This window comes from Arthrobacter sp. ZBG10, assembly GCF_001238605.1.
Classification (GTDB): domain Bacteria; phylum Actinomycetota; class Actinomycetes; order Actinomycetales; family Micrococcaceae; genus Arthrobacter.
This window is the reverse complement of the sequence record NZ_LFQH01000029.1, coordinates 1-96,016: the sequence shown is the minus strand read 5'-3', so window position 1 is coordinate 96,016 and position 96,016 is coordinate 1. Positions and strand designations below refer to the sequence as shown.

The window sequence follows — 96,016 nt, the reverse complement described above, 5'->3', positions numbered from 1 at the left end:
AACGACCGCTAGAACTCAAGGAACAGCCGCCGTCGTGCGTTATGGGAAAGCCGTGGCGCTATTTGGCGTTCGCCGTGACAGCTTCCTTGGGGTCAACCTTGGTCTTTTCCGCGGAACCCGGGGCGCCGGCCACGGGGGTGGCGTCAGCGGCGGGTGCAGCTGCGGCCGCAGGCTTGGGTGCCGGGGTGGCTGCTGCCACAAAGGCGCCGCGGGGGTTGTCCAGGTCCAGCAGCTGGGTGGTGTCGCGCCCGGCGAAGAACGCGATGACCCAGTTGAGGACCACGCGGAACTTGCGCTCGAACGTGGGCATCGCCATGCCGTGGTAGCCGCGGTGTGCGAGCCAGGCCAGCGGGCCCTTCAGGCCGATGCGGCCCAGGAGGTTGATGTTGGCAACGCCCTTCCACTCGCCGAAGCCGGCCACAGCACCGAGGTTCTTGTGCTTGTAGTCCTTGAGCTGCTTGTCCCAGCGGGAGGCCCACAGGTTCTTGGCGAGGCGCTTGGCCTGGCGAAGGGCGTGCTGGGCGTTGGGGACGCAGGTGCCGTCGGGCAGGCCCTTGCCGGTGAGGTCCGGTACAGCGGCGATGTCGCCGGCGGCCCAGGCGTTGTCAACAATGCCTTCGTCGCCGCCGATCCGCAGGTCCGGCAGGACGCGGACACGGCCGCGGGGCTCCAGCGGGAAGTCCGTGGAGCGGACCATCGGGTTGGCCTGCACGCCTGCAGTCCACACCAGGGTGTCGGCTTCGAAATCCTGGGCCAGGGACTTGTCCGGCAGGTTGATCAGCTTGAGGCTGCCTTCGGCGTTGTCCAGGGAGGTGTTCAGCAGGACCTCGATGCCGCGGCTGCGGAGGTGCTCCACCACCCATTCGGCCTGGCTGGCCGTGACCTCGGGCATGATGCGGCCCATGGCTTCAACCAGCACAAAGCGGATTTCCTCCTGCTTGACGCGGGGGTTGTTGCGGACCGCGGCGCGGGCCAGGTCCTCCATCTCGGTGATGCACTCGATGCCGGCGAATCCGCCACCCACCACCACGAAGGTGAGGGCGCGGGCGCGTTCGGCCGGGTCCGTCATGGTGGAGGCAACTTCAATGCGCTCCAGGAGCTTGTTGCGCAGGGCAACGGCTTCCTCGATGGTCTTCAGGCCGATGCCCTTGTCCGCGAGGCCCTTGATGGGGAAGGTGCGCGTGATGGCACCTGCCGCGAGGACAACATCGAAGTACGGGACCTCGATGTTGGCTCCGCCGTCGGCCGGAGCCACAACAGCGGTGCGGTTCGCGTGGTCGATCGACGTGACGCGGCCCTGGATGAGCTCGGTCTGCTTGAGGTGCTGGCGGTGGGAGACCACTGCGTGGCGCGCCTCGATGTTGCCGCCGGCCACCTCGGGGAGGAAGGGCTGGTAAGTCATGTAGGGCAGTGGATCCACGAGGGTGACGATGCCACCGGCATTCGCGATCTTCTTCTGCAGTTTGAGTGCTACGTACAGGCCGACGTACCCGCCGCCGACGACGAGTACCCTGGGACGGTCCTGGAGCTCTGTGGTGGTTGCCATGATTTAAGGATACAGCAGTTTGTGAAAATCTTCACTAACTACGTTGTCCGCCGGAAATGCTACGTTTTCCGGCCCGAATCAACCCGTTCCATGGTGCCCGTGTCAGGTTCCTCCCGCAGCAGGGCGGGATTCCTGGCCGTCCTGCGCAGTTGGATGACGGCGGCAGCAATGATGAACACAATGAGCAGGGCAAACCCGATCACGACGGCGGCGCCAATGGCGGTGTCCCGCTGCGAGGGCGCCACGGCTGCGGGTACTTTCGCTTCGGGCAGCGTGGGTGCCGCGCTGGGCACCTCCGCGGTGGCCACAGGGGCCGGGGTGGCGGGGATCCCGCGCCGGTGGACCCTGATCCATTCGGCGATGGAGCCCAGCGGGTTGCTGCTGGCTTCCGGAACCGTGTCCGTCAGCGCAGCCTCCGCGTTAAGGATGCCGTAGCCGTACAGCGGGTCCTTGCCGGGCGCGCCTGCATCCCTGGCCGTGGTGATGATGCGGTTGATGACCTGCTTGGCGGTCATGGCGGGCCACTTGGAGCGGATCAGGGCAGCAACGCCGGCCACGATCGGTGTGGAGCCGGACGTGCCGGCCCATTCGGTGTAGCCGCCCCCGGGCAGGCCGCCCAGCAGGTCCTCGGCCGGGGCTGCCACGCCGATGCTGATGCCCTGGGAGGAGGCATCCACGCTGGCCACGCCGTCCCGGTCCAGCCCGGCAACTGTGAGGATGCCGGGGATCGTGGCAGGCGCACCCACCTGGGTGTTGCCGCCCACGCGGTTACCGGCGGCCGCCACGATCACCACGTCCTTTTGTTCGGCGTAGAGGAACGCCGCGTCCCAGCTCTGGGGCCACTGCGGGGTGGTGCTGCCCAGGGAGATGTTGATGACCTTGGCGCCGTTGTCCACCGCCCAGCGGACGGCTTCGGGGATCTGGTCCTGGTCGCTCTTACCCGAGGGGTTGGCGGATCCCAGCCAGGTGGAAACGGACAGGATCTGGGCTTCGGGGGCCACGCCGATGATCCCGTCCGGGGCAGGGTTCGCCGGGGTGGGACTGGGTGACGGGCTGGGGCTGGCGCTGGGGTCCACCGGCGGCTGGTGGCCGCGGCCTGCCAGCATGGTGGCCACCAGGGTGCCATGCTCCGGTTTGGCGCCGACGCTCTTCTGCCCGTTGGCGGCGCCGGATCCGGACGCGTCATACCCGCCCGCCAGCGCACCCTTAAGGTCCGGGTGCTGGCCGTCGATGCCGCTGTCGATCACCGCGATCTTGACGCCGGCGCCTTTGGAAACCTCCCAAGCCTTGGTGATGCCCGATTCGGCGAGCCAAAATTGCTTGTCGCGCCAGTCGTCGGCCCGGGCAGGCCCGGCGGTGGCCAGTCCGGCGCAGAGGAAGCAGGCCGCGAGGCCTACGGCGAGGACAGCGGACGTGGCTTTTCGGAGCGGGGCGCCCGCCCGGAGCAAAGATGAATGCATGCTCAGCCGATGCTCAGCGCAATGCCGTCGAGGATATCGTGCTCGCTGGCAGTGGCGGTGGTGATCCGGCCGCCGCTCAGCTCAGCCACGCGTTCCAGGATCCGCGCCCACACCAGTCCCCCGGCGCCGATCACGTCCACGCGGCCCGGGTGCATGTAGGGCAGCGCGGCGCGTTCGGCGCGGGTGAGCTGCAGCAGGTCGCCGGCGGCGCTGCGGACGGTGGCCAGGGGCAGTTCCGCCCCGTGGATGGCGTCCGGCGAGTATTCGTCCAGGCGGAGGGCATGGGCGGTGATGGTGGTCACTGACCCGGCAACGCCCACGACGGCGGTGGCGCGTTCCAGCGGAACGTACCGGCCCGCGAGGGCGATTGCGTTGTCCACGTCGGCCTGGGCGGCGGCGATCTGGCCGGCGGTGGGCGGGTCGGCGCGCAGGTGGCGTTCGGTGAGGCGGACGCAGCCGATGTCCACCGACTTGGCAGCCGTCACGCCGGCTGCGGTGCCCAGGACGAATTCGGTGCTGCCGCCGCCCAGGTCCACCACCAGGACTTCCTGGCCGTCGAGGACGGGCAGCACGCTGCTGGCCCCGGCGAAGGACAGGGCAGCTTCCTCGTCGCCGGAAATGACTTCGGGTTCGACGCCCAGCAGGTCCCTGATGCCGGCCACAAAGACGTCCCTGTTGCTGGCGTCCCGGCTGGCCGAGGTGGCAACAAACCGGACAGCGGCGGGACCGTGCCCGGCAATCAGCCGGGCATAGTCGGCGGTGGCGGCAAAAGTACGGTCCAGGGCGGCCTGTGACAGTTCGCCGGTGGCATCGACGCCTTCACCGAGCCGGACCACCCGCATCTCGCGCACCACGTCGGTCAGGGTGGTGGTGCCGTTGGTCCGGTCGATGTCGGCGATGAGGAGCCGGATGGAGTTGGTGCCGCAGTCAATGGCAGCAACGCGGCTCATGCGGTCTCCCCCGGCTGCTGCGCTGTCTTCCGGATGGGCGCCGGTCGGCCAACGATGTCCGGCAAACCCTGCGGACCGTGCCGGCTCAGGTCCTTCGAAGGTGCCAGGCCGGAGGTGTCCCAGGCGCCGTCGCAGTAGCACCTCTCAACAGTCCACCATTCGGCGATCTGTTCCAGTGCGGCGTCGCCCAGCGGATTGGTTCCGGGACCGGCGGCCAGCGAGTGACCCACCAGGACGTGGAGGCATTTGACGCGGGTGGGCATGCCGCCGGCAGAGATTCCGTCGATCTCCGGGACGGGGCCGATGCCGGACCGCTGGCCGATGGCGTCACGGGCCGCCAGGTACTGTTCGTGCGCGCCCCGGTAGGCGCTGGCCAGTCCCGGATCTGCGGCGAGGAGTTCGTTCATGTCGTTCATCACGCCGTTGGCTTCGAGGCGCGACACGGCGGATGTGATCACCGGGTGGGTGAGGTAAAAGGTGGTGGGGAAAGGGGTCCCGTTGCCCAGCCGCGGTGCCGTGGCGGCCACCAGCGGGTTGCCGCAGACGCAGCGGGCAGGAATTTCCACAACATCGCGGACGGGGCGGCCCAATTGCCTGCTCAGTACGTCAAGGTCGTGGGCTGATGGTTGGCGGGTTTCATCCCGGGCGGCTGCCGTGTGGTGTTCCATGCGCGGGCCGTCCTTCCTGTTGCGGTTCAGTCTGTGGCCGCGCGCGTGATGGACTCCCACAGGGAATCCACCCACGGCAGATCGGCGGGGTCTGGTGTTGCTGCACCGGGTTCGCTGCTGCTTTCGCCGGCCGGCTCATCGCCGCCGAACACCCAGTAGCCGGTTTCGCCCGGCATAACCATGTTAATGCGGTCGCGGGCCTGCTGCTTCACGTAGTTGGGGTCCTGCCAGCGTGAGACCTGCTGGCGCAGCGCTTTTCCTTCGGCCTGACGTGCGGCGATGTCGGCGTTCAGGGCATCCAGTTCGGCTTTTTTATCGAAGAAGATCTTCACCGTTGGCGCGAGGAGGATGGTGATGGCCACCATCACCACGGCCAGGGCCAGCATCCTGCCGGAGAACGCTTTGGCCGGGACTGGCTGGTGGTCCGCGTCCCGGTCTGCTGATGTGGCGGCGGCTGCGCGGCTGCTTGCCGGAGCTTTACTGCCCGGCGTCTTACCCGCGAGGCCGGGCCTGCCGGGCTGTATCTTGCTGCTGCCGGCCGGTGCTTTAGTGGCGGCCTGCGCGGGCCGGGTGCCGGACGCGGTGTTGTCTGCGCCGTCGGAGGTTTCCGGGGCTGGGCGGGAGGGGGTGACCTTGGGAACTTTTGGACGGCGGGTGGCCATGACACTCCTGGAACGCGCAGCCTGCCGGGGCCGCCGCTGGCTGGGCTGGGACGGGTGCTGCTGAAACAACAACGGTGGCTATGGTCTTTCAACCATAGCCACCGGTTATTGGTTTACGCGGCTACTAGCCTTTGAAACGCGGGAACGCGCTGCGGCCGGCGTAGCGTGCGGCGTCGTCGAGTTCCTCTTCGATGCGAAGCAGCTGGTTGTACTTGGCAACCCGCTCGGACCGTGCCGGGGCACCGGTCTTGATCTGGCCGGCGTTGGTGGCCACCGCGATGTCGGCGATGGTGGTGTCCTCGGTCTCACCGGAGCGGTGCGAGGTGATGGTGGTGTAACCGGCGCGCTGGGCCAGGCTGACGGCGTCCAGCGTTTCGGTCAGGGAACCGATCTGGTTGACCTTGACCAGCAGCGAGTTGGCGGTGCCGGTGTCGATGCCGCGCTGCAGGATGGCGGGGTTGGTGACGAACAGGTCATCGCCCACCAGCTGGACCTTGTCGCCGATGGCGTCGGTGAGGGTCTTCCAGCCGTCCCAGTCGTTCTCGTCCAGCGGGTCTTCGATGGATACCAGCGGGTAGTCGGCCACGAGCTCGGCGTAGTAGGCGCTCATCTCGGCGGAGGTCAGGGCCTTGCCTTCGAACTGGTAGGCGCCGTCGATGAAGAACTCGGAGGAGGCCACGTCGAGGGCCAGGGCGATGTCCTTGCCCGGGGTGTAGCCGGCGTTCTGGATTGCTTCCTGGATCAGGTCCAGGGCGGCGCGGTTGGACGGCAGGTTCGGCGCGAAGCCGCCCTCGTCGCCCAGGCCGGTGGCCAGGCCCTTTTCCTTCAGGACGGACTTGAGGGCGTGGTAGACCTCAACGCCCCAGCGGAGGCCTTCGGAGAAGGTCTCGGCGCCGAGCGGGACAACCATAAATTCCTGGATGTCGACGTCGGAGTCGGCGTGTGAGCCACCGTTGAGGATGTTCATCAGCGGGACGGGCAGGACGTGGGCGTTGGGGCCGCCCAGGTACTTGTAGAGCGGCAGGTCAGCGGAGGCTGCGGCGGAGTTGGCCACGGCCAGGGAGACGCCCAGGATGGCGTTGGCGCCGAGCTTGCCCTTGTTGGGGGTGCCGTCCAGGTCCAGCATGGCCTGGTCGATGCTGCGCTGGTCGGTGGCGTCGAAGCCGGTCAGGGCCGGGGCGATCTGGTCGATGATGGCGTCGACGGCCTTCTGGACGCCCTTGCCAAGGTAACGGCCCTTGTCGCCGTCACGCAGTTCAACGGCTTCGTGCTCGCCGGTGGAGGCGCCGGAAGGAACTGCTGCGCGGCCGATCTGGCCGTCGGAGAGCAGGACTTCAACTTCTACTGTCGGGTTGCCGCGGGAATCGAGGATTTCGCGGGCGTGGATGGCATCGATAAGCGCCATGAATTTGCTCCTTATGGGCGATTAACGGGGGATGTTGCAGAAAATGTTGACGTCCTCGTCACGGACAAGCGTAGTCCAGAGTGGCCCAGGTTACGGAAACCTATCCAGCCCCCGGACGTCACGGCAGGGGTGTGGCGGCGGGCCGGGGTTCCGGGGCGTCCTGTTGCTGGTAGCGCCTGATGGCACCGCGCAGGGCGCGTTCGGCGTCCAGGCCACCGGCGGCGGCGGAACGGACGACGCCGAACAGCAGGTCCCCGAGCTCGTCCTCCGTCTGCGGGGCAGGCCCCGCCGGCGGCAGCGCGAGTCCGGCGCGGGCCGCGCGGTCCAGGGACTTCTGCGCCCTCGCCAGGGCGGGAAGGGCCTGCGGGATGCCCTCGAACGGGCTGGCCCGGCCGGGCCGTTCGGTGCGTTTTACGGCGTCCCAGGTCTGGACGATTTCCTCGATCGAGGCCGGGAAACTGTCCTGCAGCGAACCGTCGGGACGGAACACGTGCGGGTTGCGGCGGACCATTTTGGCAGCCAGGCCGCGAGTCACGTCGTCGAACGCAAAAGCGCCGCGCTCCTCCGCGAGCCGGGCATGCAGGACCACCTGCAAAAGGACGTCGCCCAGTTCACCGCAGAGTTCGGCGTCGTCAATCCCCGCGGCCTGGGCCGCGCGTTCCGCGACCTGGCCCGAATCTGCCGGGGTACCCGCCTCGATGGTCTCGGCGAGTTCGTACGCCTCCTCGAGGAGGTATTCCACCAGGGAGGCGTGCGTCAGGGCGCCCATCCAGGGGCAGTGCTCCCGAAGCGCGGCGATTATCCCGACTAATTCGTGCCCAGCCAGCGGCTCCCCCGCAGGGGAGCCGCCGGGCGTTGCAGCGTGCTGGTCAGCCAAGGTTGGCGTAGGCGTCGTTGATGTACTCCACCAGCGCTTCCTTCTCCTCGAGGGGCAGGAAGGAGGCCTCGGCCGCGTTGAGCGTCAGTTCCAGCAGGTCATCGAGGTCGTAGTCGAACGTCTCCACCAGGAGGTCGAACTCGTCGGTGAGCGTAACGCCGCTCATAAGCCGGTTGTCGGTGTTGATGGTGACGTTGAAGCCCAGCTGGTACAGCATGTCCAGCGGGTGGCTCTCGATGCCCTCGCCGAAGCCGGAGATGGCGCCGGTCTGGAGGTTGGAGGACGGGCAGATTTCCAGGGCGATGCCGCGGTCGCGGACCCAGCTGGAGAGGTCGCCCAGGGTCACCATTCCGATGGTGTCCCCGGCGTCGTCGTCCTCGTCGAATTCCACGGTGATGTCTTCGGCGATCCGCACGCCGTGGCCCAGCCGGAGGGCCCGGCCGTCCACCAGTGCCGACTGGATGCTCTCCAGGCCGGCGGCTTCGCCGGCGTGCACGGTGGCGGGGAAGTTGTGCTGGGCAAGGTAGGTGAAGGCGTCCTTGAAGCGTGCGGGCAGGAAGCCGTCCTCGGCGCCGGCGATGTCGAAGCCCACGGCGCCCTGGTTGCGGTGCCTGACGGCGAGCTCGGCGATCTCCTGGCCGCGGTCAGCGTGGCGCATCGCGGTGATCAGCTGGCCTACCTGGATCTCCCGGCCCGTTTCGCTGACTGCTTCGACGCCGGCTTCCAGGCCTTCCTGGACGGCTTCCACTGCTTCGTCCAGGGACAGTCCCTGCTGCAGGTGCTGTTCGGGGGCCCAGCGGACTTCGCCGTACACCACACCGTCGTCCGCGAGGTCTTCGACGAATTCCTTGGCGACCCGGAACAGGCCTTCGGCGGTCTGCATCACGGCCACCGTGTGGTCGAACGTTTCCAGGTAGCGGACCAGGGAGCCGGAGTCGGCCGACTCGCGGAACCACTCACCCAGGGCCACAGGATCGGTGGAAGGAAGGGTGTGGCCGGCGGCCTGCGCCAGCTCGATGATGGTGGCCGGACGGAGTCCTCCGTCCAGGTGGTCATGCAGGGAAACCTTGGGCAGGCTCTTCAGATCAAAATCGAGGGCAGGGGCAGCGTCAAGAATAGGCTCAGTCACGTTCCAACCATAGGGTGGCCGGAGATGCAAAGCCAGCCGCTACTTGGCCGCGCCGTCCCCCGGGGTGGGTGCCAGGATGCCAGTGGATCCGCCGGCGGACTCCGGGGCGCCGCCGCCGCGGCCATCGGTTCCAGCGTCGGCACCGTGGGCGTCGTTGCGGGCCAGGTGCTTGTGCCACCAGCGGAGCACGTGGTCGATCACGATGCCCAGCAGGACGGCGAAGACCACGGCGATGCCAACGCCGAGGAGCGGGTTGTGGTGGACCCACTGGCCCGCGAGCAGCCCGATGCCGATCGAGTAGCCCACCCAGGTGACGCAGGCGAAGGCATCGAGCCAGAAGAAGGTGCGGTGCCGGAAACCTGTCTGTCCCGCCACATAGTTCACTGCCACCCGGCCCCAGGGAATGTAGCGGGCGGTGAAGATCAGCACGGCGCCGCGTTTATCCAGCTCATACCGGGCCCAGCCAAACATCTTTTTCACCTTGGGCCGGCGCATCCATCTCCAGCGGTCCAGGCCGATCTTTTTGCCCAGCATGTACGCCATGTTGTCCCCGGCCATGGCGCCCACGAGGGCCGTGGCCCCAAGGATCCACAGGTTGGGCTGCCCGGTGTGGAGCGACAGCGCCGAAAGGCCAACAATGGCGGTTTCGCTGGGCAGGATGGTGGCGAAGCCGTCAACAAAAAAGAAGACCAGGAGCACAGGATAAATCCACGGCTGCTCGGCTGCTGACTCGAGCATTTGGTTCAGGAAATCCACGCGGACTTGCTCCTCAGGGACAGTCGCCGAAAACGTCGGCAGAAATCGCAATAAGTGTCCCACGGCCGGGACGTCGTTCGCTACGCCCCGGCCCCGGAACACCTGTTCCAACGGTATCCCGGCCTGCCCCGCGGCAGCGTCGTCCCAGCGGGTGATATCCGGGGTCCGAACTCCTCCACCCAGGGGCTGATCCGCGCGGAGCCTACGCCTCCGGTTCGCGCATCCGTTCCACCATGGGGGCCTTGCGCCGGACCTTGTTGATCACCAGGTCCACCACCACACCCAGGGCCACGGCGCAGACGATTGCGATGGCCGCCCCCAGCAGGTGGTTGTCCTCGAACCACTGGCCAAAAAACAGGCCGATGCCCACGGAGTAGCCGGCCCACAGCGTGGCCGACAGCGCGGTCAGGCCCACGAACCGCAGGTGGTGGTAGTGGGTGGCTCCGGCGGTGAGGTTCACGGCAACCCTGCCGATGGGGACAAACCTGGCCACCAGCACCAGCGAGGCCGGGCGTTTGCGAAGCTCACGGCCGGCCCACCGGAACGCGTTCTGCATGCGGGGTCCGCGCATCCAGGCCCAGCGCTGCACGCCCACCTTCCGCCCCAGCAAGTAGGCGATATTGTCCCCCGCAAACGCCCCGAGGCCCGCCACCAGGACCAGGAGCCAGGGGTTGGGCACGTCCGCGGTGGCAGCCACCGCGGCCAGGCCCACCACCACGGACTCGCTGGGGATGGGCGGGAAGAAACCATCGATGATGCAGCACGCCAGGACCAGCACCAGGACCCACGGTTGTCCGGCGGCGGCGAGGATGAAATCGTTGATGGCCTGCATGGGTCCCTACGCGATGCGGTCGATGATCAGCTGCTGCGCGGGCCGGGAGCCCTCCGGGGCGATGACCACCGCGTGTTCCAGTGCTTCCTTTGCCCGGGCAAACCGTTCCGGAGTGTCGGTGAGCAACGTCATCAGCGGCTCCCCCGCACGCACCAGGGCGCCGGGTTTGGCGTGCAGCCGCACCCCGGCTCCGGCCTGGACCACGTCCTCCTTGCGGGCGCGGCCGGCACCGAGGCGCCAGGCAGCGACGCCGACGGACAGGGCATCCAGTTCCACCAGCACACCGTCTGCGGGGGCGTAGATGACATCGGACTCCCTGGCTTCCGGCAGCCTGGCGGCGGGATCGCCGCCCTGGGCCCGGATCATCCGGTTCCACACGTCCATGGCCCGGCCGTCCTTGAGTGCGGCCGCCGGGTCGGCGTTGTGGACGCCGGCGCAGGCCAGCATTTCCTCCGCCAGGCGGACCGTCAGCTCCACCACGTCGGCGGGGCCGCCGCCGGCCAGCACCTCCACGGACTCGGCCACCTCGATGGCGTTGCCGGCGGTCAGCCCCAGCGGGGTGTTCATGTTGGTGAGCAGGGCCACCGTGTTGACTCCGGCGTCCTTGCCCAGCGCCACCATGGTCTCGGCGAGTTCGCGGGCGGTGGCCTCGTCCTTCATAAACGCGCCGCTGCCCACCTTGACGTCCAGGACCAGGGACCCGGTGCCCTCGGCGATTTTTTTGCTCATGATCGAGGAGGCGATCAGCGGAATCGCCTCCACGGTACCCGTCACGTCCCGCAGGGCATACAGCTTTTTGTCGGCAGGGGCCAGGCCGGCGCCCGCAGCGCAGATCACGGCCCCCACATCCTGCAGCTGGGCCAGCATCTCCGCGTTGCTCAGGTCCGCCCGCCAACCCGGAATCGCCTCCAGCTTGTCCAGGGTGCCGCCGGTGTGTCCCAGGCCGCGGCCGGAGAGCTGCGGGACAGCCACGCCGAAAACGGCCACCAGTGGTGCCAGCGGAAGGGTGATCTTGTCCCCCACACCGCCGGTGGAGTGCTTGTCGGTGGTGTACTTCAGGCCGCCGTCGGGCCGCCGGAGGCTGGAGAAGTCCATCCGCTCGCCGGAGGCGATCATGGCCGCCGTCCAGCGGGCAATTTCGGTCCGGTCCATGCCGTTGAGCAGGATGGCCATGTTCAAGGCGGCCATCTGCTCATCGGCGATGGCGCCCCGGGTATAGGCGTCGATGGTCCAGTCGATCTGTTCGGGACTCAGGGTCCCTTTGTCCCGTTTGACGCGGATGATGTCAACGGCGTCGAAAGCTTCGGATGTACGGTTCGCTGTCACCGGGTTTCCTCCAGGTGTTCGGGACCGAAGGCGTCTGGCAGCACCTGGTCCATGGTTTTGATGCCGTGGGTGGTCATAAGCTCCATGTCCGGGGCCCGGAACTCATAGAGCAGCTGCCGGCAGCGGCCGCAGGGCATCAGCACGTTGCCGGCGCCGTCCACGCAATAGAACGCCCGGAGCCGGCCGCCGCCGCTCATGTGCAGGTTGCCCACCAGCGCGCACTCGGCGCAGAGGGTCAGGCCGTAGCTGGCGTTCTCCACGTTGCAGCCGCTGACAATCCGGCCGTCCGCGGTGAGCGCCGCGGCGCCCACCGGGAACTTCGAATACGGGGCGTAGGCGTTGCCCATGGCCGCCACCGCTGCCTGTTCCAGGGCGGCCCAGTCCACCGCCGTTCCGTTGTCCACGGCCGTCAACCCTTAACGTACGGGATGCCGCTGGCCGCCGGCCCCCTGGATTTGCCCACCAGGCCGGCGACGGCGAGGACGGTGACCAGGTAGGGCAGCATGGCCATGAACTGGCTCGGCACCGGGGTGCCGATGATGGTCACGATGCTTTGCAGGTTGTCGGCGAAGCCGAACAGCAGCGCTGCGAAGAACGCCCCGATGGGGTTCCAGCGGCCGAAGATCAGCGCGGCCAGGGCGATGAAGCCGCGTCCGCCGGAGATTTCCTTGGTGAAGCTGTCGATGGCCACCAGGGTGAAGAACGAGCCGCCGATGCCTGCCACGGCACCGCCGAGGGTGACGTTCCAGAACCGGGTGGCGTTGACGTTGATGCCCAGGGTGTCGGCGGCCTGCGGGTGCTCGCCCACGGCCCGGACGCGCAGGCCCCAGCGGGTCTTGAACAGGCCCACCCACACCACCAGGACGGCGGCATACATCAGGTAGCCCACCAGGGACTGGCGGAACAGGATGGGCCCGATGATCGGGATGCCGGACAGCAGCGGAATTTCGATGATGTCCAGTCCCGGCGGGGAGTTGAACTGTGCCTTGTTGGCCTGCATGACGGTGCTGAACAGGAAGCCGGTGACGCCGGAGACCAGGACGTTCAGCACCACACCCACGATGATCTGGTTGACCACGTACTTGATGCTGAAGACGGCGAGCACCATGGACACCACGGCGCCGGCGGCAGCCGCGGCGATGAGCCCGATGAACGGGTTCTGGGTGATGGTGGCCACGATGGCGGCGGTGAAGGCGCCGCCCAGCAGCTGGCCTTCGATGGCGATGTTAACCACACCCACCCGTTCACACAGCACGCCGGAAAGGGAACCGAAGACCAGGGGCACGGCCAGCGTCACGGAACCGGCGATGAGGCCGGCCAGGGAGATGGCCGGGGTGCGGGCACCGCCCACCACCCAGATCAGGAAGGCTGCGACGAAAAGGACAATAAAGGCCACGTTGAGCCAGCCGGGGGAAGGCCGGTCCTGGGTCTTGAGGTAGACGGCATAGCCGGCCAGGGCCAGCAGCACAATGGACAGCACCAGCCCGCCGGCGAAGGCGTTGATCTCCAATGCCGGCAGCTGGAAGAAGTCGCTGCCCGTGGAGATGCCGAAGCTGGCCGTTTGGTTGGGACCCATGAGCCCGAAAAACACCAGGGCGATCAGGGCGAAGGCGGCGAGGATGACGGGCGTGCGCCAGCCCACGGGTTTGGCGGAGACCGCGGCTGCCCGCTCCCCCGGTCCGGCGTTTACCGGCCGCGGGGTACCCGGGTTGGGTGAGGAAACTGTTGTGCTCATGCGGCACCTCCGGTGGTGGCTGCGCGGCGGGACTTGGCGGCGCGGGCGGGTTTCTTCCGCCGCGGGTTCAGTCCGAAGACGGCGCGGACCAGGGGCGGTGCCGCGATGAAGAGGACGATCAGGGACTGGACCACCAGGACGATGTCAATAGGGGTGCCGGTCTGGATCTGCATCTGGACGGCCCCGGCGCGGAAGGCGCCGAACAGCAGGCCGGCCGCGAAGGTTCCCCACGGCGTCGAGCGCCCCAGCAGCGCCACGGTGATGGCGTCGAACCCGTAGGTGGCGGCGACGCCGTCGGTGAGGACCTTCTCGGTGCCGGCCACCTGGGCCACGCCGGAGAGGCCGGCGAGGCCACCGGCGATGGCCATCACCAGGATGGTGGCGCGGGAGACGTTTATGCCGGCGGTCTGGGCAGCCTTGGGGTTGGCGCCCACGGCCCGGAACTCAAAGCCCACGGTGGAGCGGTTGAGGAGCCACCACACCAGGACGGTGGCGGCGATGGCCAGGACAAAGCCCAGGTGGAGGCGGAACTGGCCGCCCAGGATCTGCGGGTACACGGCGCTGGCTTCGAGGATGGGTGAGATGGGGTTGGTCTCCCCCGGCCGCTGGAACGCGGGGGTGTTCAGCAGGTAGCGCAGGAAGTACAGGGCGATGTAGTTGAACATGATGGTGAGGATCACCTCATGTGCGCCGGTGCGGGCCTTGAGCAGGCCCACCAGTCCGCCCCACACCGCGCCGCCGATGATGCCTGCCACAAGGACCAGCAGCAGGTGCAGGCCCAGCGGCAGGTCCAGGGCGAAACCCACCCAGGCGGCCAGGATGCCGGCCATGATGATCTGGCCCTGCGCGCCGATGTTGAACAGCCCGGCCCGGAAGGCCAGGGCCACGCCCAGGCCCGCCGTGATGAGCGGCGTGGCGATGGTCAGGGTTTCGGTAAACGGCGCGAACTGGGCTGCGGCGGTGTTACCGCGCGGGTTGAACACCGAGCCCTGGAACAGTGCGATGTAGGACCGGGTGGCCGCGTTCCATACCGCAGCCAGGAAGTCGGCGGGCCGGGCGAACAGGTACGTCGACGTGGCGGCGACCTGTTTGTCGGTGCTGGCGATCAACAGGCCGCCAATGACCAGTGCCAGGAGGACGGCCAGGACGGAGACCATCCCGCTGCCGGTGAAGATTTTCCGGAGCACGGTGTCCGGGCCGCCGGGAAGCTGCCCGCTTTGGGCGGTGGCGGGGACTGCAGACGGTTCCATGGCACCGCCGGCGGTGTCCACGGCGGCCGCGGCTGCGGTCTGCTCCGGAGCGGTTTCCGGCGTTTCGCCGGCTGCGTGTTGGGGTTTGGGATTCTCAGGCATGGTCGCCTCCCTCGGTGTCGGCGGTGGCGGCGGGCTGGGTGCCCGTGGACGGGCCGGCGGTGTGTTCGCCGGGGGCGATGCCTGCCATCATGAGGCCAAGGACGTCCCTGCCGGTGCCGGCCGGGACGATGCCCACCAGCTTGCCCTTGTAGAGCACCGCGATACGGTCGGCGAGTTCCATCACCTCGTCCAGCTCGGTGGAGACGATCATCACCGGGGTGCCCTGGTCCCGTTCGGCCACGATGCGGCGGTGCAGGAATTCGATGGAGCCCACGTCCACGCCGCGGGTGGGCTGGGAGGCGATGAAGAGCCGCAGCGGCCGGGACAGCTCCCGGGCCATCACCACTTTCTGCTGGTTGCCGCCGGAAAGGGTGCCGGCGGCGGCAGCGGCGGAGGGGGTGCGGACGTCGAATTCGCCGATCCGTGCCTTGGCGTTTTCCAGGATCTTTGCCGGGCTCATGCTGATGCCCTTGGCGAAGGGGGGCTTGTCGTAAAGGTCGAGGACCAGGTTTTCCGCCACGGAGAAGGTACCGACGAGGCCGTCCACTTTGCGGTCCTCCGGGACAAACCCGACGCCGGCGCCGAGGACGTCCTTCACGGACCGGCCCAGGAGTTCCTTGCCGTCAAGGGTGACGGATCCCGCAACCCTGTCCTGCAGGCCCAGGATTGCCTCGGTCAGTTCGGTCTGGCCGTTGCCCTGGACTCCGGCGACGGCGAGGATCTCGCCGCGGGCGATGTCGAAGCTGAGCCCGTCCACCATGTGCTGGCCGTTGGGGGCGATCACCGTCAGGTCCCGGACCTCGAAAGTGGTTTCCTGCGGTGTGGCCGGCTCCTTGTCCAGGGTCAGGCTCACCGCACGTCCCACCATCATGGAGGCGAGTTCGGTGGTGGAGGCTGCGGGATCCGCTGTGCCCACCACTTTTCCGCGCCGGATCACGGTGATGGTATCGGAGACGGCCTTCACTTCGCGCAGCTTGTGGCTGATGAAGACGATGGAGGTGCCGCCGGCCTTGAGCTGGCGCATGATGTCCAGGAGTTCGTCCGTTTCCTGTGGTGTCAGGACGGCAGTGGGCTCATCGAGGATCAGGACGCTGGCGTTGCGTACCAGGGCCTTGATGATTTCCACCCGCTGCTGGACGCCGACGGGCAGGTCTTCCACCAGGGCGTCCGGGTCCACGTCGAAACCGTACTGGTCCGAGATTTCCCGGATCCTGCGCCGGGTTTCGTCCAGGTTCAGGAAGCCGGCCGCCTTGGTGGGCTCGGCACCCAGGGCCACGTTTTCGGCAACGGTGAAGACGGGCACCAGCATAAAGTGCTGGTGCACCATGCCGATGCCCGCAGCCATGGCATCACCCGGGCCGCGGAAGGAGACGGGTTTGTCGTCGACGAGGATCTCGCCTTCGCTGGGCTCGTAGAGCCCGTACAGGACGTTCATCAGGGTGGATTTGCCGGCACCGTTTTCGCCGAGCAGACAGTGGATCTGACCGGACTCAACCACCACGTCGATGTGGTCGTTGGCAATCAGGGTGCCGAAGCGTTTGGTGATCCCTCTGAGTTCAAGTTTCAAAACTCTGACCAATCTCGAAGCGTCCGGTGATCGACCGGACGGGATATGTGGCTGCAGGACCAGCCTAGTGGGTGCGGTCCTGGGATGGGCGGGGGTGTGCCCGGTGGCGCGGCCAGCAAAAAGCGCCACCGCCCGGCGGGTCAGTGACCAACCGGGCGGTGGCGCTTACAGGCAGTGCTCAGACCTTCGGGCTGGACTCGGACACAACCTTCAGTTTGCCGTCCACGATGTCCTTGCTGATCTGGTCCAGCTCGGCCTTCAGTTCGGCCGGGACCTGGGAATCGAAGTCGTGGAACGGTGCCAGCTTCACACCCTCGTTGGCCAGCGTGCCAACGTACGGGGTGTTGCTGAACTTTCCGTCCTTGTCTTCCTTGACCACCGTCTCCACGGCGTCGCCCATCTCCTTCATCACGGAGGAGAGCATGATGTCCTTGTAATCGGGTGCCGTGAGGTATCCGTCGGAGTCAACCCAGATGAGCTTGACGTCCTTTCCGGCGGCCTTGGCTTCCTTCAGCGCCGCGCCGGCGCCCTTGCCCACGGGGCCGGCCACGGGCATCACAATGTCGGCACCCGAGTCCAGGAAGTTCTGCGTGAGCTGCTTGCCGACGTCCTGCTTTTCGAAGTCGCCGGTGAAGCTGCCGTCTTTCGCTTCCTTGTTCCAGCCAAGGAGCTTGACGTCCTTGCCCTTCTGCTCGTTGTAGTACTTGACGCCGTCCGCGTAGCCGTCCATAAAGATGGTGACGGTGGGGATCTTGATGCCGCCGAACGTGGCGACCGTTCCGGTCTTGGTGGACCCGGCAGCAAGGTAGCCGGCCATAAACGCAGCCTGGGCCGTGTCGTAGATGATGGGCTTGACGTTGCTGATGGGGGTTTCATAGCCGAAGTCAATGATGGCGAAGTGGCTGTCCGGGTTCGCCGTTGCCTGTGCCTTGGTGGCGTCGCCCAGCAGGTAGCCCACCGTGACGGTGAGGTCGCAGCCGGCGCTGACCATGGCCCGCAGGTTGGGGTCGAAGTCGTTGTTGGTTTTGGATTCAACCTGGTTGACCTTGATGCCCAGGTCGGTTTCGGCCTTCTTCAGGCCCTCGTAGGAGGACTGGTTGAAGGACTGGTCGTCAAACCCGCCGGAGTCGGAGACGATGCAGCCGGTGTAGTCCGTGGCGCCGGCGCTTGGGCCGCTGCCTGCCTCGGGTGCCGCGCCGCAGGCGCTGAGCAGGAGTGCGGACGCGCTGATGGTGGCCAGCCCTGCCAGTGAACCGCGCTTGAAGGGTGCACGCAGTGATGTCTTCAATTTTCCTCCAGGATGAAGAGAGTGGCGCTACGGCTGGAATTCAATGAGTGTCCGTTTCTACACTGAAATTCTGTTTTCACTGAGGGCCCGCAGCACTGCGCCGGAGCGCACTGATGCCATTACTTTAGTGGCCTGCGCCACTCCCCTGTAGCACAGGGGCACCCGTTCCCGGAGATTGTTTACAAGTTGTTACCAACCAGTAGGCGTGCCGCGCGGTGGCGGCACGCCTACTGGCTGCGGAGGCGTTTAGCCCTGGGGCTGGATCCGCACCAGCATCTTGCCGGTGTTGGCGCCGTCCAGCAGGTCCATAAAGGCCTGCGGGGCGTTTTCGAGTCCGTCCACGATGGTTTCGTCGTAGCTGATGGAGCCGTCTGCAAGCCACGCTGCGGCCTTCTCCATAAACTCGTCCTTCAGGTGCCAGTAGCCACCCACCAGGAATCCGCGCAGGGTGAGCTGCTTGCCGATGGCCAGCATCAGGTTCCGCGGCGCCGGCGTGGGCTCGGTGGAGTTGTACTGGGCGATGGCACCGCACATGGCAACGCGGCCACCCACGTTCAGTACGGACAGTGCTGCCTCGAGGTGCTCGCCGCCGACGTTGTCGAAGTAGACGTCGATGCCGTTGGGGCCTGCGGCTTTTTCGAGCTGGTCCCGGACAGGTCCGTCGTTGTAGTTGAAGGCGGCGTCGAAGCCGAGCTCCAGCAGGCGGGCCACTTTTTCCGGGGTACCGGCGGAACCGATGACCCGGGAGGCGCCCATGGCCTTGGCGATCTGGCCCACCAGCGAGCCCACGGCCCCTGCTGCGCCGGAGACGAAGACGGCGTCGCCGGCCTTGAATTCGGCCACCTTGAGCAGGCCTGCGTAGGCGGTCAGGCCCGTCATGCCGAGGGCGCCGAGGAAGGCGGACTCCGGGGCAAGCTCGGGGCGCACCACGGCGCTGGTGGCGGCGTCGACAACGGCGTACTCACGCCAGCCCAGCGAGTGCACCACCGTCTCCCCCACGGCCCTGTCAGCTGACCGGGACGCGATGACCTCGCCCACGGCGCCGCCGTCGAGCGCCTGGTCCACGGCGAACGGCGCCGAGTAGGACTTGACGTCGTTCATGCGGCCCCGCATGTAGGGATCAACCGACATAAAGGTGTTGCGGACCAGGATCTGGCCGTCCTGCAGCTCCGGCAGGCCCGACTCGGCGAGGCGGAAGTTCTCCGCCGCCGGCCGGCCTACTGGGCGGGAGGCGAGCTGGATTTCGCGGGTGCTGGCGGGAAGTGTTGTCACGCTCATGCTGCAAACTCCAATACCTTGATGTCCACCGTGATGTTGCCGCGGGTGGCGTTTGAATAGGGGCAGACCTGGTGGGCTTTGGCGACCAGGTCTTCTGCGGTGCCCAGGTCGAGGGCGGGCAGTGCGATTTCGAGGTCGACGGCGAGGCCGAAGCCGCCGTCGGGAAGCTGACCCAGGTGCACCTTGGCGGCGACGGCGGAGTCCGCGAGGTCGGCGCGTTCCTTGCGGCCCACAAGGCGCAGGGCGGAGTGGAAACAGGCCGCGTAGCCGGCGGCGAAAAGCTGCTCGGGGTTGGTGCCTTCGCCGCTGCCGCCGAGTTCAACGGGGCTGGCCAGGTCAACTTCGAGTTTTCCGTCATTGGTGCGTGCGGTGCCGTCGCGGCCTTCGCCGGAGGCCAGTGCCTCGGCTGTGTAAAGGGTCTTCACAGGAACAGTTCCGTTCTGTAGGTGATTGCTTGGAAAATGGGGGGGTCCTGCCGCGGGTCAGACGGCGGAGTGCAGGGCTGCGGTGAGCTTGCCCAGTGTGGTACGGAGCTGCTCCAGCTCATCGGCTGAGAGGCCGGCAGCATCTGCGAGCCGCTGCGGGATGGCACTGGCCCGGACGCTGAGTTCCCGGCCTGCGGCGGTGAGGTGGACGGCCACCCGGCGTTCGTCCTCTCCCGACCGGCGGCGCTCCACAAAGCCCAGGGCTTCGAGCCGCTTGAGCAGGGGCGACAGAGTGCCGGAGTCCAGGCCAAGTTCCTCGCCCAGTTCCTTGACGCCCCGGGGGTCGTTCTCCCAGAGGACCAGCAGTACCAGGTACTGCGGGTAGGTAAGGCCGAGGTCTTCCAGGACGGGCCGGTAAACGGCGGTGGCTGCCCGGGATGCGGAGTACAGCGCAAAACACACTTGACGGTCCAGCCTGGGGGTTTCGCTCATGCATCTACCGTAGCCCACAATTGAATTGTGCACAACTTAGATTGTGGCGGACAGCCGAGCTCCCCCACCGGCCGCGTCTACAGGTCCCGGATGGTCCGCAGTGCCGCAGCGGTCAGGACCCGGATGCCCAGTCCCAGGGCGCGTTCGTCCAGGATGTAGTCGCCGCGGTGCAGGTCGTACTCCTCGCCGCCCGGGGTCTTGGTGCCCAGCCGCATCATGGCGCCGGGAAGTTCCGCCAGGAACCAGGCGAAATCCTCCCCGCCCATGGACTGCGGGGTCAGCACCACGGCGCTTTCGCCGATTTCAGCGCGGGCGGACGCTTCGATGATTGCCGTTTCATGCTCGGAGTTGACCACCGGCGGCACGCCGCGGGTGTGTTCCAGCCGGACATCAACGCCGTAGGGGGCGGCCACCTGGTGGACCACCTCGTCCAGCAGTTCGCCGGCAGCGTGCCAGGCGTCACGGTCCAGGCAGCGCATGGTGCCCGCCATGTACCCGGTGCCGGGAATGGCGTTGGGGGCGGACCCCGCTGAAATCTGGCCCCACACCACGGACACGCCGCTGCGGACGTCCACGCGGCGGGAGAGGACTGCGGGGACGTTGACGGCGATCTGCGCCAGCGCAAAAACCAGGTCCTCGGTGAGGTGCGGGCGGGAGGTGTGGCCGCCGCGGCCCGAAAGTTCGATCCGGATGGTGTCCGACGCCGAGGTGATGGCGCCGATGCGGGTGCCGATCTTGCCCACCTCGATCCGCGGATCGCAGTGCAGGGCGAGGATCCGCGGAACACCTTCCAGGACGCCCTGTTCAATGCAGGAGTGCGCGCCGCCGGGCATGGTTTCCTCGGCCGGCTGGAAGATGAGGCGGACGGTGGCGCCCAGCGGGGTGGCCTGGTGCATTTTCTGCAGGACCAGGGCGATGCCCAACATGGTGGTGGTGTGGACATCATGGCCGCAGGCGTGGGTGACGCCGTGGTTCTTTGAGGCGAACGGCAGGCCGGTTTCCTCAATGATGGGCAGGGCATCGATGTCCCCGCGCAGGGCCGTGGCGATGGGGCCCTCCCCTACGTCCACCGTGAGCCCGGTGCCTTCGAGGCGGCGCGGGCTGAGCCCGGCTGCCTCCAGCCGCTCGGCCAGCTTGTCGGTGGTGCGGAACTCCTTGAAGGACAATTCCGGATGTGCGTGCAGGTCCCTGCGGAAATCGATCAGTTCCGGCAGGAGCGGCTCCAGCCATGGAGCCACCAAAGCGGTGGGTTCGGCTTCAGTAGTGTAATTGCGCACTGGTTCACTCTAGCGAGCGCCGCCGCTTTACGGGCATCACGGCCGCCGCGTTACTTCCCGCGGCCTCCCGCCGTCGTCGGGTTGACGACGGCGGGAGGTTGGCGAGGGCGGGAGGTTGGCGAGGGCGGGCGGCCGGTTTCAGAGGACGTCGGTGTCGCCGCTGGCCTTCAGGGCGTCCACGGCGGCTTTAACGCGCTGCGAGTTCGCCATGGTGGTCACCAGCAGGGCGTCGGGGGTGTCGACAATGACCACGTCCTGGATCCCGATCAGCGCGATGACGCGCTTGGTGTCAGTGACCACCACGCCGCTGGAGTTTTCGGTGAAGACGCGGGCGCCCTCACCGAGCACCGTGACGTCGTCAACTTCCCTGGCGGAGTTCAGTCGGCCCACCGAGGCGAAGTCGCCCACGTCGTCCCAGCGGAAGGAGCCCGGGACCACTGCGACGTCGCCGGCTTCCGCGGCGGGCTCCGCCACGGCGTAGTCAATGGCGATCTTGGGCAGGGTGGGCCAGACCCTGGCCGTGACCTCGTCGCGGTCCGGGGTGTCCCAGGCGCGGGCGATTTCCTGCAGGCCGTTAAAGAGGCCGGGCTGGTTGGCTTCGAGGTGCTTGAGCATCAGGGCCACGGGCGCCACGAACATCCCGGCGTTCCAGGAGTATTCGCCGCTGTCCACATACTGCTGGGCGACTTCCTCGTCCGGCTTCTCGACGAACTCCACAACGTCCAGCGCGCTGGGCGCTCCGTCGATGTTCAACGCCTTACCGGAACGGATGTAGCCGAACCCTGTGGAGGGGTGCGTGGGCTTAATGCCGATGGTGACGATCTTTCCGGCGGCAGCGGCGTGGATCGCTTCGCGGACCGCTTCCTGGAAGAGGTTGTCCGGGCTGATCACCTGGTCTGCTGCGAAGGAACCCATGATGGTGTCCGGGTCCCGTTCGTGCAGGATGGCTGCGGCCAGCCCGATCGCGGCACCGGAATCCTTGGGCTCGGATTCGAGGACCAGGTCCGAATCCTCCACCTCGGGAAGCTGGCGGCATACGGCCTCGCGGTGGGCCTGGCCGGTGACCACCAGGACCCGGCTGCCGGCCAAAGGCTGCAGCCGGTCAAAGGTGGCGCGCAGCAGCGTGCTGCCCGAACCGGTGAGGTCGTGAAGGAACTTGGGAGCTGCGGCTCGTGACAGGGGCCAGAGGCGGGTCCCCACTCCGCCGGCCGGAATCACCGCAATAAAGCGGTCAAGGGGTGATACCGGGCTTGTCACTGTGTCTTTACTCATCAGGGCCTACTTTAGCCGAACCCGCACCGCTGCCCCGGTAAAGTGCCCCCGGCACGACACATCAGGGCCCGGCCGCGCAACCCACTGTGGGGTTTGTCTCACAAAATCCACCGAACCCGCGCCGCTGCTGGTCACTAAGTGGCTCCTAAATTGAATAAGCTGTAAGCGGAGCCTAGATTTAGGCTCGAGCTACGAGTGCTCTCGCAGCAGGCGTTCCCCCCGCGTGGATCTCATGCCAGCGCCGCTGTGTTGCAGGGAGGTTTATTCAGTGCCGACAAAACCAGCTGGCACCTTGTACCGCGGCCGTGAAGGCATGTGGTCCTGGGTAGGACACCGGATTACCGGTGTAGTGATCTTTTTCTTCTTGTTGGTCCACGTCCTGGACACCTCCTTGGTGCGGGTTTCGCCTGAGGCGTATACCGCCGTCATTGGCGCCTACAAGAATCCCCTGATGGCGCTGGGCGAGACCGGCCTTGTTGCCGCCATCGTGTTCCACGCCTTCAACGGCCTGCGGATCATCGCCGTCGACTTCTGGAAGAAGGGCGCCAAGTACCAGCGCCAGATGCTCTGGGTTGTCCTGGGCCTCTGGGTAGTGACAATGGTTGCCTTCTCCATCCGCCACCTGTCCCTCGCCCTCGGAGGTCACTAAGCCATGACTGCAACAATCGACAGTCCGCGCAGCGGCCGGATCGCACCGCAGTACCGCCGCAACGGCGGCAGCCGCGGCAACTTCGAGATGGTGGCCTGGCTGTTTATGCGCCTCTCCGGCGTGGTGCTGGTGGTGCTGATCTTCGGCCACCTCTTTGTGAACCTCCTGGTGGGCGAAGGCATCCACGCGATCGACTTCGGCTTTGTGGCCGGCAAGTGGGCCGACCCGTTCTGGCAGTTCTGGGACCTGGCCATGCTGTGGCTGGCCATGCTGCATGGCACCAACGGCGTGCGCACCATCATTAACGACTACGCCGAGAAGGACTCAACCCGCCGCTGGTTGAAGACGGTCCTTTACAGCGCAACCGTTGTCATCATCGTCCTGGGCACCCTGGTGATCTTCACCTTCAACCCGTGCCCCGTCGTCGACGGCGTCCCCCTGCCGGGCGGTTTCTGCCCTGCCTAGCAGCAGCACTTTCCAGGGCCCGCGGGCATAACCGCGGGCCCTGTTGTGCGGGGCAGCCAACGCCGCCCCGTTGTTTTACAGGAAATTTGAGAGAAAGAGCGTCTGGTATGCAGGTCCATAAGTACGACGTCGTCATCGTCGGTGCCGGTGGCGCTGGCATGCGCGCCGCGATCGAATCCGGTCAGCGCGCCCGCACAGCAGTACTGACCAAGCTCTACCCCACCCGTTCACACACGGGCGCGGCGCAGGGCGGTATGTGCGCGGCCCTTGCCAACGTCGAAGAAGACAACTGGGAATGGCACACGTTCGACACCGTCAAGGGCGGCGACTACCTGGTTGACCAGGACGCCGCCGAAGTCATGGCGAAAGAAGCCATCGACGCCGTGCTGGACCTGGAAAAGATGGGCCTGCCGTTCAACCGCACGCCCGAGGGCCGCATTGACCAGCGCCGCTTCGGTGGCCACACCCGCGACCACGGCAAGGCTCCCGTCCGCCGGGCCTGCTACGCCGCTGACCGCACCGGCCACATGATCCTGCAGACCCTGTACCAGAACTGCGTCAAGCACAACGTCGAGTTCTACAACGAGTACTACGTCCTGGACCTCCTGACGGTCGAAGAGGACGCGGTCCGCGAGGACGGCACCCCGTACAAGCAGAAGCGTGTTGCCGGCGTCGTCTCCTACGACCTGGCCTCCGGCGAACTGCACGTGTTCCAGGCCAAGTCGGTGGTCTTCGCCTCCGGCGGCGCCGGCAAGGTCTTCAAGACCACCTCCAACGCCCACACCCTCACCGGTGACGGCATGGGCATCGCGTTCCGTAAGGGAATCCCCCTCGAGGACATGGAATTCTTCCAGTTCCACCCGACAGGCCTGGCCGGCCTGGGCATCCTGCTTTCCGAGGCCGCCCGCGGCGAAGGCGCGATCCTGCGCAACTCCGAGGGCGAGCGGTTCATGGAGCGCTACGCCCCCACCATCAAGGACCTGGCGCCCCGCGACATCGTGGCCCGCTCCATGGCCAACGAGGTCCGCGAAGGCCGCGGCTGCGGCCCGAACAAGGACTACGTCCTTTTGGACCTCACCCACCTGGAACCGGCGCACATTGACGCCAAGCTGCCGGACATCACCGAGTTCGCCCGCACCTACCTTGGTGTGGAGCCCTACACGGAACCCGTCCCGGTGTTCCCCACGGCGCACTACGCCATGGGCGGCATCCCGACGAACATCACCACCGAGGTCCTGCAGGACAACGACACCATCATCCCGGGCCTGTACGCCGCCGGCGAGGTGGCCTGCGTGTCCGTGCACGGGTCCAACCGGCTGGGCACCAACTCGCTGCTGGACATCAACGTGTTCGGCAAGCGCGCCGGTGTGGCTGCGGCCGAGTACGCCAAGACCGCCGACTACGTGGAACTGCCGGAGAACCCGCTGGCTTACACCACGGAACTGCTGGACATCGCCCGCAACGGCGAAGGCGACGAAAAGGTGGCCCTGATCCGCAAGGAACTCCAGGACACCATGGACGCCAACATGCAGGTGTTCCGCACCGCGGACACGCTGAACCAGGTCCTGGCCGACATCGCCTCCTTCGAGGAGCGGTACACGCGGATCAACGTCCAGGACAAGGGCAAGCGCTTCAACCTGGACCTGCTGGAGGCCGTGGAACTGGGCTTCCTGCTGGAGCTGGCCAAGGTCATGACCGTGGCGGCCCTGCACCGCGAGGAATCCCGCGGCGGACACTTCCGCGAGGACTTCCCGGACCGCAACGACGAGAAATTCATGAAGCACTCCATGGCGTACAAGGATGACCACGCCCCGGCAGACGGATCGGCTGAAGCAATCGCCGGCATCCGCCTGGCCACGAAGCCGGTTGTCTTTACCCGCTACGAGCCGATGGTGAGGAAGTACTAAGATGACCGCTGAACTCGCTGAGCCAGCCTCAAAGATCGAACTGCCCGCAGGTGTGGGCGGCGGCGGGGAAATCCCCACGTTCGACGTCCACCTGCGGGTGCGCCGGTACAACCCGGAAGTCTCGGAAGAGGCCACCTGGGATGACTTCCACCTGACCATGTACGGCACGGACCGTGTCCTGGATGCCCTGCACAAGGTCAAATGGGAGACGGACGGCAGCCTGTCGTTCCGCCGGTCCTGCGCCCACGGCGTCTGCGGTTCCGATGCCATGCGCATCAACGGCCGCAACCGCCTCGCCTGCAAAACGCTCCTGAAGGACCTGGACACGTCCAAGCCCATCACCGTGGAACCCATCAAGGGCCTGCCGGTGGAGAAGGACCTGATCGTGGACATGGAACCGTTCTTCCAGTCCTACCGCGAGGTTATGCCCTTCCTGATCAACAAGGGCCACGAGCCCACCAAGGAACGCCTGCAGTCCGCCGAGGACCGCGAACGCTTTGATGACACCACCAAGTGCATCCTCTGCGCCGCGTGCACCTCGTCCTGCCCGGTGTTCTGGACGGACGGCCAGTACTTCGGTCCCGCCGCAATTGTCAATGCCCACCGCTTCATCTTCGATTCACGCGATGATGCCGGCGACATGCGCCTGGAGATCCTGAACGACAAGGAAGGTGTGTGGCGCTGCCGCACCACCTTCAACTGCTCCGAAGCATGCCCCCGCGGCATCCAGGTCACCCAGGCCATTGCCGAGGTAAAGCAGGCAATCCTCTCGCGCAAGATCTAAGGATCCAACGCTGACGACGGCGTCCCCCACCCCATGTGGTGAGGGGCGCCGTCGAACTTTTAAGATGCCCTATCACCTATGGTCCCCAAAACCCCCTTTTAGGGACCATAGGTGATAGCGCAAGCCGTCCGCACAAACGAAAGGGGACACCGTGTCCCGCTCCGAAAAGGTCTCCTTCACCGGCTCCACCGGCGAGGTGCTCTCCGGCATCATCGATGTCCCCGAGGGCATGGTGAAGGGCTGGGGCGTGTTTTCGCACGGCTTCACCCTGGGCAAGGATGCGCCGTCCGCGTCCCGGATGTGCAAGGCGCTGGCTGACAGCGGCGTGGGCATGCTCCGCTTCGACAACCTGGGCCTGGGCGGCTCCGCCGGCGAATGGTCCGCCGGGTCCTTCAGCCACAAGGTGGCGGACACGGTCAAGGCGGCAGAGTACATGCGCAGCGTAGGCAGGGAGATCTCCCTGCTGGTGGGCCACTCGTTCGGTGGAGCCGCCGTGCTGGCAGCTGCCAAGGAGATTCCGGAGCTCGACGCCGTTGCCACAGTCGGGGCGCCCTTCTCACCCAAGCATGTGGCGCACGTCTTTGACGCTGCCCTGGACCGGATCCTTTCCGAAGGCAGCGCCGAGGTGGATCTGGGCGGAAAACGCGTGGAGATCCGCCGGCACTTCGTGGAGGACCTGGAGAACGCGGACCTGACCGACTGCATCCGGCAGCTCCACAAGCCGCTGATGGTGCTGCACTCCCCCACAGACAACACCGTCGGGATCGAGAACGCCAGCACCATCTTCCAAACGGCCCGTCATCCGCGGAACTTTGTGTCCCTGGAGGGCAGCGACCACCTGCTCACGGGCAAAGGCCAGGCGGCACGCGCCGCCCGGATCATCGCTGCCTGGGCCGACCAGTACCTCGACGCCTGACGCTGCCCGCGACGGCCCTGCCGGGAACCGGCGTGGTGGCCGCCGGGACCTTGCCCGGCTGGACCTGCCGGGCGCCCCAGGCGGCCTTCTCGCCGTTCGCGGCGCCTGCGGCCAGGTCACCTTCGCGGATGGTGGCCCAGGACCCGGAGAGCAGGTAGACCTGGCTGACCAGGTTGAACCAGATCAGCAGGCCAATGATGATGGCGAAGGGGGCCAGCAGCGGGTTCCGGCCGGCGCCGGCCAGCAGCTCGGTGCTGAACAGCTGCAGGACCGTAGTGCCCACGGCGGCGATGATGGTGCCTTCCAGGAGGGCCCGGCGGGAGAATTTGAGCCTGGCTGCCAGGCGGAACATGATCACGGCCGTGACCCAGCCCAGCACCAGTGGCACCGCGATTTTGACGATGGTGGTCAGCGGGCCGGCCACGGCGTCGCTGAGGCCCAGGAAGTCGGTGACCCACCCCGCAGCGGTACCGAACACCAGCGATGCGCCGGAGCTGACCACCAGGGCCACCCCGAGGAGCACCAGCGTGCCGGCGTCGCCCGCTTTGAGCAGCACCGGGCTGATGACCAGAGGCGGCAGCTGGTTGACGCCCCGCAGGCCTTCCCGGACGCCGTTGATCCAGTTCAGCGCCGTGATGATGGTGACGACGGCGGCGATGACCGCGGTCCAGCCCAGCCCGCTGGGGTTCAGCAGGTCCTGCGGGTCCACCAGGCCTTCTCCGCCGTTGACCTTGAGCAGGCCCGGCGCGCTTTGCGCCACGCTGCCCACAACGGTGTCGAGGAGCTGCGGCTGGCCGCGGAGGACCAGCCCGGCAATGGAGAAGCCGGTGGCCAGCAGGCCCGTGATGGAGAAGAACATCACAAAGCCGATCCCGGCGGCCATCAGCGGGCCGTGCTGCCGGTTGTAATGCGCGAAGGCGCGCATGGGCAGCAGCGAGTTCAGCCGGGCCAGGAACAGCATGAGCATGGCCAGCGGGACGGCGAACGGGCCGCCGCCGGAACGGCGCGCCTTGCTCAGCTCCACCCGTTTGTGGCTGACCTCCAGCCGCAGGCCGGCCAGGTCAGTGGGAAGCGGCGGCGTCCCCGGCGTCCCTTGCTGCGTTTTTATGCCGGGTGCCGGCGTTGTTGTCTGTTTCGGTCCCAAAGTCCAGCTCTTCCCGTAGCTGCCAGATGCCATCGGCACCGTGCTCGTAAAGTCCCATGCTAGCCACCGGGAAGCTTGCCCTGTAGCTCTTCAGCACCGTTTCGGCTTCGTCGAGGCTTTCCGGGGCCACATCGTGGGCGATGGTGACGTGCGGGTGGTAGGCGAACGGCAGGTCGCGGTGCAGCGGCCCCTGCTGGAGCTTGCCGTGCAGGTCCACGCACTCGGCGAACCCGTCCTCCACCTTGATGAACACCACCGGGGAGACCGGCCGGAACGTCCCGGTCCCGGAAATCGTGACCCGGAAGGGGCGCTGGGCCCGGGCCACGCTGCGCACGTGCGCCAGGGTGGCGTCCCAGTCCGTGGTGGGGGTGGTGGTGACCAGGGTGATGTGGGCAGGCACCACCTCCGCCAGGGGGTCCCCAAATGAGGCCCGCCAGCTTTGCAGTTCGCTGGCAACCTCAGCCGGGAAGCCCAGGATTACGCCAACGCTGATGTCTTCCTGGCGGGAACCGTCCCCGCCGCCGGCAGGGCCGCCGTGCGGGGTGGGCGCGGTTCCCAGCGAGCCTGGGCCCCGGGTTCCTTCCCGTGCGGTGACGTTGCTGGCAGACATGGCTCTAGCGGACTCCGGCGAGGCTCAATGACGGCAGGAACCCCATGCGCTCGTACACGCTGCCCAGGGTGACCGAGGCGATCTCCCGTGCCCGTGCAGCCCCTGAGGCCAGCAGCCGGTCCAGTTCGGCCGGGTCCGTCATCAGTTCATTGGTCCGGTCCCGCAGGGGTGTCACAAAATCAACCACCACATCGGCAAGGTCCACCTTGAGGTGGCCGTACATTTTGCCTTCGTATTCGGCTTCGAGGCTGGCCACTGTTTTGCCGGTCAGGGCCGAGTAGATGGTGAGCAGGTTGGAGATGCCCGGTTTTTCCCCGGTGTCGAAGCGGATCTCCGTGCCGGCGTCTGTCACTGCAGACTTGATCCGCTTGGCGGCGACCTTGGGGTCCTCCAGCAGCTGGATGGCACCGTTGGGCGACTCGCCGGTTTTGGACATCTTGGCGCCGGGGTTCTGCAGGTCGTAGATCTTGGCGCTTTCCTTGACGATGGTGGCCTCGGGGACGGTGAACGTGTCCCCGAACCGGGTATTGAACCGCTGGGCCAGGTTCCGGGTCAGTTCCAGGTGCTGGCGCTGGTCCTCGCCCACCGGAACCAGGTCCGTCTGGTACAGCAGGATATCGGCCGCCATCAGCGTGGGGTAGGCGAAGAGGCCCAGCGTCGCGGAGTCGGCGCCGGACTTCTGCGATTTGTCCTTGAACTGGGTCATCCGGGAAGCCTCACCGAAACCCGTGATGCAGTTCAGGGCCCAGGCCAGCTGGGCGTGCTCAGGCACGTGGGACTGGACAAAGAAGATGCTGCGGTCCGGGTCGATGCCGGCGGCGATGTACTGCGCCGCGACGGTCCGGGTGCGCTTGGCGAGCTCCGCGGGGTCGAAGTCCACGGTGATGGCGTGCAGGTCAGGGATGAAGAAGACAGCGTCGTACTCCTCCTGCATGTCCACCCAGTTGCGCACGGCACCGATGTAGTTGCCCAGGTGCAGCGAATCGGCGGTGGGTTTGGCGCCGGAGAGAATGCGCTTTTTAGCGGCCGGAGAGGTCAGGCTAGTCATGGTGGAACTTTCGGGCTTAGAGCTGGTAGTCCACTACCAGCGGTGCATGGTCAGAGAAGCGGGTGTCCCACGACGGCGCGCGGTCCACTACTGCCGAGAAGGCAGCATCGGCCAGGGCCGGGGTGGCCAAGTGGTAGTCGATCCGCCAACCGGTGTCGTTGTCGAACGCCTTGCCGCGCTGGGACCACCACGTGTACGGGCCGTCCACCGGGCCGGACAGGTTGCGGTGGACGTCCTGCCAGCCGATGTCCCCGCCGAGGTACTTGTCGAAGTAGGCGCGCTCTTCGGGCAGGAAGCCGGCCTTTTTGACATTGGCTTTGGCGTTGCGGATGTCCAGCGGCGTGTGGGCCACGTTGAGGTCCCCCACCACCAGGGCGTGGTCGCTGTGCTTGGCCAGCTCGGGCAGCCGGGTGGACATGATGTCCAGGAAACGGAACTTGTCGTCCTGCTTGGGGGTGCCCACCTCGCCCGAGTGGACGTAGGCGCTGGCCACGGTGAGCTGGACCGGGTTGCCGGCGGCGTCGCGGAGCCGGAAGTCGGCTTCGACCCAGCGTCCCGCCGTCGCGAAGTATTCGTCGCCGATGCCGATGCGGGTGGCCAGTGGTTCCTCGCGGGAGGCGATGGCCACGCCGGCGCGGCCCTTCGCCTCGGCTTCGGCGTGCAGGATGTGCCAGCCCGCACCGAGGAGCTGGTGAACAATCGCATCCGGGGCGCGGACCTCCTGCAGGCAGAGGATGTCCACCTCACGCGGTTCCAGCCAGGCTGCCATACCGTTCCTGTAGGCGGCGCGGAGGCCGTTGACGTTGACGGATGCGATGCGAAGGTGGTCCTTCTTCAATGCCGAGCTCACCCGCTCCACTCTAGTCGATGATGGTTCCGCTGACCGGCTCGCCGGAGCCGCCGGAGGACTTCATCATGTCGCGGGCGTTGGTGGCGGTGATCTCGATGGTTTCCAGGGCGCGGTGGATGGTGTCCTGGTTGGCGGCGGCGCCCTTGGCACGCTCTTCCTCCACCACCCGGACCTGCACCTGGACGATCTTGAAGGAGTGGTCCAGCTTGAGGTCGCGGACCTCATCGGCTTCGCTGCGCTCGTACACCACGCTGGTACCGCCGTGGTTCGCTGCCGTGGGCGAGGGGGCCCGGCCGGCTGCGGTGTTGAAGGCGTTCTGGGCCTCGGTCAGCTTGGCGCCCGCCTTCTTGGCGGCACGCTGGATGCTGACCACCACGAAGGTGGCCAGGACCAGCCAGAAGAGGGCGATGATGGCCACTACCCAGCCCACCACATCGTTCTGGTTGGCGGCGAAGATGACGGCCACCACAAACGCGGTCACCAGGACCATCAGCCCCGGCCCGCTGATGCGGAACATGGAGAAACGGGGTTTGGCTGATGAGTTGGAACTGCCCACTGATTGCATGGAGATATTCTCTCAAATCCCGGCGCCGATCCGGCACGCTTCCACCGGCGGCGAACACAACAACGGCGGCCCCGCACCTTTCCGGGAAGGTGCGGGGCCGCCGTCGCGCGTTTTAACCCACGTGGGCTAGGCGATGCCTGCCTGGCGTTCCGCCGCTTCAACCACATTGGTCATCAGCAGCGCCACGGTCATGGGGCCAACGCCGCCGGGATTGGGCGAAATCCAGCCGGCCACCTGGGCGGCGGCGGGATCGATGTCTCCGTGGACGCGGCTCTTACCTGTTTCCGGATCGGTTTCCCGGGTAACCCCCACGTCAAGCAGGGCAGCGCCCGGCTTCACGTCCGAGGCCTTGACGATGTGCTTGACTCCGGCGGCGCCCACAATGACGTCCGCCTGCTTGAGCAGCTCCGACAGGTTTTTGGTGCCGGTATGCGTCAGCGTCACCGTCGCATTGACGGCCCGCCTGGTGAGCAGCAGGCCGATGGTCCGGCCGATCGTGACGCCACGGCCAACCACCACCACGTGCTTGCCGGCAAGGCTGTACCCATTGCGCTCGAGGAGCTCGATGACGCCGCGGGGTGTACACGGCAGAGGAGTGGTGATCTCCGAGTTGACGTTGAGCACCAACCGGCCGAGATTGGTCGGGTGGAGTCCGTCGGCGTCCTTGGCGGGGTCGATCCGCTCAAGGATGGCGTCGGTATCCAGGTGCTTGGGCAACGGCAGTTGCACGATGTACCCGTGGCAGTCGGGATCCGCATTGAGTTCATCAATGAGGGCCTCTACGTCGGCCTGGGTGGCGTCAGCCGGCAGTTCGCGCTGGATCGAGTTCATCCCGATCTGTTCGGACTGCTTGTGTTTCATGGAGACATACAGCTGCGAGGCGGGGTCGGCGCCCACCAGCACAGTTGCGATGCCGGGGGTGACGCCCTTCGCACGGAGCGTGGCCACGCGTCCGGTCAGCTCGGCCTTGATGGCTGCGGCGGTGGCCTTGCCGTCAAGGATTTGTGCAGTTGCGGTATCAGTCATTGGTTACCACTGCTCGTGCTGCGGGTACAGCGGGAAGTCGGCGGCGAGCTTGTCCACGCGGGACTGGAGCGCCTCGACGTCGGTGGCGGTGCCGGCCTTCAGCGCGCTGGCGATGATCTCTGCGACCTCGGTGAACTCGGCGGCGCCGAAGCCGCGGGTGGCCAGGGCCGGGGTGCCGATGCGCAGGCCGGAGGTGACCATGGGCGGGCGGGGGTCGAACGGAACGGCGTTGCGGTTCACGGTGATACCCACGGAGTGCAGGAGGTCCTCGGCCTGCTGGCCGTCCAGCTGGGAGTTGCGCAGGTCCACCAGGACCAGGTGCACGTCGGTGCCGCCGGTGAGGACGGAAACGCCGGCCTCGGCAACGTCAGCCTGGTTGAGGCGGTCGGCAATGATTTTGGCGCCTTCGAGGACGCGCTCCTGGCGTTCCTTGAACTCCTGGGTACCGGCGATCTTGAAGGCCACGGCCTTGGCGGCGATGACGTGCATCAGCGGACCGCCCTGCTGGCCGGGGAACACGTTGGAGTTGAGCTTCTTGGCCCACTCCTGCTTGCCCAGGATCACCCCTGATCGGGGACCGGCGAGGGTCTTGTGCACGGTGGAGGTGACAACGTCGGAGTACGGGACGGGGCTGGGGTGCAGGCCCGCTGCCACCAGTCCGGCGAAGTGCGCCATGTCCGTCCAGAGGAGGGCGCCCACCTCATCGGCGATGGAACGGAACGCAGCGAAGTCGAGGTGGCGCGGGTAGGCGGACCAGCCGGCAATGATGACCTGAGGCTTTTCGGCGATGGCCTGCTCGCGGAGCTTGTCCATGTCCACGCGGAAGGAATCTTCCTCCACCTGGTAGGCGGCTACGTTGTAGAGCTTGCCGGAGAAGTTCAGCTTCATGCCGTGGGTGAGGTGTCCGCCGTGCGCCAGGGACAGGCCCAGGATCTTGTCGCCGGGGGTGATCATGGCGGACAGGGCGGCGGCGTTGGCCTGGGCCCCGGAGTGTGGCTGGACGTTGGCGTACTCGGCGCCGAACAGGTCCTTGACCCTGTCGATGGCAAGCTGCTCGGCGATGTCCACGTATTCGCAGCCGCCGTAGTACCGGCGGCCGGGGTAGCCCTCGGCGTACTTGTTGGTCAGGACGGAGCCCTGGGCTTCCATCACGGCGCGCGGCGCGAAGTTTTCGGAGGCAATCATTTCCAGGGTGCCGCGCTGGCGGCCAAGCTCCTGGTTGAGGACTGCAGCGATTTCGGGGTCAAGCTCGGCCAGCGACTGGTTGCTGACGGCTGATGTTGTGGTGGCTGTGGTAGTCACAAAGAACTCCTGGCTCGGGATTCGGGCACTGCTTAGGTCAGGCTACCGGCTGGCACGCCTCACCGCCGTGTTGGCTACTGGCATCAGGCGGGTGGCACGGGGCGCGGCTGCGCACAGGCAACTGGTGCCCCGTTTCCGGCAAAACATGACCCTCGGCCCAGGCGTACGATCCGTGGTCTTCGTGATTGCCGCTCCCTGGTGGTTAGCCACCCAACGCCAGTTGCGACCCGACCAGCCTACCAAAAGCACACCCTGGCGCGCGGGTAGGCTTGACTGCGTGAAAGATGAGCAACTCAACGATGCATACGTAGTCACCCTGTCCTGCCCGGACACCCAGGGAATCGTCCACGCTGTGGCTGGCGCCCTGCTGGTGGCGGGGTGCAACATTACGGACTCCCAGCAGTACGGCAGCCCCGCCACGGGAACGTTTTTTATGCGCGTGGAGGTGACCACGACCGCCATGCAGTCAGAGCTCCGCGCGGCCCTGCAGCCCGTGGCTGACGCGTTCGGCATGCAGTGGAGCCTGAACCCCGCGGGCCGGAAGGTCCGGACCCTGGTCCTGGCCAGCACGTCGGCACACTGCCTCAACGACCTGCTGTTCCAGCAGCGCAGCGGCACCCTGCCCATCGACATCCCGGCCATTGTCTCCAACCACAAGGACCTGGCCGGGCTGGCCGAGTTCTACGGCATCCCGTTCCACCACATCCCGGTCACCGCGGACACCAAGGTCCAGGCGGAGGACAGGCTGCGCGCCATCATGGCGGAGCACAACATCGAGCTGACGGTCCTGGCCCGCTACATGCAGATCCTCTCGGATGAGCTGTGCACCGACCTTACGGGCAAGGCCATCAACATCCACCACTCGTTCCTGCCCTCCTTCAAGGGCGCCAAGCCCTACCACCAGGCCCACACCCGCGGCGTGAAGCTGATCGGCGCCACCGCCCACTACGTGACGGCCGCCCTGGACGAGGGTCCGATCATCGAGCAGGAAGTCATCCGCGTGGACCACAGCCGCACGGCGCAGCAGCTGGTCCAGATGGGCCGCGACGTGGAGGGCCGCACGCTGGTCCAGGCGGTGCAGTGGCACGCCGAGCAACGGGTGCTGCTGGACGGGAACCGCACGGTGGTCTTCAACTGACTCGCAGTTGTTGTCGTTTTGAGCCCTCAAAACGACAACAACTGCGAGTCAGTTGGGTGGGGCGCGCAGGCCTGTCACATCCGCACCGGAAACCGGCCACGCGCAGGCGTCGCTAGAGTGAACCCATGGCTCCCTTGTACCCCTTCGCCGGGAACACCCCGGCCGTCCACGAGACAGCATTCGTCGCCCCCACGGCCACGATCATCGGCAATGCCAGCCTGGCGGCGGACGCCAGCGCGTTTTACGGCGCCACGGTCCGGGCCGACACCGCCAAGATCAGCGTCGGCGCCGGCAGCAACCTCCAGGACAACGTGGTGCTGCACGCGGACCCGGGCTTCCCCTGCACGGTGGGTGAGCGGGTCAGCGTGGGGCACGCCGCCGTCGTCCATGGTTCAACTGTGGAGGACGACTGCCTGATCGGCATGGGCGCCACCGTCCTGAACGGCGCGGTGATCGGCGCGGGTTCGCTGGTGGCGGCCGGCGCCGTGGTCCTCGAGGGCACGGTGGTGCCGCCGCGGTCACTGGTGGCAGGCGTCCCGGCCAAAGTCCGGCGGCCCCTTACCGACGAGGAGTTCGACGGCGTCCGGGCCAACGCCGAACGCTACGTCGAGCTCGCCAGGGCGCACCGCGCCCTCCACGGCTGACCCCACTCCCCCAGGGAATCAGTCCAGGCTGACCGGCCCGATCGAGTCGAGCAGCTCGCCGGGACCGGGGTTGCCCGGCGCCGCCGACCCGCCCAGGTGGTTCACCACGCCCCACACCGCGTTCAGGCCGGTGGTCACGGCGCCCTCGGCCCAGCCGGCAGTGAAGGAAACGTCGTCGCCGGCCAGGAAGATGCCGCGCTGGTAGTCGGGCAGCGCGTCCTGCTTGAAGTGCGTAAAAAGCCGCTGCTGGTAGCGGTAGTGCCCGGGCAGGTTGGCCTTGAACGCGCCCATGAAGTTGGGGTCCGCTTCCCAGGACACGGTGATGGGCTGGCCCACGATGTGGCTGGCGATGTCCACCGTGGGGTAGATCTGCTCGAGCGAGTGCAGCATCAGCTCCACGCGTTCGTCGGCGTCGAGCGCCAGCCACTTCAGCGCGTCGTCGTTCCAGGTGTAGGAAAGCAGGATGACCGCGGGCTGGTCCGGGCCGTTGTCCAGGAGGTAGGTGGCGCGGTTCAGCCGGTCCGTGAGGGTCATGGACAACACCTCGTGGCCCGTGGCCGGATCAATGTCCTTCCAGAACGGCCGGTCCACCATCACGAAGGTCTTGGACGACTGCATGTAGTGCGAACGCTCGATCGCCGTCCACAGCTCCGCCGGGAAGAGCGCCTCTTCGGTATGGATGCGGGTGGACAGCAGCCAGGACTGGCACGTGGTGACCACTGCCGGGTAGGTGGCTTCGCGGCCCCAGCGTTCGCGGATCCGCAGGTTGCCGTCCGGGTCGCGGCTGATTTTGCCCACGGCGCCGCGCGGGGACCCGGAGTGCAGCGAGGCCAGGGAGGTGCCCTCCGGCCAGTGGGCAAGGCCCGACGGCGCGTGCTGCCAGAGTGCCTCGGGGAGCCGTTGCGCGCCGCCCCGGATCAGCCGGTGCGCGTCGTCAGCGTCGGTGTAGACCACCCGCAGGATCTCGAGGATCGAGTTGGGGAAGTCCGTGTCCCAGCCGCCGGTGCCGAAGCCCACCTGGCCAAACGCCTCCCGGTGCGTGAACCCGGCCTTTTTGAAGGACTCGCTGGCGGCGATGAAGCCGTAAAAGGTCTGCTCGTCCATCAGCGGCAGCAGCTCGTTCCAGAGTTCCTTGATCCTGCCCGTGTCCCGGGTGCGGATGGCCTCCTGCATTTCAGTGAACCTGGCGCCGTCGTTCACGGCAGCCTTCCAGGCGTCGGCCACCTCACGGAAGAACGGCGGCAGGTCCGAGGGCTTTTCGGCATAGTACTTCCTGCCGGCGAGCTCGATCACGGTGCTGGAGGTGGCGTTGGAGAGCGGGTTGGGGAATTCCTGGGTGTCCAGGCCCAGCAGGTCCACGTAGTGGTAAAAGGCCTTGCCTGACACCGGGAACCGCATGCCGCCCAGGTCCGCCACGACGCCGGGTGCTGCCGGGAAGTTGGCGGTGCGGAGTCGGCCGCCGATCTGGTCCGCCTCGTACACCACAGGCCGCAGGCCCAGCTTCATCAGTTCGTAGGCGGTGACCAGGCCGGACAGGCCGGCCCCGATGACTGCCACTTCGGTGCCCAGCAGCTCCGGCGGCACCGAGCCGAGACCGTCCGGGTGGGCCAGGTAGTGGTCGTAGCTGAACGGGAAGTCCGGGTTGAGCATGGTGATGGGGGCAGCCGTCCCGGCATCGGCACCACCCTGTGAGGGGGCGCCTGCGGGGCCGGAGGCCGGAAGTTCTGTGGCGATGGTCATTGAAGTCTGCCTTTGGAAGGTTTGGGACGGTCCGGATCAGGAATGCTGCGGTGCGGGGCGGGCGGCGGACACCTCAAGGTAGTCCGCGGAGCTCATCGCCGCCACCTTGGAATGGCGCCGGCCGTAGGAGAAGTAAGCGGCAATACCCACCAGCATCCACAGCGCGAACACCACCCAGGTGTCGGCGCCGAGGTTGGCCATGAGGTAGCCGCACATGATGGCGCCGAGGATGGGGGTGATGGGGAACAGCGGCACCCGGAAGGTCCGTTCGAGGTCCGGCCGGCTGCGCCGCAGGTAGATGACGGCCACGTTCACCAGGCCGAAGGCGAACAGGGTGCCGATGCTGGTTGCGTCCGCCAGGGCGCCGAGCGGGATCAGCCCGGCAGTGAGCGCGACGGCGGTCCCCACCAGGAGCGTGCCAACCACGGGGGTGCCGGTCCGGCGGGACACCCGGCCGAAGACGGCGGGAATCAGGCCGTCCCGGGCCATGGACAGCAGGATGCGGGTCTGGCCGTAGAGGACGGTCAGGACGATGCTGGCGATGGCCAGCACGGCGCCGACAGCAAACACGAGCCCGATCCAGGGCTGGCCGGTGGTCTCCTCAAGAATTTTCACCAGGGCGGCCTCGGTGCCGTCGAACCAGCCCCACGGCCGGGCGCCAATGGCGGCAACTGCCACCAGGACATAAATGGTGGTGACAATCAGCATGGACAGCATGATGGCACGGGGCAGGTCCTTTTTGGGGTTGCGGGCCTCCTCACCGGCTGTGGAGGCGGCATCAAAGCCAATGTAGGAGAAGAAGACCCGTGAGGCTGCGGCGGAGACGCCGGCGGCCCCCATGGGCAGCAGCGGCTCGAAGTTGCCTGCGGTGAAGGCGGTGAAGGCCACTGCGCAGAAGAAGAGCAGGATGCCCACCTTGACCACCACGATGGACGTGTTGATCCAGGCACTTTCCTTGGCGCCGCGGACCAGGAGCGCGGTGGCGAGCAACACGATGACCATGGCGGGGACGTTGACCATGCCGCCGTCGCCCGGCGGCTGGGACAGCGCGTCCGGGAGAGCGGTTCCAAAGACGGCCAGGGCCTCGTTGACATACTGGCCGGCGCCGACCGCGACGGCGGCCACGGAGACCGCGTATTCCAGGACCAGGCACCAGCCGCAGATCCAGGCCATGCCCTCGCCCATGGTGGCGTAGGTATAGGAGTAGCTGGAGCCGGAGACGGGCACCATGCCTGCCATCTCGGCGTAGGAGACGGCGGACAGCAGCGCGGCCAGGCCGGCGATGGCGAAGGAGATCCAGATGGCCGGCCCCGCCAGCGGCACCGATTCGCCGAGGATCACCAGGATGCCGGTGCCAAGGGTGGCGCCAACGGAAATCATTGTCAGCTGGAGCACGCCGAAGCTGCGGACCAGACGGGGTCCGTCCTGTGCGTCGCCGGCTTCGGTGACCATCTGCGCGATCGGCTTGCGGCGCAGCAGTTGCGCGCCGAGTGAAGGCCGGCCGGCTACCCGGGCCGGCCCCCTGCCGGAAAGTGTTGGCACAGTCATCGTTGACGTCCGTTCCTGTTGGTGGGTGGTTGAACTGGTTTTCCCTTTCCCCAGATTAGGGGTGTGAGCAGCATCTCAATGGTGTGCAAAACAACCTGTAGGCTTCCAGCATGAGACACAATGCACCAGAGAACGATGGTAGCCCGGAGCAGCTGGACGCAGTAACCCTGGGCCGCTTCCTGGCCGCTCTGCCTGCCGGGGTGACAGTGGTGCACCATGCCGGCAACGGTGCCGCGCCGCTGCGCTGGGTGGAGCCCAGCGAACTCGGTGACCCCACGCCGTACCTGCTGGACGGCGAATTTGTGCTGACTGCGGGCCTGCCGTTCCTGGCCGGGGGCCACGCCGGCGATCACCCCGGTACCGGCGGCAGCGGTCGCAGCGGCGGGCTGCGGAGCGGGCCGGCAGCAGGCCCGGACGACGGCGGCACGCACCGCGGCGGCTCCCCCGCCCCGGGTGCCGCTGCGGGCGGTGCGGCGGAGGACGGCGGCACGGCGGCGCAGGCGGACGCGTACGTCCGGCGCCTGGTGGCAGCAGGGGTCGCCGCCCTGGGATTCGGCCTGCAGCCCTACTTCGACGCGGTCCCGGAGGCACTGGTGGAAGCCTGCCGGAACCACGGGCTGACGCTGGTGGAAGTCCCGGCCAACGTCCCGTTCGCCGCGCTGGGCCTGGAATTCTCCAAACTCCTGGAATCCGGAAACGCCCAGGTGTTCCGGCAGCTGGCGGAGACCAACAGGCACCTGATGCGGGCCGTCCTGTCCACCCGGCCGGAACACGAGCTGCTGGCGGCGCTCACCGAACGCGTGCCGGTGTGGGCTGTCCTGGTGGGGGCTGACGGCAGGGCGCGGGCCCGGGCTGCCGCCCAGGCGGGCCCCGGCACCAACCCCAGGGCCGCCGTCGAGCATTCCCTCCTCCAGCCGCTGGTGGCCAGGCTCCTGGCCGGCAGCGGGCCCCGCATCGAAACCGGCTCCGTGGACACCCCGGATCCCACCCTGCTGTTTGGGCATCCGCTGCGCAGCACCCGGGACGCGACGCTGGGCGCCCTGGTGCTGGGGGCCGGCAAACCCCTGACGCCGGCCCAGAACAATGTGGTGTCCGCCGTGGTGGGACTGCTGGAGCTGCTGGTCCGGCAGCGGACCAGCGGGTCCCTGGCACCCAGCCAGCTGGCCACCGCCCTGCTGCTGCACCCGGACAGCCTGGCCGGTGGCAGCTCCCGCCGGCTCAACGGCCTGAAGGACCTGCTGGCCCAGAGTGTGGGCGGGACCCGGTCGGCCCCGGTCCGCGTGGTGCTGGGGCTCCGGTCCGGCACACCGGCAGCGGCTCCTGCCGCCACGGAAGGCGCCGTCCGCGACCTGCTGCACTGGCGGCGGATTTTCGACACCAAGCTGGTGGAACTGACCGATGACGGCTTCGCCACCGTGACGCGCCTCAAGGTGGACGGGCCGCTGCTGGCGGAGGTGGAGCAGCTGGGGTGGCGGCTGGTGGTGGGCGCCCCCACCGAACTTCCGGGCCTGGCGGCCGCCTACCAGCGCGCCACCGCGCTTCGCCCGCGGGTCCTGGCCACCGCATCGACGGTGCGGGAGGAAGACCTCACCTGGTCCGTCGCCGGTTTGCTGGGCGCCGACGCCGGCGCGTTGCTCGCCGCCCGGCTGCTGGCCCCTGTCCTTGAACAGGAACCGGCGCGCCGGGACGCGCAGTTGCTGGTGCTTCGCTCGTGGCTGGCCGCCAACGGCAGCTGGGATGCCTCGGCCAAGGACCTGGGCCTGCACCGCAACAGCGTGCGCCGGCAGATCACCGCGCTGGCGGAACTCCTGGACCTGGACCTGGCGCAGGCGGCAGCGCGGGCCGAATTATGGTTTGCGCTGCAGTTTGTGGACTCTGCCGGTCAGTAGCCCCAGTCCCGGTACAGGTCCGGGCGACGCTCGGCCAGGTACGGCACCTCGGCCCGCTCCCGCCCCGCCGCTGCGGGATCAACCTCGGCAAAGAGGACAGTGGCTCCGGCTCCGGCAGCCGCCAGCAGTTTGCCGTCCGGCCCGGCCACCACGCTGCCGCCCAGGAACCGAAGGCCGTCCTCGACGCCGGAATGGTTCGCGTAGGCGATGCTGACCTGGCTTTCCAGCGCCCTGGCGCGGAGCAGCACCTGGGGTACGTCGTCAAAGCCGTGGGCCAGCGCCGTGGGGACCAGGAGCAGTTCGGCTCCGCGCGATGCCGCGGCCCGGACGGTTTCGGGGAATTCGACGTCGAAGCAGATCACCATCGAGGTGGGGATTCCGTGGAAGTCGACGATGGCGGGCGGCTGGGTGGCGGGGCTGAAGGCCGCCCGCTCGTCCGGTCCGAAAAGGTGCACTTTGCCGTACTCCAGCAAGCTGGCGCCTTGCGCGTCGAGGAGGGTGGCGCTGATTTGCCACTCCCCCTGGGCGGTGAGGCGGGGCAGGCTGTACACCAACGCAATCCCGTGCCGCCTGGCAATGTCAGCCAGCCGCTGGCGCAGCGCCGGGAGAATGTCCGGGTCCAGGCCGGACCGGATGCGCCGCGGCGCGTAGCCCACCAGGAACAGTTCCGGGGTGACCAGGACGGCTGCGCCCCGCGCGGCGGCGGTGGCTGCCGCGGCTTCAAGGGAATCGAGGTTGGCATCAGGGTCAAGGACTGCGGCGTTTGCCTGCAGGAGTGCCAGCAGCACCGCTACCACCTTCCATCGCGGGACGGCCGGGGGATAACGGCCTGGCCCCAGCCTAACCAGCGCGCGCCGGGATGCGTCCGGGCCATTTGCACACGCAGCATGCCATCAGGGGCCGAATCGTCCTATGCCCAAAAAGTTACCGCTAACCGACGCATGCGTTAACTTCTTGACTACAAGCCGGGAAATAGGGCACTGTACATAGCATGTCCGGAACCCCGCGCTCAACGAGGAGCAAGCCAAAGAATCCCGGCTCACAGTCCGCACTGCGGCAGCTGAACCAGCAACGCATCATCGAAAGCCTGCGCGGCGGGCCTTCAACCCAGGCTGAACTCGCCCGGCAGACAGGCCTCTCCACGGCGACGGTCTCCAACATCGTCAAGGTCATGCTGGACTCCGGCCTCGCGTCCACGGAACCGATTACCAGTTCCGGCCGCCGCGCCCTCAACGTGAGGCTCAACAGCAACGGCGCCGTGGCTGTTGGCATCGACTTCGGCCGGCGGCACCTCCGCGTGGTCCTGGCCTCCCTGAGCTACCGCGTGATAGCCGAGGAATCCGTGATGCTGCCACTGGGCCACCAGGCGGAGGACGGCATCCAGGCGGCAGTGACCCTGCTGGACAAGCTGTTGCGGGAAAGCAACATAGAGCGGACCGCCGTGGTGGGTGCCGGCGTCGGAATTCCCGGCCCCATTGACCGGCGCACGGGAACCGTTGCGCAGGGCGCGATCCTGCCTGAGTGGGTGGGCATCAACATCCTGCAGCACCTGGAAGAGACGCTGCAATTTCCCGTCTTCATTGACAACGACGCCAATCTCGGGGCCTGGTCCGAGGTCACGTGGGGCCGGCACAGCGGCGTCAGCAACCTGATGTTCCTGAAGATCGGATCAGGCATCGGCGCGGGCCTGATCCTCAACGGAGCGCCGTACTACGGCAACGTGGGGATCACCGGCGAGATCGGCCACGCCACCATCCACGAACAGGGCCTGGTGTGCCGGTGCGGCAACCGCGGCTGCCTGGAAACCATTGCCTCCACCACCACCATGATCGAGCTGCTCAGCCGCGGCGAGGACCGCCCGCTGACGCCCGCGGACATCGTCCGGAAGGCCCTGGCCCGGGACCCCGCCACCCTGCGCGTGGTTGACGACGCCGGCCTGTCCGTGGGCCGCGCTTTGGGCAACGTCGCCAACCTGATCAACCCCGAAGTCATTGTGGTGGGCGGGCCGCTGGCCGGGCTCGGAGACCTGCTGCTGGACCCGATCCGCCGGGGCCTGACACGGCACGCAGTCCCCGTCATCGGGGAGACCACCACCCTCACCATGTCCTCCCTCGGGGACCGTGCCGAAGCCCTCGGAGCGGCCGCCCTGGTGTTCCAAAATGCTGGCATCCGGAAAAACTAGACCATTTCGTTATCCGGTAATTGCGTTCAAGACTTGACGACAATAGCTGTGATCCAGTTTACTTTTGCATCAGACGGCCCTGCGCTTTGCCGGCCGGACAACGGAGTCATTTTTTAATGGAGGTTAGGGCCCATGACGTCCCAGACCACGCACACGGACCCTGTCATCCTCGAGATGCGGTCCATCACCAAAGAGTTTCCCGGCGTTAAAGCCTTGTCGGAAGTCAGCCTGCGGGTAAAGGCCGGCGAAGTCCACGCCATCTGCGGCGAGAACGGCGCCGGCAAGTCGACGCTGATGAAAGTCCTCTCCGGGGTCTACCCGTTCGGCAGCTACGACGGCGACATCGTCTACCAGGGCCAGACCCAGCAGTTCCGGGACATCAGGGCCAGCGAGCAGGCCGGCATCGTGATCATCCACCAGGAGCTGGCGCTGATCCCGGAGCTGTCCATCATGGAGAACATCTTCCTGGGCAACGAACCCACCAAACGTGGTGTCATCGACTGGGCCGAGGCCCGCATCCGCTCCACCGAACTCCTGGCCCGCGTGGGCCTGCGCGAAAACCCGGACACCCCCATCAAGGAAATCGGCGTCGGCAAGCAGCAGCTGGTTGAAATCGCCAAGGCCCTGAACAAGTCCGTGAAAATCCTGATCCTGGACGAGCCCACCGCCGCGCTGAACGAATCCGACTCCCAGCACCTGCTGGACCTCATCCTGGGCCTGAAAGGCCGCGGCATCACCTCGATCATCATTTCGCACAAGCTCAACGAGATCGAGCAGATCGCCGATTCCATCACCATCATCCGCGACGGAAAATCGATCGAAACGCTCAACGTCAAGGCGGACGGCGTTGATGAGGACCGGATCATCAAGGGCATGGTGGGCCGCACCCTCGAGTCCCGGTTCCCGGACCACACCCCCAAGATCGGCGAAGTCTTCTTCGAAGTGAAGGACTGGACGGTGGCCCACCCGCAGATCCAGGACCGGCTGGTCTGCAAGGGCTCCAACTTCTTTGTCCGACGCGGCGAGATTGTGGGCTTCGCCGGGCTGATGGGGGCCGGCCGGACCGAACTGGCCCGGTCAGTGTTCGGCAGGTCGTACGGCCACTTCGTTTCGGGCCAGGTATACATCCACGGCAAGGAGACGGCGCTCAAAAACGTTCCCCAGGCCATCGACGCCGGGCTGGGCTACGTCACCGAGGACCGGAAGTCGCTGGGCCTGAACCTCCTGGACGACATCAAAACCACCACCGTTTCGGCCAACCTCCAGAAAATCAGCAAACGGAGCGTTGTGGACACCGACAAGGAGTTTGCGGTGGCCGAGCAGTACCGGAAGTCCCTGCGGACCAAGGCCCCTTCGGTCCAGGAAGGTGTGGCGAAACTTTCCGGCGGCAACCAGCAGAAGGTGGTCCTGGCCAAGTGGATGTTCACCGACCCGGAGCTGCTGATCCTGGATGAACCCACCCGGGGCATCGACGTCGGCGCCAAATACGAGATTTACGGCATCATCCAGCAGCTCGCCAACCAGGGTAAAGGCGTGATCGTCATTTCCTCGGAACTGCCGGAGCTCCTGGGACTCTCCGACCGCATCTACACCATCTTCGAAGGCGCCATTACCGGCGTCCTCGACAAGGCGGAAGCGAGCCAGGAAAGCCTGATGAAGCTCATGACCTCCGCCCGAAAAGCCGCCTAATCCTCTGGAGCTTTCCAGAACCTTCCAGATACGAGGACCGAAACAATGAACGCGCTCAAGAAACTCTTTGGCGGCGACACCCGCCAGTTCGGCATGATCTTTGCCCTGGTGGCACTGATCCTGCTGTTCCAGTGGCTCACAGGCGGCATCACCCTCACCCCGGGCAACGTCATCAACCTCTTCAACGGCAACTCCTACATCCTGATCCTCGCCATCGGCATGGTGCTGGTCATCATCGCCGGCCATATCGACCTGTCCGTGGGCTCCGTGGCAGCCTTCGTGGGCATGGTGGTGGCGATTGCCATGCGCGACTGGAACCTGCCCTGGTTCCTCGCCATCCTGCTGGGCCTTGGCCTGGGCGCCCTGATCGGTGCCTGGCACGGCTGGTGGACGGCCTATGTGGGCATCCCGGCGTTCATCGTGACCCTGGCCGGCATGCTGATTTTCCGCGGTGCGCAGCAGTTTGTGGGACAGTCCAACTCCATCCCCGTCCCGCGGGAATTCCAGTTCATTGGCGCCGGCTACCTGCCGGAAATCGGCCCGAACACCGGCTTCAACAACCTCACCCTGCTCCTGGGCCTGGCGGCAGCCGCCTTCGTGGTGATTGGTGAAGTCCGCCGCCGCCGCTCCGCCAAGGCGCTGGGCGCGGAGGTTCCGGAAACCTGGGTCATGGTCCTCAAACTGGTCCTGATCTGCGGCGCCATCCTCTACGCCACGTACTTGTTCGCCACCGGGCGGCCGGGCACCTCGTTCCCCATCCCCGGCCTGATCCTCGCCGTCCTGGTCCTGGTCTACGGCTTCATCTCCTCCAAGACCGTTGTGGGCCGCCACGTCTACGCCGTGGGTGGCAACCGCCACGCAGCCGAACTGTCCGGCGTGAAGTCCAAAAAGATCAACTTCCTGGTGATGATGAACATGTCGATCATCGCGGGCCTGGCCGGCATGATCTTCGTGGCCCGCTCAACCTCTGCAGGTCCGTCCGACGGCACCGGCTGGGAGCTGGACGCGATCGCCGCTGTCTTCATCGGCGGCGCCGCAGTGACCGGCGGCGTGGGCACCGTGATCGGCTCGATCGTTGGTGGCCTGGTGATGGCCGTCCTGAACAACGGCCTGCAGCTGCTCAGCGTCGGCGCTGACTGGCAGTCCATGATCAAGGGCCTTGTGCTCCTGGTGGCCGTGGCCATCGACGTCTACAACAAGTCCCAGGGCCGGGCCTCGATCATCGGCCTGATGATGAAGAACTTCAACCGGTCCTCAAACGGCCCCGGCACGCCGCTTCAGCCCGATGAAGTCACCTCCACCAAAGCAACCATTTCCCGGGAAGCCTGAGTACTCAGCTTCCCGTCCCACCACCCCATAAAAGAAAGTAGCGAAAACATGCGAATGTTTGGAAAAGCAGGGAAGGCGGCAGCAGTTGCTGCCATTGCAGCACTGGCGCTGACCGGCTGCGGACGCGCCGAAACACCCTCGACGGGCGGCTCCAGCGAAGGAACCGGAGGATTCGCGCAGGACTCAGCCATCGGCGTCGCACTTCCCAAGAAGACCAGCGAGAACTGGGTCCTGGCGGAGAAGCTGTTCAACGACGGCCTCACCAGCGCCGGATTCAAGCCGACGGTCCAGTTCGCCAACAACGGTGTGGCCGAACAGCAGAACCAGATCAGCGCCATGATTTCCAAGGGCGCCAAGGTCATCATCGTGGGTGCCCTGGACGGGTCCCAGCTGGGCACGCAGCTCCAGCAGGCCAAGGACGCCGGCGCCACCATCATCGCCTACGACCGCCTCCTGCTGAACACCGAGAACGTGGACTACTACGTGGCGTACGACAACTTCAAGGTTGGCGAGCTCCAGGGCCAGGCCCTGCTCGACGGCATGAAGGCCAAGAAGCCGGCCGGACCGTACAACATCGAACTGCTCGCAGGCTCGCCTGATGACGCCAACGCGAAGGTCTTCTTCGACGGCGCCATGAAGGTCCTCAAGCCCAAGATCGACGACGGCACGCTGAAGGTCCTCTCCGGCCAGACAACCTTCGAGAAGGCAGTCACCCAGGACTGGAAGGCTGAAAACGCCCAGCGGCGCATGGACACCCTCCTCACCGGTTCCTACGGCACCGAATCCCTGGACGGCGTCCTCTCCCCGAATGACACCCTGGCGCGTGCTGTCATCACGTCCGTCAAGGCGGCTGGCAAGCCGCTCCCCGTCATCACCGGCCAGGACTCCGAAGAAGAGTCCGTCAAGTCGATCCTTGCGGGCGAGCAGTACTCCACCATCAACAAGGACACCCGCAAGCTCGTTGAGCACGCAATTGTGATGGTCAAGGACCTCCAGGCCGGCAAGACGCCTGAGATCAACGACGACAAGTCCTACGACAACGGCGTCAAGACGGTTCCCGCCTTCCTGCTGCCCCCGGTGATCGTCACCGCGGAAAACGTCAAGACGGCCTACACCGACGATCCGGTACTCGGCCCGCTGACCAAGTAACACCACGCACCGGACAGCCCGGCTCCCTTCCAAGGGGGCCGGGCTTTTCCGTGCCCGGATCCGGTGCCCGCAGCCTTCACAGCCCAGGCACAGGTCCGGCCGGTTTGTTGCACAGGATGGCCCGCGAGTGTGGATCCGACGCCGGCCTTCCGTGCCGGCACCTGATCCATAGGAGTAACGTGAGCGTCCTTGCCCGCAGTGTAGGCAACGCCTTCAGAAACAAGGTCCGCACGGCCGCCGTTGTGGCAGTGCTGGCCGTTGCCATCGGACTCGCTCTGGCCATGCTGGTGGCCAACCAGGCCGTTGGCGCCAAAGTCCAGGAGCTCAACGCGTCCGTGGGGACGGTCCTCACCGTAAACCCTGCCGGTGGCCAGGGCTTCGAAGGCGGCGGTGAGCCACTCACCGCCAACCAGGCAGCCACCGCGGCGGCCGTGCCCAACGTCGCTGCCGTCGTCGGAACCTCATCCCTGCGCCTGCGTAACGCCACCGAAGCTGCGGCCCAGACCGCTGCCGGCGGCCAGGGCGGGCCGGGTGGCCAGGGCGGGCCCGGCGGCCAGGCCGCGGCGACCCTGACCACCAGCCTCACCGCGGCCGTTGACGCCGGCACGTTGGGGAACCGCAACCAGGCAAGCGGCACCACGGGCACCACCCAGCCGGTCCGGTCGCTGCCCATCACCGCCACCGGCGTCGGCGCCGAAGTGGACACCGCCGGCAAGGCCCTGAACATCACAGAAGGCACCGGGCTGGGCGACTACTCCGCGGAATCCACCAACGCGCTGCTGGGGACCACGCTGGCCGCGAAGAACAACCTCGCCATCGGGTCCACGTTCACCATCAACGACCAGATATACACCGTGGCGGGCCTCTTCGACGCCGGCACCACGTTCGGCAACAACGCCGCCTACCTGACGCTCCCCACCGCCCAGGCCCTGGCCGGGGTGCCCGGCGAGCTGTCCAGCATGATTGTCACCGTGGACTCGCTGGAGAACGTCGACACGGCGAAGACCGCGCTGCAGGCCGCCCTCGGCACCGACGCGGCGGACGTCACCCAGGGCCAGAACCTTGAGACCGCCGTCAGCTCGCTGGGCAGCGTCAAGAACATTTCCTTCATCGCTTTCATCGCCGCCCTCGGCACGGCCGGACTGATCATCCTGCTGATCATGGTGATGCTGGTCCGCGAGCGCCGCCGGGAAATCGGTGTGCTCAAGGCCATCGGCGCGCCCAACCGCACCATCGGCCTGCAGTTTGTCCTCGAAGCCCTGGTCCTCGCGGCCCTGGGCAGCGCGGCTGGCGCCATTATCGCCTCCTTCGCCAGCGGCGGCATCGCCTCGGCACTGATCAGCACCAACACCACCAGCACGACGGCGGCAGCCACCACCGGGCGCGGCGCGGCCATGGCCGGGGCTGCCGGCGGAGCGGGGATGCCCGGCGGCGGCGCAGGATTCCCCGGCGGGCAGGGCGGTCCGTTCGGCGGCGCTTCCCAACTGCTGACGTCCGTCACGGCGAGCGCCTCGCCCGGCGTGATTGCCGGCGGAATCGCCGCAGTCTTCGGTGTGGCGATCATCGGCGCACTGGTGCCGGCCCTGCTGACAGCACGCATCCGTCCCATCGAAGTCCTGCGAGGAGAATAGCCATGATTGAAGTCAAGAACCTGGTCCGTACCTTCAACTCCGGTGACCGCACCATCAAATCCGTCAACGATGTCAGCTTCGAACTCGCCCAGGGCACCCTGGCCTCCATTGTGGGCAAGAGCGGCAGCGGCAAGAGCACCCTGCTGTCCCTGCTCGGGGCCCTGGACAAACCCACCAGCGGCGACGTTGTGGTCAACGGCGTGAGCCTGGCCAAAATGCCGGACCGGAAACTGACGGAATACCGGCGCCGGGACATCGGGTTCGTTTTCCAGCAGTTCAACCTGATCCCCAACCTGTCCGCCGTCGATAACGTGATGCTGCCGATGGAATTCGCCGGCCTCCGCAGGGCTGCCCGCCTGCAGCGGGCCAGGGAGCTGCTGGAGCAGGTGCAGCTGGATCCGGAGAAACACGGGCGGCGGGTCAACAGGCTCTCCGGTGGCGAGCAGCAGCGCGTGGCCATTGCCCGCGCACTGGCCAACGAACCCAAGCTGATCCTCGCGGATGAGCCCACCGGCAACCTGGACGAGCAGACCGGTGACCACATCATCGAACTGCTCAGCAGCCTCCGCCGGGAGCACAACACCACTATCCTGGTGGTCACCCACGACAGGGCATTGGCCAACAAGACCGACAGGCGCTTCCGCCTGCAGCAGGGCAAGCTGACCGAAGAGCCGGTCCGCGCCAAAGCCGTGGCTGGTACGTCGGCCTAGTTCCGGGCGCCGGGTGCAGCGGGGCGGGGCCCGCAAGGCCCCGCCCCTCAGGCATGTCCGACGCCGGCGGGCCCCTGCCTGAATGAGAGGATGGTCACCATGACTACGCCCATCGCCACGCCGTGGCTGACCAGCCAGTCCGATTCCGATCCCCGCTCCGCCACCGGCAAACCGCTGCGCTGGGGCATCATCGCCACGGGTGGGATCGCCAGGTCCGTGACCGGGGACCTGGCGATGCTGGCGGATGCGGAGCTGCATGCCGTCAGCTCGCGGAGCCAGGCGTCCGCGGACGCCTTCGCGGCGGAGTACGGGGTGGGGCACGCCTACGGTGACGACGGCGGTGTACCCGGCTATCAGCGGCTTCTCGCCGATGATGCGGTGGACGTGGTTTACGTGGCCACCCCGCATGCGCAGCACCACAAAATCGTCCTGGCGGCGCTGCAGGCCGGAAAGCACGTCCTCTGCGAAAAGGCCCTGACCATCAATGCGCGTGAGGCCGCCGAGCTGATCGGGATGGCGAGGAGCGGGAACCTGTTCCTGATGGAAGCGGTATGGAGCAGGTTCCTGCCCTCCATGCAGCGGGCGTTTGAGATTGCGGCGTCCGGCGAACTGGGAGACATCCACTGGGTCACTGCCGACCTGGGCTTCCCGGCCCCCTACTCCCCCACGGCCCGGCTTTGGGCCCGGCAGGACGGCGGCGGAGCGCTGCTGGACCTGTCCGTGTATCCGCTGCTGTGGGCTTTGGGAACCCTGGGGTTTCCGCAGACCGTCAGTGCCACAGGTGTGGTCAATGACGACGGCGTTGACGCCCAGAATGCCATGACGCTCGGCTACAACGGCGGCGCCCAGGCTCAGCTCACCTCGTCCCTCCTGGCGCACGGGCCACGGACCGCTACCGTCGCCGGAAGCCTGGGCTTCCTCCAGACCGTAGGATCCATCAATAATCCGCGCGAAATCATGATCGCCAGCGGCTGGGATGACCGCCGGACCGAAACGTTCGAGACAGTTGGCCGCGGGTACACCTACGAGCTGCGGGAGGTAACCCGCTGCATTCAGCAGGGCCTGACCGAAAGCCCGGTCATGCCGCTGGACGACTCTTTGAACACCATGCGCCTCTTCGACGGGGTGCGCGGGCAGCTCGGCGTCAGCTACCCCAACGACCGGCACTGACGGCGGCCTTCCTGTACCTTCCCAACCGCAGGTTTGCCACGGATGGTGTTCGCAGAACATTGGTCCAGACTCTGGACTTTCCCGGCGGAACGGTCTTAGGCTGGGGTTTCGTCGAATGCGCCGTCACTGGGGGTGGTATGCATGGCAGGAACCCGTTCGCCATGGCATGCCCTGCGCCCGATCCTGCTGGCAGGTGCGGCCGCCGTCACCTGGCTGACCCTCTCGGCCACCGCGTCTTCGGCCGACGTCCTTTCCGACGCATCATCACTTCTCGGTGAGACCACCGGATCTGTCTCGTCGGTGGCCAAGAAATTGACGGAGCCGGCCTCCGTTTCACCCAAGCCTGCACCGGCATCATCTGACCCCGGCCTCCTCAGTCCGGTGGCAGGGGGCGTCTCCGGTCTCGCCGATAACGTGGCGTCGTCGCTGCCCATCGTCGAGCAGGTGGTCTCGGCAGGCACCGTGGCGACTGTCACCACGCCCGTGGCCACCGCAGTTGATGCGATCACGGTGGCAGTAACCGAAGTGGCGTCCGCACCTGTGGCCGGCTTCCCTGTTCTGGAACCTGTGGTGAGTCCCGTTGCCGAGGTGGTGGCCGGCGTCGCGCCCGTTCTGGACCCAGTCGTCGCACCCGTCACGGAGATCGTCACCGACGTCGCACCCGTCCTGGACCCCGTCGTCGCACCCGTCACGGAGGTACCTGCGCCGGCAGAGGTCCGGATTCCGGCCCCGGCAGGAGCTCCGGTTCCGGTGGTTACGGAGCCTTCAAACGTTGCAGCACCGCTGACCGCCGACCAGGAGAGCAGCGGCTCCGATCCAGCCGGAGCAGCGGAATTGAACACCGCCGCCATCGCCGTGCCGGCTTCAACCCGCGCCATCGTGGCGGTTCCTGTTGGTGGTTTGCTTTCCGCAACGCCTGCGGTGTCGGCAGTTCCGGCGGTTGAGCCAGCATCGTCGGACGGACATAACCCGGGTTTCCCTGCCCCTGAGCCCGTGCAGGTACCGGCCGTTTCAGGATCGGGCGCAGCCAGCAGCGCGTCGTCAGCCAACTCCGCGGGCGCCCCCGCTTGGCTGGCCTCGATTGAACTTCTGCTCCCAACCCTCGGCGCAACTGTTGCAGCAGATTTCCTGGAGCACGCAGTCTCGCCGGTGTCTTTCGACCCCGGATCATCTCCCGACTAGTTGAGCGACCTTCTGCCCCAGGGCGGAACGAGTCCATCTGGGTGCGGTTGCGCCCACCAACAACTTTTCAGGAGAAAAACCATGAGTTACAACCTTCGCAGGGGGCTGCTCGGCACCCTCTTTGCCGGCGGGCTTCTGGCCCTCGGCTGCACGGCGGCGAACGCCGCCGACACAACCAATGGATCGGATCTTGCAGCATCCGCGTTTGTAAAGGCCACTGCCGGATCCGATTCCAAGACGGTTGATGCCAAGGCCACTGTCGCGCTGACCGGTGGGGACAAAGGGCAGACCGCACCGTCCCAGGCCAACCTGCTTGATGCTGCTGTCAATATCGATCTGGGCGGCAATGGCGGATCCTCCGCACCGAGCACCACACCCGGTGGCCTTGTAGACGCAATCGTTGATGTGGACCTCGGCAACAACAATGACACCACCGCACCGACCACCACACCCGGCGGACTCGTAGACGCCGTCGTGGACGTCGACCTCGGAGGCAACAACAACGGCACCACCCCACCGACCACCACACCCGGTGGCCTCGTGGACGCCGTCGTCGACATCGACCTCGGCGGCAATGGGACAGCGCCCACTAGCGACACCACACCCGGCGGACTCGTGGACGCCGTCGTCGACATCGACCTCGGCGGCAACAACAACGGCACCACCCCACCGACCACCACACCCAGTGGCCTCGTAGACGCCGTCGTCGACATCGACCTCGGCGGAAACAACAACGGCACCACCCCACCGACCACCACACCCGGCGGACTCGTAGACGCCGTCGTCGACATCGACCTCGGCGGCAACAACGGCATTGATGTCGTGGTTGATGTTGGCATCGGTGGCGGGACTGAGGCACCCGGCACCGAAACCCCGGGCACTGAAACACCCAGCACGGAAACACCCGGCACTGAGACACCGGGTACCGGAACTGAGATGCCTGGCACTGAAACACCCGGCACCGAAACCCCGGGCACCGAAACACCCGGCACTGAGGCACCGGGGACCGGAACTGAGATGCCAGGCACCGAGGCACCGGGCACCGGCGCTGGCGCAGCACCTGCGGGTTCCACCGCCGTGGCGGGCGTCATAGCAGTCGACACCGCCACGGGAGCCACGGGAGCAGCGGCCAACCAGAGCGTCAACGCACAGGGTTCCAACACCCAGGGCGCAAAAAACCTGGCCAACACCGGCCTTGACGCAGGGCTGCTGCCGTTGGCACTCCTGCTGCTGACGGCTGGAATCCTGATACTCCGCAGGCGCCGTATGTCGTAGGGGTGCACCAGGCGAAGCCCGCGGTTCCGCAGCCCGAAAGGAGTTGCTGAACCGCGGGCAGACCCTGCCCGCGGCGCCTCATCAGTTACCGGAGCGGCCCCCGGACGTATACTTTTGCGTACAGGATCCCCGCAGCTACCAGGAGGAACACGTCATGGTGGCGGAAGTGCCCAGTTCCATCACACAGGAGATGGTCGGCGGCCGGTACCGGTTGGGTGAGGTGATTGGTCGCGGCGGGATGTCCGCCGTGTACTGCGCCCGGGACGAAAATCTGGGCCGCGACGTGGCCCTCAAACTCTTCGCACCGCAGGCTCCGGACGCCGATGACCTGAAGCGGCAGGAAGCGGAAATCCAGCTTCTGGCGACGCTGAACCATCCCGGCCTGGTCACCCTGTTCGACGCCGGAACCGACGAAAGGGTTCCTGACGAACCACGGCCGTTCCTCACCATGGAACTCGTGGCGGGCCAGGACCTGCGCAGCCGCATCAGGCACAGCCTGGTGCCCTTGGACGAGCTCTCTGTCATCGGCGCCGGCATTGCCGACGCGTTGGCGTACGTCCACGGCCTCGGCATCATCCACCGCGACATCAAACCCGGGAACATCCTGCTGGTGCAGAACCGGCCGGGAGAGCCCGTGCGGCCCAAACTGACCGACTTTGGCATTGCCAGGATCGTTGATGCCACCCGGCTGACCTCTACGGGAACCATGGTGGGAACGGCAGCCTACCTCAGCCCCGAGCAGGCCCAGGGCGAACCGCTGACCGGCGCAACGGATATCTACTCGCTGGGCCTTGTCCTCCTGGAATGCATCAAGGGTGTGGTGGAGTACCCCGGCAGCGCGATCGAATCCGCAGTGGCGCGGCTGCACCGTGCCCCGGAGATCCCGGACGACCTGCCCGGCGAATGGGCCGACCTGCTCCGCTCCATGACCTCGATCGAACCCTTGGAGCGGCCCGCAGCCGCCGACATCGAAGCTTCGCTGCGGCAGGCCCTCGTCTCACCGGAGTCCACACCCGGCGGGCTCGTTTCGGACACCACCAGGGTACTCCCGGCCATGCCCTTCCACCCGCCATCCGTCACGGTCGAGGAGACCACGGAAAGCACTGGATCCCAGACGCTGCCGCCCGCGTCGGACACCCCCAGTGAACCACGCCCAAAGTGGAGGTCCCGGCTCGGGCTGATCCTCGCCCTTCTGGCGGCATTCGCGGTGGTAGTCACCGTTGTCCTTCTGAACCTGCTTCCCGATGCGTCCGGCGTTGTGCCCTATCCCGAAGTAACCGGCACCCTGGGCGACCAGCTTGAGAACCTGCAAAGGAGCGTGGAGCCATGAGAACGTCCCTCCCTCCGAAGCGGTGGCGACGGATCCCGGTGATCTGGTCCGCCGCCCTCCTTGCGCTGGGCCTGCTGGCCGGCTGCTCCGGCGGCGAAACAGGGCTGCAGCGCGACACTGCCCGGCAACTCCAGGAACGCGTCCTGGAAGTGACCCAGGCGTCGGCGAAAAATGACCCGGCCGCGGCACTCAAGGCCCTGGACAGCCTGGACGCGGAGTTGGATGCTGCCCTGGCGAAGGGCCAGATCTCCACGGAGCGGCATAAGAGCGTCACCACGATCGCCGACGGTGTCCGCGCCGACCTGCAGGCGGACTTGGCGGCGGCCCAGAAAGCTGCCGAGGACGCCAGGATTGCGGCGGAGAAGGCGGCGGCTGAGAAAGCAGCGGCGGAAAAGGCCGCTACGGAACCACCCGCGCCGGCTCCATCGCCGGAGACCATTGTGCCGGCTCCAGCTGCCACGGAGGCGCCTGCCCCGGACCCGGGCAGCGGCAACAGCGACTCCAACTCCGGCGATAACGGCAACGACAGCGGCTCCAATAACGGGAACGGCAACGACGGCGGGGACAAAGGCAAAGGCAAGGACAAAAACTAGAGCCGCGTTTGGTCGCCGCCCCACCCATCCGCTGACGACGGCGGCCGCCCGGCGTGCGAGGGACGTCCGGCTGGTCAGTTGTTCCGTCAGTCCGTACCGGCCGGGGTGCCCAGGTCCGGCAGGGTTGCAGCCCGGCCGGTGACGAGTCCCAGGACAGCAGCCAGTGCCGGCCAGGAACTGTTGCCGGGCCTGGTCCGGGCGTAAGCACGCATCCGGACTGCGGGGTCCGCCAGCGGGAGCAGGCTGACGCCCGGGGCGGGCCTCCGGTTGGCCGGCAAAAGCCCCACACCCATTCCTGCGACAATCAGGTCCTCCACAAGATCAAGGCTGTCTGCCTGGTGCCTGACGTGGGGCTCGAAACCCGCCATGGAAGAAATCAGCCGCAGGACCTCCTCATCAGCCCGGTTCCGGGAATTGCCGATCCAGTCCCGTTCCCGCAGGGACCAAAAAATCTCCTGTGCAGTCCCGCTGACAGCGGCCGCGGAGTCCGGCACGCCCAGGCTCCACAGCGTGCTCCACAACGCGATGGAATCAAACTCCCTGCCGGCCCTGTCCGGCGCCAGCGTGTAATCGTAGGTCAGCGCCAGGTCCACCTCGTCGGCAGCCAGCAGGGCCAGCGCCTCGGCCGGTTCATGCTCCCGGACCTCGATCTTCACATCCGGGTGGCTGCCGGCCAGGTCACCCACGATCGGCATGATGATGCTGCGGACTGCGGTGACGAAGCCGGCCACGCGCACGGTACCGGCAGGCTCCGCTGCAGGGTCCAGTTCGGCAGTGGCAGCGTTGACGGCCGCGACGATGAGGCCGGCATGATGGGCCAGCCGGCGGCCTGCCGGGGTGAGCCGCACTCCCCTGCCCACCGGTTCCAGCAGCGGGGTTCCGGCTTCGCGCGCCAAAGCCGCGATCTGCTGGGAGACGGTGGAGGTGGTGGTGCCCAGGATATCCGCCACGTGGCGCATCGACCCCTGGCGAGAGAGTTCGAGCAGTACTTCGAGGCGCCGCGTTTCCATAAACCCAATTGTGCATGATTTGTGGACGGTTTATGCATCTTTGTCACGTGGACGCCAACAGACAGTTCCGGTCTACTGGACGGATGCCCAGCACACACAAAGAACACACCAGCGCCCGGACCGGAACAGCAATGGCTGGCGCAGCCATGTGTTGCGTCCAGCTCGGACTGGCAGCCTCCATCGGACTGAGCGACAGGCTGGGCGCGGACGGCGTCGCGTGGTTGCGGCTGGCCTGGGCCGCCGTGATCCTCGTGGCATTCACCCGACCGTGGCGCTCCCGGTTCACCCGGTCGGGCCTGCTCACCTGCGTGGCGCTGGGAGTCGTCACCGCCGGCATGACACTTTTGTTTATGGCGGCGGCCGTGCGGATTCCGCTGGGCACCGCCAGCGCCCTGGAATTCCTGGGGCCGCTGTCCGTTGCCGTCATCAGGGGCAGGACAGCAGGTCGCTGGTGGGCCGTGGTTGCTGCCGTGGGCGTGCTGGCCCTGACCGAACCATGGCATGGCGGCACCGATCTGGCCGGAGTGCTGATGGCGCTGGGCGCCGCGGCCTGCTGGGCCGGCTACATCCTCCTCACCCAAAAGGCCGGCGACGAGGTCAGCGGCCTCCAGGCGCTGGCCGTCTCGATGCCCGTCGCCGCTGTGGCTGCCACCGTGGTGGTGGGGCCGGCCGTCTTCGCCCACCTTGACTGGCAGTTGTTGCTGGTGGGCGCGGGCCTGGCCCTGCTGATGCCGGTGATCCCGTTCAGCCTGGAACTGCTGGCCCTCCGCCGCCTGAAAGCCTCCGTGTTCGGCACCCTGATGAGCCTGGAACCTGCCATCGCCGCCGCCGTCGGCTTTGTGGTGCTGGGCCAGGCTCCGGGGCTGATTGCATTGCTGGGCGTGGCACTGGTGGTGGCGGCCGGCGTCGGCGTGACCCTCCAGCCGGGCCGGACGCGCCAGCCTGTCGCCGCCTGACGGCAGACGCCTAACGGAAGCCGCCAGCGCCAAATCAAGCCAGGCCAATCCATCCCACCAACAAAAAACAAAAAGTGGCGCCGCCCCGGTCCGGGACGGCGCCACTTCAGCAGGGCGTGAAGGTTAGTTCAGCGTGGAAATGACCTTGTTGAGCGTGGCGGACGGCCGCATCACGGCGGATGCCTTGGCGCTGTCCGGGTGGTAGTACCCGCCCACGTCAACTGCGGAACCCTGTACTGCGGCGAGCTCGCCCACAATGGTTTCCTCCTTGGCGGAGAGCTCCCCGGCGATGGCGCTGAACGAGGCGGCCAGGTCGGCGTCGGCCGTCTGCTTGGCCAGTTCCTCAGCCCAATAGCGGGCCAGGAAGTAGTGGCTGCCACGGTTGTCCAACTCGCCGGCGCGGCGGCTGGGCGACTTGTTTTCCAGCAGGAAGGTTCCGGTGGCGCGGTCCAGCGTGTCGGCCAGGACCTGCGCGCGGGCGTTGCCCGTGGTGGTGGCGAGGTGCTCGAAGCTGACGGCCAGGGCCAGGAACTCGCCCAGGCTGTCCCACCGCAGGTGGTTTTCCTTGATGAGCTGCTGGACGTGCTTCGGGGCCGATCCGCCGGCGCCGGTTTCGAAGAGTCCGCCACCGTTCATCAGCGGCACCACGGAGAGCATCTTGGCGCTGGTTCCCAGTTCCAGGATGGGGAACAGGTCCGTGAGGTAGTCGCGGAGGACGTTGCCGGAGACGGAGATGGTGTCCTCGCCCTTGCGGATGCGCTCCAGGGTGAAGGCGGTGGCCTTGACCGGCGAGAGGATCTGCAGGTCCAGGCCGTCAGTGTCGTGGTCCTTGAGGTACTCGTTGACCTTGGCAATCAGGTTGGCATCGTGCGCGCGGGTTTCGTCCAACCAGAACACCGCGGGCGTCTGGGAAGCGCGGGCGCGGGTGACGGCCAGCTTGACCCAGTCGCGGATCGGGGCGTCCTTGGTCTGGCAGGCGCGCCAGATGTCACCTTCGGAAACGGTGTGTTCGATCAGGACGGTGCCGGCGCCGTCGACGATCTGGACGGTTCCCGCTTCCTGGAGCTCGAAGGTCTTGTCGTGGCTGCCGTATTCCTCGGCGGCCTGCGCCATGAGGCCCACGTTCGGGACCGTGCCCATGGTGGTGGGATCGTAGGCGCCGTGGGCGCGGCAGTCGTCCAGGACAACCTGGTAGATGCCGGCGTAGGAGCTGTCCGGGAGGACTGCCAGCGTGTCGGCTTCCTGGCCGTCCGGGCCCCACATGTGGCCGGAGCTGCGGATCATGGCGGGCATGGATGCGTCCACGATGATGTCAGAGGGGACGTTCAGGCTGGTGATGCCCTTGTCCGAGTCCACCATGGCCAGCGCCGGGCCGTCTTCGAGGCCCTTGGTGATCAGGTTCTGGACGCCTTCGCGGACGTCCGCGGGCAGGTCGTCCAGGCCGCTGAGGATGGCGGCGAGGCCGTTGTTGGGGCTCACGCCGGCAGCTGCAAGCTGCTTGCCGTAGGTCTCGAAGAGTTCCGAGAAGTAAGCCTTCACCACGTGGCCGAAGATGATGGGGTCGGAGACCTTCATCATGGTGGCCTTCAGGTGCGCGGAGAAGAGGACGCCTTCTTCCTTGGCGCGGGCCACCTGGGCCTTGAGGAATTCGTCCAGGGCGGCGGCGCGCATCACGGTGCCATCGATGACCTCGCCGGCCAGGACGGGGAAAGCCTTCTTCAGGACCTTGACCGAACCGTCTTCACGGACCAGCTGGATGGCGATGGTGCCGTCCTCGCCGATCACCACGGACTTCTCGTTGGAGCGGAAGTCGTTTTCGTCCATGGTGGCAACGTTGGTCTTGGAGTCGGGGCTCCAGGCGCCCATGGAGTGCGGGTTCTGGCGGGCGTAGTTCTTGACGGACAGGGGCGCGCGGCGGTCCGAGTTACCCTCGCGCAGCACCGGGTTCACAGCGGAGCCCTTGATCTTGTCGTACCGCGAGCGCACGGCGGTTTCCTCGTCCGACGAGGGGTTGTCCGGGTAATCCGGCAGCGCGTAGCCCTGGCCCTGCAGCTCTGCAATGGCGGCCTTCAGCTGCGGAATGGAGGCGCTGATGTTGGGCAGCTTGATGATGTTGGCTTCCGGCGCCTTCGCCAGTTCGCCAAGTTCGGCGAGGGCGTCGCCGCTCTGCTGCTCCGGCGTCAGGTAGTCACCGAACACGGCGATGATGCGGCCGGCGAGCGAAATGTCGCGGGTCTCCACCTCCACACCTGCAGTCGAAGCAAACGCCTCGATGATGGGCAGGAACGAATAGGTAGCCAGCATCGGCGCTTCGTCGGTGTGGGTGTAGATGATCTTGGACATGCGCGGGCGTCTCCCTGAAGGTCGGCTTGGTTGTGAAATTTTTGTCTATTTCACCAAGTACAACTTACCCGAGGACGCGGGTTTGAACCCTACCGGGACACATGCGTTACCGCGGCGGGGAGCCGGACTACAGCGATGGAGAACGCACGACGGCGGCACGCACCCGGGTGCCCGGCCGTCGTCGTGCGCTGGCCGGCATAGCCCACCCACGAGCAATACATGAGATGTCACTACTATTTACAAACTTGTCATATCCGGATATGTTCCCTAAGTCACACCGGCCCAACCCCACGGGCCGGCCCAAACGTTCAGACAGGACAACTATGACTCGCACCAAGTCTCTGGCCACCAGCCTCCTGAGCCTTTCAGCAGCAGCCATTCTGGCACTCAGCGCCGCAGGATCAGCCACCGCTGCACCTGCTCCCGCCGAGGACAAGTCAGCCCCTTCCGTCACCGGCACCGCCGTCGAGTCCGCAGGCGCAGCCGATTACTGGACCGCCGACCGGATGCTGACCGCCGTCCCTGCGGACCAGCGGGCCAACCGCGCAGTGCAGCGCTCCCTTGGCCTGGACCGTGCGCTGGCGGCAAAGGGCGCTCCGGCCTCCGTGGAACCCCTTGCCGCCAAATCCCCGGTCCTGAAGGCCGCCAGCGAATCTCCCGTGGCGCACATCGGCAAGATCTTTTTCACCCAGGGCGGGCAGAACTACGTGTGCTCCGGCAATTCCGTGGCAGCCACTAACAAGAGCACCGTGTCCACCGCGGGCCATTGCCTCAACGAGGGCCCCGGCGCGTTTGTCACCAATTTCGTTTTTGTCCCGGCGTATAACAACGGCGCCGCACCGTACGGCAAGTGGGCGGCCAAGGCCCTCTACGCCCCCGCGCAGTGGACCGGCCAGGGCAACATCCAGTACGACACCGGCTTCGCCGTGGTCTCCCCGCTCAACGGCCGCACCCTCGCGGACACGGTGGGCGCCTCCGGGGTCCAGTTCAACGCCGCCCGCGGGCTGACCTACAAGGCGTTCGGTTACCCGGCCGCTTCCCCCTTCAACGGCCAGACCCTTAAGAGCTGCGCTGGAACCGCCACGAACGACACCGTCAACCCCGGCGGCACCACCCAGGGCATCCCCTGCGACATGACCGGCGGTTCCTCAGGCGGCCCCTGGTTTGTGGGCAGCAGCTCCACCGGCAAGCAGAACTCCGTCAACAGCTACGGCTACGGCCAGAACTCCACCAAGATGTACGGCCCGTACTGGGGCACCGTGATCCAGCAGACGTATGCCACCGCGGCAGCGTCCTGACCGGACCCCGGCCCACCCGGAAACCGTCAGCCACAGCGACGTGAGCCAGTCAGCCGGGGAGATCCTCGCGTACTGGACGGAGCAGCGGATGGCGGAGGCAACTCCCCCGGACCTGCGGCGGCCGGCCCCGGATGATGCTGATCCGGACGCCGCGCACCCTGGCTCCTGAGGCGGACTGATTAAACAGCGACGGCGCCCGTCCCCTGAGAAGGGGGCGGGCGCCGTCGTTCATGTCAGTGGAAGAAGTGCCGCGCTCCCGTGAAGTACATCGTGATGCCGGCGGTGTTGGCCGCTGCCACCACTTCCTCGTCACGGACGGAGCCGCCGGGCTGGACCACGGCGCGGACGCCGGCGTCGATCAGGATCTGCAGGCCGTCGGCGAACGGGAAGAACGCGTCCGACGCTGCCACCGCACCGCGGGCGCGCTGCGGGGCACCGGTGGAATCGGCGTTTGAGGCTCCGCCGGCGCCGTCGACATCCGAGTCAACGGTGATGCCCAGCGTGTTGGCCCGCTCCACGGCGAGGCGGCAGGAGTCCAGGCGGTTGACCTGGCCCATGCCGATGCCGACGGCCGCGCCGTCGTTCGCCAGCAGGATCGCGTTGGACTTGGCTGCCCGGCAGGCGGTCCAGGCGAAGGCGAGGTCGGCGAGTGTCTTCTCGTCTGCTGCCGCACCTGCTGCGAGGGTCCAGTTGGCGGGGTTATCGCCGTCGGCGTCCACCTTGTCGGCCATCTGCACCAGCACGCCGCCGGATACCTGGCGGATTTCTGACGGGTAGCGGCCGTAGCCTTCCGGCAGGGCCAGCAGGCGGATGTTCTTCTTCTTGGAGAGGATCTCCACGGCTTCGGGCTCGAAGGACGGGGCAATGACCACCTCGGTGAAGATGCCGGCCACGGTCCGGGCCATGCCGGCGGTGACGGTGCTGTTCGCGGCAATTACGCCGCCGAAAGCCGACACGGGGTCGCAGGCGTGGGCCTTGGCGTGGGCGTCGGCGATGGGATCTTCGGCGTCCGCCCCGCCTACTGCGACACCGCACGGGTTGGCGTGCTTGATGATGGCCACTGCCGGTTCGGTGAAGTCGAACGCTGCGCGGAGGGCGGCATCGGCGTCCACGAAGTTGTTGTAGCTCATGGCCTTGCCGTGGATCTGCTCGGCCTGGGCGATGCCGGCCGGGGCGGCCTTGTCCACGTACAGGGCTGCCTGCTGGTGCGGGTTTTCGCCGTAGCGGAGTACCTCGGAGCGTTCCAGCGAGAGGCCGGCGTAGGCGGGCCAGTCGACGATGCCGTCGCCGTCCTCGTCCAGGAACTGGCTGGCCGTCCAGCTGGCCACGGCGGTGTCGTACGACGCGGTGTGCGCGAACGCCTTGGCGGCCAGCCGGCGTCGTGTCTTCAGGTCGAAGCCGCCTTCAGCCGCGGCGGTGACCACGGCGCCGTAAAAGGTGGGGTCAACAACAATGGCGACGGCGGCGTGGTTCTTCGCTGCCGAGCGCACCATGGCGGGCCCGCCAATGTCGATCTGCTCCACCACGTCGTCCTGCGCGGCGCCGGACTTGACGGTCTCCACGAACGGGTAGAGGTTCACCACCACCAGGTCGAAGGCCTCGATTTCCATGCCTGCGAGGGTTTCCATGTGGGCCGGGACGCGGCGGTCGGCGAGGATGCCGCCGTGCACGCGCGGGTGCAGGGTCTTGACGCGGCCATCAAGCATCTCCGGCGAACCGGTGACTTCCTCGACCTCCTGGACGGGGATGCCGGCGGCGGCGATCTTCTTGGCGGTGGAACCGGTGGACACCAGCTTCACGCCGGCTGCGTGCAGGCCGGCGGCGAGCTCCTCCAGGCCGGTCTTGTCGTAGACCGAGATCAGGGCCCGGCGGATGGGGACTCGGTCGATGGACACGCGCTCATGCTGCGTAAAGCTCACAGATGTCTCCGTCTTTTCTCGCGGAACAGTGCCGCGGTTGGTGGGGATACCGCCAGTTTATCGCGAAGCGGCGATTGCTCCGCGTGGCGCCGGCAGTGTGAACGTCAGCGGGCGGCGCTATGGTTTTCCCAGGAGGCTGCAATGAATACTTACACCACTGTGCCCAGCGGCGAACAGGTGGTCCAGGAACTGCCCTGGCGCTGGAAAGTCCAGGGCAGGATCTTCGTGATCGGTGGCCTCGGCTTTATGTTCGACGCCTGGGATGTGACCCTCAATGGGATCCTGATCCCGCTGCTCTCAACACACTGGGCCCTGTCCGCCGGCGAGGTGGCGTGGGTGGGCACGTCCAACCTCATCGGAATGGCCGTCGGCGCCTTCGTTTGGGGAACCATCGCGGACACCATCGGGCGTAAAAAGGCGTTCACCGCCACGCTGCTGATCTTCTCCATCTTCACGGTGCTGGGCGCGTTCTCCCCCGACTTCATCTGGTTCTGCATCTTCAGGTTCATGGCCGGGTTTGGCCTTGGCGGCTGCATTCCGGTGGATTACGCGCTGGTGGGAGAGTTCACCCCACGCAAGCAACGCGGCAAGGTGCTCACCGCGATGGACGGCTGGTGGCCGGTGGGTGCCGCCCTGGCCGGCTTTGTCTCGGCCGGACTGGTGGCCCTTTATGGCGACTGGCGCTTGACCATGCTGGTGATGGTGCTCCCGGCCCTGCTGGTGTTCTGGGTCCGGCGCAGTGTCCCCGAGTCCCCGCTGTTCCTCATCCGGAAGGGCCGGCGCGACGAAGCTGCCAAGGTGATTGACGGGCTGGTGGCGGCCACCGGCGCGGAGCCGCGGGCTTACAGCCTGCCCGAGGCCCAGGATGTGCCGCGGCTTTCCGCCGGCAGCGCCTGGCACCAGCTCCGGGCGGTGTGGCAGTTCAACTGGAAGATCACAGCGGCTGCCTGGTCCCTGTTCTTCAGCATCCTGCTGGTCTATTACCTGTCCCTGACGTGGATGCCCCGGATCCTGATCCAGGCCGGGTTCGCCGAGTACAAGGCCTTTGTGACCACGGCGTCCATGGCCGCCGTCGGACTTCTTGGCGTTATTGTGGCGGCGTTGCTGGTGGAGCGCGTGGGCCGCAAGTGGATCCTGGCCATCACCGGCCCGCTGTCAGCCCTGACCCTGGTGATTGTCGCGTTTGTGGTGGACATTCCCACGGCCGCGGTGTTCTGGCTGCTGGTGTTCGGGTTTGTGGTGCAGGTGGCCATTCCGGTCCTTTACGCCTACGTGTCCGAGCTGTACCCTACGGAGCTGCGGGGAACGGGCTTCGGCTGGGCGTCAACGTTCTCGCGGCTCGGCGCCGGGTTCGGGCCGCTCATTTTCGCCAACTACTTCTGGCCGGAGCTGGGCCTCGCGACCTCCTTCGCCCTGGCCGGCGGGCTGATTGTGCTCGCAGTGGTGTGGATGGCGTTCTCGTCGCCGGAGACCAAGCAGCGCCGGCTGGACTGACCCCTTTCCCCCCTCCCCCTCCCCTCCCAACTGACTCGCAGTTGTTGTCGTTTTGAGCCCCCAAAACGACAACAACTGCTAGTCAGTTGGGTCTGGCGGGATCGATGTGACAACACATTGTCAGCGGGTCCGGATACTGTCATTTCGAAGCGCCGGTGACTGACCGGCGACTGAGATTGGGGGGGCGAATGAATCAGCATGTACCGTCGTCTTTGTCGCGGCCTGTCCCCGACCCGGTCAGCCGGGTCAGGGAGCGTATCAGCGGCCGTGTCCAGGAACGCAGTATCGCCATGTCTGGCGAATGTGTAAATCCCCGACAAACCGGAGCCAGGTGGAACTTCGACCTGGTTTCGGTGACACCCGAAGGCATCGAGTACCTCGCCTGCACCATTTGGGAGCAGGCGTCACAGAATATCGATGCGAGGCTACGGCACAGCGGAGGTTCGCTGGAGCGGGCCATGTCCGCAGGCATGGTGCTTGAAGTGAGGGGTAATGCCTGGCTCAGCAAAGAGGGCCAAGTATGCGTTTCTGTAACCGCCGTCGAACCGGGATTCATCCGGCACGGAAGTCTGCATATGGAAGACAAAAGGGCTACAGCTGCACTCAAATCCGCGGGGGTACCCCGTGAACGGTTCAGCCCCGGTTTCACCCACGACAACTCAAAATACGCGTTTCACGATATCGACTGCAATCCTCAAAACATCATGGTGTTGGGGCCTGAAGGAGCGCGGGGGCTCGGGGATTTCCAGCGTCACCTGCGTCATAACACCCGTCGCTCTGCCCCACAGGTCACCTACAAGGCATTTTCCTGCACCCGGACTTCGAGCATCAGGGCCTTCGAGTCGCTGTTGGCCGAAGCTCAACGCCTGCAGATGGACGCGGTCCTACTGGTCCAAGGTGGTGGACACTGGAGCTGGTTGCGTGGCTACGCCCGCGCGGAGCTGGCCTTGGCCATTCACAATTCCCGCGTGCCAGTGGTAACAGCCTTGGGACACGATGCGGACGTCCTGCTGGCCGACAGAGCCGCAACGTTGTCCTTCATCACCCCCACCGCAGCGGCGGAAGCAATTGGCGCTGCCCTCAAGTCAAGCCACTTCCAAAAAGTGAACGAGGAACGCAAGGATTCAGAGGCGAAGCGGCGGGCTGCCGCCCTTGCCGCCAGAAGTTACGAAAAGACCCAACATGAATATCAGATCGCGAACTTAATGCGGCAAGTGGCTGCTGCCACTACGACAGCTAACGAAGCCTGGCGGTTGCAGCGTGAAGCCGCAGCTTCCGCCGGCTCGTCGCACTTTGCGCATGCGAAAGATCTCATCGAAACGGCTGAACGTCGGGTTCGGCTGTTTTCCAGACTTTTCACTGCCGCCACCATCGCAGCCGGCGTTGCCCTCATCTTTTTCGCCGAGGACGTTCTGGCGATAACTTCTAAAGGTGCTGGCCCGAGCCAATATTGGATCTACGTCGCAGCTGTCATCATGTGCGGAGCATCCTCCGTGTATGCCCAGAGACTCAGCCGGACGATGATGTTGCTCCCCGCGGAAAAGCCTATGAAGCGCCCGCCCGAAAGTTGGGCAGCATGGCGGCACGCAATGATGGATGTCCGAACCATCAGTGGTCTCCGAAAGCTACGGCGCCACAGGCCCAACTAGGTCCCGGGCCAGCCCCTATCCAGCATCGCGGCGCGGACCTTGCGGACGGCGGCGCCCGCCTCGTGGCGCATGTGGCGTTTGGAGATGCGCATCAGCAGCCATCCGGCCCTGCTGAAATCTTCTTCGCGGGCGATGTCCCGGACTATCTGCGCGGCGTCGGAATGCCCCTCGCCCTCATATTCCGCCGCCACCTTGTACTCGGGATAGGACAGATCGGGCTGGCGGACGACGCCGAAGCCCAAGTCCGTGGGCGCGTTCAACTCCGGCTCGGGCAGTCCTGCGTCCTCCAATGCCAGCCGCAGCCGCGTTTCCTGCGCGGAATCCGATCCCACCCTCGACCGCTCCAGCGCCAGCCGAGCCTTCTGGATTCCGGGAGTTCCTTTGTGCCGGTCGAGCATGTCAGCCAGGTCACCCGGCGTGGCATACGGTTCCGTGCGTCCTTCGAACTCCGGCCGCGGGTGACGCACCAGATGATCGGCCACAACAGTGATCTCCTCAACGCTCATCCGCCGTGAACAGTCCAGCCATGTCCGAAGCCGCGTGGTGATCAAGAGCGCGTTCAGGTTGGTGATTTCGTCGTCGAAAAACTGGCCAACATGGCCAACCACGCCCCGCCTTCGAACGATCCCCATGGTGTCCGGCCGCGAAATGTGGATGAGACCGGTCTTGGACCCCGGCAGGAACCCTGGAAACCCCCAGAGTACAAAGGCGGTGGCGTGTGATGCGGCGGAGAAGCTGGTCACCTGCGAAAAAGGACGCACATCTTCCAGTGTGTTCCCGCAGGCCGGACCCGTGCGCGGGCCACCACTGGGCACCCGGATACCCCTGCTGGGCGAGTGCAGCGATACGTGCCGCAACCGCCTGAAGCTGACGCCGGCGTCGACCGCTTCCTGGAAGGTGAACGCGGCCAGATCAAGCTGCACCGGCAACGGACGGGGAGTCTTCACCCCTTCATAATGGCAAACCGGGTGGGAGAGTTTCGGAGTTATCCACAGGCACACGGTCCCCCACCCAACTGACTCGCAGTTGTTGTCGTTTTGAGGGCTCAAAACGACAACAACTGCGAGTCAGTTGGGAGAGAGGGGGCTACTCGGTCCGGGAGGGCGCAGCGAGGGCTGCCAGCGTGGACACCAGCAACCGGCGCTCCACCACCTTGATCCGCTCGTGCAGGGTTTCCTCGGTGTCGGCTTCCTCGATGGTCACGGCTTCCTGCGCGATGATGGGGCCGGTATCCACTCCGGCGTCGGCCCAGTGGACGGTGCAGCCGGTGACCTTGACCCCGTAGGCCATGGCATCCCGGACGCCGTGCGCACCGGGGAAGGCCGGCAGCAGGGCGGGATGCGTGTTCAGGTATTTGCCTTCGAACGCGTCGATGAAGGACGGGCTGACGATCCGCATAAAGCCGGACGACACCACGATGTCCGGGGTGAACGCGGCCACCGCTTCGGTCAGGGCAGCGTTCCATTCCGCGCGGTCCGGGTGCGCTTTGAAATCCACCACAAACGTGGGGATCCCGGCGGCTGCGGAGCGTTCCACGCCGTAGGTGCCCGGCCGGTCGGCTCCCACCGCCGCAATGTCGACGTCGAGCTCCCCCGCTTCAACCGCGTCTATGACTGACTGGAGATTGGACCCGGTTCCGGAAACGAGGACAACGATACGCATGGGACTAGCTTATGGGCACGCTCGCGTAGGCTGGAAAACATGAACAGCACACCGGATCCAGGCGGGCCCCAGCAAACGAAGGCCCCGCTCAGTGAGGCAGCCAAGGCCTCCCTGGCCAGGACCCGGTCCCTGTTCCGGATGTTTATTGTCTCCGTGCTGGGGGCCTACTTCGTGTACCAGCTGGATGTGGGCTACCTCTGGCTGACCGCCATCCTCACGGCGGCAAGCATTGCTCTGGGCATCGTCCTGCTGGTCCGGGAGGCGAAGTACCGGCAATCCAGGCTGGTGATGTTTGGTGCCATCTCGGGGCTGGTGGTTTCAGCGGTGATGGCGCTGGTGATCATGGTCACTGCGTTGTTCTACGGCGACGTCAGCGACTACCAGGCCTGCGAGAGACGGGCGCTGACGGACCAGGCGCATTCGTCCTGCATGGTGCAGCTTCAGGATGCCTTCCCCGGCGCGCCCTGATCCGGCAGACGGCAGACGGCAGCCGGCACCCGACAGCCGCCACCAGCACCGGCTTAATGCACCAGCTGCGCGTTGTGCTCCGGCACCGTCTGCCCGCGTTCCAGCCAGGGTCCGGCCGCGTAACCGATCACGACGCCGATCCCCACCTCGGCGGCCACCCAGACTCCCGTCCACAGCGGGTCAGGCCCAATGTCGGTCAGCCGTCCCAGTCCGGCTGAGCCCCGCGCCAGGAATGCGGCCCCCATGGCCAGCAGTCCCGCGGCCAGCCCGGCGAGCAGGCCCAGCACCAGCGTGGATGCCGACGCCGTGAACCAGCGGGCACGGATTTTGATGGACAGCCATTCGTCGAAGTGGTTTTCACCTTCGCGGAGGAACCACCAGCCCGCCAGGACACCGGCCAGCACGGGAACCATCAGCGCCACGAAGCCAAACTCCAGCCCGCCCGCCGGAATCGCGGCCAGCACCGGAACCGAGGGCAGCGGCCCCACGGCCGTGGCCAGCGGGCCCACCTGGGATCCGGCACCCATGGCGAACCCCGCCCCGGAGGTCCAGGACAGCGCAAACACCACCAGGTTGGGGAGGTACCCGAGCTGCGCGATGGTGAGTGCCGCACCGCCCACCACACCGGCGTCGAGCGCCTCGTAGACGGTCACCACCAGGTTCCAATGGATAAAGAGGTCCACGGCCAGCAGCACCGCCGACAGCGACAGCGCCACCAGGACGCCCACCACGCCTGCCTTGGCGGCGGACGCAAGGTACGAGCCCGCCCAGCGCGAATGCTGGCTGGTCCGGGAAATCCAGTCCACCGCGTCCACACCGATGAGCCGGCTCCACGATCCCGCCTCGCGCCGGGCCCCGATGATCATGCCCAGGGCAAAAGGGATCAGCGGGAACAGCATGGCGTGCCAGAGATTAATAACGACGTCGGGCGTGCGGCACACAAAGGCAGTCGCGGCTCCGAAGACGGAATAGACAGCCCACGAGCCCAGGAGCGCCTGCCACAGTTGGTCAGTGTAGGAGGCGCGCGCCAGCCGCCGGCCGGCGCGCCAGGCCAGGAGGAAGGGAATAAGGGTCAGGCCCAACGGCACCAGGCTGAGGATCCCGCTGGCCCCGGTGGCCGCTGCATCCTGCCCCACGCCCACCAGTTTCAGCGGTACGCCGTGGACCAGGAGCCAGGACTGTCCGGCCAGGCGGGCCAGGACATCAGGCTGCCCGTTCTGGAAACCCGCAGTGGCCCAGACGGCGATGATGGGGGCCAGCACCGCGAGCGCGGAGATGACGGCGGCCTGCACCGATTCCAGCACACCCTGCAGCCATAAGGGCATGGGTAGGCCACGGTCTCCGGTCTGATCAGCGCGCAGTTTCATCGTGTTCCATGGTGTCACGCCGGGCAGCCCGCGCCGGTGAACGACAGGCGCGCCACGGCAGACCCGGCCCGGGCATAACAAACGCCGGGGCACCACACGGGTGCTCCCGGCGTCGTTATTCCAGCTGACCAGCCAGGCCGACGCCCCCAATAGCAGGAACCCCGCCGGCCTGGATGGAACCGGTCAGGCGCGGCCGTCGCCGTCGCGGCGGTCCGGTGCCCTGTACCTGCGCAGCCGTGCCGCGCGGGAGGGTGCAACTGCCGCGGGCGGCTCTGCGCCGATACCGGCGGTGGGGGTGCCGGCGTTCAAGTCGGCATCGCCTTGGAGGTCCACGGCTTCCACGGTGGTGTCCTGCACATCCGAGTAGGTGCGGACTTCCCTGTCGTAGTGGGTGTACAGCCGGTCCTCCTCCTCCGGCGTGAGGTGGCCGTCCGCCTCGACGCGCGGCGCGTCCTTCACGTGGTCCTTGGAGAAGGGGACCACCAGGTTGCCGTCCTCGCTGCGCGCACCCTCGACCGGAACAAATGACTGCGAGGTGCCGAAAAGGCCGGTCTTGACGGTGACCCAGGTGGGTTCGCCGGTGTCATCGTCGGCATAAAGCTGGCCGATGGAACCGATGGTGGTCCCATCGGCACTTACAACATGGCCGCCCCGGCTGAGCAGTCCTTCAATGTCTTCCCTCGCGAGCATGGGTCTCCTTGCCTGCGCCCGGCAGATGCCCGGCAGTGGTTGTCCCCGGCGCCGGAGTCCAGCGCCGGGGTCCGACCCCGGCTGCTTGAGGCCTCATTGCTTGCCCTCTACAGTAAGCATGCTTAGTAGAAAAAGGGAACCCCACCCGCCGGCAGGCCCGGGGGAATCCGGGTTGTTCACCCAAGCTTTCCCTGCGGGCTACGCCGTCTCCCCCGGCAGGCCAGAGCCAGCCACCACCGTGGAGGGGTGAGGATCGCAATTGTTGCCGAATCATTCCTGCCGCTGATGAACGGAGTCACGCACTCCATCCTGCGGGTGCTGGACCATCTCCAGGACCGGGGCGACGACGTCCTGGTCATCGCCCCGTCCACCCCGGACGCCCAGGCGCCTGCGCAGGTCCAGGGCGCTGCGGTCCAACGGCTGCCGGCGGTCCCGCTGGCGGGGTACGCGAACGTCCGGGTGGCCATGGGCGGTGTATACCGGGTCAAGAGAATCCTTGCCGAGTATGCCCCGGACGTGGTCCACCTCGCGTCGCCGTTTGTACTGGGCTGGCGGGCAGCGCAGGCGGCCCACCAGCTGGGCATCCCCACGGTGGCGGTGTACCAGACGGAGGTGCCCAGTTATGCGGGCCGGTACGGCGTTCCGTTCCTGGAGAACTGGGCCTGGAACCGGGTGGAGAACATCCATCTGCTGGCCACCCGCACCCTGGTGCCGTCCACTTTTGCGCTGAACCAGCTGCGCGGCCGGGGCATTCCCCGGGTGCAGATGTGGCGCCGCGGCGTTGACACGGCCCGGTTTTCGCCGGAGAAGCGCGACGCCGGGTGGCGGGCCTCCGTGGCCCCCGACGGGCAGCGGATCATCGGCTATGTGGGCAGGCTCGCCGTGGAGAAGCAGGTGGAGGACCTGGCCGCACTGGCCGGAATTCCCAACACCCGCCTGGTGGTTGTGGGCGACGGGCCCCAGCGGGCCGCGCTCGAGGAGGCTCTGCCCGCAGCGGTCTTCACAGGATTCCTGGGCGGGGACGACCTGGCCCGGGCGGTGGCGTCCTTCGACCTCTTTGTCCATCCCGGCGAATTCGAAACGTTCTGCCAGACCATCCAGGAGGCCATGGCCTCCGGTGTGCCGGTGGTGGCCACGGGCCGGGGCGGGCCGTTGGACCTGGTGGAGAATTCCCGGACCGGGTGGCTGTATGAACCCGGCGACCTGGCCGGCATGCGCGCCCGCGTCCAGGACCTGATGGGCGACGACGCCAAGCGCCGCGCCTTCGCGGCCGCGGCCCACGACTCGGTCCAGGCGCGGACGTGGCCCGTCCTGTGCGCCGAACTGGTTCGCCATTACGACGACGTCCAGGCAGGGACTGCCTCGCCTGCGGTCAGCGCCGGGGCGCCGAAGCCGTGGGGCAGCAGGCGGTTGCCCGCCTGAGCGGGCCGGGCCTCCGCGTCAGTCCAACAGGCCCAGCTCGGCGAAGGCCAGCGCTACGCCGTTGCTGTCGGGGCCGGGCGTAAACCTGTCGGCGACCGCGAGGACGTCCGGGTGGCCGCCTTCCACGGCGATGCCCACGCCGGCGTAGGCCAGCATTTCGATGTCGTTGGCACTGTCGCCGATGGCCACAATGTCGTCCCGGTCCAGGCCAAGATGGGCTTCCACCACCTGGATGCCCACTGCTTTGTGCACGCCGGTCATAAAGATTTCGCCTGCGCCCTCGCCCAGCGCGGACAGGGAGCTGGGGATGAGTCCCACCTCATGGCCGAAGTCTGCCAGGAGGCTGCGCAGGGGCACGGGTGAGTCGAAGCAGGAGATTTTGGCGAAGGACTCGGACCGCAGGTCATCGCCGTACTGCATGGGGCCGAGGATGTCTTCCAGGGGGTCCTCGGCGGAATCCTGGCCGGAGCCGGAGGTGTGCCGTTCGGCGAAAACCGGACCAAGAACGTTCCGCAGCCGCTGGTCCACACCTGTGCGGCCATGGAGGGATTCCGGGGCTTCGAGGATGTACGCAACGTCATTGGCGTCGAGGATTTCCACGAGCCGCCGGGCCAGGTCCGGGTTGAAGCGGGTGTCCCGGAGGACCACGCCGTTCACTTCCACGCGGGCGCCGGCACCCGTCACGGTCCCGTCGAAGCCGGCGTCGAGGATCCGTGCCGGGACCATCGAGAGCGGCCGGCCCGTGCAGACAAACACCAGGTGGCCCAGGCGCCGGGCGGCGCGGACGGCGTCCACATGGGCCTCGGGAGCCAGTCCGTGCTCAGCGTAAGTGCCGTCAATATCAAGGAAAACGGCACGGGTACGGACGGTTGGCTGGCTGGACATGCCGGAGCTCCTCATTAGGTGGCGGGGACCCTCCATCCTATCCACGGCCGGATGACGCGCCGGGGGCGCCTCCGCTCCCGTCGACAGGTCCCCGGGCAGTTTCCGACCGCAAACTGACAGCCATCCTGTGATATTCAGGGTCTTGCAGGAAAGTAAGCACGCTGATTGAATGAGGGAACCGGTAGTGGGGACCCGGCACAACTTACTGATTAAGGAGTGACAACATGGGTATTCTCGGATTTCTCATTTTGGGCTTGATCGCCGGCGCCATCGCAAAGGCAATCCTGCCCGGGCGCCAAGGCGGAGGCTGGGTGGTCACCCTGGTCCTCGGCGTTGTGGGCGCCCTCCTGGGCGGCTGGATCGGATCGCTGATCTTTGGCGGCGGCTTGGCAGAATTCTTTGACATCCGCACCTGGCTGCTCGCCATCCTGGGCTCGATCGTAGTGCTCCTGGTTTACGGCGCTGTGGCCAACCGCGGACGCAGCCGGGCTTAGCAGCCCGGGTCCCAACACAAAACACAAAGATGCCGTCCCCCTTTCGGAGGGCGGCATTTTTGTGTCCTGTACTGGCTTCCGTTCCTGCCATTGCAGCGGTTCATGACCGCGGCGGGGTGTAACAACCGGGAAACCGATTCCGCACATCGCCGCACATTTGTGGAAATTGGTTTTATGATGTGCGAGGGGGTGGTGTCATGGCCGGATCAGGTCACGCCAATGATGTGGCAGTGCGGATGTTCGGCGCGATGCTTGACGCCAGTCCGGATGCCTTGCTGGCGCTTACTGGCGGGGGAACCGTGACCCTGGCCAACGCCGCCGCCTCGCGGCTGTTCGGGTACAGCCCGGAGGAATTGAGCGGACTCCCTGTCGGGGCGCTGCTCGGCGCCGGCTTTCAGCAGGAACTGGCCCAGATCCTGGGCCGGTCCGGGGCCGGCTCCCCCAACCACCCGCCGCTGCTGGAGGCGCAGGCCATCCGCCGCGATGGCACTGCCTTCCACGCAGAGGTGGCCGGGTCTCCGGTTCCGGCGGACACGGGTGCCGCCGGTGGCCACCCGGACGGGCCCCTGCTGTTGGTCTCGGTGCGGGATACAACCCACCGGCACGCCACCAACGCCGATCTGCGCGAGGCCATGTCCCTGCTCACGGCGACGCTGGAATCCACCGCTGACGGGATCCTGGTGATGAGCAGGGAGGGCCGGGTGGCGGGCTACAACGACAATTTCCTGACCATGTGGGGCATACCGCCCGAGCTCCTCCAGGGCGACAGCGAGGAACCCATCATGCGGATCATCGTGGGGCAACTCGCTGACCCCGTAGCCTTTATGGGTCGCCTGAACGAATTGGACGACAATCCGGAAGAAGAAAGCCACGATGTGGTGGATTTCCGGGACGGCCGGACCTTCGAACGGTATTCGAGGCCGCAGCGGGTGGGCCAGGGCATCGTGGGACGGGTGTGGAGCTTCCGGGATGTGACTCCGCGCCGGAAGGCACAGGAGCAGGCGCAGCAGGCAATGCTCGACCTGGCAGCGCAAACGGAAAAACTCCGGGCCATGGCTTTCCAGGATCCGTTGACCGGGCTGGCCAACCGGGCAGTTTTTAATGATGCCCTGGCCGTGGCCCTGGCTGAGCCCCGTTTGAAATCCGTGGACGTCCTCCTCCTGGACCTGGACGATTTCAAGGAAGTCAACGACATCCTGGGGCACCAGGCCGGTGACGACATGCTCGTTGAGGTGGCACGCCGGCTCCGGGGCTGCGTACCCACCGCCGAGGTTGTGGCCCGGCTGGGCGGCGACGAATTTGTGGTGCTGCTGACCGCCAGCTCCGACGCGGATGAGATCGCCGAGTGCATCGTCCGCTGCCTGCACGTCCCGGTGACAATCCACGGCACGCTGCTGCGGCCCAGCCTCAGCCTGGGCCTGGCCTCCAAGAGCCAGGACACGCTGGGCCCCTCCGAGCTGCTGCGCCAGGCGGACATTGCCATGTACGCGGCCAAGGCTGCAGGCAAGAACCGGTTCCTGCGTTTCCACCCGGACATGATGACGGCGCTGGTGCAGCGGACCGACATGGAAGGCGGCCTGCGGCTCGCGGTTCCCCGCGGCGAGATCAGCGTCGATTTCCAGCCGATTGTCTCGCACCGCATGGGGCAGGTGGTTCAAGTCGAAGCCCTGGCCCGGTGGACCCGCGCCGGGGAGCGCGTGCCGCCGTCGGTCTTTATCCCCCTCGCCGAACGCACGGGCCTGATCAGTGAGATCGGCATCGAGGTGATGGCCCTGAGCATGGTGCAGCTGGCGGGCTGGCTCAGCGAGGACCCCGCCAGGTCGCTGGCCGTGAACGTTTCGGCTGTGCAACTGCAGGAGTCCGATTTCGCAGAAAAGGTACTGAGCCTGGCGGAGGCCAGCGGCGTGTCAGCCTACCAATTGGTGGTGGAGGTTACCGAGAGCGTGTTTTTCGACGACGACTGCGCCCTCATCAGGCAACTGGGCACCCTCCGGAACGCCGGCGCCCGGGTGGCGCTGGACGATTTCGGCACCGGTTACTCCTCCCTGGGCAGGCTGCAGGACCTTCCCGTGGACACCGTAAAGATCGACAAGTCCTTCGTCTCCATGGTGCGGACCGGACTGGAACGCCTGCCCATCCTCAGCTCCATGATCAACATGGCCCACAGCCTGGGCCTGACAGTCACTGCGGAGGGCGTCGAAACGGCAGCCCAGGCCGATTACCTCACGGCCCTGGACTGCGACACGCTGCAGGGCTATCTGTTTTCCCTGCCGGAGCCGGGATCCCGGCTGGTGCAGGCGGTCCGGCATGCCGAGGCGGCGCTCACCGCGCTGAAGCAGCGGGAGTAGCCGGGCTGGTTGTTATCCGGTCCGCCTAAGCGGCCTGTTTGCGTCCGGGCTGGTGGGGGTGTTTGTCGGCGTCACCGGCGGCGGGTGCCGGGCGCTTGGCGGCGCCCTGCGTGGGCTGCCGCGGCGGCGCAGGCCGGGTGTGCTGCTGCGGCGGCGTTGCCTGCGCGTTCCTGGCGGCGGTTGCGGGCTTCGAAGTGGCGGCCTTGGCGGGAGCTTCGGTCCGGTCGGATGACGCCGGGGCTGACGCGCGTTCCAGCGCCTGGAACGCGGCGCGGTTGCGGCGCCAGCGGCGGATCAGGCTCGCGGCGGCCAGTAGTCCGGCCAACGGCGACAGCACCGCTGCGAAGTACACAAAAAGCAGCCACGTCAGCGTTGCCAGCGGCGGCTGGTTGTTGTGCAGGAGGGAGAGTCCGCCCAGCAGCCCTACAGCCCAGAAGGCCAGCACGGCAGTGAGCACCGCGGCGGCCGGAAAATACTGGTTGGTCACGATCTTCTTGAGGGGTTCCATGCATTTTCCTCCTGCCTGGCCGGGGCTCGGCGAACGCCGTTCATTTCAAGTATGGGGCCGCGGGTGACGAATACAGCGCAAGACGCCGTGGCGAGTGATGAACATAACCGGAGACTTTTCTCGCCCGGTTCCTGCCCTGCCCGCCCACCCCGGATCCTTCCCTCCGGACGGCCCGCGGAATACGGTAGGACCAGGGCCGGATCAGGGTCCCTTGACGCCTTTGGAGGCACCGATGCGCAAAGTCACAGCAGGCCTGTTCCATTCCGTGGACGGCGTGGTTTCCGATCCTTTCAAGTTCCAGTTCGACAGCTTTGACGCGGAGCTTGGCCAGGGCCTGAGCCGGATGATGGAAACCGTGGACACGGTGGTCCTGGGCCGGGTGAGCTACGAGGAGTGGGCGGGCTACTGGCCCACGGCATCGGCGGACGAGGACTTTGCCGGCTTCATCAATCCCGTGGAAAAGTTCGTCGCTTCAAAAACCCTGGCCGACCCCCTCGAGTGGCAAAACTCCACCGTGATGGACGCTCCCCTGGAAGACTTCGTCGCGGGCCTGAAAGCCCGTGAAGGCGGCGAGATCGCGGTGTGCGGCAGTATCTCCATCACCCGCCAGCTGCTTTTTGCCGGCCTCCTCGATGAGCTCACCCTGATGACCCACCCCGTGGTGGCCGGGACGGGCCGCAGGCTGTTCGAGGACGGCGACCCGCTTACGCGCCTGGTGTTGGCGGATCAGTCCCGCACCAGCAAGGGCAATGTCCTGAGCACCTACAAACGGCTGGACTAGGCCCGCGCCAGGGCGGAGATGTCTGCAGGGGTGGTCCGGCAGCAGCCGCCAAGGATGCGGGCACCGAGCCCGCGCCATGCTCCTGCGCCCTGGGCCAGGCCGGGCACACCAGCAGCGGCGGCATCCGTTCCGGCCGTCCAGGTCTTGGCTACGGGGTCAAAGGTCTCGCCGGAGTTGGGATAGGCCATCAGGGGTGTCGCTGTGGCGCGGCCCAGCGCGTCGAGGGCAGGTGAGACCAGCCGCAGCGGCACGCAGTTCACCCCCACCGCGGCCACCAGCGGCTCGGCATCAAGGAGGGCGGCCACGGCTTCCAGCGGGGTGCCGTCCGCCAGGTGCCCGCCGTCCTGCAGCGAGAACGTGAACCAGGCTTCGACGCCGTACTCCCGGACCAGGGCCAGCAGGGCTTCCGCCTCGGCAAACGACGGAAGCGTTTCGCAGGCGAGGACGTCGGCGCCGGCATCCACCAGCGCGGCGATCCTGGACCGGTGGAAGTCCTCGAAGGCAGCCGGCGACAGCACGTAGTCGCCCCGGTACTCGGAGCCGTCTGAAAGGTAGGCGCCGTAGGGGCCCACCGAACCTGCCACCAGGAGCGGGCCGGCGTCAGGGTGCGCTGCCAGGTGCCCGCGCCGGGCCTCGTCCGCCAGGCTGACGGACAGCGCCACCAGCTCCAGCGCTTCCGTTGCGGACAGGCCCCGGCGGGCGAACCCCAGGGGTGTGGCCTGATAGCTGGCGGTGGTGGCAATGCCGGCCCCGGCCGCGAAGTAGTCGCTGTGGACGTACCGGATCAGGTGCGGCTGCTCCACCAGCACCTTGGCTGACCAGAGCGGATCGTCCAGGTTGCAGCCGCGTGCCTCCAGTTCGGTAGCCAGGGCACCATCGGCAACAAGGTTTGCGCGGGCTTCCAGGAGACGGGAGAGGGACGTGGCGCTGGGCATGGGACGAACTCCAAAACGTGGTGATTTCAGCATGGGCAACGTGCCATGCCGTTGGCGGGGAAGGCGCAGGACGGGAAGGCGCCGTGGGCTGGTTGCGGCCGGCGGCTGCGTCCTACCCGTCACCGGTGCGGTCAGCACCGGGCCGGGCTGCCGCCGTCGTCCGTGTCCTGCCGTGCCGGAAGTGGAACCAGGCGTAGCACCCGGCCACAAACGGGACGCCGAAGTACAGGGCCGCCACCTGGTTGGGATCCAGGGCGATCCCGATCAGGGAGACCACGCAGAGGGTGAACGCGAGGATCGGGACCAGCGGGTAGAGCGGGGCCCGATAGGTGAGGGACGCAACGTCGCCGCCGCGGCGGACGAACGCGCGGCGGTGGAAGAAGTGCGAGGCGGTGATGGACATCCAGACGGCCACCACGGCGAACCCGGCCACCGACACCAGCACCAGGTACACGGTTTCGGGTGCCACCACGCTGCTGATGAGTGACGCGACGCCGCCCACCATGCTCACGGAGAGGGCAATCAGCGGGATGCCGCGGCGGGTGAGGCGGCGGAACGCGGCGGGCGCGTGGCCCTCGTCGGCCAGGGAGTAGAGCATCCGGGCGCAGGAAAAGAGGCCGCTGTTGCCGGCGGAGAGGAGAGCGGTGATGATCACGAAGTTCATGATGTCGGCCGCGAAGGGGATGCCGACGGCGGAGAACACCGTGACGAACGGGCTCTCGTCCAGGCCCACCTCGGTGTACGGGATGGTGGCGGCGATGACGGCGATGGCGCCCACAAAGAAGATCAGCAGCCGGATCACGGTGGTGCGCATGGCTTTCGGGATGCTGGTGGCCGGGTCCTTGGTTTCGCCGGCGGCCACGCCGATCAGCTCGGAGCCGGAAAACGCGTAGAACACCGCGAGTACGGTGATAAAAACGCCGGTGAACCCGTTGGGGAAGAGCCCGCCTTCGGTGGCGAAGTTTTCGAACAGGAGCGGGTGGTTGCCGCCTCCACCGAGGGGCTGGAACCCGAACAGCGCCGCGCCGCCCAGCACAATCAGCCCGATGATGGCGGCCACCTTGATGATGGCGAACCAGAACTCGGACTCGCCGAAGAACCTGGCGGACACGGCGTTCAAGCCGAACAGCACGGCCGCGAAGACCAGGCACCAGACCCACACGGCGACGTCCGGGAACCAGCGCTGCATCAGCAGGCCGGAGGCGGTGAACTCGGACCCGATGGCCACGGCCCAGCAGAGCCAGTACAGCCAGGCGGTGGTGAACCCGGTGGCGGGGCCGATGGACCGCGCGGCGTAGATGTGGAATGCGCCGGACACCGGGTACGCGATGGCCAGTTCGCCCAGGCACGCCATCACCAGGTACACCACAAAAGCGCCCACCAGGTAAGCAAGCACGGCGCCCAGCGGTCCGGCCTGGGAGATGGTGTAGCCGGAGCTGAGGAACAGGCCGGAGCCGATCACGCCGCCCATGGCGATCATCACCAGGTGCCGCGGACCCATGGAGCGCCGGAGTCCGGGCTGGTCAGCCGCGTCGCGGTTTGGTGCGGCGGGCTGGACGGTCAGCGTCGGGTGTGCAGGGGTTTCCACGGGTCTCCAGGGGATTCAGGGGGTGCTTACGGGCCGAAGAAGTGCCCGTCGCCAGAGCCGAAAGTAGCACAATCCCCGAATTTGGCGCGTTAAAAACAAAAATACTTGTTCATATTGATCATTTTCTGCTTCGGTGCCCGCTGTGGAGGTGCGTACCCTGGAACGCACGACGACGGCGGGAGGCGCGCGCCGCCGTCGTGCGTTCCGTTGGTGGTTGGGGAGGCCGGGGCCGGGCTGGTCAGGAAAGCGGGCAGCCGCGGACGCGTTCCACGGCTGCGGCGCTGGGCTCCTGGCCCGTGGCACGGAGGCCGGCCACCACGCCTGCGGCATCTTCAGCGGACCGGTTCTGGCTGAGCTTCTCCTTGGCCTCGACCCGGGTGATCACCAGCTCCAGGCCCACGATGGCGCGAAGCTGCCCGGCGATGAACTTTTCCGGGGCCTCGTCCACGGACCAGGGCTTGGCCCGGCCGGACTCGTTCAGGTCGGAGAGCCGGCGGACGTGGCGGGCCAGCCAGTCCGGATTGTCGTGGATGACCAGGCGGCCGTAAACGTGCGCGGTGGAGTAGTTCCAGGTGGGCACCACGCGGCCGTGCTCTGCCTTGGACGGATACCAGCCGGGCGAGATGTAAGCGTCCGGTCCCTGGATGATGGCGAGCGCCTCGCCCGTGGCCGGGGTGGACCACTGCGGGTTGTTTCGGGCAGCGTGGGACTGCAGCGCGCCCAACTCCCCCGCTTCCGGATCAAAAACAAAGGGCAGGAGCGTGGCCAGCAGGCCCTGGTCCGTCATGGTCACCAGGTTTGCGGCGGATGGGACTGTGAGGAGTTCCTGGATTGCTGCCGGCTGGGCGGCGAAGTGGGCTGGGGTGTACATGGTTTTTCCTTTTGGGGAGCTGGTGGGTTCAGCGGGTCGGGGTGGGACTGCTTTTTGGGCTCGGACTGCCGTTTGGGGTGGGGCTGCCGAGGCGGACCCGGACGGCGGCGCCGGCGCAGGCGACAACTGCCAGGCCGCCAACCCAGGTGGTCCAGGGCAACGCCTCCCCCAGCAGCAAAGCGGCCCAGCAGATGCTCAGGACGGGCTGGATGAGCTGGATCTGGCTGACCCGGGCGATGGGACCGATGGCCAGCCCGCGGTACCAGGCCAGGAAACCGAGGAACATGCTGACCACCGCCAGGTACCCGAACGCAGCCCACTGGACAGGCGTGGCCACAGGAGGCTGGGCAGCCGCGGCAATCCCGGCGAGCAGCAGCATCAGGGGCAGGGCCAGGATGAGGGCCCAGGCGATGGTTTGCCAGGAGCCAATCTCGCGGGCCAGCAGGCCACCTTCCGCATACCCGATGGCGGCGGAGACCACGGCGCCCAGCAGGAGCAGGTCCGCCCATCGCCACTGGCCGGCCCCGCCGGACTGCAGGAACGCGAATCCCACGGCGGCGAGCGAGCCCAGCGCAATGACCAGCCAGAATGTGGTGGGCGGACGCTCACCGGTGCGCAGGATGGCCGCGGTGGCGGTGGCGGCGGGCAGGAGCGCGATCACCACGGCGCCGTGGCTGGCGGGCACGTCGGTAAGCGCAAAGGAGGTCAGGAACGGAAAGCCGATCACCACACCGCCCGCGACGAGTGCCAGCCGGGCCAGGATAGCGGCGGACGGCAAACGCTGCCTGGTGAGGACGAGGGCAGCGCCGGCCAGGATCCCGGCGATGACGGCGCGGCCGGAGCCGATGAACAGCGGCGACAGGCTGGCCACGGCCACACGTGTGAAGGGAACCGTGAAGGAAAATGCCACCACTCCGAGGAGGCCCCACCAAATACCGTTACCTTGATGCGGCAGTACCGGTGGCCGCTTTTCGATAGTAGCGCTACTATGTTCTCTCATGAACAACGATAGCAGTTCGCGGATCGTCTGGGCCCTCAAGCAGTGGATTTCGCAGGCTGCGCCCGGTGCCCAGCTGCCGTCCACGCGCTCCCTCGTAGCCGAATACCAGGCCAGTCCGGTGACGGTGCAGAAGGCCCTGCAGGTGTTGACTGGGGAGGGACTGATCGAAAGCCGGCCCGGCGTCGGAACGTTTGTCCGGGCGGTCCGCGCCGTGCGGCCCGCGGACTACGGCTGGCAGACGGCGGCTTTGGGATCCCCGCAAACGGTGCTGCCGCCGTCGTCCGGCACTATGCGGAACGTGCCCAACGACGCCATCACGTTCCACTCCGGCTACCCGGACCGGGAGCTGCTGCCGGAGCGCCTGGTGCGCACCGCCCTGACGCGGGCGGCACGCGGCGACGCGGCGCTGTTCCGGCCGCCGGCCGCCGGCCTGCCGGAGCTGCAGACCTGGTTTGCGCACGAGCTGGGCTCCGCCGCCCCGGCCGGGATCACGGCGCCCATGCCCAGCGACGTGATTGTCCTGCCAGGAAGCCAGAGCGGGCTCAGCTCCATCTTCCGGGCGCTGGTGGGTGCGGGGCAGCCGCTGCTGATCGAATCGCCCAGCTACTGGGGCGCCATCCTGGCGGCAACCCAGACGGGAGTACGGCTGGTGCCGGTGCGCAGCGGACCGGACGGCCCGGACCCGGTGGAACTGGACCGGGCGTTCACGGAATCCGGGGCCAGGGTGTTCTACGCGCAGCCCAACTACTCAAACCCGTCCGGCGCGCAGTGGGCACCGGGTCACGGCGAGGAGATCCTTACGGTGGTCCGGCGGCATGGCGCGTTTATGGTGGAGGACGACTGGGCGCACGATTTTGGTATCACCTCACAGGCCGTGCCCGTGGCGGCCCGGGATGATGCCGGGCACGTGGTCTACCTCCGCTCCTTGACCAAAAGCGTGTCCACGGCCATCCGGATCGCGGCCGTGGTGGCCCGCGGTCCGGCCCGGGAACGGATCCTGGCGCACCGGGCGGCCGAGTCGATGTACGTCAGCGGGCTGCTGCAGGCTGCCGCCCTGGACGTGGTGACCCAGCCCGGCTGGCAGTCGCATCTGCGGAGCCTGCGCCAGCAGCTGCAGTCGCGCCGGGACCTGCTGGTCACCAGCATGCGCGAGCACGCCCCGGGCGCTCATCTGGAGCTGCTGCCCAAGGGCGGGTTGAACCTGTGGTTCCGCCTGCCGGATGGCACGGACCTGGGCCGCCTGGCCCGGGACTGCGAGGACGCCGGGGTGTTCATCGCTGCAGGCACAGAGTGGTTCCCTGCCGAGCCCGCCGGCCCGTTCATCCGGCTCAACTACGCCGGACCAAACCCGGGCGCCTACCCGGCCGGGGCCAAGGTGATCGGCGAGGCACTGGCCCGGAACGGGCGCTGACGGCCGCTCCCCAAGGAATGGCTCAAGATTTGCGCCTGACCCGCTTTCCAGCTGTGGACGACGGCTACGCTGGCCGTAAAATCGCATCCGGCAGGACCTGGGGGACAAAGTGACTGCGCATTCAAACCGGGCTTGGGCGGGCCCTGCCCGGCACCTCAACGCCGCCGTGCCGGCCGGACTAACGGGGCGGGAACCCGCCCAAACGGCGTTCATCACAGTGGCCATGATTGCGACGGCGGTGCTCCTCGCCGGCTGCGGCGGGTCCACCGCCTCGCTCAGTACTGCGGGCGGCACGGCGGAAACCAGCACGGCAACACCGTCTGCCACCGCCCTGCCGATCGCCAACACTGCGTGCGCCCCCGTGGATGGCCAGCGGGCGTCGGACGGAGACACTTATGTGTGCACCAGGGATGAGACGGGGAAGCTGGTGTGGCTGGAGGAATCGGCGGCCCGGAGCCTGACCACAAAGCTGGTGGCTGCCGCCGCCAGCAAGGCAGCAGCAGAGAAGGCCGCCGCGGACAAAGCGGTGGCTGACAAAGCGGCGGCTGACAAAGCGGGCGCCGAGAAGGCAGCGGCAGAGCGGGCTGCGGCAGAAAAGGCAGCGGCCGACAAAGCGGCTGCCGAGCAGGCCGCCTCGGAGCAGGCAGCGGCAGAAAAGGCAGCGGCTGAGCAGGCAGCGGCCGAGGCCCAGGCCCAGGCCGCCCGGGACGCAGCGGCCGCCCAGGCAGCAGCCGCAGCCGCTGTGCCGCCGCAGCGGGCAGCTCCGGCAGCACCTGCGGCGGCGTCTGGCTGCGATCCCAACTATTCAGGCTGCGTCCCCATCGCCTCGGACGTTGACTGTGCCGGCGGAAGCGGAAACGGACCCGCTTACGTCCAGGGCCCTGTCAGCGTCATTGGCAGCGACATCTATGGGCTGGACAGGGATGGCGACGGCTTCGGCTGTGAAAGCTAGGTCCTTCAGACAGAGGCTTTGACCAGCTCTTCGCTCTTGTCCCAGAGGGCGCGGGCCAGTTCGGCGTCGTACGCCTGCTTGTTGGCCTTCGCGAGTGCACGCTTGGCGTAGTACAGCCCGGAAATCCAGTCGGTGCCGGCCGTGCCATTGATGAGCCACAACAGGGTGTCTGCGCCTTGGTCCGGGGTGAGCATAAAACGGTTAAGGATCGTTTTGTACGCGTGCCGCATGGGGCTGGTGGACTCGGCCGCGAAGTTGGTGCGGACCACGCCCGGGTGGAAGGCCGCCGTCGAAATTCCCTGGGCGCTGAAGCGGCGGTGCAGTTCGGTGGTGAAGAGGATGTTGGCGAGTTTGCCGGTGCCGTACGCACGGTTGGTGGAATAGCCCTGCTCGGAGGTGAGATCGAACAGGTCCAGTTTGCCGAAGCCGTTGGCAGCGCTGGAGGTGTTGATGACCTTGGCGTTGCTGGCGATCAGGGTGTCCATCAGCAGCGAGGTCAGCAGGAACGGGGCCAGGTGGTTGATCTGGAAGGTGGCTTCGTTGCCGTCCACGGTGAGGGTGCGCTTGCCCATGATGCCGCCGGCGTTGTTGGCCAGGACGTCGATCCGCGGGTACTTTTCCGACAGCTCAGCAGCGAGCCGGCGGACCTGGGCGAGGTCAGCGAAGTCGGCCAGGAAGTAATCAGCGCCGATTTCACGGGCCAGGCTGCTGGTCTTTTCCGCGGAACGGCCCACCACAACCACAGTGTCCCCCGCTTTGGCCAGCGTCCGGGCGGCGGCTGCGCCGATGCCGTCGCTGGCGCCGGTGATCACAATGGTGCGAGGAGTCAAGGTGTGTCCTTTGGTTGGGGCGAAGACGCGCTTGGGGGAAAGCACGTTGCCCTTGGGACAACGAAGGCGGGGCAACAGGTGTTCCCACCTGTCGCCCCGCCGCTGCGCTCCCCCACCCAACTAGGTCGCAGTTGTTGTCGTTTTGAGGGCCCAAAACGACAACAACTGCGAGTCAGTTGGGCGGGAGGTACGGAAGGTCAGCCGCCCACACCCGCCACCAGGAAGATGGCCGCCGCGATGCCGAAGCCCATCACGCCGATCAGGGTTTCCATCACGGTCCAGGTTTTCAGGGTGGTTTTGACGTCCATGCCGAAGAAGCGGCCCACCAGCCAGAAGCCGGAGTCGTTGACGTGCGAGACCACAACCGAGCCGGCAGCCACGGCAATGACCAGCGCAGCCACCTGCATGCCGTTCAGCCCGGCCAGGGCCACGGCCGGAGCGATCAGCCCTGCCGTGGTGGTCAGTGCCACCGTGGCGGAACCCTGGGCGATGCGCAGGATCGCGGAGATGAGGAAGCCGGCCAGGATCAGCGGGATACCGAGGTTGCCCAGCACATCTGCCAGCGCCTGGCCGATGCCGGAGGTGCGCAGGACGCCGCCGAACATGCCGCCGGCGCCGGTGATCAGGATGACGGAGCAAACCGGGCCGAGGGAGGATTCGAGCAGCTTCTCGAGGTCGCCGCTGTCCCTGCCGCGGCGGGCGCCCAGGACGAACAGGGCCACGAGAACGGCGATGAGCAGCGCCACCGGGGTTTCGCCCAGGGTGCGCAGGATCTGGAACCACTGTTCCTTCTTGACGTCCTCGGACAGGACGCCGGAGGAAGCGAGGGTATTCAGGCCCGTGTTGAGGAAAATCAGGATCAGCGGGAGCAGCAGCAGGCCAACGATGGTGCGGAATTTCGGCGGGTTCTGCTCTGCTTCGACGGATGCGTGGCCCAGGAGTTCCGGGACGGGCAGGACCAGCTTCTTGCCGGTGTAGAGGCCGTAGAGGTAAGCGGTGACGTACCAGGTGGGGATGGCAGTGATGAGGCCAGCGATCATGACCAGGCCAACATTGGCCTCAAAGAACGCGGCTGCAGAGACCGGGCCCGGGTGCGGCGGCAGGAAGATGTGCATCACGGAGAACGCACCGGCGGCGGGAAGCCCGTACCGCAGCACACCGCCGCCCAGGCGGTTTGCCACGGCGAAGACCACGGGCAGCATAACCACCAGGCCGGCGTCGAAGAAGATGGGGAAGCCGAAGATCAGCGAGGCCAGGCCCAGCGCGAACGGGGCGCGCTTTTCACCGAACACGCCGATGAGGTAGTCGGCGAGCACTTTGGCGCCGCCGGAGGTTTCCACAATGCGGCCCAGCATGGCGCCGAGGCCCACCAGGAGCGCCACGGTGCCCAGGGTGGTGCCGAAGCCGTTGATCAGGACAGGAACCACCTGGTTGGCGGGGATGCCGGTGGCGAACGCGGTACCCAGGCTGACCATGATCAGCGCAATCAGGGCGTGGATGCGCAGCTTGATGATCAGGAACAGCAGCACAACGATCGCTGCCGCTGCGATGAGCAGCAGGGGGCCTGCGCCCAGCGTTTGAGTCCATCCTTCGATGGTCATGATTCTCCTTTGAAACAGTGGGATAAAGGGGTGATGCGGAAGGTCAGTGGGTGACGGGGAGCTTAAGCGCGGCCACAACGGCGGCAACCAGCTCCTCGGGTGACTGCGAGATATCGAGGCGGAGGCTGCCGGCGTCGAGCTCCTCCTGGCTGAGCGGCTCCAGGGTGGCGAGCTGGCTGGGCAGGAGGGTGGGCGGCATGAAGTGGCCTTCACGTCCCTGCATCCGCTTGCTCAGGAGGTCGGCGCCACCGTCAAGGTGCAGGAAAATGACGCGTCCCTGAGCCCCGGCCAGCAGCCGGCGATAGCTTTGCTTGAGCGCGGAGCAGGTCAGGACGGTGCTGTGGCCTGCTGCGGCCTGCGAACTCATCCATTCCTGGATCTTCGCCAGCCAGGGCCATCGGTCCTCGTCCTGGAGCGCGATTCCCTGGGTCATCTTGGCGATGTTTGTTTCGGGGTGGAATTCGTCCGCTTCGGCGCAGGCCCAGCCCAGTTGGTGCGACAGGGCAGCGGCCAGGGTCGATTTTCCGGATCCGGCTACGCCCATGACCACCAGATGCGTGGGGGGATACTGCATGTCATACCTCCGAGGAAAGACGTCTTTGGCTGTCGAAGCAAGCTTAGTAACGGCCCCTTTAGCAGTGGGCTGAGTCATAAGGTATCACCTTTTAGGCTAATAGATACTATCTTTTCGTGTCACAAGTCATACCTTTACGAATTTTCGGTATTCTAGGAGGGCGCTGCGGCGCGGAGAGAGGCGGGCAGATGTCGACGGCGACAGTTGGGGATGCAGATAACGCGGACGACGGCGGGGCCTCCCCCGCCATGCAGGGCAGGGTTTTGGAGGCGGTTGGCGTGGCCATCGCGTCAGGGAGCCTTCCGCCGGGGAGCCGATTGACGCTGGAGGGCCTGCAGCAGGAGTACGGGATCTCGCGGACCGTTGCGCGGGACACCATGAAGGTGCTGGAGTCGATGAACCTGGTGTACTCCCGGCGGCGGGTGGGCATCGTGGTGCAGGAACGCAGCCTGTGGAATGTGTTTGACCCCAAGCTGGTGCGGTGGCGGTTGGCCTCGGACCGCCGCGAGCTGCAGTACGCCAGCCTTACAGAGCTGCGGATCGCCGTGGAACCCATTGCCGCGGCCGGCGCCGCCCGCCGCGCGTCTGCGGCGGAGCGCGCGCAGCTTGTTTCCCTGGCTGGAGACCTGCGCCGGCTGGGAGAGGCGGGCGACCTTCAGGCCTTCCTCGCCGTGGACATCGAGTACCACCAGCTCTTGCTCCGGTCCTGCGGCAATGAAATGTTCCGGGCTTTGGAGGGAATGGTGGCCGAGGTCCTCACCAGCCGGACCAAGCAGGGACTGATGCCCTTCAAACCGCGGAACGAGGCACTGCAGGCCCACGAGGATGTAGCTGCCGCCGTTGCCGGCGGTGACACTGTGGCAGCCGAGCAGGCGATGCTCCACATCCTGTTTGAGGTCCGCGAGGCGATGGGCCTCCTCTAGCCGGCTTCGCGAACGGCCAGGGCGCTGCGACGGCTAATCCCGCGGAACCGGCGCCGCCCAGCCTCCGCTTGCGCGGGGCCGGGCAGCGGGGCGGCTCAGCGGCCGTTGTACTGGTCGTCGGTGACGTGCTCTTTCCAGTCGGTGGTGTTGGCCGGATCGTCGGCGTTTTCCAGCATGGCGATGTGTTCCATGAAGGTGCCGGGCGCGGAGGCGTGCCAGTGGTCCTGGCCGGGCGGGGTGTAGAGCGTCTGGCCGGCGTGGACCTCGATGATGTTGCCCTCGCGGTCGCCGAAGCGGGCGACGCCGCGGGTGACGCGCAGGTACTGGCCGCGGGCATGGGAGTGCCAGGCGGTGCGGGCTCCTGGCGCGAACTTCACGGTGGCAACCACCATGCGCTGGTCCGCCTCATGGGGTGCAGCGATCACGTCCAGCCAGACGTCACCGGCAAACTGTGCGGGCGGGTTCTTTGCGGTGGGGGTACTCGGTTCGATATTCACCGTTCCACCACACCACACCGGGCCCGGCGGTGGGAGTCCCTGGCGTAACAAGTACTGGCATTACCCCTTAGGCGCCCCTGATGCAGCACGCCCGGGTTAACAAAAGCAGGGCCTGCCCGGAGGCAGACCCTGCTTCAAGAAACCTAACGGTCCCGGAACTCTAAGGAATTAGAGAGCCTGGATGTTGGTGGCCTGGGGACCCTTGGGGCCCTGCTCGGTGTCGAAGGAAACCTTCTGGTTCTCTTCGAGTGAACGGAAGCCGTTCGAGTTGATTGCGGAGTAGTGTGCGAAGACGTCCTGTGAGGAGTCATCGGGGGAAATGAAGCCGAAGCCCTTTTCAGCGTTAAACCATTTGACGGTACCAGTAGCCATTATTTTTGTCCTTCGTGAAGGTGGAGGGAAAGTCCCGACTTTCGGGCCCTCCGGTGTGGGGTGTTCAAAACCGCTACTTCAGAAGAACGCGGACTTTCGACCGCGCGTACTGCCTGAACTACCAACTGCATAAACACAACAACAGGATCAACACTACAGGATTTTCCGGGAACAGCGAGCCACGTGCGTCACACAGCCGCCTCAGGGGCCTCTCAGCAGGCCTTGCTCCCCCGCGCCACAGCCAGTGCGCAGTGGTCGGATGCGCCGGCGGGCACCCTGTAACTTAGGCATAACATCCACCGGTCCAAGGACACCCATGAATAACGCCCGCCGCAAGCCACGCAGGTGGAGCCTCCAGCGGGAATGGTCCCGCGTGTTCACGATGATGCTCGTGGCACTGATGGCGGGCGCCGCTATCACCATTGTTGGCGTGAGGTTCGTGGTGAACGGGATGGAGGACGCAGCCATGCGCCTTCAGGTTGAGTACGCCAGTGTTGCAGGCCTCAGCGAGGCACTGGAAGCGCACGAAAGGTCCGGTTACCGATTGCTGGCGGCTGCCAGTCCGGAGCGCGGGGCTTTCAGCCAGGGACAGGCAGAGGTCGGTCGCCTTTTCGAGGCGGCCGCTGCGGCAGGACCTGACGACGCCGGCCGGCTGGCCGCCCTGGAGCGCGCCCGGCAACGATGGCAAACCGGCATGGAACAGGCAGGCCTTTGGAATGGTGCCGGGTCAAGTCCCGCCGGTAGCCAGGGACCAGCGCTGCTGGCCGAAACCGGCGCGGACGTACGGTCCCAGTTGGCGGCGGTACAACAGTCTTCCCTGCAGGCCCTCGATTCCGGGCTTGTGGACACACGGGCCATGGAACGCCTCATCTCGGCGGGCCGGCTGGGACTGTTTGTTGTTGCCATCGGCGCCACCTTGTATTTCCGGCGGCGGATGACAGTGCACCTGACCCGCCCCCTCAACGCGCTCCGCCAGGGCGTCATGAAACTGCAGTCCGGCGACTACACGCACAGGCTGCCGGTGGCCCGCAGCGATGAACTGGGTGAGGTCACGGCGGCGTTCAACAAGATGGCGTCCGCACTCCAGGAAAGCCACACAGCCCTGACCTACCGGGCCACCCATGACGAGCTCACCGGGCTTGGCAACCGCGCGGCACTGGCTGAACGCCTGGCCGCCCCCGTCGATCCGGACACCAGCACGCGGGAGGGCCTGCTGTTCATCGATATTGACGATTTCAAGGAAGTCAACGATTCACTGGGCCACGAAGGAGGCGACGCCCTCCTGGTCCAGCTGGGGCACCGCCTGCGGGACTGCGTGGGAGCGGACAACCTGGTGGTGAGGCTGGGAGGCGACGAGTTCGCCGTCGTTGTTGCGGACGACGGCGGCACCACCGCGGGGACGGAAAGGATCGCCGGGCGGATCAACACCGCCCTCAACGAGCCTTTTGTCGTCAGCGGGCGCACGCTGTGGATCTCCTTGAGCATGGGCGTTGCCCAACGCACGGCGGAAACCGCTGACGTCACTGAGCTGCTGCGGCAAGCGGACTCTGCGATGTACCGGGCAAAACTTGGCGGCAAGGCCCGGTTCGAGGTCCACGGCACTTAGTCCGGCAGCCGCCGTCGTGCGGATTCTGCCCGCTCGCGGCCTTCCCTGGCCACAAAAGCCAGTGTGAGCCGGCGTTTCCCGTCCAGTACAGCCACGCTGGAAGCGTCGGCGTGTGCGTCCGGCTGGATCGCAGCCAGCCGCTCCGCCAGGGTTTCCGGGGCCACAAGTTCCAGCTCCACCAGGGCCCGGACAAGCTCCAGGTCGTTGGGCCGGTGCACCATCAGTTTGGCGGCGCACAGATCATGCGGATCGAGGCACAGGCCGGTGGCTTCCCCTGCGGACCGGAAAGGAACCAGCCGGTTTTCCCAACCCCGCGGCAGGATCGCAGTCCGCGGGCGTGCACCCTCTAGGTAAAAGCCGTTGGCCGCGTGGAATTCGGACGATTCGCCGGCTTCGTAACTGAGCTGGTCCGCAAGGGCGTCGTCGTTGCCCGTCCCAAAGGGGGCGACGGCCACGCGAGTGGCCATGGTGACGGAGACCGGCAACTGGTCCTCGGGGAAGGAACCCAGAAGCGACTGGCTGCCCATGACCAGGACGCGGGGGTGCTGGATAATCGCCGTGGCCGCAGCGATGGCAGGGCCAAGATCAGACCGCAGCACAATGCCCGGCCGTCATCTTCGCAACCCGTAGCCGGGGCGCCGCGTCACACATAGGTGCATGATACCTGCGCAACCTGCGGATCACCCGGCAGGCTGCTGCGCGGAGCAGCGAAGCCAGGAAACTCCTTGGCGGACAGCCCGGCTTGTGTGTCTAGACTCTTGAGTTTGATGGTTAACTGACCGCCGGTCACTCAGAAAGGAGCACTGTGTCTGTTCCCGCTACGTGGCAAAAGGTCCGAACGAGGACGGCATACAAGGGCTTCGTGACGATCAACCGTGATACCTACGAAGAGCCGGATGGGGCCGTGACCGACTGGGACGTCATTGCCGGCCGTGATTCGGCCGCAACCCTTGCGTTCACCCCTGCAGCAAGTCACGTTGTCCTTTTCGAACAGTTCCGCGTTGGACCCGGGAAGGCCTTACTTGAACTCCCGGGGGGATACCTCAACAGCAACGAGCAACCCGCAGATGCAGCCCTTCGGGAATTACGGGAAGAAACCGGCTATCACTCAGAATCAGCCTTCTACGCCGGCTCGGAGTGGTGGGCTGCGAACTCGCCGAGACGTAAGCATCTCCTCATCGTTGCCAACGCGGCGGAGGCATCTGAGACGGCCTGGGATGATTCTGAATCAGGCCACGTTCGCCTTCTTCCCGTTGGGGAACTTATGGATTTTCTTGTCAGCGGGGAACTCACGGACGCCGGACTTGCCTGCCGCGGTATGGCGGCCTTCGCGCGCAGCACTCCCGAAACCCAGGTTCTCGCAGATCTCCGTGACTGCGTCCGCAAACTTCTAACCGCCCCGTAGGACTTGCGACCCCAAAGACGGTGGCTGCCGGCGCCCCTCGACCGGGCCCGCCAACAGGCATATCCTGCATCCAGCAGGGATCTGCAACCGGGAGAAGCACCATGGAAATGCCCAAAGCCTCCGACGCCGACAAGGACCGTTTCCGCGCCATCGTCCCGGACCATCCGGACGTGGTGATCAAGCCGATGTTCGGCAACCTGGGGGCCTTCGTGAACGGCAACATGTTTGCCGGGCTGTTCGGCGCCACAATCGGCGTGAAGCTCTCCGAGAGGGACCGGGCTGCCCTCGAAGCCGCCGAACGCACCGTCCCGTTCGGCCCACCGGAGCGTCCCATGGGCGGTTACACCGGACTCCCGGAAGCGTGGAATGAGCAGCCCGCCAAGGCCAGATCCTGGGCGGACAAGGCCTACGAACACATCGCATCGCTGCCGCCCAAGCAGCCCAAGTCCGCCGGCACCAAGTCCGCCAGGAGGTAGCAATGGCCCCCGCCGGCCCTGCCACAAACATCAACACACTGGTGATCGGCGCCGGCCAGGCAGGCCTCGCCACCAGCTACTGGCTCACCCAAAATGGCGTGGACCATCTGCTGCTGGACCGGCGCGACACCCTGGGCGGCGCGTGGCAGGACAGGTGGGACTCCTTTTACCTGAACACGCCCAACTTCGCGTTGGCCCTCCCAGGAATGGCGTACGACGGCGACCCTGACGGTTTCCTGCCCCGGGACACCGTCATCGGGTTCTTCCGGGAGTACGGCGAGCGCATCCAAGCGCCGCTGCAGTTGGGCACTTCCGTCACCCGGGTTTCGCAGGACGGCACCGGATTCAACGTGGAAACGACCCGGGGCCACTGGCACGCCAACAACGTGGTCCTGGCCAACGGCGCCTTCCAGCACCCACGGATTCCCTCCGCCGCAGCCGGCATCCCCGGCAACATCACGCAGCTGCACAGCCACGACTACCGCAACCCGTCCGCGTTGCCCCAGGGCGCAGTCCTGGTGGTGGGCACCGGACAGTCGGGCGGCCAGATCACCGAGGACCTGCTCGACGCCGGACGTGAGGTCCACCTTTCGGCCTCTTCCTGCCCGGAAGCGCCGCGCCGTTACCGGGGCAAGGACCTCTTCGACTGGATCTGGCAGGTCAACCTCCACGGACCGGCGGCAGGCATCACCGGTCTCCAGGCGGACCAGCTGCCCTCCCCCGCGGCCCGGCTGTTCTGCAACCCGCAGATCTCCGGGAACAACGGGGGCCACAGCATCCACCTCCGTGACCTGGGCCGACGCGGCGTGCACCTGCACGGCAGGTTCGAGGGAATGGACGACGGCGGGGCGCTCACCTTCACGGACGATCTGCCGGAACGCCTTGTGCAGGTCGAGGGAGGATTCGGGCACCGGCTGCGGCTCATCGACGCCTATATCGAAGCGGCGGGCCTCAACGCGCCGGAAATTGAGGAGCCCGCGGTGGACACGTGGCTGCCGGCCACGGACGGCGCCCGGCTGGACCTCGAGGCCGCAGGTGTCACCTCAATCGTCTGGTCCACCGGCTACAGCCTGGACTTCGGCTTCCTGGACGTCCCGGTACTGGACGAATGGAACTACCCCCTGCATACCCGCGGCGTCACCAAGGTGCCTGGACTCTACGTCGTCGGCCTGCCGTGGCTTACCCGCCACGCTTCCGCAACCCTGCCGGGCGTTGGGCCGGACGCTGGGTACGTGGCGGAGCACCTCGCGGCGCGGCCAGGCTGAGCCCTACCGCCCCGCGTCCACAAGGTCAGCGACAAAACGGGTATTGTCGTGCGCTGATCGCCAGCTCCGCTGACCAGAACCTGAGGATCTCCCTATGGCCCGCATCTTTATTACCGGTTCCGCCCAAGGTCTTGGCCGGGCTGCCGCTGAGACCCTCCTAGGCGAGGGCCACCGGCTGGTGGTCCATGCCCGCGACAGCGGCCGCGCGGCCACGCTGGCGGATCTGGTGCGCCGGGGTGCCGATGTTGTCATCGGCGACCTTGCCGACCCCCAGCAGGCCCGCAGCGTCGCGGAGCAGGTCAACGAGCTGGGTCGGATGGACGCCGTCATCCATAACGCCGGCGTCTACGGCGAAGGACATCGCAACCCCACCAAGGCCGGACATCCCCGAACCTTGGCCGTTAACACCCTGGCGCCGTACCTGCTGACTGTCCTGATCCGGAATCCGGGGCGGCTGATCTACCTCACCAGCGACATGCACCTTGGCGGCAGCGGCCAACTCGACGACATGGACTGGGACGCCAGGAAATGGGACGGCACCCAGGCGTACTGCGACAGCAAGCTGTTTGTCACTGCCCTTGCACTCGCTGTAGGCCGCCTCCGGCCAGGAACCCTGACCCACGCAGTCGATCCCGGCTGGGTGCCCACCCGCATGGGTGGACCCTCCGCGCCGGATGATCTCGTTGAGGGCCACCTGACGCAGTCATGGCTTGCCGTCAGCGACAGTCCGGAAGCGGGCAGCAGCGGTTCGGTGTGGCACCACCGCCGTCCTGCCCCGATCGCCGCAGCAGTCCGCGACGTCGGCTTCCAGGACCAGCTCCTGGAAGTTCTGGCCCGGATGACAGGGGTCCGCCTGCTCACCTGATGGCCAGGCCAACCCGCTGTTTGCGGCCGGCAGGGTATGGGCTACTTGTCGCAGCCCCAGCCGTCGCCGTCCTTGTCCAGGTGCTTGCCGTATCCGGGCTGGCTGCTGTGAATCGGGGCAGCGCCTGCCGCGCGCACCGCATCACAGTTCTTGTAGTAGGCCGCAGCAGGCGGCGCCACAACAACTGGCGGCGCAACAACGGCCGGCGGGGCCTCAACTACGGGAGGCGCGGCGGGAGGCGCTTCAACAACGGGAGGCGCTTCAACAACGGGCGGTGCCACCACCACAGGGGGCGCTGCAGGCGTGACAACTTCCGCCTGGACGGCGGGCGCCGCAGTGGGAGTCGGGGTCGGCGTGGGAGTCGCGGTTTCGTCGGTGAGGTGTTTGACGCCGAGGTTCACGGTTGAACCCTCCGCGGGCTTGGTTCGCCTTTCGGGGTCCTGGCTGACAACCTGCCAGTTGCTCTTTTTGACGATGGTCTTGTCGTCGTTCACATCTGTTGCTTTGACCTTGAATTTCAGCTTTTCGAGCTGATCGGTGGCTTTGTCCAGAGTCAGCCCCACAACGTCCGGCAACTCGACCAGGGCTTCGGTGTCCGCCACCGGCGTTGCCACCGTAGTGGGCTCCGCGGCCTGCGTTGCCCCTCCGCAACCCGTGAGCAACAGCCCGGCGAGCACAACAAAAGCAAGATTCTTCTTCAACGTTCCCCCAAATAAGAGTGGCGCTCTGCACGGACTGGCGAGAATGCCCAGAAATGTCCGTTGGCCAACTAGGTCAGAGACTACTAAGCCGCTGCAGATTACTCCAAACGAGCCGTGCGCAACAGCCCCTACCGGCCCGCCGCGTAACCCTGGGCCCCGCGGGGGTTGGCGGCAGCACCCAGTACGCCGGAAGAGGGGTCCCGCGTCACCGCGGAAAGCCGGCCCAGCGCCCAGTCCCCCGCCCGGGTCACCACGTGGCCCCGGGCAATAAGATCCGCAATCACGGACTCCCCCAGCCGGTCCTCCACCACGGCGCCGCCCGGCGTCCAGGTGCGCGGCCAGAAGGAGCCGGGGATCGACGTCGTATGGAACACCGGCGCGTCGATGGCCTGCTGCGGCGAGTACCCGCCCACGATGGTGCGCAGCAGATACAGCAGCTGCCACTGGTCCTGCTGGTCCCCGCCAGGCGAGCCGAGCGCCGTCGTCGGCTGCCCGTCCCGCAGGACAAGCGTGGGCGTCAGCGTGGTGCGCGGGCGTTTGCCCGGCGTGAGCGTGGACGGCGAACCGTCCTCCAGCCAGGTCATCTGCAACCGCGTTCCCAGGCAGAAGCCCAGCTCAGGAATGGTCGGCGAGGACTGCAGCCACCCGCCCGACGGCGTCGCCGACACCATGTTCCCCCACCGGTCCACCACATCGAGGTGGCAGGTGTCCCCGCGCGTCTCGCCGGTGGGCGCCACCGTCGGTTCACCCACGCCGGCGAACCCGGTGGAAGCGGCCGACGGCGGGAGGTACTCCGTGCGCAGCGGCGGCAGGAACGGTTCGTGGCCGGGGACGCTCCCGGGACGGAAATCGTGCGAGGCGCGTTCGCCGATCAGGGCCCGGCGTTCCGCCGTGTAGGCCGGGCTGAGCAGGTGGTCGAGGGGGACGCCGGTGTCCCCGTAGAAGGCCTCACGGTCCGCGATGGCCAGCTTCTGCGTTTCCAGGATGGTGTGCACCCCGAGTGCCGTGGAGGGGTCCAGGTGCGCGTCGTCGAACCCGTCAAGGATGGCCAGGGTCTGCAGCAGTGCCGGCCCCTGCCCCCACGGTCCGGTCTTGGCGATGGTGAGCCCGCGGAATTCGAACGTGGCGGCCGGTTCGTACCCCGCAGCACACGAGGCGAAGTCCGCCTCTGTGATGACGCCGGCGTGGTCCGTGCCGGAGGAATGCCGGTGCGGCGTGGCGAGGAAAGCCACCGCGGCCTGCGCCACAAACCCTTCGCGCCACTCACGCCGGGCGGCGTCGATCCGTTCCGCGCGGCTGCCCGCGCCGCCTGCGGCAATCAGCCGGTCCAGGACCGCCGCGTACGGCAGGTTCCGGACAATGTCCCCGCCCCGCGGAATCCGGCCGTCCGGCATCCACTGGGCTGCCGACGTCGGCCAGTGTTCGGCGAAAAGGTCCGCCACGGTGGCGATGGTGCTGCCCACGCGTTCCAGGACGGGGTGGCCGTCCCGGGCGTACCCGATGGCGAAGGCCAGCACGTCTGCCAATTCCCAGGTGCCGTGGTCGCGCAGCAGCAAGAGCCAGGCGTCGACGGCGATCGGCACCGCGGCGGCGAGCGCACCCGCGCCGGGCACCAGTTCAAGGCCCTCGGCCAGGTAATGCTCGCGGGTCGCAGCGGCCGGGGCAGGACCTTGGCCCATCAGCACCACGGGTTCGGAGGGGTTGGCTGCGGTGACAAACACGCCGGTCATGTCCCCGCCGGGCCCGTTCAGGTGCGGTTCCACAATGTGCAGGACAAAGGCGCCCGCCACGGCAGCGTCAAAGGCGTTCCCACCGCGCTCCAGCACGGCCTGCGCCGACGCGGTGGCCAGCCAGTGCGTGGAGGCCGTCATCCCGAAGGTGCCCTGCAGGGTGGGCCGGGTGGTGAAGCTGCTCGCGGGGGTGAAGGTCACGGAATCGCTTTCGGCAGGCGGCGGGTGTGCCTCGATCATAGGCAGCCCGCCGTGTTCCACCCGCCCTTGGCGGTCGCCAGATGACCCGCCACGCAGGCCACCGCCCTCCTAGGTGTACTCAGCCAGCAGGTTGGTTACATCTGCTGATGGGTGGTCG

General features: G+C 66.8%; 89 protein-coding genes. 37 read left to right on the top strand and 52 right to left on the bottom strand.

Annotated elements, in window-relative coordinates:
• Positions 1-58 precede the first annotated feature (58 nt).
• From ACU18_RS07520 to ACU18_RS07420, 21 genes are all read right to left on the bottom strand, one after another.
• Positions 59-1,546 (bottom strand): NAD(P)/FAD-dependent oxidoreductase, encoded by a 1,488-nt coding sequence (locus tag ACU18_RS07520; protein ID WP_050684911.1) that lies wholly within the window; start codon positions 1,544-1,546, stop codon positions 59-61.
• A gap of 59 nt (positions 1,547-1,605) precedes the next feature.
• Entirely contained in the window at positions 1,606-3,006 is a 1,401-nt protein-coding gene (locus ACU18_RS07515) for a S8 family serine peptidase (protein ID WP_050684910.1), read from the bottom strand.
• A 2-nt stretch (positions 3,007-3,008) separates the two neighbouring features.
• Positions 3,009-3,956: a Ppx/GppA phosphatase family protein gene (locus ACU18_RS07510; protein WP_050684909.1), complete on the bottom strand. Its 948-nt coding sequence runs from the start codon at positions 3,954-3,956 to the stop codon at positions 3,009-3,011.
• Complete coding sequence (locus tag ACU18_RS07505; RefSeq protein ID WP_082178229.1) at positions 3,953-4,624, bottom strand: DUF501 domain-containing protein; 672 nt, start codon at positions 4,622-4,624, stop codon at positions 3,953-3,955. Before ACU18_RS07505 ends, ACU18_RS07510 begins: the two co-directional genes overlap by 4 nt.
• 26 nt (positions 4,625-4,650) lie before the next feature.
• Entirely contained in the window at positions 4,651-5,286 is a 636-nt protein-coding gene (locus tag ACU18_RS07500; protein ID WP_050684907.1) for an FtsB family cell division protein, read from the bottom strand.
• 124 nt (positions 5,287-5,410) lie between these two features.
• On the bottom strand, positions 5,411-6,691 hold the full coding sequence (gene eno, locus ACU18_RS07495) for a phosphopyruvate hydratase (protein ID WP_050684906.1): 1,281 nt from the start codon (positions 6,689-6,691) through the stop codon (positions 5,411-5,413).
• Between the two features lie 118 nt (positions 6,692-6,809).
• Positions 6,810-7,460, bottom strand: coding sequence for a MazG nucleotide pyrophosphohydrolase domain-containing protein (locus ACU18_RS07490; RefSeq protein ID WP_050684905.1), 651 nt, complete (start codon positions 7,458-7,460; stop codon positions 6,810-6,812).
• A gap of 100 nt (positions 7,461-7,560) precedes the next feature.
• Positions 7,561-8,697, bottom strand: a complete 1,137-nt coding sequence (locus ACU18_RS07485) for an adenosine deaminase (RefSeq protein WP_050684904.1) — start codon at positions 8,695-8,697, stop codon at positions 7,561-7,563.
• Between the two features lie 39 nt (positions 8,698-8,736).
• Complete coding sequence (locus ACU18_RS07480; RefSeq protein WP_082178231.1) at positions 8,737-9,435, bottom strand: DedA family protein; 699 nt, start codon at positions 9,433-9,435, stop codon at positions 8,737-8,739.
• 220 nt (positions 9,436-9,655) lie between these two features.
• Positions 9,656-10,285, bottom strand: a complete 630-nt coding sequence (locus tag ACU18_RS07475) for a DedA family protein (RefSeq protein ID WP_050684902.1) — start codon at positions 10,283-10,285, stop codon at positions 9,656-9,658.
• A 6-nt stretch (positions 10,286-10,291) separates the two neighbouring features.
• Positions 10,292-11,611 carry a thymidine phosphorylase gene (locus ACU18_RS07470; protein ID WP_050684901.1) on the bottom strand — a complete coding sequence of 440 codons (1,320 nt, stop codon included), beginning with the start codon at positions 11,609-11,611 and terminating at the stop codon, positions 10,292-10,294.
• Positions 11,608-12,015: a cytidine deaminase gene (locus ACU18_RS07465; RefSeq protein ID WP_082178228.1), complete on the bottom strand. Its 408-nt coding sequence runs from the start codon at positions 12,013-12,015 to the stop codon at positions 11,608-11,610. Before ACU18_RS07465 ends, ACU18_RS07470 begins: the two co-directional genes overlap by 4 nt.
• A 5-nt stretch (positions 12,016-12,020) precedes the next feature.
• Complete coding sequence (locus ACU18_RS07460; RefSeq protein ID WP_050684900.1) at positions 12,021-13,346, bottom strand: ABC transporter permease; 1,326 nt, start codon at positions 13,344-13,346, stop codon at positions 12,021-12,023.
• The gene (locus ACU18_RS07455; protein ID WP_050684899.1) at positions 13,343-14,698 is read right to left on the bottom strand and encodes an ABC transporter permease; all 1,356 of its coding nucleotides are present in this window, start codon (positions 14,696-14,698) and stop codon (positions 13,343-13,345) included. Before ACU18_RS07455 ends, ACU18_RS07460 begins: the two co-directional genes overlap by 4 nt.
• Positions 14,691-16,265 (bottom strand): ABC transporter ATP-binding protein, encoded by a 1,575-nt coding sequence (locus ACU18_RS07450; protein WP_050684898.1) that lies wholly within the window; start codon positions 16,263-16,265, stop codon positions 14,691-14,693. Before ACU18_RS07450 ends, ACU18_RS07455 begins: the two co-directional genes overlap by 8 nt.
• A 178-nt stretch (positions 16,266-16,443) precedes the next feature.
• Positions 16,444-17,553, bottom strand: a complete 1,110-nt coding sequence (locus tag ACU18_RS07445) for a BMP family lipoprotein (protein WP_050684897.1) — start codon at positions 17,551-17,553, stop codon at positions 16,444-16,446.
• A 246-nt stretch (positions 17,554-17,799) separates the two neighbouring features.
• Complete coding sequence (locus ACU18_RS07440) at positions 17,800-18,831, bottom strand: NADP-dependent oxidoreductase (protein ID WP_050684896.1); 1,032 nt, start codon at positions 18,829-18,831, stop codon at positions 17,800-17,802.
• On the bottom strand, positions 18,828-19,256 hold the full coding sequence (locus ACU18_RS07435; RefSeq protein ID WP_050684895.1) for an organic hydroperoxide resistance protein: 429 nt from the start codon (positions 19,254-19,256) through the stop codon (positions 18,828-18,830). The genes ACU18_RS07440 and ACU18_RS07435 overlap by 4 nt, the downstream gene beginning before the upstream one ends.
• 57 nt (positions 19,257-19,313) lie before the next feature.
• A complete protein-coding gene (locus ACU18_RS07430; RefSeq protein ID WP_050684894.1) occupies positions 19,314-19,748 on the bottom strand; it encodes a MarR family winged helix-turn-helix transcriptional regulator in 435 nt (144 codons plus the stop codon).
• 77 nt (positions 19,749-19,825) lie between these two features.
• Complete coding sequence (locus ACU18_RS07425; RefSeq protein WP_050684893.1) at positions 19,826-21,025, bottom strand: amidohydrolase; 1,200 nt, start codon at positions 21,023-21,025, stop codon at positions 19,826-19,828.
• A gap of 138 nt (positions 21,026-21,163) precedes the next feature.
• On the bottom strand, positions 21,164-22,297 hold the full coding sequence (locus tag ACU18_RS07420; protein WP_050684892.1) for a mannose-1-phosphate guanylyltransferase: 1,134 nt from the start codon (positions 22,295-22,297) through the stop codon (positions 21,164-21,166).
• Between the two features lie 268 nt (positions 22,298-22,565).
• Between ACU18_RS07420 and sdhC the strand changes: the two genes are divergently transcribed.
• The 5 genes from sdhC (at position 22,566) to ACU18_RS07395 (ending at position 27,018) form a co-directional block, all read left to right on the top strand.
• Positions 22,566-22,946, top strand: a complete 381-nt coding sequence (gene sdhC / locus ACU18_RS07415) for a succinate dehydrogenase, cytochrome b556 subunit (protein WP_082178227.1) — start codon at positions 22,566-22,568, stop codon at positions 22,944-22,946.
• Between the two features lie 3 nt (positions 22,947-22,949).
• Positions 22,950-23,411, top strand: a complete 462-nt coding sequence (locus tag ACU18_RS07410; protein ID WP_050684890.1) for a succinate dehydrogenase hydrophobic membrane anchor subunit — start codon at positions 22,950-22,952, stop codon at positions 23,409-23,411.
• Positions 23,412-23,518: 107 nt separating this feature from the next.
• Complete coding sequence (sdhA, locus tag ACU18_RS07405) at positions 23,519-25,318, top strand: succinate dehydrogenase flavoprotein subunit (RefSeq protein ID WP_050684889.1); 1,800 nt, start codon at positions 23,519-23,521, stop codon at positions 25,316-25,318.
• Between the two features lies 1 nt (position 25,319).
• Positions 25,320-26,102, top strand: coding sequence for a succinate dehydrogenase iron-sulfur subunit (locus tag ACU18_RS07400; RefSeq protein ID WP_050684888.1), 783 nt, complete (start codon positions 25,320-25,322; stop codon positions 26,100-26,102).
• A 151-nt stretch (positions 26,103-26,253) separates the two neighbouring features.
• On the top strand, positions 26,254-27,018 hold the full coding sequence (locus tag ACU18_RS07395; RefSeq protein ID WP_050684887.1) for an alpha/beta hydrolase family protein: 765 nt from the start codon (positions 26,254-26,256) through the stop codon (positions 27,016-27,018).
• Here ACU18_RS07395 and ACU18_RS07390 read toward each other — a convergent pair.
• The 7 genes from ACU18_RS07390 to glyA all read right to left on the bottom strand — a co-directional run bounded on the left by ACU18_RS07390 (position 26,981) and on the right by glyA (position 33,563).
• Positions 26,981-28,042, bottom strand: coding sequence for a YihY/virulence factor BrkB family protein (locus ACU18_RS07390; protein WP_082178226.1), 1,062 nt, complete (start codon positions 28,040-28,042; stop codon positions 26,981-26,983). The genes ACU18_RS07395 and ACU18_RS07390 overlap by 38 nt on opposite strands.
• A 37-nt stretch (positions 28,043-28,079) precedes the next feature.
• Complete coding sequence (locus ACU18_RS07385) at positions 28,080-28,772, bottom strand: 2'-5' RNA ligase family protein (RefSeq protein WP_082178225.1); 693 nt, start codon at positions 28,770-28,772, stop codon at positions 28,080-28,082.
• 4 nt (positions 28,773-28,776) lie between these two features.
• Positions 28,777-29,820: a tryptophan--tRNA ligase gene (gene trpS, locus ACU18_RS07380; protein WP_050684886.1), complete on the bottom strand. Its 1,044-nt coding sequence runs from the start codon at positions 29,818-29,820 to the stop codon at positions 28,777-28,779.
• 16 nt (positions 29,821-29,836) lie between these two features.
• On the bottom strand, positions 29,837-30,670 hold the full coding sequence (locus tag ACU18_RS07375) for an exodeoxyribonuclease III (protein WP_050684885.1): 834 nt from the start codon (positions 30,668-30,670) through the stop codon (positions 29,837-29,839).
• Between the two features lie 10 nt (positions 30,671-30,680).
• Positions 30,681-31,235 carry a hypothetical protein gene (locus tag ACU18_RS07370; protein WP_050684884.1) on the bottom strand — a complete coding sequence of 185 codons (555 nt, stop codon included), beginning with the start codon at positions 31,233-31,235 and terminating at the stop codon, positions 30,681-30,683.
• 126 nt (positions 31,236-31,361) lie between these two features.
• The gene (locus tag ACU18_RS07365) at positions 31,362-32,261 is read right to left on the bottom strand and encodes a bifunctional methylenetetrahydrofolate dehydrogenase/methenyltetrahydrofolate cyclohydrolase (RefSeq protein ID WP_050684883.1); all 900 of its coding nucleotides are present in this window, start codon (positions 32,259-32,261) and stop codon (positions 31,362-31,364) included.
• Between the two features lie 3 nt (positions 32,262-32,264).
• The gene (glyA, locus tag ACU18_RS07360; protein ID WP_050684882.1) at positions 32,265-33,563 is read right to left on the bottom strand and encodes a serine hydroxymethyltransferase; all 1,299 of its coding nucleotides are present in this window, start codon (positions 33,561-33,563) and stop codon (positions 32,265-32,267) included.
• A 277-nt stretch (positions 33,564-33,840) separates the two neighbouring features.
• Between glyA and purU the strand changes: the two genes are divergently transcribed.
• Together purU and ACU18_RS07350 are read left to right on the top strand one after the other, a co-directional pair.
• Positions 33,841-34,701 carry a formyltetrahydrofolate deformylase gene (gene purU, locus ACU18_RS07355; RefSeq protein WP_050684881.1) on the top strand — a complete coding sequence of 287 codons (861 nt, stop codon included), beginning with the start codon at positions 33,841-33,843 and terminating at the stop codon, positions 34,699-34,701.
• A gap of 125 nt (positions 34,702-34,826) precedes the next feature.
• Complete coding sequence (locus tag ACU18_RS07350) at positions 34,827-35,345, top strand: gamma carbonic anhydrase family protein (protein ID WP_050684880.1); 519 nt, start codon at positions 34,827-34,829, stop codon at positions 35,343-35,345.
• A gap of 18 nt (positions 35,346-35,363) precedes the next feature.
• Here ACU18_RS07350 and ACU18_RS07345 read toward each other — a convergent pair whose 3' ends face one another.
• Entirely contained in the window at positions 35,364-37,085 is a 1,722-nt protein-coding gene (locus ACU18_RS07345) for a flavin monoamine oxidase family protein (protein ID WP_197273536.1), read from the bottom strand.
• A 36-nt stretch (positions 37,086-37,121) separates the two neighbouring features.
• Positions 37,122-38,633, bottom strand: a complete 1,512-nt coding sequence (locus tag ACU18_RS07340) for an amino acid permease (RefSeq protein ID WP_050684879.1) — start codon at positions 38,631-38,633, stop codon at positions 37,122-37,124.
• A 110-nt stretch (positions 38,634-38,743) separates the two neighbouring features.
• On the opposite strand from ACU18_RS07340, the gene ACU18_RS07335 reads away from it, so the two are divergent.
• On the top strand, positions 38,744-40,522 hold the full coding sequence (locus ACU18_RS07335; RefSeq protein WP_050684878.1) for a PucR family transcriptional regulator ligand-binding domain-containing protein: 1,779 nt from the start codon (positions 38,744-38,746) through the stop codon (positions 40,520-40,522).
• On the opposite strand, the gene ACU18_RS07330 is transcribed toward ACU18_RS07335, so the two are convergent.
• Entirely contained in the window at positions 40,516-41,310 is a 795-nt protein-coding gene (locus ACU18_RS07330; protein WP_050684877.1) for a nitrilase-related carbon-nitrogen hydrolase, read from the bottom strand. The two genes, ACU18_RS07335 and ACU18_RS07330, sit on opposite strands and share 7 nt — an antisense overlap.
• Before the next feature lie 203 nt (positions 41,311-41,513).
• Here ACU18_RS07330 and ACU18_RS07325 point away from each other — a divergent pair, with 203 nt between their 5' ends.
• The 11 genes from ACU18_RS07325 (at position 41,514) to ACU18_RS07275 (ending at position 54,762) form a co-directional block, all read left to right on the top strand.
• A complete protein-coding gene (locus tag ACU18_RS07325) occupies positions 41,514-42,704 on the top strand; it encodes an ROK family transcriptional regulator (RefSeq protein ID WP_050684876.1) in 1,191 nt (396 codons plus the stop codon).
• A gap of 132 nt (positions 42,705-42,836) precedes the next feature.
• The gene (mmsA, locus tag ACU18_RS07320; RefSeq protein ID WP_050684875.1) at positions 42,837-44,393 is read left to right on the top strand and encodes a multiple monosaccharide ABC transporter ATP-binding protein; all 1,557 of its coding nucleotides are present in this window, start codon (positions 42,837-42,839) and stop codon (positions 44,391-44,393) included.
• Between the two features lie 45 nt (positions 44,394-44,438).
• A complete protein-coding gene (gene mmsB, locus ACU18_RS07315; RefSeq protein WP_050684874.1) occupies positions 44,439-45,722 on the top strand; it encodes a multiple monosaccharide ABC transporter permease in 1,284 nt (427 codons plus the stop codon).
• Between the two features lie 48 nt (positions 45,723-45,770).
• Positions 45,771-46,871 (top strand): substrate-binding domain-containing protein, encoded by a 1,101-nt coding sequence (locus tag ACU18_RS07310; protein ID WP_050684873.1) that lies wholly within the window; start codon positions 45,771-45,773, stop codon positions 46,869-46,871.
• Between the two features lie 179 nt (positions 46,872-47,050).
• A complete protein-coding gene (locus ACU18_RS07305) occupies positions 47,051-48,502 on the top strand; it encodes an ABC transporter permease (RefSeq protein ID WP_050684872.1) in 1,452 nt (483 codons plus the stop codon).
• Between the two features lie 2 nt (positions 48,503-48,504).
• Positions 48,505-49,212, top strand: a complete 708-nt coding sequence (locus ACU18_RS07300; RefSeq protein ID WP_050684871.1) for an ABC transporter ATP-binding protein — start codon at positions 48,505-48,507, stop codon at positions 49,210-49,212.
• 99 nt (positions 49,213-49,311) lie between these two features.
• On the top strand, positions 49,312-50,382 hold the full coding sequence (locus ACU18_RS07295; protein ID WP_050684915.1) for a Gfo/Idh/MocA family protein: 1,071 nt from the start codon (positions 49,312-49,314) through the stop codon (positions 50,380-50,382).
• Between the two features lie 141 nt (positions 50,383-50,523).
• Positions 50,524-51,564: a hypothetical protein gene (locus tag ACU18_RS07290; RefSeq protein ID WP_050684870.1), complete on the top strand. Its 1,041-nt coding sequence runs from the start codon at positions 50,524-50,526 to the stop codon at positions 51,562-51,564.
• 81 nt (positions 51,565-51,645) lie between these two features.
• A complete protein-coding gene (locus tag ACU18_RS07285; protein ID WP_050684869.1) occupies positions 51,646-52,839 on the top strand; it encodes a hypothetical protein in 1,194 nt (397 codons plus the stop codon).
• A 154-nt stretch (positions 52,840-52,993) separates the two neighbouring features.
• Positions 52,994-54,169: a serine/threonine-protein kinase gene (locus ACU18_RS07280; protein ID WP_050684868.1), complete on the top strand. Its 1,176-nt coding sequence runs from the start codon at positions 52,994-52,996 to the stop codon at positions 54,167-54,169.
• Complete coding sequence (locus ACU18_RS07275) at positions 54,166-54,762, top strand: hypothetical protein (protein WP_082178224.1); 597 nt, start codon at positions 54,166-54,168, stop codon at positions 54,760-54,762. Before ACU18_RS07280 ends, ACU18_RS07275 begins: the two co-directional genes overlap by 4 nt.
• Before the next feature lie 86 nt (positions 54,763-54,848).
• Here the strand turns inward: ACU18_RS07275 and ACU18_RS07270 are convergent, their stop codons facing one another.
• Complete coding sequence (locus ACU18_RS07270; protein ID WP_050684867.1) at positions 54,849-55,772, bottom strand: LysR family transcriptional regulator; 924 nt, start codon at positions 55,770-55,772, stop codon at positions 54,849-54,851.
• Positions 55,773-55,855: 83 nt separating this feature from the next.
• Between ACU18_RS07270 and ACU18_RS07265 the strand changes: the two genes are divergently transcribed.
• On the top strand, positions 55,856-56,728 hold the full coding sequence (locus ACU18_RS07265) for an EamA family transporter (RefSeq protein WP_050684866.1): 873 nt from the start codon (positions 55,856-55,858) through the stop codon (positions 56,726-56,728).
• Between the two features lie 123 nt (positions 56,729-56,851).
• Here ACU18_RS07265 and ACU18_RS07260 read toward each other — a convergent pair whose 3' ends face one another.
• Positions 56,852-59,071, bottom strand: coding sequence for an NADP-dependent isocitrate dehydrogenase (locus tag ACU18_RS07260; protein WP_050684865.1), 2,220 nt, complete (start codon positions 59,069-59,071; stop codon positions 56,852-56,854).
• Positions 59,072-59,394: 323 nt separating this feature from the next.
• Here ACU18_RS07260 and ACU18_RS07255 point away from each other — a divergent pair, with 323 nt between their 5' ends.
• On the top strand, positions 59,395-60,369 hold the full coding sequence (locus ACU18_RS07255; protein WP_157407621.1) for a trypsin-like serine peptidase: 975 nt from the start codon (positions 59,395-59,397) through the stop codon (positions 60,367-60,369).
• A 40-nt stretch (positions 60,370-60,409) separates the two neighbouring features.
• Complete coding sequence (locus tag ACU18_RS20350; protein ID WP_268760268.1) at positions 60,410-60,538, top strand: hypothetical protein; 129 nt, start codon at positions 60,410-60,412, stop codon at positions 60,536-60,538.
• Between the two features lie 64 nt (positions 60,539-60,602).
• Here ACU18_RS20350 and purH read toward each other — a convergent pair whose 3' ends face one another.
• The gene (gene purH, locus ACU18_RS07245; protein WP_050684862.1) at positions 60,603-62,288 is read right to left on the bottom strand and encodes a bifunctional phosphoribosylaminoimidazolecarboxamide formyltransferase/IMP cyclohydrolase; all 1,686 of its coding nucleotides are present in this window, start codon (positions 62,286-62,288) and stop codon (positions 60,603-60,605) included.
• Positions 62,289-62,429: 141 nt separating this feature from the next.
• Between purH and ACU18_RS07240 the strand changes: the two genes are divergently transcribed.
• Together ACU18_RS07240 and ACU18_RS07235 are read left to right on the top strand one after the other, a co-directional pair.
• Positions 62,430-63,782 (top strand): MFS transporter, encoded by a 1,353-nt coding sequence (locus ACU18_RS07240; RefSeq protein ID WP_050684861.1) that lies wholly within the window; start codon positions 62,430-62,432, stop codon positions 63,780-63,782.
• A gap of 188 nt (positions 63,783-63,970) precedes the next feature.
• Complete coding sequence (locus ACU18_RS07235) at positions 63,971-65,431, top strand: exodeoxyribonuclease VII large subunit (protein ID WP_082178223.1); 1,461 nt, start codon at positions 63,971-63,973, stop codon at positions 65,429-65,431.
• Here ACU18_RS07235 and ACU18_RS07230 read toward each other — a convergent pair.
• Both ACU18_RS07230 and purN read right to left on the bottom strand, forming a co-directional pair.
• The gene (locus ACU18_RS07230) at positions 65,428-66,354 is read right to left on the bottom strand and encodes an endonuclease domain-containing protein (protein ID WP_231686023.1); all 927 of its coding nucleotides are present in this window, start codon (positions 66,352-66,354) and stop codon (positions 65,428-65,430) included. The two genes, ACU18_RS07235 and ACU18_RS07230, sit on opposite strands and share 4 nt — an antisense overlap.
• 163 nt (positions 66,355-66,517) lie before the next feature.
• The gene (gene purN / locus ACU18_RS07225; protein ID WP_050684858.1) at positions 66,518-67,093 is read right to left on the bottom strand and encodes a phosphoribosylglycinamide formyltransferase; all 576 of its coding nucleotides are present in this window, start codon (positions 67,091-67,093) and stop codon (positions 66,518-66,520) included.
• Positions 67,094-67,132: 39 nt separating this feature from the next.
• Between purN and ACU18_RS07220 the strand changes: the two genes are divergently transcribed.
• Positions 67,133-67,561, top strand: a complete 429-nt coding sequence (locus ACU18_RS07220) for a hypothetical protein (protein WP_050684857.1) — start codon at positions 67,133-67,135, stop codon at positions 67,559-67,561.
• Positions 67,562-67,614: 53 nt separating this feature from the next.
• On the opposite strand, the gene ACU18_RS07215 is transcribed toward ACU18_RS07220, so the two are convergent.
• Together ACU18_RS07215 and ACU18_RS07210 are read right to left on the bottom strand one after the other, a co-directional pair.
• Positions 67,615-68,928, bottom strand: coding sequence for a cell division protein PerM (locus tag ACU18_RS07215; RefSeq protein ID WP_050684856.1), 1,314 nt, complete (start codon positions 68,926-68,928; stop codon positions 67,615-67,617).
• A 183-nt stretch (positions 68,929-69,111) separates the two neighbouring features.
• Positions 69,112-69,618, bottom strand: a complete 507-nt coding sequence (locus ACU18_RS07210) for a PRC-barrel domain-containing protein (RefSeq protein ID WP_050684855.1) — start codon at positions 69,616-69,618, stop codon at positions 69,112-69,114.
• Positions 69,619-69,864: 246 nt separating this feature from the next.
• On the opposite strand from ACU18_RS07210, the gene ACU18_RS07205 reads away from it, so the two are divergent.
• The gene (locus tag ACU18_RS07205; RefSeq protein ID WP_050684854.1) at positions 69,865-71,040 is read left to right on the top strand and encodes a glycosyltransferase family 4 protein; all 1,176 of its coding nucleotides are present in this window, start codon (positions 69,865-69,867) and stop codon (positions 71,038-71,040) included.
• An 18-nt stretch (positions 71,041-71,058) separates the two neighbouring features.
• Here the strand turns inward: ACU18_RS07205 and ACU18_RS07200 are convergent, their stop codons facing one another.
• Complete coding sequence (locus ACU18_RS07200; protein WP_050684853.1) at positions 71,059-71,925, bottom strand: HAD family hydrolase; 867 nt, start codon at positions 71,923-71,925, stop codon at positions 71,059-71,061.
• A gap of 224 nt (positions 71,926-72,149) precedes the next feature.
• On the opposite strand from ACU18_RS07200, the gene ACU18_RS07195 reads away from it, so the two are divergent.
• Complete coding sequence (locus ACU18_RS07195; RefSeq protein ID WP_050684852.1) at positions 72,150-72,419, top strand: GlsB/YeaQ/YmgE family stress response membrane protein; 270 nt, start codon at positions 72,150-72,152, stop codon at positions 72,417-72,419.
• Between the two features lie 197 nt (positions 72,420-72,616).
• Positions 72,617-74,767 (top strand): EAL domain-containing protein, encoded by a 2,151-nt coding sequence (locus ACU18_RS07190; protein ID WP_050684851.1) that lies wholly within the window; start codon positions 72,617-72,619, stop codon positions 74,765-74,767.
• 25 nt (positions 74,768-74,792) lie between these two features.
• Here ACU18_RS07190 and ACU18_RS20175 read toward each other — a convergent pair whose 3' ends face one another.
• Positions 74,793-75,275 carry a hypothetical protein gene (locus tag ACU18_RS20175; protein ID WP_050684850.1) on the bottom strand — a complete coding sequence of 161 codons (483 nt, stop codon included), beginning with the start codon at positions 75,273-75,275 and terminating at the stop codon, positions 74,793-74,795.
• A 232-nt stretch (positions 75,276-75,507) separates the two neighbouring features.
• Here ACU18_RS20175 and ACU18_RS07180 point away from each other — a divergent pair, with 232 nt between their 5' ends.
• On the top strand, positions 75,508-76,056 hold the full coding sequence (locus ACU18_RS07180; protein ID WP_050684849.1) for a dihydrofolate reductase family protein: 549 nt from the start codon (positions 75,508-75,510) through the stop codon (positions 76,054-76,056).
• Here the strand turns inward: ACU18_RS07180 and mmuM are convergent.
• The 4 genes from mmuM to ACU18_RS07160 all read right to left on the bottom strand — a co-directional run bounded on the left by mmuM (position 76,053) and on the right by ACU18_RS07160 (position 80,450).
• A complete protein-coding gene (gene mmuM / locus ACU18_RS07175) occupies positions 76,053-76,991 on the bottom strand; it encodes a homocysteine S-methyltransferase (protein ID WP_050684848.1) in 939 nt (312 codons plus the stop codon). The genes ACU18_RS07180 and mmuM overlap by 4 nt on opposite strands.
• A gap of 112 nt (positions 76,992-77,103) precedes the next feature.
• On the bottom strand, positions 77,104-78,555 hold the full coding sequence (locus ACU18_RS07170) for an amino acid permease (protein ID WP_157407628.1): 1,452 nt from the start codon (positions 78,553-78,555) through the stop codon (positions 77,104-77,106).
• Positions 78,556-78,817: 262 nt separating this feature from the next.
• Complete coding sequence (locus ACU18_RS07165; protein WP_050684846.1) at positions 78,818-79,450, bottom strand: FMN-binding negative transcriptional regulator; 633 nt, start codon at positions 79,448-79,450, stop codon at positions 78,818-78,820.
• Between the two features lie 28 nt (positions 79,451-79,478).
• Positions 79,479-80,450 (bottom strand): DMT family transporter, encoded by a 972-nt coding sequence (locus ACU18_RS07160; protein ID WP_050684845.1) that lies wholly within the window; start codon positions 80,448-80,450, stop codon positions 79,479-79,481.
• Here ACU18_RS07160 and ACU18_RS07155 point away from each other — a divergent pair.
• Entirely contained in the window at positions 80,449-81,861 is a 1,413-nt protein-coding gene (locus tag ACU18_RS07155; RefSeq protein WP_050684844.1) for an aminotransferase-like domain-containing protein, read from the top strand. The genes ACU18_RS07160 and ACU18_RS07155 overlap by 2 nt on opposite strands.
• A gap of 109 nt (positions 81,862-81,970) precedes the next feature.
• On the top strand, positions 81,971-82,813 hold the full coding sequence (locus ACU18_RS19885) for a hypothetical protein (protein ID WP_231686022.1): 843 nt from the start codon (positions 81,971-81,973) through the stop codon (positions 82,811-82,813).
• Between the two features lie 5 nt (positions 82,814-82,818).
• Here ACU18_RS19885 and ACU18_RS07145 read toward each other — a convergent pair whose 3' ends face one another.
• The 3 genes from ACU18_RS07145 to ACU18_RS07135 form a co-directional block, all read right to left on the bottom strand.
• On the bottom strand, positions 82,819-83,643 hold the full coding sequence (locus tag ACU18_RS07145) for an SDR family NAD(P)-dependent oxidoreductase (RefSeq protein WP_050684843.1): 825 nt from the start codon (positions 83,641-83,643) through the stop codon (positions 82,819-82,821).
• Positions 83,644-83,840: 197 nt separating this feature from the next.
• Positions 83,841-85,244 carry a GntP family permease gene (locus ACU18_RS07140; protein ID WP_050684842.1) on the bottom strand — a complete coding sequence of 468 codons (1,404 nt, stop codon included), beginning with the start codon at positions 85,242-85,244 and terminating at the stop codon, positions 83,841-83,843.
• A gap of 43 nt (positions 85,245-85,287) precedes the next feature.
• A complete protein-coding gene (locus ACU18_RS07135) occupies positions 85,288-85,818 on the bottom strand; it encodes a gluconokinase (RefSeq protein ID WP_050684841.1) in 531 nt (176 codons plus the stop codon).
• A 188-nt stretch (positions 85,819-86,006) separates the two neighbouring features.
• Here ACU18_RS07135 and ACU18_RS07130 point away from each other — a divergent pair, with 188 nt between their 5' ends.
• On the top strand, positions 86,007-86,741 hold the full coding sequence (locus ACU18_RS07130) for a FadR/GntR family transcriptional regulator (protein WP_082178221.1): 735 nt from the start codon (positions 86,007-86,009) through the stop codon (positions 86,739-86,741).
• Positions 86,742-86,836: 95 nt separating this feature from the next.
• Here the strand turns inward: ACU18_RS07130 and ACU18_RS07125 are convergent, their stop codons facing one another.
• Together ACU18_RS07125 and ACU18_RS07120 are read right to left on the bottom strand one after the other, a co-directional pair.
• A complete protein-coding gene (locus tag ACU18_RS07125) occupies positions 86,837-87,238 on the bottom strand; it encodes a (R)-mandelonitrile lyase (RefSeq protein ID WP_050684840.1) in 402 nt (133 codons plus the stop codon).
• Positions 87,239-87,406: 168 nt separating this feature from the next.
• The gene (locus ACU18_RS07120; RefSeq protein ID WP_009372930.1) at positions 87,407-87,610 is read right to left on the bottom strand and encodes a cold-shock protein; all 204 of its coding nucleotides are present in this window, start codon (positions 87,608-87,610) and stop codon (positions 87,407-87,409) included.
• Between the two features lie 316 nt (positions 87,611-87,926).
• Between ACU18_RS07120 and ACU18_RS07115 the strand changes: the two genes are divergently transcribed.
• A complete protein-coding gene (locus ACU18_RS07115) occupies positions 87,927-89,216 on the top strand; it encodes a diguanylate cyclase domain-containing protein (protein ID WP_050684839.1) in 1,290 nt (429 codons plus the stop codon).
• Here ACU18_RS07115 and ACU18_RS07110 read toward each other — a convergent pair.
• Positions 89,213-89,815, bottom strand: a complete 603-nt coding sequence (locus tag ACU18_RS07110) for a DUF6036 family nucleotidyltransferase (RefSeq protein WP_050684838.1) — start codon at positions 89,813-89,815, stop codon at positions 89,213-89,215. The genes ACU18_RS07115 and ACU18_RS07110 overlap by 4 nt on opposite strands.
• 263 nt (positions 89,816-90,078) lie before the next feature.
• Here ACU18_RS07110 and ACU18_RS07105 point away from each other — a divergent pair, with 263 nt between their 5' ends.
• From ACU18_RS07105 to ACU18_RS07090, 4 genes are all read left to right on the top strand, one after another.
• Entirely contained in the window at positions 90,079-90,621 is a 543-nt protein-coding gene (locus ACU18_RS07105; protein ID WP_197273535.1) for an NUDIX hydrolase, read from the top strand.
• Between the two features lie 101 nt (positions 90,622-90,722).
• Positions 90,723-91,097, top strand: coding sequence for a TfoX/Sxy family protein (locus tag ACU18_RS07100; RefSeq protein WP_050684836.1), 375 nt, complete (start codon positions 90,723-90,725; stop codon positions 91,095-91,097).
• A gap of 2 nt (positions 91,098-91,099) precedes the next feature.
• Positions 91,100-92,362, top strand: coding sequence for a flavin-containing monooxygenase (locus tag ACU18_RS07095; protein WP_050684835.1), 1,263 nt, complete (start codon positions 91,100-91,102; stop codon positions 92,360-92,362).
• Between the two features lie 94 nt (positions 92,363-92,456).
• Positions 92,457-93,227, top strand: a complete 771-nt coding sequence (locus ACU18_RS07090) for an SDR family NAD(P)-dependent oxidoreductase (RefSeq protein WP_050684834.1) — start codon at positions 92,457-92,459, stop codon at positions 93,225-93,227.
• Between the two features lie 41 nt (positions 93,228-93,268).
• Here ACU18_RS07090 and ACU18_RS07085 read toward each other — a convergent pair whose 3' ends face one another.
• Together ACU18_RS07085 and ACU18_RS07080 are read right to left on the bottom strand one after the other, a co-directional pair.
• On the bottom strand, positions 93,269-93,928 hold the full coding sequence (locus tag ACU18_RS07085; RefSeq protein WP_082178218.1) for an excalibur calcium-binding domain-containing protein: 660 nt from the start codon (positions 93,926-93,928) through the stop codon (positions 93,269-93,271).
• 128 nt (positions 93,929-94,056) lie between these two features.
• On the bottom strand, positions 94,057-95,898 hold the full coding sequence (locus ACU18_RS07080; protein ID WP_442853703.1) for a gamma-glutamyltransferase family protein: 1,842 nt from the start codon (positions 95,896-95,898) through the stop codon (positions 94,057-94,059).
• Positions 95,899-96,016: the final 118 nt, after the last annotated feature.

Excerpts from the sequence above, each read along its gene's own strand:
- ACU18_RS20175 (WP_050684850.1), bottom strand. The coding sequence starts at position 75,275 with ATGGAACCCCTCAAGAAGATCGTGACCAACCAGTATTTTCCGGCCGCC.
- ACU18_RS07350 (WP_050684880.1), top strand. The coding sequence starts at position 34,827 with ATGGCTCCCTTGTACCCCTTCGCCGGGAACACCCCGGCCGTCCACGAG.
- ACU18_RS07515 (WP_050684910.1), bottom strand. The coding sequence starts at position 3,006 with ATGCATTCATCTTTGCTCCGGGCGGGCGCCCCGCTCCGAAAAGCCACG.
- ACU18_RS07300 (WP_050684871.1), top strand. The coding sequence starts at position 48,505 with ATGATTGAAGTCAAGAACCTGGTCCGTACCTTCAACTCCGGTGACCGC.
- ACU18_RS07270 (WP_050684867.1), bottom strand. The coding sequence starts at position 55,772 with ATGGAAACGCGGCGCCTCGAAGTACTGCTCGAACTCTCTCGCCAGGGG.
- ACU18_RS07165 (WP_050684846.1), bottom strand. The coding sequence starts at position 79,450 with ATGTACACCCCAGCCCACTTCGCCGCCCAGCCGGCAGCAATCCAGGAA.
- ACU18_RS07290 (WP_050684870.1), top strand. The coding sequence starts at position 50,524 with ATGGCAGGAACCCGTTCGCCATGGCATGCCCTGCGCCCGATCCTGCTG.
- ACU18_RS07510 (WP_050684909.1), bottom strand. The coding sequence starts at position 3,956 with ATGAGCCGCGTTGCTGCCATTGACTGCGGCACCAACTCCATCCGGCTC.
- ACU18_RS07260 (WP_050684865.1), bottom strand. The coding sequence starts at position 59,071 with ATGTCCAAGATCATCTACACCCACACCGACGAAGCGCCGATGCTGGCT.
- ACU18_RS07440 (WP_050684896.1), bottom strand. The coding sequence starts at position 18,831 with ATGAGCGTGACAACACTTCCCGCCAGCACCCGCGAAATCCAGCTCGCC.
- ACU18_RS07240 (WP_050684861.1), top strand. The coding sequence starts at position 62,430 with ATGAATACTTACACCACTGTGCCCAGCGGCGAACAGGTGGTCCAGGAA.
- ACU18_RS07200 (WP_050684853.1), bottom strand. The coding sequence starts at position 71,925 with ATGTCCAGCCAGCCAACCGTCCGTACCCGTGCCGTTTTCCTTGATATT.
- ACU18_RS07295 (WP_050684915.1), top strand. The coding sequence starts at position 49,312 with ATGACTACGCCCATCGCCACGCCGTGGCTGACCAGCCAGTCCGATTCC.
- ACU18_RS07340 (WP_050684879.1), bottom strand. The coding sequence starts at position 38,633 with ATGACTGTGCCAACACTTTCCGGCAGGGGGCCGGCCCGGGTAGCCGGC.
- ACU18_RS07505 (WP_082178229.1), bottom strand. The coding sequence starts at position 4,624 with ATGGAACACCACACGGCAGCCGCCCGGGATGAAACCCGCCAACCATCA.
- ACU18_RS07420 (WP_050684892.1), bottom strand. The coding sequence starts at position 22,297 with ATGAGTAAAGACACAGTGACAAGCCCGGTATCACCCCTTGACCGCTTT.
- ACU18_RS07155 (WP_050684844.1), top strand. The coding sequence starts at position 80,449 with ATGAACAACGATAGCAGTTCGCGGATCGTCTGGGCCCTCAAGCAGTGG.
- eno (WP_050684906.1), bottom strand. The coding sequence starts at position 6,691 with ATGGCGCTTATCGATGCCATCCACGCCCGCGAAATCCTCGATTCCCGC.
- ACU18_RS07400 (WP_050684888.1), top strand. The coding sequence starts at position 25,320 with ATGACCGCTGAACTCGCTGAGCCAGCCTCAAAGATCGAACTGCCCGCA.
- ACU18_RS07455 (WP_050684899.1), bottom strand. The coding sequence starts at position 14,698 with ATGCCTGAGAATCCCAAACCCCAACACGCAGCCGGCGAAACGCCGGAA.
- ACU18_RS07160 (WP_050684845.1), bottom strand. The coding sequence starts at position 80,450 with ATGAGAGAACATAGTAGCGCTACTATCGAAAAGCGGCCACCGGTACTG.
- ACU18_RS07120 (WP_009372930.1), bottom strand. The coding sequence starts at position 87,610 with ATGGCTACTGGTACCGTCAAATGGTTTAACGCTGAAAAGGGCTTCGGC.
- ACU18_RS07135 (WP_050684841.1), bottom strand. The coding sequence starts at position 85,818 with ATGCAGTATCCCCCCACGCATCTGGTGGTCATGGGCGTAGCCGGATCC.
- ACU18_RS07410 (WP_050684890.1), top strand. The coding sequence starts at position 22,950 with ATGACTGCAACAATCGACAGTCCGCGCAGCGGCCGGATCGCACCGCAG.
- ACU18_RS07080 (WP_442853703.1), bottom strand. The coding sequence starts at position 95,898 with ATGATCGAGGCACACCCGCCGCCTGCCGAAAGCGATTCCGTGACCTTC.
- ACU18_RS07345 (WP_197273536.1), bottom strand. The coding sequence starts at position 37,085 with ATGACCATCGCCACAGAACTTCCGGCCTCCGGCCCCGCAGGCGCCCCC.
- ACU18_RS07475 (WP_050684902.1), bottom strand. The coding sequence starts at position 10,285 with ATGCAGGCCATCAACGATTTCATCCTCGCCGCCGCCGGACAACCGTGG.
- mmsA (WP_050684875.1), top strand. The coding sequence starts at position 42,837 with ATGACGTCCCAGACCACGCACACGGACCCTGTCATCCTCGAGATGCGG.
- ACU18_RS07190 (WP_050684851.1), top strand. The coding sequence starts at position 72,617 with ATGGCCGGATCAGGTCACGCCAATGATGTGGCAGTGCGGATGTTCGGC.
- ACU18_RS07115 (WP_050684839.1), top strand. The coding sequence starts at position 87,927 with ATGAATAACGCCCGCCGCAAGCCACGCAGGTGGAGCCTCCAGCGGGAA.
- ACU18_RS07255 (WP_157407621.1), top strand. The coding sequence starts at position 59,395 with ATGACTCGCACCAAGTCTCTGGCCACCAGCCTCCTGAGCCTTTCAGCA.
- mmsB (WP_050684874.1), top strand. The coding sequence starts at position 44,439 with ATGAACGCGCTCAAGAAACTCTTTGGCGGCGACACCCGCCAGTTCGGC.
- ACU18_RS07490 (WP_050684905.1), bottom strand. The coding sequence starts at position 7,460 with ATGGGCGCCCTGACGCACGCCTCCCTGGTGGAATACCTCCTCGAGGAG.
- ACU18_RS07140 (WP_050684842.1), bottom strand. The coding sequence starts at position 85,244 with ATGACCATCGAAGGATGGACTCAAACGCTGGGCGCAGGCCCCCTGCTG.
- ACU18_RS07280 (WP_050684868.1), top strand. The coding sequence starts at position 52,994 with ATGGTGGCGGAAGTGCCCAGTTCCATCACACAGGAGATGGTCGGCGGC.
- ACU18_RS07265 (WP_050684866.1), top strand. The coding sequence starts at position 55,856 with ATGCCCAGCACACACAAAGAACACACCAGCGCCCGGACCGGAACAGCA.
- ACU18_RS07100 (WP_050684836.1), top strand. The coding sequence starts at position 90,723 with ATGGAAATGCCCAAAGCCTCCGACGCCGACAAGGACCGTTTCCGCGCC.
- ACU18_RS07215 (WP_050684856.1), bottom strand. The coding sequence starts at position 68,928 with ATGAAACTGCGCGCTGATCAGACCGGAGACCGTGGCCTACCCATGCCC.
- ACU18_RS07285 (WP_050684869.1), top strand. The coding sequence starts at position 51,646 with ATGAGTTACAACCTTCGCAGGGGGCTGCTCGGCACCCTCTTTGCCGGC.
- ACU18_RS07130 (WP_082178221.1), top strand. The coding sequence starts at position 86,007 with ATGTCGACGGCGACAGTTGGGGATGCAGATAACGCGGACGACGGCGGG.
- ACU18_RS07220 (WP_050684857.1), top strand. The coding sequence starts at position 67,133 with ATGAACAGCACACCGGATCCAGGCGGGCCCCAGCAAACGAAGGCCCCG.
- trpS (WP_050684886.1), bottom strand. The coding sequence starts at position 29,820 with ATGACTAGCCTGACCTCTCCGGCCGCTAAAAAGCGCATTCTCTCCGGC.
- ACU18_RS07385 (WP_082178225.1), bottom strand. The coding sequence starts at position 28,772 with ATGTCTGCCAGCAACGTCACCGCACGGGAAGGAACCCGGGGCCCAGGC.
- ACU18_RS07275 (WP_082178224.1), top strand. The coding sequence starts at position 54,166 with ATGAGAACGTCCCTCCCTCCGAAGCGGTGGCGACGGATCCCGGTGATC.
- mmuM (WP_050684848.1), bottom strand. The coding sequence starts at position 76,991 with ATGCCCAGCGCCACGTCCCTCTCCCGTCTCCTGGAAGCCCGCGCAAAC.
- ACU18_RS07180 (WP_050684849.1), top strand. The coding sequence starts at position 75,508 with ATGCGCAAAGTCACAGCAGGCCTGTTCCATTCCGTGGACGGCGTGGTT.
- ACU18_RS07520 (WP_050684911.1), bottom strand. The coding sequence starts at position 1,546 with ATGGCAACCACCACAGAGCTCCAGGACCGTCCCAGGGTACTCGTCGTC.
- ACU18_RS07460 (WP_050684900.1), bottom strand. The coding sequence starts at position 13,346 with ATGAGCACAACAGTTTCCTCACCCAACCCGGGTACCCCGCGGCCGGTA.
- ACU18_RS07430 (WP_050684894.1), bottom strand. The coding sequence starts at position 19,748 with ATGAGCGAAACCCCCAGGCTGGACCGTCAAGTGTGTTTTGCGCTGTAC.
- ACU18_RS07325 (WP_050684876.1), top strand. The coding sequence starts at position 41,514 with ATGTCCGGAACCCCGCGCTCAACGAGGAGCAAGCCAAAGAATCCCGGC.
- ACU18_RS07090 (WP_050684834.1), top strand. The coding sequence starts at position 92,457 with ATGGCCCGCATCTTTATTACCGGTTCCGCCCAAGGTCTTGGCCGGGCT.
- ACU18_RS07095 (WP_050684835.1), top strand. The coding sequence starts at position 91,100 with ATGGCCCCCGCCGGCCCTGCCACAAACATCAACACACTGGTGATCGGC.
- ACU18_RS07235 (WP_082178223.1), top strand. The coding sequence starts at position 63,971 with ATGAATCAGCATGTACCGTCGTCTTTGTCGCGGCCTGTCCCCGACCCG.
- ACU18_RS07370 (WP_050684884.1), bottom strand. The coding sequence starts at position 31,235 with ATGCAATCAGTGGGCAGTTCCAACTCATCAGCCAAACCCCGTTTCTCC.
- ACU18_RS07500 (WP_050684907.1), bottom strand. The coding sequence starts at position 5,286 with ATGGCCACCCGCCGTCCAAAAGTTCCCAAGGTCACCCCCTCCCGCCCA.
- ACU18_RS07195 (WP_050684852.1), top strand. The coding sequence starts at position 72,150 with ATGGGTATTCTCGGATTTCTCATTTTGGGCTTGATCGCCGGCGCCATC.
- ACU18_RS07365 (WP_050684883.1), bottom strand. The coding sequence starts at position 32,261 with ATGACTGATACCGCAACTGCACAAATCCTTGACGGCAAGGCCACCGCC.
- sdhA (WP_050684889.1), top strand. The coding sequence starts at position 23,519 with ATGCAGGTCCATAAGTACGACGTCGTCATCGTCGGTGCCGGTGGCGCT.
- purN (WP_050684858.1), bottom strand. The coding sequence starts at position 67,093 with ATGCGTATCGTTGTCCTCGTTTCCGGAACCGGGTCCAATCTCCAGTCA.
- ACU18_RS07210 (WP_050684855.1), bottom strand. The coding sequence starts at position 69,618 with ATGCTCGCGAGGGAAGACATTGAAGGACTGCTCAGCCGGGGCGGCCAT.
- ACU18_RS07335 (WP_050684878.1), top strand. The coding sequence starts at position 38,744 with ATGAGACACAATGCACCAGAGAACGATGGTAGCCCGGAGCAGCTGGAC.
- ACU18_RS07480 (WP_082178231.1), bottom strand. The coding sequence starts at position 9,435 with ATGCTCGAGTCAGCAGCCGAGCAGCCGTGGATTTATCCTGTGCTCCTG.
- ACU18_RS07310 (WP_050684873.1), top strand. The coding sequence starts at position 45,771 with ATGCGAATGTTTGGAAAAGCAGGGAAGGCGGCAGCAGTTGCTGCCATT.